The sequence below is a fragment of the Aeromonas sp. QDB17 genome, assembly GCF_027705305.1.
In the GTDB taxonomy this organism is placed as follows: Bacteria; Pseudomonadota; Gammaproteobacteria; order Enterobacterales; family Aeromonadaceae; genus Aeromonas; species Aeromonas caviae.
The window spans coordinates 1-99,248 of the sequence record NZ_JAPDBP010000019.1; the positions used below are offsets into that span (position 1 = coordinate 1).

Sequence of the window (99,248 nt, forward strand, 5' to 3'; positions counted from 1 at the left end):
GTTTTGTTATCCGGTTTGAAGCCGTATGACCACTCCCTTTTGTGGGCAACTGTCAGGTGAATACCATCTCCATACACCTGTTCAAGCAGTTCCGGGAGCTGATACCCGGTGCCGACCCGTTACTGGTCGGTACCGTCACCGCAACGACGGGTACCAGTACCACGCTGGAGACGCCAGGCGGGGGCGTGGTGATCGTGCGAGGGGGAGGGGTGGCCATCGGCCAGAAGGCGTTTTATCAGGGAGGCACCATCATTGGGCCCGCACCTGGTTTACCAACCTATGAAATCGAGGTTTAAACCCCTGTTAAGCGTCTTTCAAACTGGGTGATTCCTGATTCACCGAGTTTGATAAATGCGGCTGAACTCTGTTTGTCGTTTTACCCAGAAGTGTTTTTCATTTTTCGCGGCGGGCTACAACACCACGGCACCGATGCCGTGCTCGGCCAGGAGGGCGGCGAGCCGGCCCACCACGCCAATCTGGCCCAGGATCTTGTCGGTGACGATGAGCGCCTTGCGATAGCCATGTCCCTGGATATCCGCTGCCGCTTCCTGCAGGCAGCCCGCCCCCATCAGGTTGATTGCGGGAATGTAGAACTTGAATGTCGCCATGATGGACTCCGTATGATTAGCCATTAAGTGGTATGCGGGCGCCAACATAACAGCGTCGGAGGGGATGAGAAGGGGTCAATGGTATCTCGTTTGCAACTTTGTGGACTCGATCGCGCTCTTTAAATGGACGGTCGCTCAAGGCTTGACAAGGGATGGGAGTGCAAAAGGAACGTAAAAACGTTTTTCAAGAAATTCATCATCTTAGCAAACGTTTCGCGCCATTTTTGTCAGCTTTGAAGCGCAGAAATGTGAGGCGCATCAAGGAATTGGAAAGCGCTTTCGACCATAGTTGGCGCCTCCCCGGATGAGGGGACACCGGCTTGAAAGTACCGTAAAGAATCACCTTAACTGCACTCGGCTGCCATGCGGCGGGGCGCAACCAGGAGTCCACTATGTCTGATGTATTTCACTTGGGTTTGAAAAAAGCGGATCTGCAAGGCGCCACCCTGGCGATCGTCCCCGGTGACCCCGAGCGCGTGAAGCGCATCGCAGAACTGTTGGACAACCCGGTGCACCTGGCCAGCCATCGTGAATTCACCACCTGGCGCGGCGAGATGGACGGCAAGGCCGTGATCATCTGCTCCACCGGTATCGGTGGCCCGTCCACCTCCATCGCGGTGGAAGAGCTGGCCCAGCTGGGTATCCGTACCTTCCTGCGCATCGGCACCACCGGCGCCATCCAGCCGCACCTGAACGTGGGCGACGTGATCGTCACCACCGGCTCCGTGCGCCTCGACGGTGCCAGCCTGCACTTCGCGCCGATGGAGTTCCCGGCCGTGGCCGACTTCGACTGCACCACCGCCCTGGTGAACACCGCCAAGGAGCTGGGCTCCAAGCTGCATGTGGGCGTCACTGCTTCTTCTGATACCTTCTACCCGGGTCAGGAGCGTTACGACACCGTATCCGGCCGCGTGGTACAACGTTTCCAGGGTTCCATGAAAGAGTGGCAAGCCATGGGCGTGCTGAACTACGAGATGGAGTCCGCCACTCTGCTGACCATGTGTACCAGCCAGGGCCTGCGTGCGGGCATGGTGGCCGGTGTCATCGTGAACCGTACCCAGCAGGAAATCCCGAACGCCGAAACCATGGCGAAAACCGAATCTGATGCCATCAAGATCGTGCTGGGCGCCGCCCGCAAGCTGATCTGATAGCACCACGCCGAGTGGGGGGTGGGGGCCGTTGCGAAAGCGCGGCCCCTATCTTTATCCGCCGTTTGCCCCTTTTACCTTCCTGGCTCTGCTTTCCCCCTTCTTCGTTACCCCTGTTGCCCCGTCATGGCCGCCAGTGCCTGCGCAAAGGGCGCTTCACAGCGGATCTGTACCGCTTCGCCGCTCACCGGGTGCACAAAACCGAGTTCACTGGCGTGCAGCATCAGTCTGGGGGCCCGTTCGCAGCCGGGCGGGAGCAGGCCGCCATAGAGATCGCATCCCAGGATGGGATGGCCCAGCCACTGGCTGTGGATGCGCAACTGGTGGGTGCGCCCGGTTTCCGGTACCAGCCTGACCCGGGTCAATGGCACCGGCTGGCCTGCCCCCTCCAGGGTGAGCCGCTCCATCACCCGATAGCGTGAGCGGGCGGGTTTGCCGCTGGCGGCGCAGATGCTCATCAGCGGGAACAGCGCCGGATCCTTGGCGATGGATGCGTCGATGACGCCCTCATCCGCCGCCAGATGGCCGCAGAGCAGTGCCTCGTAAGCCTTGCTCACGGTGCGCTGGCTGAACTGGTGGCAGAGCAGGGCGTTGATGCTCTTGTTTCTGGCCACCACCATGACGCCCGAGGTGCCAAAGTCGAGGCGGTGCACCAGGGTGCAGCCGGGGTAATCCTGTACCAGCCGGTAATGGACCGAATCGAGGTTCTGCGGGTTCTTGCCCGAGAGGCTCAGCAGGCCGCTCGGCTTGTTGATGAGCAGCAGATGCGCATCCTCAAACAGGATCTCGATGGTGGCGGCGCAGGGCGGGGCAACAAAGGTGTCGATGATGGCGGACATGGGGCAACCGGACGATGAAGGGGGAGGGATCATACCCGAACGATGGCAGCGCGGCGAATCTGGGTGTCCGCTCCCAAGGCATATCGCCAAGTACTTGATCTCGTTGGTTGAGGCGTTTTGTGACTCCCTCCTGAGTTCATCTGGCTATCTCTTGCTAAGGTATGGCTCCCTGTCATGTTGTAAGGAGTCTGTCCATGGCGTTGCCCGTTATTCTCGATTGCGATCCCGGCCACGATGATGCCATCGCCCTCATTCTGGCGCTGGCGAGCCCCGAGCTGAAGGTGCTGGCGGTCACCACCAGCGCGGGCAACCAGACCCCGGACAAGACCCTCAACAATGCCCTGCGCATCCTGACCCTGCTCGGCCGCGACGACATCCCGGTGGCGGCGGGGCTGCCAAGCCCCTGGCCCGTGAGCTCATCATCGCCGACAACGTCCACGGCGAATCGGGGCTGGACGGCCCAGAGCTGCCGGATCCCGCCTTTGCTCCCCGGGCGATGAGCGCCCTTGAACTGATGGCAAGATGTCTGCGCGAGAGCCCGGAGCCGGTCACCCTGGTGCCGACCGGGCCGCTCACCAACATTGCCCTCTTGCTGGCGGCCCACCCCGAGCTCAAGCAGAAGATCGCCCGCATTGTGCTGATGGGGGGCGCCGCCGGTGCGGGCAACTGGACCCCCGCGGCGGAATTCAATATTTATGTGGATCCCGAAGCGGCCGATATGGTCTTCAAGTCGGGGCTGCCCATCACCATGTGCGGGCTGGACGTGACCCACGAGGCCCAGGTGATGGACGAGGATATCGAGCGGGTACGCGCCATTCCCAACCCGATGGCGCAGTGCGTGGCACAGCTGCTCGACTTTCTCATGATCTATCATCGGGATCCCAAGTGGGGATTTGCTGGCGCGCCGCTCCATGACCCCTGTACCATCGCCTGGCTGCTGGCGCCTTCCCTGTTTCACGGGGTGGAGTGCCGGGTCGATATCGAAACCGGCGGGACCCATACCCTGGGCATGACGGTGGTGGATCGCTACGACCTGACCGGCAAACCGGCCAATGCCCTGGTGCTGCTGGGGCTCGACAGGGTCGGTTTCATCGAGTTGCTGGTGCAGCGACTGCGCTCATTTGGTTGACATCCTGGACATCGGATAAGGGGTTGGGTATGTGGAAAGGGACGTTGGCGCTGCTGACATGCATGCAACTGACGGGTTGCTCGACCCCGTTTGAGAAGATGTGGCAGGGGCTGGCGACCTGCGAGCTGGACACCCTTCATCTCGACATCGAGACCGGGCGCCCGGCCAATCCGCAGCTCGCCATGTATACCCCTGACAAGGTGAGCGAGGGCTTTGCCTGGTACAAGGTCCATCAGGAGTTGCACGGCCTGCCCATCGTCGGTTTCCTGGTGCCGGCCTCCACCTTCGAGGTACATGCCCTCTTCGTGGATACCCCCATCGCCAATGCCCGCAGGCTGACCCACAACGCCTATGGCAGTGAATTTTCCGACGAGAGGCTGCATGACGAGGGGATGGCACCCCTGCTGCTGCGCGACCCCAACAATCCCAAGCGCTCCATCATCGACTGTACCCGGGGTGAGTCGGCGGAGCCGCTGCCGGAAGCGTCTTTCGGCGAAGGGGAGTGAGTCCGGGGGAGGGTAACGGGATATCAGGCCAGACAAGAAAGGGGCCAGCCGCAAGGCTGGCCCCTTCTCTATGGGAGGCAGAGCAGGGCCCGGGGTGTCAGGGATACCCCAGGGTCTGCCTGATGACGGGAAGCTGCGCGGCAATCCAGGCCGGATTGATGGGGCCCCAGTCGCTGATGCGGTAGTGCCCCTGCAGATGGCGAGCCCCCTCGGTCTGCTCGAAGGCGCACTGGATGTCGAGCTCCGCCAGGGCGCTGAGGGTGTCCTGGGCGGTGCGGCGCGGCATGCCGGTCGCCTCCATGATGGCGGGCACGGTGTCCGTGCCCTGACTGATGAGGTGAGCCACGTAGAGCCGGCGATAGAAGCTGGTGCGGGTCTTGCTCGGCTCGCTCATATCTCGTCCTCGAGGCGATCGAAGTAGCGCCAGGTGGCGATGGCCGCTTTTCCCATCACCAGGGCCCAGACACCGAACCAGAACCAGCGGAAGAAGCTCCAGGTGGAGGCATCGGGCTCGGTGCTCGCGATCTTGGTGACGTTGGGGAACATGGAGAACATGTTCACGCGCCAGCCGTAGGAGGTAATGATGGCCAGGCGTTTTTCGAACTCCATGGACTTGGCCTTGGCCTGGACGTCGGCGGCGTTGAACTTGAAGTAGAAGGGCCAGCCCCATTCGGTGTCTTCATTGCGAAACACCCGGATCTTCTCGCCGGGGCGCTCGGTGTAGATGTAATAGACGTCGGTGGTGGGGCCGTCAGCCGGGTTCTTCTGGCTGATGGGGCCATCCTTGTCGGTGCGCTTCACCTCCACCCCGGTGATGGTGGCGATGGTGTGTTCCGGCAGATAGAAATCGAGCCAGAGTGCGGAGAGCAGGGCGATGAGGCCGAGCATGATAAAAGCGGGTTTCTTGAACTTCAGGCTCATGATGATCTCTCGATGAGGGGGAGTGACGTGCCTCTACCATACCCACATTTGCGAATGCAGCCCAGCCCCTAATGACACCTTGATGGCAAAAACCCGTTTTAAACAGGAGGCGTGAAGGGGGAGGGGCAAGTGCGGGGCCTGCACCGGGCCCCGCGGTATCGAAGAGACCCTCTCGGGATCAGAGCTGGAACTGGGCGAGCTGCCTGCGCTGCTGCTCGGCGAGCTGTGACAGTTCGTGACTGGCGGCGGCACTCTGGCTGATGCCGGCGGCGTTCTGGTTCACGATCTCGTGGATGTTGGTGAGGTTGCGGCTGATGTCGGCGGTGACGCAGGATTGTTGTTCTGCCGCGGTCGCCACCTGGGCGTTGGCACCGTTGATCTGGTTGACCGCGTCCGTGATGCCCCCCAGCAAGGCCTGTACCTCGGCGGAGAGCTGCTGGTTGTGGCCTAGGATCTCCAGGGTCTGCTGCACGCCGCTGTTGGCGGAGAGGGACTGGCTCTGCAACTGCTCGATGATGGCCTGGATCTCCTTGGTGGAGTCCTGGGTACGGGCAGCCAGCAGGCGCACTTCGTCGGCCACCACCGCAAAGCCGCGGCCGCTTTCACCGGCGCGGGCCGCCTCGATGGCGGCGTTGAGGGCCAGCAGGTTGGTCTGCTCCGAAATGCTCTGAATGACTTCAATCACCTTGCCGATCTGCTCGGACTGGGACTTGAGCCTGGCCACCACAGTCGCGGCGTTCTCCAGACTGCCCGCCATGCGGCCGTTGGCCTCGATGCTTTCGGCAAACAGGGCCAGCCCCTGCTCGACCCGACTGTTGGCATCCCGGGCCAGCTCGTCGGCCAGGGCGGCGTTGTGGTTGACGTTGTCGGCGGTGCTGGCCAGCTCGGTGACGGCGGAGGCCACCTGTTCGGTCTCACCACGCTGCTGCTGGGCGTTGACCTCTGCCTGGGTCATCACAGCGGCAAGCTCGGTGGCGGCGGAGGCCACATTGCCGCTGATGCCGGTCAGAGTCTGGATGGTGTTGGCAAGCTGGCTCAGGGTCCGGTTGATATCCCTGGCGAGCTGGCCCAGCTCGTTGTTGCCTTCGGCATTGGCACGCACGTTGAAGCGGCCGAGGGCGACGGCGTGCATCACCTCCTGCAACTGGCCGATGGGCTGCACGATGCGCCCGGAGATCCACCAGCCACCCAGCAGGGCCGCGATCAGGGTGCCCCCCATCAGCAGCAGGGTGCGCAGCAGGGTCGCGCGGTAGTGGGCCTGCTCCTCGGCAATCTCAGTCTGGGTCAGCTGATTGATGTGGACGGACATGGCATCGATCTGCTTGATGAGCGCCTCCCCCAGATCGCGAAAGTGCAGGCGGGCCTGCTCATAGGCGGCGGGATCGCCACTGCCTTGGTACTTGGCGGTCAGCAGGGGCAGCATGCTGCTGCGGGTATGGCCGAGGTAGGCCTGCAGGGCGGCCGCGACCTGACGGTTGTCCTGCTCGGCACCGGTGACAGCCAGTCTGGTCAGGATGGCGCCAATCTCCAGTTCGGCGGCGGAGAGCTGGGCCGGCAACTGGGCGAAGAGGGCCTCATCGTAGAGGCCGTAGATGGCGTTGGTGCGCAGCCGGTAGGTGGCGTGGATCAGGGCCGCAATGTCGTCCTTGTGGCGGGTGACGCTGGCGGTGGTTTCATTCATGTCCTGAATGGCACCGTCGATTTCCTGTTTGCTGATCACGGCCATCAGCAGCATCAACAGGCTGGCGAGCAGGAGAGGGATAAGCACTTGAAGACGAATGGACAGATTATTCAATGACATGAAAGATCCTAACCCGAAAGAGGAGTGAGGCGGCATCTTACACAGGCGCGACAATCCTTGTCACAGGGTTTTTAATGCTGAATTTTTGCTGAATGAAAAGGTTTTTCTTGTGTTAAAAGAGCGTGATAGGCAAGATCGTCTGCTTGTTACCCTGGAGGTGTAGTGTGTCCGACTGGATTGATCCCGCCATCTTGGCGCTCTTTATTCCCACGTTCTTTTTTGTCTCAGTAACCCCCGGTATGTGCATGACCCTGGCGATGACCCTGGGCATGAGTCTGGGGGTGCGCCGTACCCTGCACATGATGTGGGGGGAGCTTGTCGGCGTCGGCCTGGTCTCCGTGCTGTCGGTGGTCGGGGTGGCAGCAGTCATGCTCAACTACCCGGCCCTGTTCTCCGCATTCAAATATGTAGGTGGCGCCTACCTGGTCTGGCTCGGCATCCAGATGTGGCAGGCCAAGGGCAAGATGGCCATTCCGGCGGATCTCTCGGCGGGTCAGCAGACCAGCCCCATGGGACTGGCCGTGCAGGGTTTCGTGACCGCCATCGCCAACCCCAAGGGGTGGGCCTTCATGGTCTCCCTGCTGCCCCCCTTCATCAATGCGGCCAAGCCGATGGCACCCCAGATAGGGGCCCTGGTCGCGCTCATCCTGGTCATCGAGTTCTCCTGCCTGATGCTCTATGCCAGCGGTGGCCGCACCTTGCGCCATTTCCTCGCCAAGAGCGGGAATGTCACTCTGATGAACCGGATCGCGGGCTCTCTCATGCTGTTTGTCGGGGTCTGGCTGGCCTTCGGCTAAACACCCGCTCCATCTGCCGCCCTATGTGACGCCATGGGGCACCTGAAGAGAGATCATGCAAAAAGGCCACCTCCCTGCCCGGGAGGTGGCCTTTTACATGGACCCGTTTTTCATGGACTCATGGGGTCAGTCGGTCAGGCAGTCCGGATCGAACACGTATTCCCCGGCCAGCCAGCGCAGGATCTCGTTCACGCAGGCCTGATCCTGGAACGGCAGGTAGCGGCTCTTGAGGTGGATGACCTGCTCGGGGGTGAGCTGGGCCAGACCGATGTCCTGGAAGAGCGGCAGGTCGGCCTGGATCATGGCGGAGATCTGCGGCCCGCAGGTGGCGTTGAGGGAGGCGTGCAGCGCCTTGTCAGGATCGTACTGCTTGCCGAGCTTGTAGCTCATGGGCAGGGTGGCGAGCGGCAGGGCCGAGAGGGCCGCCTGCTTCATGGGGTTGACCGCATGGCCGCTCACGAGATCCGCCAGCTCTGCCGGACGGTTTTCGAAGGCGCGCAGGTGCAGGAAGCTGCTCGCCTTGCTGCCGTCATTGACCGGATAGTTGTCCCACAGGAAGGGCTTGCGATGGAGCCAGTCGGCGGCCTGTTTGAGGTGGGCAGCCGGATACTCGGTGGAGCAGACTTTGGGGCCGGTCCAGAAGACATCGATGCGCCTGTCGAGCCCCTGACCCAGATCCTGCAGATAGTGGGGGGGCATGGCACCGAACACCTTCTCCAGCACCGGATCCGTGCTGTAGTAGCTGGGGCAGAACAGCAGGCGGCCTGCGTCGGTGTGGGCCGCGATGTCGTGGGCGATGGTGAGCTGCCAGTGGGCGAGATCCGGGGTGTCCCCCTTCATGTCGTCAAACAGGATCGCCAGGATATCGGGCTTGAGCGCCTCCTCGATGAGCCTCACCTTCTCCAGCAGGGCGGGTCGCTGGCGGGCATAGTCGTGATGGGCCCCCATGGGGCTCAGGCCCACCCCGAAGGCCAGAGCGTTCTCCCGGCACTGGCGGGCGAGCTGGCACAGGGCTTCAAGCTGGTCGGCGGGCCAGGGTGTGGCCCAGTGCTTGCGCAGGTAGCCGTCTTCCTTGGGGGCGTAGAGGTAGAAGCCATAGCCGTGGCGGGGCAGCCACTGGGCGTAGCGGGCACGGGCTTCCCAGCTCCAGCCCTTGCCAAAGAAACCCTCGATGAGGCCCAGCTTGGGCGAGGGAGGATACAGACCGGACAACAGGGTTTGATAAGGCATGGTTCACTCCCTTCTCACACAAATGCGGGCTACGATGGCCGGCGCCTAGACGGGGTCTTCTTCCAGGAAGCGTACCCCTATCTTGCGGGGTTCACCCTCTTCCATTTCCGCCACCGTCCAGAGCAGTCCCTGCCAAGCGACATGGTCACCGACCACCAGATTATCGCCCAACTGATGGGCAATAAAATCGCCGAGGCTCTGATCCGCCACCTCGCTCACATCCAGCCCGTAGAGCGGGGCGAGATCCACCAGCCTGGCGTTGGCCTCCAGCAGGAAGTCACCGAAGAAGCGCGGGCCCAGATCCTGCTCCGGCGCCTGGCTGAAGAGCTGACCGAGGGCGGGCAGGTCGTGCTCGTGGCCGATGACGCAGAGGATGTCATCGGATTGCAGGCAGGTACTGCCTGAGGGGTGGAGCAGCTCCTGGCCGCGGAACAGGGCGCAGATGCGGGTGCCCTGGGGCATGCGCAGCTCTCGCAAGGGGGAGCCGATGCACCACTTCTCGGCGCTCAGGCGATAGACGAAGGTCTCCCACTGGCTGTCGAGATCGATTTCCAGCCCAGAGCGGTTGATGGGAGAGGGCGGTGCGGGCACCTCCACTCGCGCCAGCTTTGATGCCAGCGGCAGCGAGCTGCCCTGCAGGATCAGCGAGACCAGCACCACGAAGAAGGCGACATTGAAGTAGAGCTGGGCATTGGGCAGCCCCGCCATCATGGGGAAGACCGCCAGGATGATGGGCACGGCGCCGCGCAGCCCCACCCAGGAGATGAACCAGCGCTCGCGCGGCGCGAAGTTCTTGAACGGCAGCAGTCCAATCCAGACCGACACCGGACGGGCAAACAGGATCATCCACATGGCCAGGGCCAGCGCCGGCAGGGCGATGGGCAGCAGCTTGTGGGGCGAGGCGAGCAGCCCCAGCACCAGGAACATGCCGATCTGGCTGAGCCAGGTCAGGCCGTCCAGCACGGAGAGGGTGGTGCTGCGGCTGCGCAGGGAGAGGTTGCCAAGCAGCAGGCCGGTGAGGTAGATGGCGAGGATGCCGCTGCCCCCCACCGCCGTGGTGAGGGCGAAGATGAGCAGGCCGCCGCTCACGGTGAGCAGGGGATAGAGACCGGGGGCGAGCTTGGCACTGTTGATGAGTTTCCACAGCAGCCAGCCCCCCGCAAGGCCGATGCCAGCGCCCAGACCAAACTGCTTGACGAGTTGCAGCAGCAGGAAGCCGGCATCCAGCCCCTGCTGGGCGGTGGCCAGCACCTCGATCAGGGTGACGGTGAGAAAGACCGCCATGGGATCGTTGCTGCCCGATTCTATCTCCAGGGTGGCGCTGACCCGCTCGTTGAGGCTGCGCCCGCCGAGCAGGGAGAAGACCGCCGCCGCATCGGTGGAGCCGACGATGGCACCGATGAGCATCCCCTGCATCAGGTTGAGGTCGAACAGCCAGGCGGCGGCGAGGCCCGTGAGGCCGGTGGTGATGGCCACCCCGACCGTGGCCAGCGAGAGCGCGGGCCAGAGCGCGACCCGAAAGGAGGAGACCCGGGTGCGCATGCCGCCGTCCAGCAGAATGATGGCCAGTGCCAGGTTGCCCACCAGGTAGGCGACCGAGTAGTCGGCGAAGTGGATGCCGCCGGGACCATCCTCACCCGCCAGCATGCCGACGGCGAGGAAGATGACCAGAATGGGGATGCCGACTCTGGAGGAGAGTGCGCTCAACAGGACACTGGCGCCCACCAACAGGGCACCGATGAAGAAGAAACTGTTGACGGTGGTGGCATCCAATGGCGAACTCCTTATGGCGGGCTGCAAAACAGGCACATTATATGCAGATTGACCCCCTTTGTGTGGCTTAATTGTGCATTGTTTTGCAGTTTTTTACGTTTGTTGCGCAGTTTTCAAGCAGGGCGAGGGTGGCGTGCCCGCGCGGGAAAGCGTAGGGAAAGGGGGCAATGGATGGGGCTTTCAGTGCAGGCAGAGGGGGGCGGCAGAGGGCGAAAAAATGCCGTGGACGAGAAGGGGGCAGGAGCGCCGACGGGCTCCTGCGAGTAGGTCAGTCGTCCTCGTCGTCCTTGACCTCCCGGATCTTGTCCTTGTACTTGGGCAGCTGTTTCTCGAGCTGCTTCATGTCCTTGATGGCGTTGAGAAACAGGCCGAGCAGAAACAGCAGCGGCAAGCCTATCCATAACCACAAGCTCATCAGAATCTCCTTTCGTGGTGTGCCGGGGTGACATAGCGGGCCAGGATCTCGTCGAGATGGGCCAGGATGCACTCCTTGCCTTCAATATCCGCCCCTTCCAGACAAAGCGCCAGCGCCGCCGGATCCAGGGCCAGCCCGTCGGATTCGGGTGCGAAGCTCAGGTGCCAGGGCTCGTAGGCCACCCCCTGATCCGGTTGCTCCCCTTTTGCATAGGGCAGGAAGAAGCCGAAGTCGTTCATGTGATCGTCCAGCCATTCGCGCAAATCGGCAAACCAGCCGCCCGCCTCGTACTCCCAGGGTTCCAGCGCGAGCCGGGTGCCGGCGGGGAGGCAGTCTGGATCGTAGATGTCGAGATCCGTGCCCCAGTGATGGCGGCTGGTGCCGGGCAGGGCGCTCCAGTGCAGGATGGCGTGCAGTCGCTCGGTCTCGCCCAGTTGCAGGGCATCGAGGGGTTGGTTGTGCGCATCCAGCAGAGGGCGCTCCCCGCGCCATTTGCCGTTCCAGATGGCGAGCTGGCGCTCGAAGCCGCGCCAGCTGGAGGCCGCCTGCAGGTTGAAACCGGCATGGGCGGCAGCCACCTGCATGTCGTTGAAGGCCGCCGCGGTGGCGGCGGTCAGACGATGGGGGCCGCGCCCCACCAGGATGAGGTGGCTCTCATCCAGCCCAAGCAGTTGATCCTGATTCATGGTCTGGTCTCTCTTGTCCGGAGCGCCGCTCATGCCAGCAGTCGTGCCAGCACCCCTTGGTACATGTCCGCCAGCAGGTCCAGGTCGTCCGCCTTCACACACTCGTTCACCTTGTGGATGGTGGCGTTGACCGGGCCGAGCTCGATGACTTCCGCCCCGGTGGGAGCGATGAAACGCCCATCGGACGTGCCCCCCGTGGTGAGCAGGGCCGGCTGCTGGCCGTTCACTGCCGCCACGGCGGCGACGGTGGCTTCCAGCAGGGCGCCGGTGTCCGTCAGGAAGGGCTGGCCGGAGAGGGTCCACTTCAGCTCGAAGTCCAGGCCGTGACGGGTCAGCAGCGCCTCGACCCGCTCGCGGATAGCCGCATCGGTGAGCTCGGTGCTGAAGCGGAAGTTGAACTGGACCTGCAACTCCCCCGGAATGACGTTGGAGGCGCCGGTGCCGCCCTGGATGTTGGCGATCTGGAAGCTGGTGGGGGGGAAGTAGGCGTTGCCCTTGTCCCACTCGATGGCGGCGAGCTCCGCCAGCGCCGGGGCCGCCTTGTGGATGGGGTTGTCCGCCAGATGGGGGTAGGCGACGTGGCCCTGCACCCCGCGCACCAGCAGATCGCCGGTGATGGAGCCGCGACGGCCGTTCTTCACCACGTCCCCGACCTGGGCGGTGGAGGAGGGCTCGCCGACGATGCACCAGCGGATCTTCTCGTTGCGTGCCTCCAGGGTGTCGATGACGCGTACCGTGCCGTTGATGAAGGGCCCCTCTTCATCCGAGGTGATGAGAAACGCGATGGAGCCCTTGTGGTCCGGGTGCTCGGCCACGAAGCGCTCGGTCGCCACCACCATGGCGGCCAGAGACCCCTTCATGTCGGCGGCGCCCCGGCCATGGAGCATGCCGTCCTTGATGGTCGGCTCGAATGGCGGGGTGTCCCACTTCTCCAGGGGGCCGGCGGGCACCACGTCGGTGTGGCCGGCGAAACAGAAGAGGGGGCCCTCGCTGCCACGGCGTGCCCAGAGGTTGGTGGTGTCCTCGAAGATCATGGGTTCGATGACGAACCCCAGGCGCGCGAGGCGCTCCGCCATCAGGGTCTGGCACCCTTCATCCAGGGGGGTCACGGAGGGGCGGCTGATCAGATCCTTGGCCAGTGTGATGACGTCCGACATCGGTGTTCCTTAAACAGAAAAAGTTAACGGGAGAAGAGGGATTGATAGAGGTCTGCCTTGAAGCCCAGGGTCAGGGTGCCGTCCTGGTCCAGCAGCGGGCGCTTGATCATGGCCGGGTGAGCCAGCAGCAGATCACGGGCCTTGGCGGTGTCGAGCCCCTGTTTTTCTGCTTCTGGCAGGGCGCGGAAGGTGGTGCCACGGGTGTTGAGCAGGGCTTCCCAGCCCAGCTTGGCGAGCCAGAGATCGAGCTGCTCCGGGCTCAGACCGTCGGCGCGGTGATCGTGAAAGCGGTAATCGATACCCGCCTCCTCCAGCCACTTGCGGGCCTTCTTGATGGTGTCGCAGTTTTTGGGAGAAATGCCGTAGAGCACGACTTTGCATTCGGTCTTGTTTTCCATGGAGTTCACCGTGTTCAGTTCAATGGGCCATAGCATACAGGCGATCACTATGCAGGGAAATGTGGCTACCTTGGGCTGGTCGTCTGGCGGTGGGCTGGTTCTTCTGAGTTGCGGTTGTTTCGGCAAAAATAACCTTGATCTCATATTGTGTAAAGTGCCGATCCACTGGTAGGCTCATCCCATCCTAATTTTCAGTCGTGCTCACTTGCTTCCGATGTGAGCCAATAGCAAAGGAGCTGCCATGAGTCGCCCCGTGAAAGCCTATTCCTATATTCGATTCAGTACCCCCAAGCAGGCACAAGGGGACAGTTACCGTCGCCAGCTTCAGCAGGCTATGGATTACTGTGCTGAGCACAATCTCCAGCTTGATGACAAGACGATTGATGATTTCGGCACGAGTGCATTTCGTGGTGCCAACATGTCTGAAGGGGCGCTAGGTCGCTTCGTTGATGCTGTGAAGCACGGTGAGATTGAACAGGGGTCTTACCTGCTGGTTGAGTCAGTAGATCGTTTGAGCAGACAGGCAGTAGAAGAGGCCCTTGAACAGTTCCTAGCTATTGTGAGGGCGGGGATTGTTATTGTAACCCTCTCCGATAAGCAGGTCTTTCGTAGAGGTCAGGTGGACTTCACCAAGCTAATAGTCTCAATCGTCTACATGGCCCGTGCTAATGATGAGTCAGAGATGAAAAGCCGTCGGAGCCGTGCAGCATGGTCAAATGGCCGTGAGCAGGCAAGAAAGAACAACAAAGTGATAGCTAACTCCCGCTTACCTTCATGGCTCACTAGGGATGGGGAGCAGATCGCCCCTATCCCCGAACGAGTAGCTATTGTGAACGAGATGTTTGAAATGGCGAAGTCAGGCTGTGGCTATGAGCAGATTGCTAAGGTTTTCCTAGAAAAGGGCTACAAAACATTCGGCAAAGAGGCTGACTGGCGTCCGGCAGGCATTCAAGCGGTCATCAAAAGTCAAGCCGTGATCGGTGTTTTCCAGCCACATGTCATAGAGAATGGCCATCGAGTGCCTGCTGATGAGCCAATCTTGGGGTACTACCCCACGATAGTCTCCCCAGCCCTGTTTGAAGAGGTGCAACACCTTATCAGCAAGAGAAACAAGCATAGTGGTTCCTATCGCAAGGGAACCTTTAACAATCTCTTCAGTGGTGTACTTCGCTGTCAGTGTGGCGAGTCATTACGTTATCAAAACAAAGGGCGAGCAGGGAGCCCAAGAAACTATCTGGTTTGTCCCAAGCAAAACACCGCTGGGTGCAAATTACCGAACATGCTTTACGACAAGGTTGAACCACAACTTTTGCAAGCAGTGTTCTTGCTGAACAAGGTAATGAAACAACGGGTTGAGGGGGAGGATAAAACAATCGCTCTTAGAACCATGCTAGCCGAATTACGAGTTCAGCTAGAGGTTGAGACCCAAAAGAGAAAGAAGGCAGCTCAACTTGTGCTGGATAACGATAATGATGCGGATTATCGAGTCTTGTTCGAGCAGTGCAAGAAGAAGACGCAAGCCTTAGAAGAGCAAATTCAACGAGCTGAAAGTGACCTTATGAGCCGGGAGCTATCAGTGAAAACGCTCAAATACTTCGTAGATCCTGAAGACCTGAGAAGTACGGAGCAACGCCAACGATTCAACGGCCAGCTGAAAACCGCGTTGAAGGAAATTCGATTCCGCTTTGATGGCGGCTATCTGTGGGCTGAGTATATGGATATTGATGGTAGTCGCGTATTGACGCAGACCTTTGAAGACAAGTTGGCGGGGAGTTCGATTTATGACGGGTCTAGCTACCTAGTAAGAAAGACTCAAACTGAAGCTCCTTATGATGTTGACCCTTCAGTTATGCAAAAGGAGATGGACGATTACATTCGAAATCTCCAGAAGAATGATGATGGTACAGATCCAGATTTCGAAGATTTGAGCTCGGAATATTCCAAGTAAAAAGCTGTGATGAGGTGCTATTGAACATGACAGCAATTTTCATTGGCCAACCTGCCCGAGGAATCATCGACCCAGAAGCATTGCTATCTCAGATACCTGGGTTGAGCCAGCGAAGCACTCGGCGATTCAGTCAGTATGTCAGGCAGGCAATAGACAATCTCCGGCAGGTGCAGGGACTCGACCTGCCGGAGGTTCCTGAACCGGATAATGGATTGGGGACGTGGACGCCCTTACAAGCCTTGGCTGTGTTGACCTATGGCCCCAGCTCTCACTTGAACCTGAGGCTAATAGCGGAGATTGAGCAGCTTACCGGGCTGGAGTTACCGCACGATGAAAGGCAAAGCCGCCATGAGGCTGCATTTTACGTGGAGTACTTGACCCCGCTACTTACCTGTTTTGAAGAACAGCAGCCGGGTTTGCGAATCGAAGTGATCCCGCAATTCTCTTGCGGCCCTTACCGAATAGATTTCCGAGTCGATTTGCAGTGGTTCGACCCAGACGGAAAGTATTTTGACAAACCGATCCGGCAGGAGGTGTACTTGCTGGAGTTTGATGAAGCCTATCATCTGGAGCCAGCGAACCGCCAAGCAGACCACCAGCGTGATGCCTACATCGAGCAGCAGACGGGCCTCAGACCGCTCAGGATACGGCACGAGGAACAAGAGCTGTGGGCCACCATCTGTCGTGCTCAGGGACGCATCCTAAGCGTGGAGGAGTACCTGCAAGGGCTGTTGATGGCTATGGCAGAGCCGGGCGATGGCCGACATCTTGATATCACGCGAGATTCTGCCCAGAGTGCTTATACCTGCGATCCAGCCGGGTATCTACGATATCCAGCTCAGCCGGGACGAGACCTTAAAGCGATTGCAGAGCGGCTTGACTGGCGGTTGAGTCAGAGGCATAGCGGTAATCTGGCATATCACCGTCTGACCCCGCCGCGAGTGACTGCCAATCGACACATTTCGGGGTGATGTGTCTGGTCGATTTGAGTCTCATCGACACATCCGACAGCGTGTTCATGGGCTTTTCGGCGGTATGTGTCTGGTGTTCCAGCTGTTCCAGCCCGATATATATACCCGTTTAGTTACTCTGACTCTTATCTATTTACTGCACCGAGGGGGGAGCTTACCAGCCACCCGAAGGAGAGATTCCGAGATGATTGCAACGATCTTGCCCGGTTGATTGCCCGGCAAAAACAATCCCAAACCCCACCAGCACAAGGAAAACGAGCAGGCAACATTCAGACCCCACGCCGGTATAAGCGAGATGGAGATCTACACCATAGGAGAACCCCATGGAATACATCACATCTGGCCCCTTGTCGGGAGCCATCCAGCAAGGAGAAGGCGTATGAATGAGCAGCAAGGAAACCCGTTACTGAAAGCGTTGGAGGCGGCACTGCTAGCAGCCTTGGGCGTCCTCATCAAGGAGGCCGTCAACTCGATGCAGACACCGCCGCCCCCGCCGAAGGAGCCGGACGCTCAATAGACCATGCCCGTGTGACAGACCGGAAGCCCCTCGGCAACCCCTGTCACACGGGTTGGTTTTCGAATTTTGACACGTTTTTCTTGCAGGGTCTTGAGCCTATTGGGAGGCCATCATGGCAATCATCGGGTATGCCCGTGTCTCGACCACGGGGCAATCGCTGGAGCAGCAACTGGCAGCTCTGGCGGGGTGCGAAAAAGTCTTTAACGAGAAGGTCAGCGGTAGCAAGACGGATAGGCCGCAACTACAGGCAATGCTCGAATTCGTCCGCTCTGGAGACGTGCTAAAAGTGACAAAATTGGATCGTCTGGCCCGGAACACCCGGCACTTGCTGGAGATCACAGACCAGCTACACGCCAAAGGGGTAACATTGCAGATCCAGAATCTGGGCATCGACACGGCCACTCCGACAGGCAAGCTGATGCTGACGATGATCGGAGCTATCGCCACGTTCGAGCGGGAAATCATGCTGGAGCGTCAGGCGGAAGGGATCGCCTTGGCAAAGGCCAAAGGGGTCTACAAGGGCCGTAAGCCGACCGCGATGGAGAAGCGAGATGAGGTGCTGCATCTCTTATCGCAGGGCATCGCTAAGGCATCAGTGGCAAAGCGGCTGGGTATCAGTGTGTCGAGTGTCCATAGAATTCAAAACCTGTAAAACATGAAAAAGAATTGTGATGCCTTCAACTAAAAGATGTGCTGTATCTCGAAAAGGGCAAGCTTCTTGCTTGCATAGCCCTTTATGAGTAATGCTAGTATCAACTTGGCCGCATCAACCTAGTGGAGGCATCACGATTTAGAATCGCTATGCCTAGATGATGATAAAACGGTACAAATCTGTCTTGAAATCGAATATTGAGAGGTGCATGTGATAGATGTCTATATATTATTGGTCGTGTTGATTGCAGTAGTGTTTGCTCTTGTATTTTTTGTAAGAAAGTCAAAGGCCAATGAAAGGCTCGTTGCCGACTACAAGGCTCGGTTCTCTGCTGTCTTTAATACAGAAGATGAGTGTAATGCACTCAAGTCATCGCTAGAAAATGAGCTGGCAGCTTTAAAAAACACATCTCAACAAGAACTATCTGCTTTAGATGAGTCTAAACAGCAAATATTAAAGGATAAAGAGCAATTAGCAAAAAAAGCTAGCGAGCTATTGACGGCATATAATTCCACTAAAGTAATGCTCGATTCTTTGAACCGTCAAGTGGCTATTTACAAAGATGATATGGAGCTAATCGAGTTAGGGTTCTATGAGCCAAAGTTCGATTTTGATACATCAGAAGAGTTCAAAGCTTCTATAGCTACCTGTCGTGAAAGACAGAAAGAAATGCTTAGAAATAAAACATCATCTGGTGCTATTTATTGTCCAAAGGAATGGACTGTTGAAGGCTCTAGGGCTGAAGGCCGGAAGATGACGGAAAAAGGGATTCGTCTAACAGCTAGAGCGTTTAACAATGAGTGTGAGGCGGCTATTGCTGGATGCACTTGGAAGAATATAGTGAAAATGCGAGAGCGTATCACAAAGGCGTTTAATGATATTAATAAATTGAACGAGTCGAATCACATATATATAACTGAGCGTTTTTTAAAAGAGAAACTTCTTGAGTTAGAGTTATACTTTGGATTCAATGAGAAAAAGCAACGAGAGAAAGAGGAACAAGCTGAAATTAGAGCTCAGATGCGGGAGGAAGCAAAAGCCGAAGCAGAGATCAAGAAGCTTGAGCAAGAGGCTATCCGTGAAGAGCAACGTTATCAAAAAGCATTAGAAGAAGCCAAAAAGGAATTGGATCATGCTTCTGATGCCATGAAATCCAAGCTGCAAGAAAAGATAGATCAACTCCAGTCTTCACTTGAGGAGGCTGAGAAAAAGCATCAAAGAGCGAAGTCGATGGCTGAACAGACTAAACAAGGTCATGTATATGTCATATCGAATATTGGTTCTTTTGGGGATAACGTCTACAAAATAGGCATGACTCGCCGACTTGAGCCACTTGATCGAGTGACCGAGTTGGGCGATGCATCTGTACCGTTCGGGTTTGACGTACATGCAATGATTCATACAAATGACGCCCCTGCTCTTGAGAAGACATTACATGAAAAGTTTGATTTCAAAAGAATCAATCTTGTAAACAAGCGTAAAGAATTCTTCAGTGTCACATTGGATGAAATAAAAAATGAAGTATCGAGCGTGATTGGAGATGACGTTAAGTTCATAGAGACAGCTGTTGCTCGTGACTATTACGAGTCTAAAGCTATCCGTAGCCAGCATGACCTTGAACGCGGGAAAAATGCTGATCAATCTAGTGCTGAGATCGAGCAGGCCCAAGTGATTTCAAGGCTTGCGGATGCCATATCAGCTTGAAGAGGTTTTTGTGGTTTTTCCAATAAAAACAGCTCGCAGTTCTTGATGCCATAGAGGGTGGTGGCCATGGGGGATCCTTTGTCTGCGGGCCGGCGGCCCTGAAATCGTGCAAGGGCCCGATTCTGGCATTGTGGCCCCCCCATGGCAACGCTCATGGCCGGATGGGCTGGTTTTACCAGTCAGGCCGAATGGAGAAGGGAGGGGGCCGCGCGCCAGCACACGCTGGTCTGGGACGGGATGCGCTGCGGTATCAAAGGGGGAGACCGGGGGCAGGAGGCCCTTATGCTGCACGCCTGGCCGGATAGGACGACAGGGGGCAGGGCGCCTCACAGGGAAGCACACCTGGCCGGATGGGGCCGCTGGGGCCGGGGAAGGGACGGCGGGGGCCAAAAACCAGAACGCGCCTGCTGGTATGGGCGCGTTCCGGATTCAGGGGGCGGCACTCAGTGCAGGGTGGTCCACTCGTGATCGAAGACCCGTGCCCGCTCCCAGGGGGCATCCGGCAGGCTGGAGGAGAGGCCGGCGTATTTGCCCACGTCATCCATCACGATGGCGGAGAGAATGGGCAGGTGATTTTCGGTGCAATACATGCGGATGCGTTGCAGCAGGGTGCGCAGTTCATCCTGGCACTGCTCCAGCCCGGCCTGCCTGGCCAGTTTGGAGTAACGAATGGTGGTGCGTTCCTTTGCAGACTCGACGAGGATGTCCCACAGCTTGCAGTCGCAGGTCGGGGTGCCTGCGGTGGCTTGGTTTGTCATAACTCTCTCCGGTGCGAAATGGTCGCTCTGTGTCGACGGGCATCTTGGCCAGTTCACCCCGGCGGGATGTTGATCCAACGCAAACAAAGTGGCGGTTGTCGGTCAGGGATACCCTGGGGAGCATTCTAGATCCAGTTTCGTGATGTTAAATGTCGTTTTTAGTTTTATTTTTGGAGTAAAAATCTACAACCGTTTGCTTTTTCCATCTTTATTGATGGTGATCAAGAGGAAAGGGGAGATCTCCCACTAGATTGCGCTTCTCGATAATCTTGTCAGGAGTGCACCTTGGAACTCGTCTTCGTCTTGCTCGTGCTGATCGCCGTGGTCTACGGCATCATCAAGGATTACAACCCGCAGGCGGTGCTGGCGCTGGCGGGCATGGCCCTCTTCACCGTCGCCTACTGGCTGGGATTGCACCCCATACTGCCCGCCGACAAGAGCACCGGCTTCGCCCTGTTCGATCTGTTTGAGGTGTTCAAGGGGATCTTCTCCTACCGGGCGGCGGGCCTTGGCCTCACCATCATGGCGGTGGCCGGCTTTGCCACCTACATGTCCCACATCGGCGCCTCCCAGGCCCTGGTGCGGGTGGCGGTCAAGCCGGTGGCGGGCATCCAGTCCAGCTACCTGATGCTGGCCATCTGCTACCTGGTGGCGGTCTTCGTCTCCCTGTTCGTCACCTCTGCCACCGGCCTCGGCCTGCTGTTGATGGTCACCATGTACCCTGTGATGCGCAACCTCGGCATCAGCCCGGCTTCCGCCTGCGGCGTCATCGCCACCTCCCAGGCGTTCGAAATCGGCCCGACCCAGACCAACGCCATCTTCTCCGCCGGCCAGTCCGGCATGGATCCGACCAGTTATTTCGTCGACTACCAGATCTGGCTGGTGGCTCCCATGCTGCTGGTGACCATGGTGCTGCACTTCTTCTGGCAGCGGCACTGTGACCGCCAGGAGGGCTGGGATCCGGCCCTGCATCGCGGCGAACACGCCGAGCTTGACGAAAAAGGGGCGGACGAGGTGGCCGCGCCGACCTGGTACGGCCTGCTGCCCATCATCCCCTTCGTGCTGATGATGACCTTCTCCAAGCTGCTGGTGACCACCATCAGCGTCAGTGTGGAGGTGGCCATGCTGCTGTCGGTCTTTATCGGCATGCTGTGCGAGCTGCTGCGCACCCGCTCGGTGCGCACCGCCTTCGCGGGGCTGTCGAGCTTCCTCGACGGCATGGGCAAGGTGTTCGGCCCCGTGGTGGCGCTGATCGTCTGTGCCGAGCTCTTCGCCGAATCCCTCAAGGCCATCGGCGCCATCGACACCCTGCTGCACGCTGCCAGCAATGCCGGCATCGGCAGCGGCCTGATGACCCTGGTGATGGTGGGGCTCATCATGGTGGCGGCGGTCATCATGGGCTCGGGCAACGCGGCCTTCCTCAGTTTCTCCTCCCTGGCCCCCGCGGTGGCGGCCAAGTTTGGCGTGCCGGCGGTGACCATGCTGCTGCCGATGCAGCTCGCCTCCAGTATCGGTCGCACCGTCTCCCCCATCGCGGCGGTGCTCATCGCCTGTGCGGGCATCGCCAAGGTCTCTCCCTTCGTGGTGGTCAAGCGCACCAGCGTGCCCATGGCGGGGGCCCTGGTGACGGCGCTGCTCCTCAACTATCTGCTGTTCATGTAAAGGCTCTGGTGTAGTAGAGGCGGCGGCCAGTTGATCCACGCTGGCCGACCGCCGTTGACGAGACGGCGTCGAGTGCCCGCCCACTCTTATCGTTGCAAAAACAGTCTGTGTTTTACGCAGATTGTTCCATGGAGAAGACAATGAACGACCTCACGCGCCCGTTTTCCCTCGATACCTATCTGGCGGATCTCGCCCCGCTCATCAACCTCGACTGCGGCACCCGCACCCCGGCCGGGGTGGCCCGGGTCGCCGACATCATGACCGAGAAATATGAGGCCATCGGCTGGCAGGTGACCCGCCACCAGTTCGCCGCCGAGTGCGGCCCCTGCCTCGAGGCAACCAATGCCCCGGGGGCGGATCACTACGACGTCATGCTGGTGGGCCACATGGACACCGTCTTCCCCGAGGGGACGGCGGCCAAGCGACCGCTGAAAATCGAAGGCAATCAGGCCTTTGGCCCCGGCGTCTCGGACATGAAGAGCGGCCTGCTCTCTACCTGGTATGCCTTGAAAGAGCTGGACCCGGCCGTGCTGGCCAGGCTCAAGGTGCTGGTTTGCTGCAACTGCGACGAGGAGATTGGTTCCCCCTGGTCCAAAGAGTGGCTGGTGGAGCGGGCCAGACAGAGCGGCTGCGTGCTGGTGGCCGAGGCGGCCCGCCCGAGCGGGGATCTCATCAGCGCCCGCAAGGGCAATGCCAAGTACCGCATCACCTTCCACGGCAAGGCCTCCCATGCCGGTTCGGCCCTGGCACAAGGGATCTCCGCCATCACGGAGCTGGCCCACTGGGTGCTCGCCATCAACCAGCAGGTCAACATGGAAACCGGTACCACCATGAACGTGGGGGTGGTGCAGGGGGGGGCCGGCGTCAACGTGGTGCCCGACTTTGCCGAGGCGATCGTGGATCTGCGCTTCTGGCGCAACGAAGAGGCGCAGGCGGTGCACGACCGGCTCACCTTCATGGCCAACAACCCCTTCCTCGCCGGTTGCCGGGTCGAGGTGGCGCGCCAGAGCTTCAAGCCCGCGATGCGCCCGAGCGGCGACACCGAGGCCCTGATGGCACTGGTGGAGGCGGCAGGCAGGGAGGAGGGAGTCCCTTTCACCTGGCTGGAGGCCGGTGGCGGCTCCGATGCCAACTTCACCGCGGCGGCCGGGGTGCCGTCCCTCGATGGCTTCGGCCCCATGGGGGGCGGCTTCCACTCGGAGGCGGAATTCCTGCTGCTGGAGAGCATCGAGCCGCGCATCCGCCTGCTTAAGCGGGTGCTGGGCAAGCTGGCCAAATAGGTCAACGTTAAGGACAAGCAAAACGGGAGGCCAGCGCCTCCCGTTTTTTATGTGTCGCCCTCGTGAGAGGTCATTCCTCGTCCTCCAGCAGATAGGCGAGGTGCTCCTGGCGCGCCATCTGCCAGTGGCCGAGCGTCAGCGGCGCCGCAAACCCGGGGCCGTCGGTCACCATGGTGTGGTACTCCCCCTGCTCGCCGCAGGCATCGAAGCCATCCCGATCCGCCAGTCGCTGCAGATCGCTGAGGGTGCCAGCATCGAGCCTGCGCCCCACCCACTCGGGGGCCAGTACCCGGGTATCGACGCAGGAGAGGTGGGCGACGATGCCGCGGGCCTGCATGTCCGCCAGCAATGCCTCGCGGGGTTGTTGCCAGAGCGGGGTGTGAACGGTGAGCCCCAGGGGGCGACAGCGCTCGCGGATCCAGTTCGGCGCGCCCCCCACGCTGTCGATGTCGCCGGTGACGACCTCATCGAGTTGCCACTCCTCTTTCAATGCCGCCAGGGCCCGCTCATAACCGAGATCGAAGGGCGCTTCGATGGTGACCAGCTGATGGGGCAGTGCGAGGGCCGCCGCCTGACGGCGAACCTGTGACAGGGGATGGGCGAGAAAGCGGGGCGCTGGCGGGGCAAAGGTGATCAGGGCCACCACCTGATGGCCCGCTTCCCGGGCGTGGCAGAGGGCCTGCATGGCATCTTTGCCGCCGCTCCAGAGCAGGATGACGCGAGACATGGGGGATTTCCGCAAAGAAAAGAGGGGTCATGCTACCCAGAGTGGGGGGCGATGGCAAAGCGCGGGTCGGGGATGCGGGGATAAAAAAGCGGCTCCCACGGGGGAGCCGTTCGCACTGGATGCCTGTTACAGCAGGATGCTGGTCAGGATGAAGCCCAGGGTGCAGGAGGTCACCACCCCGATGAGGCCCGGAATGATGAAGCTGTGGTTGATGATGAACTTGCCGATGCGGGTGGTGCCGGAGCGGTCGAAACCGATGCAGGCGAGATCGCTCGGGTAGGTCGGCAGCACGAAGTAGCCGTAGCTCGCCGGCAGGAAGGCGATGAGCAGTTTGGGTTCGACCCCCAGCGCCAGCCCCATGGGGGCGATGGCGGTGAGCGCCGCGGCCTGGCTGTTCACCAGCTTGGAGATGAGGAAGAGCACCAGGGCGTAGGTCCAGGGCTGGGCCTGTACCACGTGGGCCAGGGTCTCCTTGAGCAGCGGCATGTGGGCCTGGAAGAAGGTTTCGCTCATCCAGGCGACCCCGAACACGGAGAAGATGGCGACCATGCCCGCCTTGAAGACGGCGCCGTTGGCGATCTCCCCCGGCTTGACCTTGCAGCGCATCAGGATGATGGCGCCGGCGATCAGCATCATCATCTGGATCACCAGGTTCATGGAGAGGGGGCCCGTCTTCTCCTTGATGGTGAAGACGGGGCGCAGCGCCTCATCGGCCCCCAGCAGCACCACGGCAGCGATGGCGGCGAAGAAGATCCAGGTGGACCAGTAGGCCTCTTTCGGGAACTTGGTGTTGAGCAGGGTTTCACCACCGCCGTAGATGAAGTCCCGCTGGGCAGGGTCCTTGATCTTGGCCTGGAACTCCTCGTCCTTGTCCAGATCCTTGCCGCGGCGCAGGCTCCACAGGGCCGCCATCATGACACCCATGAGAGAGGAGGGGATGGCGACCATCAGGATGTCGAGCAGACCGTAGGCCTGACCCACGCCGTGAGCCGCCGCCAGGATGGAGACCATGGAGACCACGGCCACCGAGACCGGCGAGGCGCAGATGGCCATCTGGGAGGCAACGGACGCCACTGCCATGGGGCGCTCCGGGCGGATGTTCTTCTGCAGCGCGATGTCGGCGATGATGGGGAACATGGTGTAGACCACGTGGCCGGTGCCGCACAGGAAGGTGAGGGTCCAGGTAGTGAGCGGCGCCAGCAGGGTGATGTACTGGGGGTGGCGGCGCAGCAGACGCTCGGCCACCTGCATCATCAGGTTGAGACCGCCGGCGGTCTGCAGGGTGGCGGCGCAGCCAATGACCGCCAGTATGGTCAGCATCACTTGCACCGGCGGCTCGCCCGGCACCAGGCCGAAGACGAAGGTCAGCAGGAACAGACCAATGCCGCTGATAAGACCCAGCCCCATGCCCCCGAAGCGGGTACCCAGCAGCAAGCAGCCGAGTACCACCAAAAATTCCATCAAGATCATTCCATTACCTCGTGTGTTTTATCCATGTCCCCATCGGCCAGCTGCCCGGGATCCGCTGTCATCAATTACCCCTGAAGGGTTAATGGATATTTTGTCACCCCTAAAGGGGTAAAAAATTGCGTTGCTTCAACAACCGGCTTTTTTCCGATTTAAGTGCATAAAAACTACGGTTCAGCCCTTGAACAGGGGGCCGCTTCCTGGCGCACACCAGATAAATGACGGAAAAGGTGGGGGAGCGCACAGGGTTGGGCATGCAAAAGGCGGGAATAACGGGGGCGGGAAGAGCGAGGCGGGCATAAAAAAAGCCGACCCCGGGGGGTCGGCTTTTGCACGGTGCGAGTGGGCGGGTCGCCTTAGAACTCGGCAGTGCGGGGAGTACGGGGGAAGGGGATCACGTCGCGCACGTTGCCCATGCCGGTCACGTAGACCACCAGGCGTTCGAAGCCCAGACCGAAGCCGGAGTGGGGCACGGTGCCGTAGCGACGCAGATCGCGGTACCACCAGTAGTCTTCCTTGTTCAGACCCATCTCGGCCAGACGGGCATCCAGCACCTCGAGACGCTCTTCACGCTGGGAGCCGCCGATGATCTCGCCGATCCCCGGGGCCAGTACGTCCATGGCGGCAACGGTCTTGCCGTCGTCGTTGAGGCGCATGTAGAAGGCCTTGATGTCCTTCGGGTAGTTCTTCACCACCACCGGGGATTTGAAGTGCTCCTCGGCCAGGTAGCGCTCGTGTTCGGAGGAGAGATCGATGCCCCAGGAGACCGGGAACTCGAAGCTCTTGCCGCAGTTTTGCAGCACGTCGATGGCGTCGGTGTAGTCAATCTGGGCGAAGTCGGAGGCGACGAAGCGCTCCAGACGGCCGATGGCGTCCTTGTCCACGTGCTGGGCGAAGAACTCCAGATCGTCGCGGCGCTCGGTCAGCACGGCGTTGAAGACGTACTTCAGCATGGCTTCGGCCAGGGCTGCGTTGTCTTCCAGATCGGCAAAGGCCACTTCCGGCTCCACCATCCAGAACTCGGCCAGGTGGCGGCTGGTGTTGGAGTTTTCGGCGCGGAAGGTCGGGCCGAAGGTGTAGACCTTGGACAGGGCGCAGGCGTAGGTTTCGACGTTCAGCTGGCCGGACACGGTCAGGAAGGTCTCCTTGCCGAAGAAGTCCTTGTCGTAGTCCACCTTGCCTTCGGGGGTGCGCGGCAGGTTTTCCATGTCCAGGGTGGAGACGCGGAACATCTCGCCGGCCCCTTCGGTGTCGGAGGCGGTGATGAGGGGCGCCGCGATCCAGAGGTAGCCCTGTTCGTGGAAGAAGCGGTGAATGGCCTGGGAGAGGCAGTTGCGCACCCGGGTCACGGCACCGACGATGTTGGTGCGGGCACGCAGGTGGCCCTGCTCGCGCAGGTACTCGATGCTGTGGCGCTTGGCAGACATGGGGTAGGTGTCCGGATCTTCGACCCAGCCCACCACCTTGACCTCGGTGGCCTGCAGTTCGAACGCCTGGCCGCTGCCCTGGGACTCGACCACGGTGCCGGTCACTTCGACGGAGCAAGCTGTGGTCAGACGTTGCACTTCATTCTCGTAATTGGCCAGGGTATTGGGGGCGACGGCCTGCACCGGATGGAAGCAGGAGCCATCGGAAACGGCCAAAAATGAGATCCCCGCCTTGGAATCGCGGCGGGTCCGGATCCACCCTTTCACAGTCAGGGTGGTGCCGACCGAATACTTACCGGCCAGCACATCAACTACGGATGCGTGCGTCATCGAAATATTGTCTCCAGCTTGTTCTTGCAGCGCTATTTGCAACACTAGGGGTCTGGCCCGGGCGCAGTTGGCCCACCATGGCAGACTAAGCCGTTCATCTTACCCGCGCAGGTTTGATAAACAAGCAAAAATGTCGGACCCTTGCGGGGATTTCCCCATGCATCGTGCATGGATCATGGCGGCTGGACGGGGGTGAGGGTGAAGGAGCGCAGGCGGGGGCCGGATGGCTGGATACGGGTGTTGCAGGGGCTGGTGATCCTCTGCTGGGGCGGCTTTGTCGCCCTGCTCTCCCTCTATCACTTCGCCCGGCCAGAGGTGGCTTACGGCTTTCTGGTCTATGGGGGCGTCAAGGTGCGCCAGAGCTGGGACCCCCTGCTCACCCCCTGGCTGGAGCGCGGGCTCTGGGGTTGCTGCCTGCTGACCCTGGTGGTGCTGGTGCTGGCCCGTGGCCGCAGCCGTCGGCAGGAAGATGCCCGCCACGTCAATCTCTTCATCCTGCTGCTGATCCTGGTGGCCTGCCTGCTGCTTTACTACCGGGGCTGAGGGCGGTCGCCGTCATCCAGCCCCTGAGAGGCAGGGCGCTTGCCTATCTGGCGCTCCACGCTGTCGAGCATCTGGTTGTAGGCGAGCGCCACCCGGCCAATCTCGTCCCCTTCATCCCCCTCCAGCCTGTGGCCGAAGTCGTTGCGATCGGTGGCCTCCTCCATGGAGCGGGTCAGCTGGTTGAGGGGGCGGACTATCCAGGTGCGGATGACCCAGAGGGTGAGCAGGAGTCCCAGCCCGAAGATGAGGGTGAGACTCAGGGCCGAGGTGAGGATGTTCTGCTCCACCCGGGTAAACAGGGTGTCGAGGGAGTAGTCAAAACGCACCGCTCCCAGCACGGTGTTTTCCGGCACCTGGTGGCAGCTGGTGCAGTCGGTACCGCGAAAATCCTTTCTGGCCAGCAGCGGGCGGGTCACCACCAGCCGGCTGTGCATGCCGTCATGCTCTACCTCCAGGCTCCCCTTGCCCGCCAGCGCCAGGGCATCAAACCTGTCCTTCGGGGCCTCGTCGTCACGGCCCGGCCCGTACTGCTTGTTGACCGCCGCCCCGCGCACGATGCGGGCATCTTCCACGTGGGCGTGATCGAGAAACTTGGCGCGCAGGGTGTCGCGGGCGTCCATCTTGCCGGTCAGCATCAGCATGTTGAGGCCGTCGAAGTAGGCCTCGGTCTGCTCGCGGCTCTGTTCCTTGATGAGGGTCAGGATGAGGTCACGCTCGCGCACCGCCTGATAGGCCGCAGAAAACACCAACACCATGGAGAAGATGAAGAGCAGGAAGAAGTTGATCTTGGCAGCAATGGAGAGGCGCATGGGACTGGTACATCTGTTGGGTAAAACCCGCGCAGTCTACTCTCCTCGCCGGACGGGTTTTGGTGTCTTGCTCACATTCTGATGAAAAAGCGCCAAAAGGCCCTGCGTTCTCATGCAGGGCCCGTTCATCCGGACTCAATATTCGCCGCTGGTGATGGCCTCGTGGATGGCGCCGGTCAATACCCGCAGCTCTTCAGGGGTGATGACGAAGGGGGGCATCAGGTAGATGAGCTTGCCAAAGGGACGGATCCAAGCGCCCAGCTCCACGAACTTGCGCTGGATGCGCGCCACGTCCACCCGCTCCTTCATCTCTACCACTCCGATGGCGCCGAGCACCCGCACATCCGCCACCGCCGGGTGCAGGGTCAGCTCCACCAGTTCGGTTTTGAGTTGGTGTTCGATGGCTTGCACCCGCGCCTGCCAAGGCGAGGCGAGCAGCAACTCGATGGAGGCGTTGGCTACCGCGCAGGCGAGCGGGTTGCCCATGAAGGTAGGGCCGTGCATAAAGACGCCTGCCTTGCCGTCACACACGGTGCGAGCCACATGCTCGGTCGTGAGCGTGGCCGACAGTGTCAGGTAGCCGCCGGTGAGTGCCTTGCCCAGGCACATGATGTCGGGACTGATCCCCGCCCAGTCGCAGGCAAACAGCTGGCCGGTGCGGCCAAAGCCGGTGGCTATCTCGTCGGCAATCAGCAGCAGGCCGAACTCGTCGCACAGGGCGCGCACCCACTGCAGGTAGCGGGGGTGATAGAAGCGCATGCCGCCCGCCCCCTGGACGATGGGTTCGAGCACGATAGCGGCAATTTCCTCGTGATGATCCGCCACCAGGGTGGCCAGCTCCACCACGCTCTGCTCGTCCCACTGGGCGTGGAAGCGGCAGCTTGGCGCTTCGACGAAATGGTGTTCGGGCAGGAAGCCCTGGTAGAGCTCGTGCATGCCGCCATCCGGGTCGCACACGCTCATGGCGCCGAAGGTGTCGCCGTGATAGCCGCCCCGAAGGGCGACAAATTTGGCGCGGGGCGTCCCCTTGGCGTGCCAGTACTGCTGGGCCATCTTGAGGGCTACCTCCACCGCCACCGAGCCGGAATCCGCCAGAAAGACCCGATCCAGCCCCTTCGGGGTGATCTCCACCAGTTTGCGGCAGAGCTCGACTGCCGGGGCATGGGTCAGGCCGCCAAACATCACGTGGGACATCTTGCCGAGCTGGGCGGTGGCGGCCGCGTCCAGTTCCAGCACCTGATAGCCGTGAACGCAGGCCCACCAGGAGCTCATGCCATCCACCAGCTCGCGCCCGTCCGTCAGGGTGAGGGTCACCCCTTTGGCGCTGGCCACTTCATAGCAGGGCAGGGGATGGGTGAGGGAGGTATAGGGGTGCCAGACGTGGTGCAGGTCGAATTCTTGGTTGGTCATTTTGTGTTCTGTTGTCAATTTATTTGATCTGGTCGGTGTTGACAGTCTACGCGTGCTCTCTACACTAGCCAACAATTTCAGCCACTTGGCTTCGCGAACGCCCTGGCATCGCGCTGTCCAGCTGGCGGGTCTTGCGGCGAACGCTCTCTTGAGCGCGGCGCAGGATCCCACCAATAACAACCGGAAGCCATGTATGAATGCTCTCACCGCGGGTGCCCACGCCCTTCGTCACGACTGGACCCTGTCCGAGGTTCAGGATCTCTTTGCCCTGCCATTCAACGATCTGCTGTTCCAGGCCCAGACGGTGCACCGCGCCCATTTCGACCCGAACGAGGTGCAGGTAAGCACCCTGCTCTCCATCAAGACCGGGGCCTGCCCGGAAGATTGCAAATATTGTCCCCAGAGCGCTCGCTACCACACCGGGCTCGAGACCGAGCGGCTGATGGAGGTGGAAAAAGTGCTGGAGCGGGCCCGGGAGGCCAAGGCCAACGGCTCGTCCCGCTTCTGCATGGGGGCGGCCTGGCGCAACCCGAAAGAGAAGGACATGCCCTATATCCTGCGCATGATTGAAGAGGTGCGCGGGCTCGGCATGGAGACCTGCATGACGCTCGGGATGCTGACCGCCGATCAGGCGACGCGGCTCGGGGCTGCTGGGCTGGATTACTACAACCACAACCTCGACACCTCACCGGAGTTCTACGGCGACATCATCACCACCCGCACCTATCAGGACAGGCTCGACACCCTGGAGCATGTGCGCGGCGCCGGCATGAAGGTCTGCTCCGGCGGCATCGTCGGCATGGGTGAGCAGGCAAAAGATCGTGCGGGCCTCTTGATGGCGCTGGCCAACCTGCCGCGCCACCCGGAGAGCGTGCCCATCAACATGCTGGTCAAGGTGAAGGGGACGCCCCTGGAGAACCAGGAGAACCTGGACCCGTTCGAATTTATCCGCACCATCGCCGTGGCGCGCATCATGATGCCGGCCTCCCACGTGCGCCTCTCCGCCGGGCGGGAGAAGATGAACGAGCAGATGCAGGCCATGTGCTTTATGGCCGGGGCCAACTCCATCTTCTACGGCTGCAAGCTGCTGACCACCCCCAATCCGGACGAGAACAGCGACATGCAGCTCTTCAAGCGCCTTGGCATTCGCCCCGCCCAGCGGGCCCAGAAGCCGGATCAGGTTCAAGAGGAGGAGCTGCTGGCCGAGGTGAACCGCCAGAGCGAGCCGAGCGAACTCTTCTACGATGCCACCCGTTCCCGCGCAGATGTCCTCCGTCCATGATGACGCCCGTTGTTACCGGCCCCTTTGCCCTGGGGGAGGCGCTGGCCGAGCGTGAACAGGCCACCCTGCTGCGCCGACGCACCCCGGTGGATGTGGCGAGCGGTGGGCGGATCCGGGTCGGGGGGCGTGATTACCTCAACGTCTCTGGCAACGACTACCTGGGCCTTGCCGGTCACCCCGCCATCAAGGCCGCCTTCACGGCGGGGGTGGCGCAATATGGCGCGGGGGCAGGTGCCTCGCCCCTGGTGACCGGCTACAGCCGCGCTCACCAGGAGCTGGAAGAGACGCTTGCCGACTGGCTCGGCGTGGAGGCGGTGCTGCTGTTCAACTGCGGCTTCTCCGCCAATCAGGCGGTGCTCAAGGCCCTGCTCGGCAAGGATCACCTGCTGTGGCAGGACAGGCTCAACCACGCCTCCCTGCAGGAGATGGGGAGCCAGCTCCCCTGCAAGATGAAGCGCTTTTGCCACAACGACATGGCGGCCCTTGAGCGGCTGCTTGAGCCAAACCGGGGCCTGATGGTCTCGGAAGGGGTCTTTAGCATGGACGGGGATCAGGCCCCCTGGGCTGAGCTGGCCACACTCGCATCCCGAAGCGGCAACTGGCTGATGATTGACGATGCCCACGGCCTCGGCGTGCTGGGTGCCGAGGGGCGCGGCACCCTGGCGGCCCAGGGGGTGAACCCGGCCAGCGTGCACATCCAGATGGGGACCTTCGGCAAGGCGCTCGGGGTGGCCGGCGCCTTTGTGGGGGGCAGTCGCGAGCTGGTGGAGTACCTGGTCAATTTTGCCCGCCACTATGTCTACAGCACCCATATGCCCCCCGCCCAGGCGTGCGCCGTGCGCCAGAGCATCGAGCTGGTACGCGTAGCCGACGAGGCCCGTGCCCACCTGGCTCGCCTTGTCGCCCGGTTCCGGCAGGGGGCGCAGGCGCTCGGCTGGCGGCTTGGGGCAAGCGATACCCCCATCCAGCCGCTGCTGGTGGGGGAGAGCCTCGCTGCCCTGCAACTGGCCGAGCGGCTGCGGGAGTGCGGTGTCTGGGCCGGCGCCATCCGCCCGCCCACGGTGCCGGTCGGCACGGCGCGCCTTCGCATCACCCTGTGCGCCGCCCATGGCGAAGATGACGTGGATCGCCTGCTCGAGGCCCTGGGACCCCGCCCATCCACCGACGAGAGAGGGGGCGCCCATGGTGCATGAGCGTTTCCAGTCGGTGGACAAGGCACAGCTCGCCCGCCGCTTCGGGGCGGCGGCCCGCCACTATGACGCCCACGCCCGCTTCCAGCAGGAGGTGGGGCAGATGCTGCTGGCGCGCATGGACGAGGGGGGCGTGAAAGAGGTGCGCTCAGGGGCCGGGCTGGATCTGGGTTGCGGTACCGGTTTCTTCCTGCCTGCCCTGGCGCCGCGCTGCGAGACGCTGACCGGGCTGGATCTCGCTCCCGGCATGCTGGCCCAGGCGGCCCTTCGCGGCAGCGGAGCCCGCCTGGTGTGCGGCGATGCGGAGGGGCTGCCCTTTGCCGACCAGAGCCTGGACTGGGTTTTCTCCAGCCTGGCCCTGCAGTGGTGCGAGCGGCCGGCCCAGGCCTTTGCCGAGCTCAACCGGGTGCTCAAACCCGGTGGACAGGTCTTCTTCTCGACCCTGCTTTCGGGGTCACTGTGGCAACTGCGGGAGGCCTGGCGGGCCGTGGATGGTCGTGACCATGTCAATCGCTTCCTGACGTTGTCCCAGTTGCAGCAGGCGGCCCGTGACGGGGGCTTCGAGGCCCCGGCACTCTGCCCGCTGACCTGGTCCCTCGCCTACCCGGCGCTCAGCGGACTGCTGCGCGACCTCAAAGGGATAGGTGCGAGCCAGGTCAACGACGAGCGGTCTGCGGGCCTGGGTCATCGCCAGCGCCTGGTGCGACTGGGGGAGGCCTACGAGCGCCACCGTCAACCGGACGGCCTGCTGGCCGCCAGCTACGAGGTCTGCCTCGGGCGCCTGGTGCGACGCTGACACAAAAAGACCCGGTGCACCCACCCCTTCAGCGGCAGGACGCGCGCCTGCCTTTCACCATGGATATCGGGGCGCCTCTACGCCCCTGCACTGCATCGAGGAATCATCATGGGGACATCCTATTTCATCACGGGCACGGACACCGACGTGGGCAAAACCCTGGTGGCCCGCACCCTGTTGCTGGCGCTTGCCGCCAGAGGCATTCGCTGCGCCGGGTACAAACCGGTGTCGGCGGGCTGCACCCGCACCCCGGAGGGGCTTCGCAATCTGGATGCCTTGCTGTTGCAGCAGGCGGCCACGGTTGCGCTGCCCTACGAGCAGGTCAATCCCTATGCCTTCGAGCCGCCCATCGCCCCCCATATCGCCGCCCGTGAGCGGGGGGTGAGCATCCCCTTCGAGGGGCTGTCCGCCGGCTTGCGGGAGATTGAGGGAGCTGGGGCCGATCTCGTCATTGTCGAAGGGGCGGGGGGCTGGTTCCTGCCGCTGGATCATCAGCGTCTGCTCTCGGAGTGGGTCGCCCAGGAGCGGCTGCCGGTGATCCTGGTGGTGGGGGCCAGGCTGGGCTGCCTCAACCATGCCCTGCTCACCGTCAGCGCCATTCGCCAGCAGGGGTTGACCCTGGCGGGCTGGGTCATCAACCGGGTGGATCCGCACATGAGCCGCTACGAGGAGAACCTGGACACCTTGAAAGCCATGTTGCCGGCCCCATTTCTGGGGGAGCTCCCCTTCGTGGACGCGGTGAATGAGGTGGATTTGCACCACTGTCTCGATGTGTCGCCCTTGCTCTGAGGCCAGACATTCAGCAAACATTCATCGAGTCTGTCTATTATCTGGGGCAAGTGTGGCATCGGTCGCCCCTGGGGAGCCCCGAACCATGCATCCATATCTCACAAGGAGTCAATATGAAGCGAATTATGCTATTCCTGGTGACCAACCTGGCCGTCATGCTGGTGCTGGGGGTGGTACTCAATATCCTGTTCTCGGTTCTGGGGATCAACAAGTCCAGCATTTCCGGTCTGTTGGTGTTCTGTGCCGTGTTCGGTTTTGGGGGTTCCTTTATCTCCTTGCTGATGTCCAAGTGGATGGCCAAGCGCAGCTATGGCGTCCAGGTCATCGAGCAGCCCCGCAACGAGACCGAGCACTGGCTGGTGAGCACTGTTGCCCGTCAGGCCCGTGAGGCTGGCATCAAGATGCCGGAAGTGGGGATCTACGACTCCCCCGAGATGAACGCCTTTGCCACCGGCGCCCGCCGTGACGACTCCCTCGTCGCCGTCTCCTCCGGTCTGCTCTACAGCATGAGCCGCGACGAGGCGGAAGCCGTGCTGGCCCACGAGGTGAGCCACGTGGCCAACGGCGACATGGTGACCCTGACCCTGATCCAGGGGGTGGTGAACACCTTCGTGATGTTCTTCGCCCGCATCGTGGCCGGCGTCATCAGCAACTTCTTCAGCTCCAACAACGAGGAAGAGAGCAGCAGCACCGGCGGTTTCGCCTACATGATCACCGTGTTCGTGCTGGAGATGGTGTTCGGCGTGCTCGCCTCCATCATCGTCATGTGGTTCAGCCGTCAGCGCGAGTTCCGTGCCGACGCCGGTGCCGCCAAGCTGGCCGGCCGCGACAAGATGATTGCCGCGCTCCAGCGTCTCGCCCGCGGTGCCGAGCCGCAGATGGAGGGTTCCATGATGGCGTTCGGCATCAACGGCAAGCGCTCCATGAGCGAGCTGTTCATGAGCCACCCGCCCATCGAGCAGCGCATCGCCGCCCTGCGTGGCTGATAGCCAGTCATCTAAAGAAAACGGCTGCCCTCGGGCAGCCGTTTTGCATTCCGGGGACGGGGTTTTGCCCCCCGATCACCCTATTTGATCACCAGATCCGTCAGGGGTACGGCGCAGCAGGTGAGGATCTTGCCCTCGGCCCGCTCGGCGGCGCTGATGGCGGGGGCATCGGGGTGATCCACCTCGCCCGAGACCAGGGTCTGCTTGCAACTGCCGCAGATGCCGGCACGGCAGCTCCAGGGCAGCTCTACCCCCTGCTTGTTGGCCTGATCCAGCACGGTGCCCTGGTTGTTGCCCGCAAACTCCCGCTCACCGATACGCAGTTGCACCGCCTGATGGGGGCGGGCTACCGAGAGCAGTGCCCCGCCAAAGCTCTCCTGGCGGATGCGCCCGGCCGGTACGCCGAGGGCGCTCAACCGGTTGGCTGCATCGGCCATGAAGCCGTGGGGGCCGCAGATGAACACCTCCCGCTCCTGCAAACCCCGGATCCGGCCCAGGTGATCGTCATTCAGACGGCCGCTGAGCCCCTGCCAGTGTTTGTCAGGCTGGCTCAGGATCAGGGTGAGGGTCATTCCCTGCTGCGCCATGGTGTGCAACTCGCTGGCGGCAGGAATGTCTGCCTCGCTGCGACACAGGTGCATGAAGTGGACGTCACCGAGCTCCCCCCGTAGTGCCAGAGTGCGGGCAATGGAGAGCATGGGGGTGACACCGGATCCCGCCGAGAGCAGCAGCAGCCTGCGCTCGGACCCTAAGTGAAACTCGCCGGCCGGGGGGGCGGCCAGCAACCGGTCGCCCACTTTCAGCTCATGGTGCAGCCAGGGGGAGAGGCGGCCATCGGCCAGCTTCTTGACGCTGATGCTGTAACGCTCGGGCCGCTCCGGCGTGGAGCTCAGGGTGTAGCGGCGTTGAACCCGTGTGTTTTTGATATCGAGGCTGATGGGCAGGTGCTGGCCAGGCAGGTAGTCGGGCAGGGGCTCGCCGTCGGCGGCCTCGAACCAGAAGGTTTCCAGATCCCGGGCCAGGGGTTCCCGGGCGACGCACACCAGCTCCCGCTTTTTCGGGGCCGCGTTGGGGTAGACCGGCGCCCGGGCCCGCTCCAGCACCTCGATCTCGCTGCCCGCCTCAATCCACCCCTCGTTCAGGGCCACCAGATTCTGGCCGAAATAGACCTCACCATCTTCGCCACGGCGGTAGCGGGTGAGGGTGGCCAGCGGCTCTTTCAGGGCATTGAAGCGCTCCGTGCCTGCCTCCACCGTGGTCATGATGCAGCGGCTGCACGGCTTGTCCACCCGAAACTCCACCTCACCGATGCGGATCCGCTTCCAGCCATCCTCTTCGAAGGGGCGGGTGCCGCTCGCCACCAGGTTGGTACGAAACTGGCTCATCTGGTGCAAGGCATCGGATCTCAGGTTGAGATCCTCAAGGGAAGCCTGGCTGATGAGCAGCAAGGGGTAGCCGTCCGCAAAGCTCACCCGGGTGCCGGTCTTCTCCCGAAAACGATCGGATGCCTCCCCGAGCCAGAGCAGGCGCACCGGCTCCCTCGCCACCCGGCTCAGCCACTCATCGGCTTCGGGCCCGGTGTGCAGGGCGGTAAAGCGATCCCCCCAGACACCGGTGTGCTGAGGGGCGCGACTGAACGCCGCCTCCATGAGGGCAAGGGGGGGCAGACCCGGATAGCGCAGTTGCAGCCCCCCCTCGACGGGGGTGGCCACCACCTGCTGCAACTGGGGATGGGTGCGGGCGGTGATAAAGGTGCCATCCGGTTTGACCACCATGTAGCGGCGATCCCCGGCAAGTCCCTCCTGGGTCACCCGGGCGCGCTCCAGCGGCATGCCTGCCGTCGATTTGATGGGGTAGAGATGTATGCTGGCGAGGGTCGGCATGTCCTGGTCCTTGTGCTGTGGCGATTCCTGTGAAGAGGGGAAGATAACGATTCCTGTCCCGGGCGGCAATCTTCTCCTGCTGCCCACGTCGAGGACGGCGAGGGGGCTCGGGCGACAGGCCCGAATGGCTGCGGGGTGTGACGGGGATCCGGTTGTGAAGGGGGCGACCCATAAAGCGCAACATTTATTGATCCTGATCCACCATGTCGTACAAAAAACGGCCCATCATCGAGCCAGCTTCCAGTTTCTGACGCTTTCGCTTCTTCCCTCTCCGGCCACCGTCTGCCCAGGCAACACGGTATCAAGCGCATTCGGATGGGGCCTGTCACACAAAAAGAAGAAAGCAATGTATGAGCAAACAACTGGATATGACCCCACAGCCGGATCTCTCCCTGAAAACGGGAACAGGCCCGGTGCGTACCCGGCTACCCGTCTGGCGGCCGGCCCTGCCACCCTGCAATCACGCCTGCCCGGCCGGAGAAAATATCCAGGCCTGGCTCTCTTTGGCGCAGGCCGGTCGATTTGAGGCGGCCTGGCAACGATTGATCGAAGAAAATCCCCTGCCTGCAGTCCACGGGCGGGTCTGCTATCACCCCTGCGAGAGCGCCTGCAACCGTGGTCAGGTGGATGAGTCCGTCTCTATCCATGCCATCGAGCGTTTCCTCGGCGACGAGGCGCTGGCCCGGGGCTGGCAGCCTGCGCCCCCCGCACCCGCCAGCGGCAAGAAGGTGCTGGTGATCGGTGCCGGTCCCTCCGGCCTCGCCTGCGCCTGGCACCTCAATCGGCTCGGCCATCAGGTGGAGATCCGCGAAGCGGGGCCGCTGGCCGGCGGCATGCTGCGCTTCGGCATTCCCGCCTACCGCCTGCCCCGCGACGTGCTGGATCGGGAGGTGGCCCGCATCGTGGCGGCCGGGGTGACCCTGACTCTCAACCACAAGGTGGAGGATGTGCTGTGCGAGCGCGACGAGGGGGGCTTTGACGCCGTCTTCATGGCCATCGGCGCCCATCTGGCCAAGCGGGTCGACATTCCGGCCCGGGAGGCAGGCAAGATCCTCGATGCGGTGAGTTTCCTAGAACAGGCCAGTCTTGCCGAAGAACAGGGGTTGCCGCCCCCCAAACTGGGACGGCGGGTGGCCATCTACGGCGGCGGCAACACTGCCATGGATGCGGCCCGTACCGCTCGTCGCCTCGGGGTCGAGGAGGCGATGATCATCTACCGCCGCGACCGGGACCATATGCCGGCTCACGCCTTTGAAGCCGATGAGGCCGAGGAGGAGGGGATCAAGATCAACTGGCTGCGCACCATCCGCCAGCTCGACAACACCAACATCGAGGTGGAGGTGATGGCGCTGGATGCCGAGGGCAAGCCGGTGCCCACCGGCAAGTTTGAAACCCTCGAAGCGGACTCCCTCATTCTGGCGCTGGGTCAGGAGGTCGACCTCTCTGTGCTGGAGAGCATCCCCGGCGTGCGGGTCAACAAGGAGGGGGTGGTGCAGGTTGGCGAGAACCTGATGACGGATGTGCCGGGCCTCTTTGCCGGCGGTGACATGGTGCCCTCCGAGCGCACCGTCACCATCGCCACTGGCCACGGCAAGAAGGCGGCGCGCCATATGGATGCCTGGCTGCGTGGTCGCCTCTACCACAAGCCGCTCTCCCATTTGCAGGCAGGGAAGCCGCTGGTGGGGCCCGAGCAGTTGCAGCTCTGGTTCCAGACCCACGCCCCGGCCAGCAGTCAGCCGGTCAAACCGCCCTCGGCGCGGGACGACTTTGGCGAGATCATCGGCGGGCTGGATGAGGTGGCCGCCCGCTACGAGGCGGCGCGCTGCTACTCCTGCGGCAACTGCTTCGAGTGTGACGGTTGCTATGGCAGCTGCCCCGAGCAGGCCATCGCCAAGCTGGGGCCGGGTCTGGGGTATCGGGTGGATGCCGAGCGCTGCACCGGTTGCGGTGCCTGCCATGACCAGTGTCCCTGCCACGCCATCGAGTTGCGCCAACCGGAGGAGTCCCAATGAAACATGAATTGATCATGGTCGACGGCAACGAAGCCGCGGCCCGGGTGGCGTATCAGCTGAGCGAAGTGTGTGCCATCTACCCCATCACCCCGAGCTCGACCATGGCCGAACTGGCCGACGCCTGGGCGGCACAGGGGCAGACCAACCTGTGGGGCAACATCCCCACGGTGGTGGAGATGCAGAGCGAAGGGGGAGCGGCCGGCACGGTACACGGCGCCCTGCAGGCAGGGGCGCTGGCCACCACCTTTACCGCCAGTCAGGGGCTGATGCTGATGCTGCCCAACATGTACAAGATCGCCGGGGAATTGACCTCGGCGGTGTTCCATGTGGCGGCCCGATCCTTGGCGGCGCAGGGGCTGTCGATTTTTGGCGACCATCAGGACGTGATGGCGGCGCGCAGCACCGGCTTTGCCATGCTCGCCTCCGGCTCGGTGCAGGAGGCGCAGGACCTGGCCTTGGTTGCCCACAGCGTCACCCTCCAGTGCCGGGTGCCCTTCATCCACTTCTTCGACGGGTTCCGTACCTCCCACGAGGTGAACAAGATCACCGCATTGCATAAAGACGAGATCCGGGCGCTGATCGACAACGACTGGGTGCGCGCCCACCGTGCCCGGGCGCTCAACCCGGATCATCCGGTGATGCGCGGCACCGCCCAGAACCCCGACACCTATTTCCAGTCCCGCGAGAGCGTCAACCCCTTCTACGAGGCGGTGCCGGCGCGGGTGCAGCAGTGCATGGAGAGCCTCGGTGAGCTGACCGGCCGCCACTACCAGCTGGTGGAGTACCACGGCGCGCCCGATGCCACCGACGTCATCGTGCTGATGGGCTCGGGGGCGGCCACCGCCCGCACCACCGTGGATTGGCTCAACCGGCAGGATCGCAAGACCGGGGTGCTGGTCATTCGCCTCTATCGTCCCTTCCCGGTACAGGCGCTGCTCGATGCGCTGCCCGTGAGCGTGCGTCGCATGGCGGTGCTGGATCGCACCAAGGAGCCGGGGGCAGGGGGCGAGCCGCTGCTGCTGGATGTGCAGAGCGCGCTGATCGACGGTTTGCAGCGCGGCCTTATCAAGCGGCTGCCGTGGCTGAGCGGTGGCCGCTATGGCCTCTCTTCCAAGGAGTTCACCCCTGCCATGTGCGCGGCCGTGTTCGAGGAGCTGGCCTCCGATGCGCCGCGTCCGCGCTTTACGGTGGGGATCGTCGATGATGTGTCGGGCCTCAGTCTGGCCTGGCACCCCATCGGCGATCTGGAACCCGCCAGCCGGGTACGGGCGCTCTTCTTCGGCCTTGGTGCCGATGGCACGGTGGGCGCCAACAAGAACAGCATTAAGATCATCGGTGAACTGGAGGGGTTCCACGCTCAGGGCTACTTCGTCTACGACTCCAAGAAGTCGGGTTCGCGTACCGTCTCCCACCTGCGCTTTGGCCCCGAGCCCATCGACGCCCCCTGGCTTATCGAGCAGGCGAGCTTTATCGGTTGCCACCAGTGGGGCTTCGCCCTGTCGGTCGATCTGCTGGAACATGCCGCAGAAGGGGCGACCCTGCTGCTCAATGCTCCCTATGAGCCTGACCGGGTCTGGGCCGAGCTGCCCGAGCGGCTGCGCGCCCGCATCCGCGCCCTCGATATCCAGCTCTATTGCATCGATGGCGATCGGGTGGCCGAGCGCAACGGCATGGGCAATCGTATCAACACCATCATGCAGACCTGTTTCTTCGCGCTGGCTGGCATCTTGCCGCGGGATGAGGCGATTGCGCTGATCAAGGAGAGCATCGAGAAGAGCTATGCCCGCAAGGGGCCCGAGGTGGTCGAGCGCAACTTCGCGGCGGTGGACGACACCCTGGCTCATCTCCATCAGGTGGCCATCCCGGCCGGTGAGGAGCAGATCAGCGACTATCCGCTGCCATTGGCTCCCGGCGGCAGCGAGTTTGTCCAGCGGGTCACTGGCGAGATGCTGGCGGGGCGCGGCGATCGTATCCCTGTCTCCATGCTGCCGGTGGATGGCACTTACCCCACCGCCACCAGCCGCTTCGAGAAGCGGGATATCGCCCGCGAGATCCCGATTTGGCATTCGGACATCTGCATCCAGTGCGGCAACTGCGTCTTTGTCTGCCCCCATGGGGCGCTGCGGGCCAAGTTCTACCATCAGGACTGGCTGGCGACCGCCCCCGAGGCAGCGCAATCGGTGCCCGTTACCGCCAGGGGTTTCCCCGACAGCCGCTACACCTTGCAGCTCTATCCGGAAGATTGCACCGGCTGCGGCCAGTGCGTGCAGGCTTGTCCGGTGCGGGCCGGGGCTGATGAGGAACACGAGGGCGAGCGCGCCATCGCCATGATGGACAAGGCCCCCCATCTGGCTGGTCAGAAACAGGCGCTGCGCTGGTTCGAGAGCCTGCCCTGGCCTGCTCGCGAGCGGGTGGATTTTTCCACCGTGCGCGGTACCCAGTTCCTCGAACCCCTGTTCGAGTTCTCCGGCGCCTGCGCCGGCTGTGGCGAGACCCCCTACCTCAAGCTGCTGACCCAGTTGTTTGGGGATCGCATGCTGGTGGCCAACGCCACCGGCTGCTCCTCCATCTACGGCGGCAACCTGCCGACTACGCCATGGGCCAAGAACGGCGAAGGGAAGGGGCCGGCCTGGTCGAACTCATTGTTCGAGGACAACGCCGAGTTTGGCTTTGGTTTTCGTCTCACTGCCGATCAGCATCACGGTCAGGCGGTGGCGGCCCTCGAAGCGATGAAGGGGGAGCTGGGCCCAGAGCTGGTCGATACCCTGATTAGCGCCCCGCAGCGGCTGGAATCGGAGATCCGCGCCCAGCGTACCCGGGTCGCGCAAGTGCGGGAGCGGCTGGAAGAGGTGAAATCCGGCAAGGCTCGCGAGCTGCTCTCCTTGATTGATCAGCTGGTGCGCCGCTCGGTCTGGATAGTGGGCGGCGATGGCTGGGCCTATGACATCGGCTCGGCGGGGCTCGACCATGTGCTCGCCTCCGGCCGCGACGTGAACGTGCTGGTGATGGATACCGAGGTCTACTCCAACACCGGCGGTCAGATGTCGAAATCGACCCCGCTCGGTGCCGTCGCCAAGTTCGCGGCGGGGGGCAAGGCGCTGGCCAAGAAGGATGTGGCGTTGCAGGCCATCTCCTACGGCAACGTCTATGTTGCCCGCATCGCCTTTGGTGCCAACCCGCAGCAGGCGCTACAGGCCTTGCGGGAAGCGGAAGCCTATCCGGGCCCGTCCCTTATCATCGCCTACAGCCACTGCATCGCCCACGGCATCGACATGGAGCAGGGATTGGCCCAACAGAAGCGTGCGGTCGATTCGGGCCACTGGCCGCTGATGCGCTACAACCCGGTACTGCGCAGCGCCGGGCAGAACCCCTTCAGCCTCGACAGCCTGCGCCCCTCCATCCCCCTTGCCGAATATCGGCAGCAGGAGACCCGTTATCGGGTGCTGGCCCAGAGCCATCCTGAAGAGGCACAGCGGCTGATGCAGGTGGCGCAACAAGTGGCGTGGCAGAAGTGGGCCACCTACGAGGAGATGGCCACCCGCGAAGCCAGCCATTTCCATCCGCCGGTGTGATCATGGGATGAAACAGGTAAGACAAAGCGGGCCATTGGCCCGCTTCGTTTTCCGGTGCCAAGGGAAGTGGCCGTTGCCGCGCCTTGGGGCGGTCAATAAAAAGCCCGGCGTCGGGCCGGGCTGGCAGGATAAGTTGCTTATCCAGGTATTCGTCGAGGCGTCTAGTGTGGATGTTGTTTGAGGATGTCGTATATCTCCTCTTTCAGTTTAAGTTTCTGTTTTTTCAGATCCTTCACCTCGGAGCTGTAGTCGCTGGCGTGGTGTTTCTCCAGCTTTCTGATCTCCGCATCCAGGTCGTTGTGCAAGTCAAACTTCTTCTGGAAATGGACATCACTGCTCTTCAGTTTCGAGATGAGATCTCTGTACTCCGGAAACATGTAATGAAGCCTCCTTGTTGTCGTTTGATTGTGCCTGCAAGACCAAAGTACCCCTTACTGCCGGGGAGAAACGTGATCCCGATCCAATTCGGGGCCACGGATTTGCTGCATGGGAAGGGCGAGTTTTAACTGTTTGAATTACAAGATGATTGCCTGCTGACCCAGGGACCGCAGAGGAAAGAAGCGGGATCCGCTTCACATTCGGGAGGGGGGGGCTGCAACGGGGCGGGCAACAGAAAGGGGCGCGAGGCCCCTGACTGGAAACGGGTGAGCCGTTTACTCTTTTTTCTTTTTCTTCTCGGGCAGGGGCTTGCCGTCTCTGGCAATCACCTTGCCTGCCTCGAAACCGATCTGCGCCGCCAGCTCTTCCAGATCCGGCGCCTTGGCTTCGTTGCCGATGGCGTACTGGTAGTTGGCGATGGAGATCTTCTCCGCCACCGGTGTGCCCGGGACGATGGGTTCGCGCCAGCCCTGACCGATGTGGGCCACCAGGGTGCCGTTCATGATGAGCTCGCCGACGATCTCCTGGGTGGGGATGCCCTTGCCGTAGGTGAGGCCCTGCGGGTGCTTCTTGCCGACCAGGGGCTCTTGGCTTGCGGGCATCAGCTTGGTGCGGATCAGCCACTTGGGCGATTTGGTCTTGCCCACCGCCTTGCCGGTCTGGTACTCGTTGATCTTGATGGTCTTGATCATCTGGGCCGTGAACTCCTTGGTCAGGGCCTTCTGGGCTTCGCTGGTCTCGTCGATGACGATGGGGGCCACATACCAGGTCTGGGGAGCCTGCGCCTTGGGGGTCGCCGGGGCGGTTTGCGCCATGGCGAGCGGGCTGAGCAGGATGGCCGTCAACAAGAGTCCGATTTTCTTCATGGTGATTCCGCTTATGTTTCGACAAGAATTTTGTTTTGCCAGCGACGACTGCGCCAGCGCCAGAACATGGCCAGACCGCGCACCCACTCGTCGCAGGCGAGGGCCAGCCAGATGCCTACCAGGCCATAGCCCTGCATGATACCAAGGAAATAGGCCAGGGGAACGGCAATGCCCCACATGGAGACGAGCGCCATGTAGAGCGGGAAACGGGCATCCCCGGTGGCGCGCAGGGCGTTGATCACCACCAGATTGAAGGTGCGACCGGGTTCGAGGATGAGGCTGATGAGGAAGAGCTGCGCCACCTGGGTGATGATGTCGGCGTCGTCGGTGAACAGGCTGATGATGGCGCGGCCGTTCAGGGCGGCGGCGATGGCGATGGCGGCGGTGACGATGAGGCCGAGTTTCAGGCTCTTCATCAGTTGGCGATAGGCCTGATCGAAGCGTCGGGCCCCCGCCAGGTGGCCGATGATGATCTCGTTGCCAAGGCCGATGGAGAGGCCGAACAACAGGATGAACAGGCAGATCTGGAAGAAGTAGGACTGGGTCGCCAGCGCCTTGTCGCCAAGCAGGCCGACGAAGGCGGTCACCACCATGAACTGCAGCATCCAGGAGAGGTTCTCCCCCGCCGCCGGCAGACCGATGTGCAGCACCTTGTCCAGCATGGCGCGGCTTGGGCGGACGATCTCGGGCAGACGCAGCCGGATGCCGGTCTTGCGCGCCACCAGCCATACCAGCAGCACCACCCCGACGATGCGCCCCGCCACCGTGCTGATGGCGACCCCGGCGACCCCGAGCTGGGGCAGGCCGAACCAGCCATAGAGCAGCAGCAGGTTGCCGACGAAGGTGATGAGGTTGACGATGAGGGTCACGTACATGGCCTGGCGGGTGTGGCCGTGGGCACGCAGGGTGGCGGCCAGGCAGAGGGCCGCCGCCTCCGGCAGCAGGCAAAGCCCGATGATCTGCAGGTAGAGGCTGCCGTCGCTCATCAGGTGGGCAGGCAGGTTCATCAGCGCCAGCATGGTGCCGGCCCCCACCATGACGCCGACCGCGGCCACCAGTCCCACCAGCAGGTTGAAGCCGATGGCGGTGTGGATGACGACGCGGGCTTTTTCCTTGTCTCCCGCCCCCAGATACTGGGTGATCACCACGCTGGTGCCGATGCTGACGAAGCTGAACAGGGTGATGGCGAGATCGAAGACCTGGTTGCCCACCGCGAGGGCCGCCACCCCCTGATAGGAGACGTGGCCCACCATGAAGGTGTTGAGGGCCCCGGTCAGAAAGTGAAGGGCCAGATCGATGAACAGTGGCCAGGTCAGGGCGAAGAGGGAGCCCGGGCCCGCGTGGGATTGAGTCTGCATGGGATATCCAGGTGCTGGCGATGGCCCTCGTCAGGGCCAACTGGAGGGGCATTTAACACCAAGCGGGGGCGGGGTGCAATCCTGGTCGCAGGAGGAGGGGACCTGCGACCAGGGGATGTCTCTCAGACCGGCGTGGCGCCGGCCTCCTGCTCGCTGGGGCGGGTGAGGCGCGCCGAGTCGGGCAGGTCGTCATCGTGCGGCCAGCGGGTGAGCAGGGCATCCGTGGTGCTCTCCACCCCCTCGTCGTCCCGGAACACCGGCTCCCGGTAGCAGCGGGTCATGCGCAGGGCCTGGTACATGTCGGGGCAGAGGATGATGCCATCCTCGCCGACCCGGATCCCCGCCTGTTTGAACCACTGGCTCATCTGGCCGTGTCGACCGGCCATCACCATGTGGATGCCGCGCCGCTTGAGCTCCTTGTGCAGCTCTCCCACCATGCTCATCACGCTGATGTCCTGATGGGTGAAGCAGGCCACCGCATCCACCACCAGGCACCTGGGATTGTGGGGATCCTGCACCAGCAGTGCCAGCACCCGCCGTTTGAAGTAGGGGGCGTTGAAGTAGGTGAGCGGGGAGTTGAAGCGGTAGACCAGGATGCCGGGAATCGCCTTGGCCTGCTCGTTGTCCCCCAGGGTGCGCACCACGCCCTCGTCGTCCATGCCGAGCAGCTGGTCGGTGGGGCGCATCACGTTGCGCAGGAACTGGAACAGCCCCAGCAGGACCGCGAGGGTGATGCCCGGAATGACCCCCATGGTGAGCACGCTGACAAAGGTCACCAGGGCGAGCCAGAAGGCGGCGCGGTCCGAGTCGCGCAGAGCCCAGAGGCCGCGAAAATCCGTCAGCGACAGGGAGGCCATCACCAGCACCACGCCGAGGGCGGCGGTGGGAATGTATTGCAGCGGCGCCGTCAGGTAGAAGGTGACCAGGGCGATGACGGCGGCGGCGATGATGGAGACCAGCTGGCTCTTGCCGCCGTTGGCGTCGTTGACTGCGGTACGCGAATCCGCCCCGCTGATGGCAAACCCCTGGGAGGCGGCGGCGGCCAGGTTCGCCATGCCCAGCGCCCTAAACTCCTTGTCCGCATCAATCTCGTAGCCATTCTTGGCGGCGAAGCTGCGGGCGGTGAGCATCATGGAGACGAAGCTCACCATGGCGAGGTTGAGGGCGGGCAGCACCAGCTCACGGATAAGCCCGGGGGGAAAGTCCGGCATCTGGAAGGCGGGCAGCCCCGAGCCGATGGTCCCCAGGGTGGCGATGTCGACGCGGCCGAGATTGAACAGCCACACCAGGGCCGCCGTCACCACCATGGCCACCATGGAGGAGGGCCAGGCCGGTCTGTAGCGCTTGGCCAGCAGCAGGGTGAGCAGGGCCGTCAGGCTCATGGCCAGGGTGGGCAGATGGGTCTGGGTAATGTAGCTGGTGCCGTTCAGGATCCGCTCTATCAGGTAGCGCTCGCTGAAGGTGAAGCCGAAGATCTTGGAGAGCTGGCCCACCATGATGGTGATGGCCACCCCGTTGAGCAGCCCCATCAGGATGGGGCGGGAGAGAAAGTCTGCCAGCACCCCCAGCTTGAAGCGGCTGGCGATGAGGCACCAGAAGCCGGTCATGGCGGTCATGGTCATCACCAGTTGCCAGTGACGGGTGGGATCCCCGGCGGCGAGCGGCGTTACCACGGCGGCGATCACCGCGCAGGTGGCGGCATCCGGACCGACGATGAGCTGACGGGAGGTGCCAAAGAGGGCATACACCACCATGGGCAGGATGCAGGAGTAGAGGCCGACGATGGCGCCCACCCCGGCGAGCTCCGAATAGGCGATGGCCACGGGCAGGGCCACGGCCGCGACCGAGAGGCCAGCGCGAAGATCCGGCATCAGCCAGGCCCGCTGGTATTGCAGCAAGGCGGCGAGCCCCGGCAGCCAGCGCTCGAGAGAGAAGAAGTCGCGCATTATTTAACCCATTGAGTTACAAACATCTTTTTCTTAGTGTGCCCAAGGTTGTCGACCCTTTGCAATCCGCTCATGGCCAGTTCACCACAAGGTCAGGCCAGATGCGTTGCCACTCCTTGGCCCTGACTCGTTCGCTAAAGATACGGCTCTCCTGGCGACAGCGCGGATTGGGGCTCACCACCAGGGACCAGTTGGGGGCAAAGCCGTAGGGGGCCAGCCACTCGAACGCATCATCTGCCAGCAGGCGGACCCCGATGCAGGTGGGTATCTCCACCCAGTGGCTGAGGGCCGAGAGCGAGCTGGCAAAAGGAGGCACCTGCTGGCGCAGATGCATGCGGGCCTGGTTGCGCACCTCCCACTGCTGGCCCGGCATCCTGGCGGCGAGCCAGGCTTCGTGATCGGCCTCCTTCAATCCAGTCGGATCAGCGCTGTCCAGATAGATAAGATCGATGTCGTTGAGCGGGGTGGGCTCGGCCTTGTGATGGAGGTGATCCCAGATGAGGTTGCGCACAAACCCCGCCCCCAGGGCCCAGTCGGGCAGAGCCAGCTCCCGCGCAGCCCGGAGGCAATCCATGCGCGGGTGATCAGCTCGCAGCAGGGCCTCGGTGCAGGCTCGCAGGTGTGCCTCCTGCAGCGCCGCGGCTTCAACCGGCATTGCGGCGCAACCAGACGTCGATGTAGCTGCAGCTCGGCACTATGGTGAGCCCCTCAGAGAGGGCCCAGTCGTAGAAGCGGCGGGCCAGCCTGTCGGCAATCCCCTGTCCGCGCAGCTCGGGGGGAACCTGGGTGCTGTAGGCGTCCACCGTGGTGGCGTCCAGCCGGCGATAGGCAAGGCGGGAGAGCTTGCCGTCCACGGTGCAGACAAACTGCTGCTGATCGGCCTGGTGAAGGATGTCGCTCATCGGGAGTCCTCTCTGGGTGAATGGGAAGATCAGAACATGGCGGACAGGGTTTGCCAACGCCATTCTTTGCGCCCATGGCGGGCTCGCTTACACTGGCCAGCCTGCGAATGGTCGCAAGGCAAGGTATAGAACATTGAGAGAGGATGGATCCGTCATGGCCTTCGCCACCCTGGACGATCTGATAGGCAACACCCCGCTGCTGGCGCTGCGCCGCATCAATCCGCACCCCGGCGTCACCCTGCTGGCGAAGCTGGAGGGCAACAACCCCGCCGGCTCCGTCAAGGACAGGGCGGCGCTGAACCTCATCAGGCAGGCAGAGGCGAGTGGTCACTTAGCGCCAGGAGCCCGGCTCATCGAGGCCACCTCCGGCAATACCGGCATCGCGCTGGCCATGGTGGCGGCGTCCCGGGGTTACCGGATGCGACTCATCATGCCGAGCAACATGAGCCAGGAGCGGCGCGACGCCATGCAGGCCTACGGCGCCGAGCTGGTGCTGGTGGAAGAGGGCATGGAAGCGGCGCGAGACCTCGCCCTGGCCATGCAGGCGCGGGGGGAGGGGCTGGTGCTCGATCAGTTCAACAACCCCGCCAACCCGGATGCCCACTACCGCTCCACCGGCCCCGAGATCTGGCGCCAGAGCGGCGGGGTGGTCACTCACTTCGTCTCGGCCATGGGCACCACGGGCACCATCATGGGGGTCTCCCGCTACCTCAAGGAGCAGAACCCGGCGGTGGCGGTGATCGGCCTGCAACCGGCCGAGGGGAGCCAGATCCCCGGCATTCGTCGCTGGCCCGAGGCCTACCGGCCCGCCATCTTCGAGCCTGCGCGGGTCGATGGGGTACTGGATGTGACGCTCGACGAGTCCCTCGTCATGATGCGCCGCCTGGCGCGGGAGGAGGGGATCTGCTGCGGCGTCAGCTCGGGTGGCGCCGTGGCCGGGGCCTTGCGGGTGGCGGCAGAGATCGGGCAGGGGGTGGTGGTGGCGATCATCTGCGATCGGGGGGATCGCTATCTCTCCACCGGGGTCTTCACCCCCGATGCCTGACGGGCAAGGGGCCTGCTACTCCCAGGCCCGCTCCAGCAGGGCCAGCAGCTGGTCCCTGTCCGCATCCTTGCGGTTGTAGAGCAGGGCGCCGTCGTTGATGGCGAGATCCCGGATCCCGGGCAGCAGCGTCTTGTCGGTGAGGCCCGCCTCCCGCAGGGTGCGGGGCAGCTTGACCGTCTGCCACAGGGTATCGCGCAGTGCCTGCAACGCCTCGATGGTGGCCTGGGGTCTCCCCTCGGCCGGGGTCGCGGCAAAGCGCTCCGGACCCACCAGGGGCAGCAGCAGGCGGGCGAGCTCGGGGTCGATGCCGGGCCGGTTGTAGTCGAGCACGGTGGGCAGGAAGAGGTTCATACAGAGGCCATGGGGCAGGTGGCAGCGCGCCCCCAGACTGTGGCCAAGAGCGTGCACCAGCCCCACCATGGAGTTGGAAAACACCATGCCCGCCAGGGTGGAGCCCTCCGCCAGTTGCAGCCGCAGACCCTTGTCTGTCGGGTGGGCCAGCACCCTGGGCAGGGCGGTGGCAATCTTCTCCACCGCCATCAGGGCCAGGGCGTCACTGACCGGGTTCTTGCCGTTGCCGATGAAGGCCTCGATGGCGTGGGTCATGGCATCCATGGCGGTGGCGGCGGTGATGGGCAGCGGCAGCCCCAGGGTGAGGCGGGGATCCAGCACCGCCAGCCGGGGCAGCAGGAAGGGGGAGGTGAAGGGCACCTTGCGCCCGCTCCCTTCGTCCTTGATCACCGCCACCAGGGTCACTTCGGAGCCGGTCCCCGCCGTGGTGGGGACCACCGCCAGGGGGTTGAGGGGATGGGTCAGGCAATCCGCTCCGGCATAATCGAGCAGCCGCTCGCCCCCCAGGGTCGCCAGTATGTTCACCGCCTTGGCGGTGTCGATGACGGAGCCGCCGCCAAGGGCGAGCAGGCTGTCACAGCCCAGCTCCCGGTAGTGGCGGGCGATCCGCTCCACCACGGCGGTGGAGGAGTCCGCCGGGATCTCGTCCCAGATGGCGGCGACCGGCAAGGCCCCTTCGGCCATCACATCGGCCAGCAGGGTGGCGAGCCCGCTGCCGCTGACCCCCTTGTCGGTGAGAAGCAAGGGGCGGCCAGCTCCCAATCCCCTCAGGGCATCCGGCAACTGTTCCAGTGCCTGCTCCCCCGCCATCAGCTTGACCGGGCAGAAAAAATCGTAATAACGGCTCATCCCGTTCTCCTCGTGTTCAACCGGTCAGAAGACCCAGATAGATGTGGCAGGCCCGCGCGAGCTTGCGATGCGGGTCCGGGTAGTGGCGAAGCAGGGGCCGCGCGATGAAGGCGGGTAGGATGAGGCTCTGCAACTGCTCAAGCGCTCGCACCAGGTGCATGGCCGCGTCGAGATCCCCCTCCACCAGCAGCCGGTTTTCGCAAAAGGCCTGGTTGATGCCGAGGCGAAAACTGAGGGCGCGAAAGGCGACGGCGGGGTGCTTGAAGCGCACCCGCAGGGGGTGGGGGCCGTCATGGGCACAGGTCGAATGCGCCCTGCCAGCCTCCTCACCGCAGTGCCAGCGCCCCGCGAACTTGTAGAGACTCAGCCCCCGGGTCATGCCGTTTACCTCCAGCCTGATGGTGAGGCCGTCCGGCAGGGGGGCAAGCTCGCGGCGCACCGCCTCGTCGACCCGGGCGGCGCGGCACAGAGTGCGGCCGATGATCCAGAGCAGGCTGCCAATCCAGAGGCGTCTGCCGGTGGCAAGCAGGGCGTCAGGGCGCATGGGAACCTCCGCTGATGGCGGACCAGAAGAGGGTGAAGGCGTTCTCCTGCCAGTGGGGGTCTTCTCCCAGTTCAGGCTGATCGACAAAGAGGGAGGCGCAGGCCAGAAACTGGCCCTGGCACACCTCCAGCATCAAGGCAGGCGGGGCCGACATCAGCTCGCCACTGGCCTGGCCCCGGGCGAGCAGGCTCGGCAGAAAATGCAGGGTCTCAGCCAGGATCTGGCTGCGCAGGGGGCGGGCCAGCAGGGGGGAGTGGAAAAAGCCCAGCACGAACCTGAGCTCACGGGGGTGGGCCTGCATCCAGCCCATGGCCTGGTGCCAGTAGTGGCGGGCCTGCTCCTGGAGCGGCAGGGCGGCATCGGCCTCGGTGATGGCGGCGCCAAGGCGCAGCTTGATGTCCTGGTAGAGGCTCTGGATCAGCACCTCCTTGCTGGGAAAGTGATGAAACAGGGTGCCATTGGCCACCCCGGCCGCCTTGGCGATGCGGGCGGTGGCGGCGCCCTGCAGGCCATCCTCCGCGCACAGGGCCAGGGCGGCATCCAGGATCTGGCGGCGTTTGTCGGTCATGGTTTCTCGCATCTCGCCTCCTAACGCAGGAACAGGGCCATCATCAGCCGCTGGTACCAGCGCCGATAGGGGGGGTGAATGAGGGAACCTGTGCTGAAGCGCCCGCGGCGCAGCACGGTTTTCGCCTTGGAGAAGGTGAGAAACCCCTCGCGGCCGTGATAGTGGCCCATGCCGGAGGGGCCGATGCCGCCGAAGGGGGCATCGTCCGCCGCCACCTGGAACAGACTCTCGTTGATGGCCATGCCCCCGGCGTGGGTCTCCCGGATGAGGCGGCGCTGCAGCGTCTCGTCCAGGCTCATCAGATAGAGCGCCAGGGGGCGGGGCCGGGCCGCCACATAGGCCAGGGCCTCCTCGATGTCGTCATAGGGCACCAGGGGCAGCAGGGGGCCGAAGATCTCCTGCTGCATCACCTGGCAGTGGCCGGGCACCTCGGTCAGCAGGTGGGGCACCAGCTTGCGGGTGGCGTCATCCCGGGCGGGCGTGACGCAGGGGTGGATCTGGGCGCCGGCCTGCCTCGCCTCTTCCAGCCAGGCGGTGAGCCGCTCGTACTGGGGAGCGTTGATGATGGCGCCATAATCCGGGCTCTCGAGCCCCTGAGGGTAGAGGCGGCGAAAATGGGCCTGATAGGCCTCGATGAAGGCCTGCTCCTGCCCCCTCGGCAGCAGCACGTAGTCGGGGGCCACGCAGATCTGGCCGGCGTTGAGGCTCTTGCCGAAGATCATCCGCTCCACCGCCAGGGCCAGGGGCATGTCGGGGGCGATGAGACAGGGGCTCTTGCCGCCGAGCTCCAGGGTGAGGGGGGTGAGCTGGGGGGCGGCCGCGGCCATCACCAGCCGACCCACCGCCGTGGAGCCGGTGAAGATGAGATGGTCGAAGGGGAGGGCGCTGAAGGCGGCCGCGATCTCCGCATCCCCCTCGATGACCACCACCTCGTCACCGCCGAGGGCCTCATCGAGCAGGGAGCGCAGCACGGCGTTGGTGTGAGGGGTGAACTCGGAGAGCTTGATCATGGCGCGGTTGCCGGCGGCGAGGGCGCCGATGAGGGGCCCGAGGCTCAGCATCACCGGGAAATTCCAGGGCACCATGATGCCGACCACGCCGAGGGGCTGATAGTGCACCTCGACACTGGCGGGGGCCAGCAGCAGACCGGGATGACGGCGCTCCGGTTTCATCCACCCCTTGAGCCGTTTCTGGGTGTAGTTGATCTGCATGACGCAGGGGAGCACATCGGCGATCAGGCTGTCGTAGTCGCTGCGCTGGCCGTAGTCCCGGGCCAGGGCCTGACACAGTGCCTGCTTGTGGCGCAGCAGCCCCTGCTTGAGGGCATCAAGTCTGGCGCGGCGGGACGCCAGATCCGGCATGGGGGTGGCCTGGCTGGCCTGCCTGAGCCGATGCAGTTGCTCGGGGAGGGAGAACTTGTCCGGTGAGGCGGGGGTGACGGTGGTGTCCATGGCATGCTCCGCACAAAAAGTGACCGACTGATTAGTCGGTCCAAATCTAGCGATTCGTTGCCGACTTGTAAACCGGGCGAGGGCAGAGGGTGGCTACCAGTGGGCAACGTTGCCCGGAACTGTGTCCGGGCTCCCATTTTTGAGGCATCCGGATTGGTCTTCTATCCAATAAGGGGTAATTGTGAGTCACCAACTCGGAGGGAGAACCGCACATGACCAGGGAATTGCATAGCCTGCTGGCCCGGCTGGATGACGTGATCGCGCGCATGCCGGACAGTTTCAACACCTATGAGTTTGCCCAGAAGCTGGCGCTGCAACATCAGCAGGAGTATTTCGCCGCGGGCCACTCCCTGGCGGGCCAGGAGAAGAACCTGCTGCGCCTGCTCCACGAGAAGATTGCCCTGGCGCTGGCGAGCCATGAGGACGTCATCGAGGGGGCCCTGCTGCCCTGCATGACCCCCTGGGGAGAGCGCGCCACCTCGCCCCGCTGGCACCGCAAGCACTGACCCGGCAACAACATGAAAAGGCCCCGAGGGGCCTTTTCATGTTTGGGGTCGCACCTACTGGACCAGCCTGCGGGCCTGCCAGTAGCGGCTGTTCCAGTAGACGTTGTCGAGGCGCGAGCGGATCACGCCTTTGCTGGTGGAGGCGTGGATGAACTCACCTGCCCCGGTGTAGACCCCGACGTGGTACTGCTGCCAGCCGGTCTTGAAGAAGACCAGGTCCCCGTGCTGGAGACGGTATCTGTCCACCGGGCGGCCGAGGCTCGCCTGGGATTCCGTGGTGCGGGGCAGGGTGAAGCCCAGCACCTGGCTGTAGGCGAGCTGGGTGAAGGCGGAGCAGTCGAGACCGGCGCGGCTGGTACCGCCCATGCGATAGGGCACGCCGCGCCACTGCTGATAGAAGTTGTCGAATGCGCCGCTCTGGCGCACGGGAGGGGGAGGCTCCGGCGAACTGGAGCAGGCGGCGAGAAGCAGGGCCAGCAGGGGCAGCAGCAAGGTGCGAAACATCTCAACTCCTTGATAGGGCACGGGGTTCATCATAGACGATGATCCTGCCTGGAACCTGAATGACAACGGCATTGAGGAGTGGCCGCCTGTGGGGGCAGCCACTGGATCACCCCGCCGGTTTGGGGGTAATGAGCGGCGTCAGCAGCTCGGCAATCTTGTAGAAGGTCTGTACCCGGGTGGTGCTGGGGCGCCACACCAGGCCTATCTCCCGATAGGGTTTCTCCCCGGGCAGGGGAATGGCCACCAGGTCCGTGTTGTCGAGGATGCCCGCATCTATGGCCATCTGGGGCAGGAAGGTGGTGCCAAGACCGGCCCCCACCATCTGCACCAGGGTGTGCAGGCTGGTGGCGGCGAAGGGGTTGATCTTGCTCTTGTCCCGCAGCCGGCAGGCGCTCACCGCGTGCTCCGTCAGGCAGTGCTCCCGCTCCAGCAGGAAGATGCTCTGGTTGGGCAGCTCCTTGTAGTCGAACGGCATGTGCAGGCCCGCCGCCATGTGGGAGGGCATCACCATGTGGAAGGGATCCTGGCCGACGGTCTTGCTGTGGAAGCCGCCGATCTCCACCGGCAGCGCCAGGATCAGCAGATCGAGCTGCCCCTGCTCCAGCTGCTTGAGCAGATTGGTGGTGGTGTCTTCCCGCAGCAGCAGCTCCAGATCCGGATAGGCCTTGCCGCACACCTGCAGCAGCTTGCTCAGCAGGAAGGGGGCGATGGTGGGGATGCAGCCCAGGCGCACCGTGCCGTGCATGACGCCCCCCTGCTGCTGCCCCAGCTCCATCAGATCCCGGGCATCGGAGAGCAGGTTGCGCGCCCGCGCCACGATTTCCATGCCGACCGGCGTCATGATGAAGCTCTTGTGATCCCGCTCCACCAGTTGCAGGTTCATCATGTCCTCCAGGGTCTGGATCCCGGTACTCAGGGTCGACTGGCTGACATGGCAGGCCTTGGCGGCGCGGTTGAAATTCTTGTGCTCGTCCAGAGCGACCAGATACTGGAGCTGCTTCAGGCTGGGCCAACGTTGCATAGGAGAAACCCGATCGATGCTATCTATTTGATTTGATTAATCTACCATCGAGAAGCCCCGTTGTCGCCGACAAATCGGTGCCCCCTGGCAGGCGCACTGCCTCACGCACATGGGGTGGCCTGCTCCGATGGGCTGGCCACCCCTCATTGGTCAGGAGCTTATCCCCTTGTGCCGCGCCATTGAAGGGGCGCCGCCATGGGATGTGACGGGGATCGGCCTTCGGGCGGGGCGCCCTGCGCGCAGGAGCGGCCATAAAAAAACGCGCCGGTGGGCGCGTTTTTGCAGAAGGGGGGCGGACTATTCGTCGAAGATACCGAAGTGATCCTTGGCGAAGTTGACCCGCTGCTCCACGTTCATCTTGACCTGACCCAGCTTCTCGATGGTCTTGAGGTTGGGCACCAGGCCGCGACCGTTTGCGATCTGGATGGCAAGGCCCGGACGGGCGTTGAGCTCCAGCAGCATGGGGCCGCGGAACTTGTCCAGCACCATGTCGGTCCCGATGTAGCCAAGACCGGACATCTCGTAGCAGGAGGCCGCCAGGTTGAGCAGGGTGTCCCAGTGGGGCACCTTCAGATCATAGAGATCCAGGCCGGTGTCCGGGTGGTGGCGCAGCGGGTTGCCAAACTGCACCGCCCGCAGGGCGCGGCCGGTGCGCAGGCACAGGCCCACCCCCACGGCGCCCTGGTGCAGGTTCGCCTTGCCATCGGAAGCCGAGGTCGAGAGGCGCATCATGGCCATCACCGGGAACCCCTTGAAGATGATCACCCGGGCATCGGGGACCCCTTCGAAGGAGTAGCCGTCGAACACGTCGTCGAAGTTGATGAGCCCTTCCACCAGCGCCACGTCGGGCTTGCCGCCGAGGGAATAGAGCCCTGCCAGGATGTTGGAGACATGGCGCTCCAGATCCTGGCCGTTGGCGGCGCTGCCGTTGGGCTTGTAGAAGAGGCCGTCCTCCTGGCGCAGGATCACCAGGATCCCCTTGCCGCCGGAGCCGCGGGCCGGCTTGATGCAGAAGCCCGGCCAGTCCTTCACCAGCTCGGTGATGCGAGTCACGTCGTGCTGCTCGCGGATGGTGCCGATGAGTTCAGGCACCGTCACCCCCGCATCCAGCGCGATGCGCTTGGTCTTGAGCTTGTCATCCACCAGCGGATAGAGGCGGCGCGGGTTGTAGCGGCTGATATAGGAGTGGTTGCGCTTGTTCATGCCGAGGATGCCTGCCTGGGACAGGCTCCACGGACTGGTGTATTTCTGCCAGAACCACATCTGTTACTTGTCCTTACCCGGGGTGGCACCAGACTTCATCTCGTCCACCAGCGGCTTGAAGCGCTTGAGCTCGCTCAGCTTGTAGCCGGTGTAGTTACCCATCAACAGCACGGTCGCCATCAGCACCAGCTGCAGGCCGAGGAAGTTGAAGGTGAGGTGACGAATGAGCTCGTTGTCCATGGCCAGGTAGGCGATGACCGCCACCAGCAGGGAGCCGCCGCCCTGGCGGAACACCTCTTTGGGACCCTCTTCTTCCCACAGGATGGACATGCGTTCGATGGTCCAGGAGAGGATGATCATCGGGAAGAAGGTGATCTTCATGCCGTCGGTCAGCCCCAGCTTGAAGGCGAACGCCGAGAAGATGCCGATCATCGAGATCACCATGATGATGATCGCCGATATTCGGGCGACCAGCAGCAGGTTCAGCCTCGAGAGGTAGGAGCGGATCACCAGGCCGGTGCCGACGATCAGCAGGAAGCCGATGAGGCCGGTGACCAGCGAGGTCTGGATGAAGGCGACCGCGATCAGCACCGGCATGAAGGTGCCGGAGGTCTTGATCCCCACGATGACCCGCAGGAACACCACCATCAGCACGCCGATGGGGATGAGCAGCAGACCCTTGAACAGGGCTTGTTCTTCCAGGGGCAGGCTGTGGATGGAGAAGTTCATCATCTCGGATTTTTCGAACTTCTGGGCCAGGGCCACGTTGACCGGTTGCTCCTGCTCGATCATCGAGAAGGTGACGCGGGAGTTGTGACCGCCGGTGACGTCCAGGAGGGCGCCGGAGTTGTACTCCCACAGCAGCAGGTTGGCCGGTTGACCCTGTTCACCGCTTTGCGGGTTGAACAGCTTGTAGTCGGTCGGGCTGTTGAAGACCTGCAGGTAATCCACCAGCTCCTGACGGCGACGGCCGTCTTCCAGGCTGAGGGCGTGAACCACCCGGGCCGGGACGTCCGCGTTGTTGAGCAGCTCGGCAATCAGATTGGCGCGGCTCTTGTGGGACTTGAGCAGCTCGGCGTTCTGTTCCTGCTTCTCGATCTCCTTGATGATCTCGCGGGTCAGGGTGTAGCCGTCGGCGGAGCGCTCCTGGGCGCGCTCCAGGATCTGCTTCATGGCCGTGGCGTAGGGCTCGCTCTCGATCTGCTTCTCGATGGCGGGCGGCTGCGGGTTGGCGGCGGGCTTGGCATGGGCATCGGCCATCATGTCGACCCGGTAGTAGAGCTCCTGACGGCCGGAGGCGGTGCGGATGGACCACTCGGCGCGGGCATCCCCGTCTTTTTCCACGAACGACAGGCCATAGCCCGGGCTCGCGGCGTTCTCGTTCATCAGGGTGAAGCCGGGCTGGGTGCCCGGAATGGCCAGGGAGGCGATCACCGGCTCGCCGGTGGCCTCGAATTCGAGCTTGGCTTCGATGGACCAGATCTGGCGCTTTTCACCCGGCGTGAGCGGGACGTCCAGCGCAATGTGATGATAGAAGGTCATCCCCAGGCCGACGATGTAGAGCAGGGCGACCAGCAGATAGAACGGCTTACGGGAAACCATGGATTATTTCACATCCTTGAGCTTGGGTTTGGGTTGGATATATTCGCGGGCCACGTCGACCACGGCGATGTCTTTGAGGAATTCACGGCCCAGCAGCACGGGGAAGGTCATGTCGCTGCGGTCCTTCAGGGTAAATTCGGCCTTCTCGGTCATGTCGCCGATGCGCACGGCAAGGCGGACCACGGGGCGACGGTCGAGATCGTCGGCGGAAGCCTGACGGACCCGCACGTGACGCACCAGGGGGGCTTCAATCTGGATCTTGTCGTCCATCTCCTGGTGGCTCAGGAAGAAGCGCACCCAGTTCTTGCCGTTGCGCTCGAAGATGGTGATCTCCTGGGCGCTGATGGAGGAGGTGGTGGCGCCGGTGTCGACCCGGGCCTGGAAGGCGTCGTTGGCGGCGTCAACCCAGATCCACTCCGCTTCACCCACCAGCAGCTTGCCATCGACGGTGTGGCCCTGGCTCGGCGCCGGGCACTTCTCGGTGGGAATGGGCATGGCCTTGGGCGGCTCGGGAGGCAGGGTAGCCAGCTTGCTGTCGACTTTCTTCACGGACTCTTTCATGTTGGTGACATCGGTGTTGAGCTGAACCAGCAGGTGCTGTTGCTGCACATACTGCTTCTGTTGCTGTTCCATGGATGTTTGCAGACGTTGCTCGCTCAACGAGATCTCGTTGCGCAGCTCGGCCAGCGTCAGGGTCGGGGCCGGGGGGGCTTTTTCCATACTGACACACCCGCCGAGACTGAGCAGGGAGAGCAGGGTCATTCCTTTTAATTTGCTTTTCATGTCATTCATTTAACTGTGCTTCCTGGAATTGGGTCAGTGTAACTTCCACAGCCGCCATCGGCTAGTCTTTGGCCTTTCTGGCGATCAGTACGGCACGTTTGGGTGCCGGGTATCCTTCGACCGTGAGTGCAGGATTGTGTGGATCCAGATAGTCACTCAGGGACTCGTTAATCATCCAGTCGGTACGACGCTGTTCGTCGGTGCTGGTCATATTCTCGTCGACGATGCGCACATCGGTGAACCCGCAGCGCTCGACCCAGCGTGTGAGGGCCGCGCTCGAGGGGAGGAACCAGACGTTGCGCATCTTGCCGTAGCGATCGGAGGGCATCAGCACCTGGTTTTCGTCGCCGTCCACCACCAGGGTCTCGAGCACCAGCTCCCCATCGTCTTTGAGCTGGTTGCGCAACTGCTCGATGTGCTCGATGGGGGACTTGCGATGATAGAGCACCCCCATGGAGAAGACGGTGTCAAAGGCCCGCAGATCCGGCAGCTCCTGGATACCGAGGGGCAGCAGGTGGGCGCGCTGGTCGTTGTCCATGAAGTGGCGAATGGCTTCGAACTGGCAGAGGAACAGCGGGCTCGGGTCGATGCCGACCGCCAGTTTCGCCCCTTCCCCCACCATGCGCCAGAGGTGGTAGCCGCTGCCGCAGCCCACGTCCAGCACGTAGCGGCCCTGGAGCGGGCTGATGTGGGGCAGCACCCGATCCCACTTCCAGTCGGAGCGCCACTCGGTGTCGATGTGGATGCCGTGCACATGGAAGGGGCCCTTGCGCCAGGGCATGAGCTGGCGCAGCAGGCTCTCGGTCTTCTTGCGCTCACCCTCTCCCAGGCTATCGGGGCTGCCGATGGCGACCCGCTCTTTGAGCTCGATCCGGCCGGGGGCCACGACGGGCAGCTTGGCGAGGGCGCGGTTCCAGCGCGGCAGATCCCCGTGCAGGTTGTCGTGCTGCCAGGCGTGCAGCTGGGCGGGCAGGGTGTGCAGCCAGTGGCTCAACCGGTTCTTGGCGATCAGTTGATAAAAATGGGCGAAATCGATCATGGCTTAGTTGGTGTCGCTGGCTTTGATGGCAATCATGGAGCCGAAGTTGAAGCACTGGAACCAGAGGTCCAGGTGGGTGAAGCCGGCGTCCCGCAGGCGCGCCTGATGGACCGCCAGGGTGTCGGTGCGCATCACGTTCTCAAGGGCGGTGCGCTTCTGGCTGATTTCCAGCTCGCTGTAGCCGTTGGCCCGCTTGAAGTCGAGGTGCAAGTCGATGAGCAGCTCGTTGACCTGCTCGTCATCGAAGCGGAACTTCTCGCTCAGGATGAGGATGCCGCCGGGGCGCAGGCCGTCAAAGATGCGCGCGATGAGGGCGGCCCGCTTCTCGGGGGCGACGAACTGCAGGGTGAAGTTGAGCACCACCACGGAGGCGTTCTCGATGGGGATGTCGCAGATGTCCGCCTCGATGAGCGCCACCGGTACCTCGGACTTGAAGCCCGAGAGGTGAGCGCGGGCCCGCTCGATCATGGGGTGGGAGAGATCCACCGCCGTGATCTGGCAGCCGGGCTGGGTGACGTGGCGGCGCATGGCCTGGGTCGCGGCGCCGAGGGAGCAGCCGAGATCGTAGAGGCGGCTCTGGGGCTGGGCGTAGCGGGCGGCCATCATGCCGATGGCGGAGATGATGTTGCTGTAACCGGGCACCGAGCGCTGGATCATGTCGGGGAAGACGTCGACGACCTGCTCGTCAAAGCAGAAGTCTCCCAGACGGGCGATGGGGGCGGCAAAAATCTGATCGTGCATGCTGACGCAACCTGACAGCCGGTGTGGTGGGCGGCTGTTTTATTCAATTGAATCTTGGGTGGACGGGCATCGAAATGGCGTCGTCACCGGTTGACGAACGGGGTGGCTTGCTCCGGGATCCTTCGGGCTGCCCCTGTTCGCAACGGGCCATGGTCCGGGCCCTCAGGGTGCCGGGCTGGGGTGGGCAACGCATTGCCATGCACCCAGGCCCGGGACCTTACTTGGGGCGCTAGTGTAGAGGAAAGGCGGGCGTTTGTCTTGACGCCAACCCCGGTGGGACCACAAAAAAAGCGGCTTTTTTTGGGGACGGAGAAGGGGCGGGGAGGGGGCCGCTCAAAAGGGCAGCACCCCCTGGCGGGCGCGATCGTTTTCTCCTGGCCAGGGGGCCATCTCCTGGCCGAGCAGGCGGCTGATCTGCCGTGCGAGTTCGGGGGCCCGGGCATTGTCGGCGGTGTGGACAAAGAGGTAGAGATCCTTGCCCTCCTGGAGCCATTGTTTCCAATGTGGCAACCATGGTGGCAAAAATGGGTGATTGTCCTCGATTTGAGGCAAACCAATCAGGCGCACCACCGGGGCACCCCCCGTGGCCAGCAGATGGACCGGCAACCTGGGTTTCTTGCCCTGGGCATCGATCATGGCGGCCGTGGTGGCGGGCACCGAGAAGAGCGGGCGGCTGTCGAGCATGATGCGATTGATGCCCCGCGCCATCAGCATCCGGTTGAGGGCCCGTTCCGCCTCCCCCTTGGCGAAGAAATCGGGGTGGCGCACCTCGAGGGCATAGGTGAAATCCTGGGGCAGCCGCGCGAAGAAGGCATCCAGACGGGCCAGCCCCTCTGGACCGAAGCGGGCGGGCAGTTGCAGCTTGAGCAGCCCCAGCTTGTCATGCAGGGGGGCCAGCAGGCGGATGAAGGCCGTCACCTGTTTGTCCGCGCTCACCAGATCGCTCTGGTGGCTGATCTCCTTGGGAAACTTGAAGCTGAAGCGAAAGTGGTCGGGGACCGCATCGGCCCAGCGCTGCACCGTCTCCGGGGTCGGCGAGGCGTAGAAGGTGGTGTTGCCCTCCACGGAGTTGAACACCCGGGCATAGTCGGCGAGGTGCTCGGCGGGCCTGGCATTCATCCCCAGCAACTGGCCGGGCCAGGCCGGGTGTGACCACTGGGGCAGGCCCAAATAGAGGCTCATGATGGTTCCTGTCGGCAGGTTGGCGCACTTTTGCCCTCCTTTTTGCGCCAGAACAACAAAAAACAGGGTAAAGGGGGCTGCGGGCCATTTTACCCAAATGGAGGTTTTCCTCTATAATGCCAACCCTTTTGTTTGCCACATTGTCGTAATGCGCGCGACCGAGCCCCCGGGTGACGATGATCGCGGCCCGGCAGTGGCCAGACAACGACGCCAGCCGATACCCCGGCGCCCACTCGTCATCCCGGTCGGGAGCGGGGGCATGCCTGGGACGGCGGCAAGAATCCGGCTCGGGGAGCCGGATGACCCGAGACAGATTTCAAACCGGGCAAGAAGCAGGATCTGGCCAGCTGTGAGACAGACGGTGCTTGCCAGTCGTGCCCGGCGACCCAGGATGAACCGTCTCTCTACCATTTCGAAGGAAGAAGTCCATGCGCTCTATCTATTGCGGACAGGTCAATGAGGCCCATGCCGGGCAGACCATTACATTGTGCGGTTGGGTCCATCGTCGTCGTGATCTCGGCGGCCTCATCTTTATCGACATGCGCGACCGCGAGGGCATCGTGCAGGTGTTCTTCGATCCGGACAAGCCGGACGCCTTTGCCCTGGCCTCCGAGCTGCGCGGCGAGTTCTGCATCCAGGTGACCGGCGTGGTGCGTACCCGCCCCGACTCCCAGCGCAACAGCGACATGGCCACCGGTGCCATCGAGGTGTTCGCCCACGAGCTCACCATCATCAACCGTGCCGAGCCGCTGCCCCTTGACTTCAACCAGGTCAACAGCGAAGAGGTGAGCCTCAAGTACCGCTACCTGGATCTGCGTCGCCCCGAGATGGCCAAGTACCTGAAGACCCGTGCCAAGGCCAGTGCCTTCGTGCGCCGCTTCATGGACGAGCACGGCTTCCTCGACATCGAGACCCCGATGCTGACCAAGGCGACCCCGGAAGGGGCCCGTGACTACCTGGTGCCGAGCCGCGTACACAAGGGCAAGTTCTACGCCCTGCCGCAGTCCCCCCAGCTGTTCAAGCAGTTGCTGATGATGTCCGGCTTCGACCGCTACTACCAGATCGTCAAGTGCTTCCGCGACGAAGACCTGCGTGCCGACCGCCAGCCGGAATTCACCCAGATCGACGTGGAGACCTCCTTCATGACCGCGCCCCAGGTGCGTGAAATCATGGAAGAGATGATCCGCAAGCTCTGGCTGCACATCCTGAACGTGGACCTGGGTGACTTCCCCATCATGACCTTCGACGAGGCCATGCGCCGCTTCGGCTCCGACAAGCCGGACCTGCGTTTGCCCATGGAGCTGGTCGATGTGGCAGATCTCTTGACCGAGGTGGAGTTCGCCGTGTTCGCAGGCCCCGCCAAGGATCCGAAAGGCCGCGTCGCAGCCCTGAAAGTCCAGGGCGGCGCGGAGCTGTCCCGCAAGCAGATCGACGAGTACACCAAGTTCGTCGGCATCTACGGTGCCAAGGGCCTGGCCTGGATGAAGGTCAACGACGCCGGGAGCGGCCTCGAAGGGGTGCAGTCCCCGGTGGCCAAGTTCCTCTCTGACGCCATCGTGCGCGAGATCCTGGCCCGCACCGGCGCGATGGATGGCGACATCATCTTCTTCGGCGCCGATTCCAAGAAGGTGGTGTGCGATGCCATGGGCGCCCTGCGCCTGAAAGTGGGCCGCGATCTGGGCCTGGTGGAGAACGTCTGGAAGCCCCTGTGGGTCATCGACTTCCCCATGTTCGAAGAAGACGGCGAAGGCGGTCTGGCGGCCATGCACCACCCCTTCACCGCGCCGAGCAACCTGGGCCCGAGCGAGCTCAAGGCCAACCCCCTGGGTGCCTACGCGAACGCCTACGACATGGTGATCAACGGCTACGAAGTGGGTGGCGGCTCCGTTCGTATCCACAACAGCGAGATGCAGGCCACCGTGTTCGACATCCTGGGGATCACCCCGGACGAGCAGCGCCTGAAGTTCGGCTTCCTGCTGGATGCCCTGAAATACGGCACCCCGCCCCACGCCGGCCTGGCGTTTGGTCTGGATCGCCTCAGCATGCTGCTGACCGGCACCGACAACATTCGGGATGTCATCGCCTTCCCGAAAACCACGGCGGCCGCCTGTCTGATGACAGACGCCCCGAGCTTTGCCAACCCGGCCCAACTGGGCGAGCTGGCGATTGCGACCACCGTCAAGGGTGACGAATAAGCCGTTATCGGCAACAAAGGCCGCAGCGATGCGGCCTTTCCCGTTTCCCCCTGGGCGCAACCAGTGTTACTGAAATTTCCAACTATAACGGAGAGTCCCTATGGCAGGTCACAGTAAATGGGCCAACATCAAACACCGCAAGGCGGCGCAAGACGCCAAGCGCGGCAAGATCTTCACCAAGCTGATCCGCGAAATCACCACCTCCGCGCGTCTGGGTGATGCCGATCCTGCCAACAACCCCCGCCTGCGTGCGGCGGTGGCGGCAGCCCTGACCAGCAACATGACCCGCGACACCATCAACCGCGCCATCGCCCGTGGGGCCGGCGGCGGTGACGGCGAGCAGCTCGAGACCATCGTGTACGAAGGGTACGGCCCGGCCGGTTCCGCCGTCATGGTGGAGTGCCTGACCGACAACCGCAACCGTACCGTGGCCGAAGTGCGCCACGCCTTCAGCAAGTGCGGCGGCAACCTGGGGACCGACGGCTCCGTGGCCTATCTGTTCACCAAGAAGGGGGTGCTGACCTTCGTGGGCGCCGATGAAGACGCCCTGATGGACGCTGCGCTGGAAGCCGGTGCCGACGACGTGGTGACCGAAGAAGATGGCACCATCGAGGTCTACACCACCCCGAACGACTTCGGCACCGTGCTGGACGGTCTGGAAGCTGCTGGCTTCAAGCCCGAGAGCGCCGAAGTGACCATGATCCCCTCCACCGAGGCGGAACTGGATGCCGAGACCGCGCCCAAGCTGATGCGCCTCATCGACATGCTGGAAGATCTGGACGACGTGCAGGAGGTGTACCACAACGGCTCCATCTCCGACGAGATCGCCGCGACCCTGTAATTGCCTCTCGGGAACGCCGTGAGACCCAGGGCAAGGGGAGGGCGACCACAACGATCCTCTTCCCTAGCTCCGATGAGATTGCCGCGACCCTGTGATCCCTCAGGGCAAAGGGGAGGGCGACCACAACGGTCCTCTTCCCCGGCTCCGACGAGATTGCCGCGACCCTGTAATTGCCTCTCGCGACCCTGTTCAGGTTCGCGAACACACAGGTGCGACACCTTATTCACCTTCGCAAAAACGGCAGCCCGGGCTGCCGTTTTTTTATGTGCCAGACCGCGCACCTCCCCTTGTGGTTCGATTTCCTCTCTTAATGTTCGCTTAAGTTTGCCGTCCTAGGATGACCCCGTATCTGGACCTCCCTGGCTCTTGTCCTGTTTTTCAGGGCCGAGTGTCGGGAGGGTCACCACGAAGCCTGCTGGCAGGTTGTTAGTTCCACTGGTTTGTCGGAGTCTCTCTATGCGTCTCACTCTGGGAGTGATGAAGGTCAATCTGTTGCTGGTGCTGCTGTTTGCACTGGTCTTCAACTGGCCCATTTTCCTGCACTTTTATCGCATCCTCACCGCCCTTGAACACGTCAAGGCGGGGTTTGTCCTCTCCATACCCCTGGTGCTGGTGGCGGCCCTCAACGCGGTGTTCCTGCCCTTTACCTTCCGTTATCTGCTCAAGCCCTTCTTCGCCTTGCTCATCATGACCGGCTCCCTCGTCAGCTACGCCATGCTCAAGTACGGGGTGATCTTCGACATGGGCATGATGCAGAACATCATCGAGACCAACAGCGGGGAGGCGGGCTCCTACCTCAACGGTTCCGTGGTGCTCTGGTTCCTGCTGACCGGCCTGCTGCCGGTGCTGGTGCTGCTGTGGGTGAAGATTGAGTATCCCCGTCCCTGGTACAAGGGACTGGGTCTGCGCCTCGGCTCCATCGCCCTCTCCTTGCTGTTTCTGGTGGGGGCTGCCGCCCTCTATTACCAGGATTACGCCTCGGTCGGGCGCAACAACAAGTCCCTCGGCAAGGAGATAGTGCCCGCCAACTATGTGCACGGGCTCTACAAGTACGCCCGGGATGTGGTCTTCGCCACTCCCATTCCCTACCAGCAGATCGGCACCGATGCCAGGGTGATCGGCCAGCATGAGAAGCCGACCCTGATGTTCCTGGTGGTGGGGGAGACGGCTCGCAGCCAGAACTACTCCCTCAACGGCTACAAGAAGGAGACCAACGGCTTCACCGAGAAGGAGGCCAATGTCGTCTCGTTCAGGAACGTGCGCTCCTGCGGCACCGCCACGGCGCTCTCCGTGCCCTGCATGTTCTCGAACATGACCCGGCGCGGCTATGACGAGGCCAGGGCCCAGTCCCAGGACGGCTTGCTGGACGTGCTGCAACATGCCGGGATCTCGGTGCTCTGGAAGGAGAACGACGGCGGCTGCAAGGGGGTGTGCAAAAACGTCCCCACCATCGAGATTGAGCCCAAGGCATTCCCCGCATACTGCTCCGGCAATGCCTGTCATGACGAGGTGCTGTTGCAGGGGCTGGATCAGCAGATCGCCGACATGCAGGGCAAGCAGGGCAGCAAGCTGGTGGCCTTCCACCTGATGGGCAGCCACGGCCCGACCTACTATCGCCGCTACCCGGCCGCCGATCGCGTCTTCCTGCCGGACTGCCCGCGCAGCGACATCGAGAACTGCAGCAACGAAGAGCTGGTGAACACCTATGACAACACCATCCGCTACACCGACAAGGTGCTGGCCCAGCTCATCGACAAGCTCAAGAGCCTGGAGAGCCAGTACAACGTGGGGCTGGTCTATCTGTCGGATCACGGCGAATCCCTCGGTGCCATGGGGCTCTATCTGCACGGTACCCCCTACAAGTTCGCACCGGACGATCAGACCCGGGTGCCGCTCCTGACCTGGTTCTCTCCCCAGTTGCAGGCGGACCGTCAGCTCAATCTGGATTGCCTGCAACAGGAGGCAGCCAGCAAGCGCTTCTCCCACGACAACCTGTTCCACTCCATGCTCGGCATCATGGACGTGCAGACCCAGGTCTATGACGGCAAGCTGGATCTGTTCAAGCCGTGCCGGGCGGGGTGAACTACGGCGTCCGATTACGCCGCTACGGGGCTAATCGAACCTACGCTCTGTTCAAACCTTGTAGAGCGAGGTAAACCTGCGAAAACAGACCATAAAAAAACGGCAGCCACTGGCTGCCGTTTTAGTGTCCGAAGGGGTAGGCCTTACTTCTGCTCCATGATGATCTGCAGCAGATCCCCTTCCAGCAGGGAGCGCTTGACCAGGGCGAAGCCGCCGATGGTGGGCTGGTTCTGGAAGCGCGCCTTCACGATGGGCAGGCCGCGATGGAAACTTGGCAGAGACTGGTGCTCGACACAGCGGCGGATGGCCGGGATCAGGATCTCTTCGGCGGCGGTGATTTCACCGGCGATGAGCACCTTCTGGGGGTTGAACAGGTTGACCGTGATGGCGATGGCGCGCCCCAGGTGCTCCCCCACGTTCTCGATCACGCTGCGGGCCAGCTCGTCACCGGCCACCGCCGCCTTGCACACCTCCTGGATGGTGATGTGCTTCTCTTGCAGCGAACTCAGGTGACCGCGGCTGATGAGCTCCTTCACCTTGTCGACGATGGCCTCGTTGGAGGCGATGGTCTCGAGGCAGCCGAAGTTGCCGCAGTGGCAGCGCTTGCCAAGGGGTTCGACCTGGATGTGGCCTATTTCACCGACGTTGCGGTTCTGGCCGAGAAACACCTTTCCCTTGGTGATGATGCCCGAGCCCGTCCCCTGGTGGACACTCACCAGGATGGAGTCCATGCAGTCGCGGGACTCGCCGAAGAAGTGTTCGGCCAGCGCCAGCGAACGGGTATCGTTGCCCACGTAGCAGGGGAGGTTGAAGTGGTGCTCCAGGAGCTTGGCGAGCCCCAGGTTGCGGATCTGGTAGGTGGGGGTGTAGATGACCATGCCGGATTCCGGGTTGACCAGACCCGGCATGGTCAGCGCGATGCTGATGAGGTTGCGGCTGCGATCCTGATTGGCGTCGATGAAGGCGCCAATCTCCCGCAGCAGCATGTCCACCACGGGTTGCTGCTCGATCTCGGTCACCTGGGTGATGTGCTGATCGAGCTCCTTGCCGTCGAGGTCATACAGGGAGAGCTGCAGGTAGCCGCGACCCAGCTTGGCGGACACAAACTGGAAGCGATGCTTGATGGTGGTCAGGGAGATGGCGCGGCGCCCGCCAGTGGAGGCTTGCGGCGAGGTTTCCCTGATGAGGCCGTGCTCGATCAGTTGCCGGGTTATCTTGGTCACGCTGGCCGGGGCCAGCTGACTCAACTCGGCAATTTTGACCCGCGAGATGGGCCCCTGCAGGTCAATGAGGCGATAGACGACTGCACTGTTTACCTGCTTGATAAGATCTACGTTTGCTATTTGTCCGCCAGTCATAGTGTCACTGTGTTGTGTAGTGTCCGTTAACCACGGTCCCGCAGACCGCGAAGGCCTGATCAAAGACGGTGAGGTTGGCAATTTTTCCGACCTGGATACTACCGAGACGCGAGTCCCATCCAATGGCGCGAGCGGGGTAAAGGGTGGCCATTCTCAGTGCTTCGTCGAGCGGCAATCCGACCTGTTTGACCAGATTTTCCACCCCTTCGATCATGGTGAGGGCGGAGCCGCCGAGTGTACCATTCTCATCGACGCACTGACCATCGCGGAAATAGACGGTTGCGCCGCAAAAATCAAATTTCTCAAAGCCTTCCGGTGCACCTGCCGCCGCGGTTGCATCGGTGACCAGCACCAGCCGCTCCCCCAGCATCCTGTGCGCCAGGCGCACGTTGGCCCAGTGTACGTGGTGGCCGTCGACGATGATGCCCGCATAGACATCCTTGCGATCGTAGATGGCGCCGACCACGCCGGGCTCGCGACCATTCAGGGTCGGAGTCATGGCGTTGTAGAGGTGGGTGGCAAAGCGCATGCCGTTGTCAAAGCCCGCCATGGCCTGGTCGTAGTTGGCGGCGGTGTGGCCGGCGGAGACCAGGATGCCGGCCTCCACCAGACGGCGGATGTGCTCGGGCTTGTTGCGCTCCGGCGCCAGGGTGATCTTGGCGATGGCGTCTGCGTTGTTGCAGAAGAAGTCGATCATCTCGTCGGCGGGTTGACGGATCTGTTCGGCCGGGTGGATCCCCTTGCGCTTGAGGTTGGTATAGGGCCCTTCCAGATGGACGCCAAGCACCTCGTTGGGGTGGGCGGCCATGTAGTCGCGGGTGACGGCGACGGCCTGCTTCATGTCCGCATCCGGGCTGGTGATCAGGGTCGGCAGGAAGCTGGTGGTCCCGGATTTCAGGTTGGCCACCTGCATGGTGGCCAGGGTGTCCGTGGTGATGTGACCGTTGAACATGACGCCACCGCAGCCGTTGAGCTGGACGTCGATGAAGCCGGCGCTGAGGTTGGCGCCCTGGAGGTCAATCTGCTCGATGCCGGCGGGCAGTTCTGCCTGGCGGGAGATGGCGACAATCTTGTCGCCATCGATGACCACGCCATAACCGGTCAGCACGCAGCTGCCGGTGTAGAGAGTGCAATTAGTCAGAGCGTACATGGGAGCTCCTCAGAGGTGCTTGATATTGTCGGCTTCCAGTTGCTGGAAGTAGCGCACCGTCTTGACCTTCAACTCCATGGTGGAAGGTTCGTCGCACACCACAATCCCTTTCGGATGCAGTTGCAGGGTGGAGATGGTCCACATGTGGTTGACGCTGCCCTCCACGGTGGCCTGCAGGGCCTGGGCCTTGGCGTGACCGACCACCAGGATCAGGATCTCTTCGGCGTCCATCAGGGTGCCGACACCCACGGTCAGGGCCAGCTTGGGCACCTGCTCCATGTCGCCGCCAAAGAAGCGGGAGTTGGCGATGCGGGTGTCTTCGGTCAGGGTCTTGACCCGGGTACGGGAAGCCAGGGAAGAGGCCGGTTCGTTGAAGGCGATGTGGCCGTCATTGCCGACGCCGCCCATGAACAGGTGGATCTTGCCGTAGGACTTGATCTTGTCTTCGTAACGCTGGCACTCGGCCACCAGATCCTCGGCGTTGCCATTGAGGATGTTGATGTTTTCCGGGCGAATGTCCACGTGATTGAAGAAGTTGTTGTGCATGAAGCTGTGGTAGCTCTCCGGGTGTTCCTTGGGCAGCCCCACGTACTCGTCCATGTTGAAGGTGACCACGTTCTGGAAGCTCACCTCGCCGGCTTTATGCAGCTCAATCAGGCGCTTGTAGGTGTTGAGCGGGGTGCCGCCAGTGGGCAGACCCAGCACGAAGGGGCGCTCGGCAGTGGGTTTGAACGCATTGATGCGGTCAACGATGTAACGGGCAGACCAGAGACCCACCTGGCTGGCAGACTTCAACGGGATCAGGCGCATTCTATATACCTCAGTACGGTTGCCGCACAGGGAGTGACGGCAAGGGACCAGACACGGATTCAAGTTGTTTTATAGCGTAAATAAAGATTGCGAACTAAGCCACATCTATCGGCTACCTTTATCTCTGTTGAGTGATAATGATCACGAAAGCTGGTTTATTAATTTGCGCAGCGAAATAAAACACATAGACTGCCAATCAAGCCTTGATGGCTTATGCGTCGAACGTGATAAGCACTTAATTTCTAGAAAAACACCAACTAAGGAGAGGAACCGTGAACATTCTCGGTTATTTGCAAAAGATCGGCCGTGCCCTGATGGTGCCGGTAGCGGTATTGCCTGCCGCCGCGATCCTGATGGGGATTGGCTACTGGATTGACCCGAACGGTTGGGGTGGCGGAAGCCCTCTGGCTGCGTTTCTGATCAAGGCGGGCGCCGCCATCATCGACAGTATGCCCATTCTGTTCGCCGTCGGCGTCGCTTACGGCATGTCCAAGGATAAAGACGGTTCCGCCGCGCTGGCCGGTCTGGTCGGCTTCCTGGTGGTCACCACCCTGCTGAGCCCGGGCGCCGTGGCCCAGATCAAGGGTATCCCGGCCGACCAGGTGCCGGCAGCCTTTGCCAAGATCAGCAACCAGTTCGTCGGCATCCTGTGTGGTGTCATCGCCGCCGAGCTCTACAACCGCTTCAGCAGCGTGGAGCTGCACAAGGCGCTGGCTTTCTTCTCCGGTCGTCGTCTGGTGCCGATCGTGACCTCCGTGGTGATGATCGTCGTCTCCTTCATCCTGATGGCCGTCTGGCCGGTCATCTACGGTGGCCTGGTGAGCTTCGGTGAATCCATCGTCAGCATGGGCTCCACCGGTGCCGGCATCTACGCCTTCTTCAACCGTCTGCTGATCCCGGTCGGTCTGCACCACGCCCTGAACTCCGTGTTCTGGTTCGACGTGGCCGGCATCAACGACATCCCGAACTTCCTGGGTGGCCAGTCCTCCATCGACGCCGGCAAGGCTGTCGTGGGCGTGACCGGCATGTACCAGGCCGGCTTCTTCCCCATCATGATGTTCGGTCTGCCGGGTGCCGCACTGGCCATCTACCACAGCGCGAAGAAAGAGAACAAAGAGAAGGTTGCGTCCATCATGATCGCTGCCGCCTTTGCCGCCTTCTTCACCGGGGTGACCGAGCCGCTCGAGTTCTCCTTCATGTTCGTGGCGCCGGTACTGTACGTCATCCACGCCCTGCTGACCGGTATCTCCGTGTTCATCGCAGCCTCCATGCACTGGATCGCCGGTTTCGGCTTCAGCGCCGGTCTGGTGGATATGGTGCTCTCCAGCCGCAACCCGCTGGCGACCCAGTGGTACATGCTGCTGGTACAGGGTCTGGTCTTCTTCGGCCTCTACTACGTGGTCTTCCGCGCAGTGATCGCCAAGTTCAACCTGAAAACCCCGGGTCGTGAAGATGACGAAGCCGTGCCGGTACAGGCTCAAACCACCGACCGCACCGAGCTGGCCAAGCAGTATCTGGAAGTGCTGGGTGGTCAGGAGAACCTGGTGACCATCGACGCCTGCATCACCCGTCTGCGTCTGACCCTGAAAGACCGCAGCATCGTTGACGAGCGCAAGCTCAAAGCCCTGGGCGCGGCCGGTGTGGTCAAGCTCGGTGAGCAGAACCTGCAGGTGATTCTGGGCCCATTGGCCGAGATCATCGCCGGTGAGATGAAAGCCCTGCGTTAATCGAGCGACTCGCTCACCTCAAGTCTAAGTCCATTGTTGACATAACTAAGGGCCCCGCCTCGGGGCCCCATATAAAAAAAGCCAAGAAAATCCAACCTTTACTTCAAATGAGAGCAGCAGTTATGAACTTGAAACATTCTCTGTTAGCCATTGCCATGTCTACCGTTTTCGCCGGTCCCGCACTTGCAGCCGATGCTGCCAGGCAAGCGGTGGTCGACGCCCTCGCCAGCAACCTCGTCGTCAAGTACGAAGTCGTCACCAATGACGGTGCCGGCGCCGGTCTTGACTGCCAGGCCCTGGGCTCCGAGTGGGCGAGCTGCGGCGTTGCCAAGCTGCACCTGACCAATACCGGTGCCGACGTCACCTCCAAGGACTGGAGCATCTATGTCTCCTCCATCCGCCGCATCCAGCGGGTGGACAACGACCAGTTCACCATCACCCACCTGACCGGCGACCTCTATCGTTTGACGCCGACCGAGAAGTTCCAGGGCTTTGCCAAGGACGCCACGGTCGAGGTGCCCCTGGTGGTGGAATACTGGGTATTGTTCGAATCTGACATCATGCCGAACTGGTATGTCGCCAGTGAAGGGGCCGAGCCGAAAGTGCTGGCCAGCATGAGCAACATCGACGATGCCAGCACCTACGAGAAGCCGATGCCTGCCGATGGCTGGAAGCGCACCAAGGATGACAACAACACCCTGATGAACAGCGAGACCCGTTTCGCCGCCAACCAGACCAGTACCCTGCTGCCTGCCGGCAAGATTGACGACCGCATCCTGCCAAGCCCGATGAAGCAGGTGGTCAAGGCCGGCCCGCAAGTCGACTTCTCCACCATCAAGCTCAATGCCCTTGACCTGCCGAGCGATCGCGCCGAGGCCCTGAAGGCGCAACTGACCAAGCTGGGTGTTACCCTCTCCGACACCGGCTACCCGGTCACCATCAAGCTCGGCAGCAAGCTCAAGCAGGCCGAAGGCTACGACATGACCATCGGCAAGAAGGGCACCGTCATTCAGGGGCACGACGTTGACGGCGCCTTCTGGGGCGCCCAGTCTCTGATCTCCCTGCTGGGGGTTGACGACAAGCTGGTGAGCCAGATGAGCGTCGAGGATGCGCCGCGCTTTGAATACCGCGGCATGCAGACCGACGTGGCCCGTCACTTCAGAAGCCCGGAGACCATGAAGAAGCTGGTGGATCAAATGTCCGCCATGAAGCTCAACGTGCTGCACCTGGGGCTGACCAACGATGAAGGCTGGCGTCTGGAGATCCCGGGCCTGCCGGAGCTGACCGACGTCGGCAGCCAGCGTTGCCACGACGAGTCCGAAACCAAGTGCCTGATGCCGCAGCTCGGCTCCGGCCCCACCAGCGACAACCAGGGCTCCGGTTTCTACAGCAAGGCGGACTACATCGACCTGGTACGCTATGCCAAGGCCCGCGGTGTGACCGTGATCCCCGAGATCAACATGCCGGCCCACGCCCGTGCCGCCGTGGTCTCCATGGAGGCGCGCTACAAGCGTCTGATGAGCGAGGGCAAAGAAACCGAAGCCAACCAGTTCCGTCTGACTGACCCGGCCGATACCTCCAACGTCACCTCGGTGCAGTTCTACGACAAGATGTCCTTCATCAACCCCTGCCAGCCGGGTGCCGCCACCTTCGTTGCCAAGGTGATGGACGAAGTGGCCCAGATGCACCAGGCCGCCGGCCAGCCGCTGACCGCCTGGCACTACGGTGGTGACGAGGCGAAGAACATCATGCAGGGCGGTGGTTACCAGGATCCGGCCGTCACCAAGAAAGAAGATCTGGTGGCCTGGAAGGGCAATGTCGACTCCAGCAAGCAGGACAAGCCGTTCGGCAAGTCCCCCATGTGCCAGAAGATGATCGACGATGGCAAGATCAAGGACGTGGCCGAGCTGCCGGTCTACTTTGCCAAGGAAGTGAGCGAGATGGTCAAGGGCCACGGCTTCTCCACCCTGCAGGCGTGGGAAGATGGCCTGAAGTACGCCACGGATGCCAGCGTATTCGCCACCGACAAGACTCGGGTCAACTTCTGGGAAACCCTCTACTGGGGTGGTTTCAACGAGGCGATGAAGTGGGCGCACAAGGGCTATGACGTGGTGCTCTCCAACCCGGATTACCTCTACTTCGACTTCCCGAACGAGGTACACCCTGCCGAGCGCGGCTACTACTGGGCAACCCGCTTCAACGACACCCGCAAGGTGTTCGCCTTCGCCCCGGAAAACCTGCCGCAGAACGCCGAGACCTCGGTTGACCGCGACGGCAACGCCTTCGTGGCCAAGGGTGACCAGGATCCGGTCAAGTTCAAGGGGATCTCCGGTCAGCAATGGAGTGAAACCGTGCGCACCGATGCCCAGTACGAATACATGGTCTATCCGCGCATCTTCTCCGTGGCCGAGCGCGCCTGGCACAAGGGCGGCTTCGAGCTCGATTACGTGAAGGGTCGCGAGTTCTCCGGCACCACCAAGCATGTCAACAAGGCCACCCTGAACAAGGAGTGGAACCAGTTTGCCAACGTGTTGGGTCAGCGCGTACTGCCGAAACTGGACCAGGCCGGGGTGGAATACCGCCTCTCCGTACCGGGCGCCAAGGTAGTGAACGGCGTGCTGGAAGCGAACGTGGATCTGCCGGGTCTGCCCATCCAGTACAGCCTGGATGGCAAGAGCTGGAGCGCCTACGACGCTGCCGCCAAGCCGACCGTGGATGGCAAGGTCTACCTGCGTACCACCAGCTTCGATGGCAAGCGTACCAGCCGCGTCACCGAGCTGAACTGATAGCTCTCAATCCATAACGCAAGGTGGGTCGCAAGACCCGCCTTTCCCAAGGTCGATGGCCATCGGGTTTGGGAAAGGTTGACTCTGCGTGTGAACCTTTGTTGTGTGTGTTTTGTCTGTTTTTCATCACTTGAGACCCCGCCCCGTGCGGGGCTTTTTTTAACCAGGATCTCTGCAATTTCTCCCGTTTCGCCGTTTTTGGTGCGCCAATGACCCGAATTGGCCAAATTCAGGTTGAGGCAGGGCGCGTAATGAGGGATCATACCCGGCTTGACGGCGGGGGTATGAGGGTGCCAGCCGGCACAACGTCCGCCAGTGACGCATTTTTGAGGTGAGCCATGAGTCAGGCGAACAGCCCAACTAACTTTATTCGTCAGATCATTGATGAAGATCTGGCCAGCGGTAAGCACAGCAGCGTGCATACCCGTTTCCCGCCGGAGCCGAACGGTTATCTCCATATCGGCCACGCCAAATCCATCTGCCTGAACTTCGGCATCGCCCGCGACTATCAGGGTCAGTGCAACCTGCGTTTCGATGACACCAACCCGGCGAAGGAAGACATCGAGTTCGTGGAGTCCATCAAGCAGGACGTCCAGTGGCTGGGCTTCCAGTGGAGCGGCGAGATCTGCTACTCCTCCGACTATTTCCACAAGCTGCACGGCTACGCCATCGAGCTTATCGAGAAGGGACTGGCCTATGTGGACGAGCTCTCCCCGGAGCAGATGCGCGAATACCGCGGCACCCTGACCGCCCCTGGCAAGAACAGCCCGTTCCGCGATCGCAGCGTGGAAGAGAACCTTGCCCTGTTCGCCAAGATGAAAAACGGTGAGATGGCCGAAGGGAGCGCCTGCCTGCGCGCCAAGATCGACATGGCATCCCCCTTCATGGTGATGCGCGATCCCGTCATCTATCGCATCAAGTTTGCCCACCACCACCAGACCGGTGACGAGTGGTGCATCTACCCGATGTATGACTTCACCCACTGCATCTCGGATGCCCTGGAGGGGATCACCCACTCCCTGTGTACCCTGGAGTTCCAGGACAACCGTCGCCTGTATGACTGGGTGCTGGACAACATCAGCATCGACTGTCACCCCCGTCAGTACGAGTTCTCCCGTCTGAACCTCGAATACACCGTCATGTCCAAGCGCAAGCTGAACCTGCTGGTGACCGAGGGGCACGTGAACGGCTGGGACGATCCGCGCATGCTGACCGTCTCCGGTCTGCGCCGCCGTGGTTACACCCCGGCCTCCATCCGCGAGTTCTGCAAGCGCATCGGTGTGACCAAGCAGGACAACATCGTCGAGATGAGCATGCTGGAAGCCTGCATCCGCGACGATCTCAACGAGAACGCCCCGCGCGCCATGGCCGTGCTGCACCCGGTGAAGGTGGTGATCGAGAACCTGGCGGCGGACGAGGTGCTGACAGCCCCTGCGCACCCGAACAAGCCGGAGATGGGGACCCGTGAGCTGCATTTCTCCCGCGAAATCTTCATCGACGAGGCGGACTTCAAAGAGGAAGCCAACAAGCAGTTCAAGCGTCTGGTGCTGGGCAAGGAAGTGCGCCTGCGCAACGCCTACGTCATCAAGGCCGAACGGGTCGAGAAGGATGCGGACGGCAAGGTCACCTGCATCTACTGCTCTTACGACCCCGAGACCCTGGGCAAGGATCCGGCGGACGGCCGCAAGGTGAAAGGGGTGATCCATTGGGTCAGCGCCACTCACTCCCTGCCGGCCGAAGTGCGTCTCTACGACCGTCTGTTCAAGGTGCCGAACCCGGGCGCCGAGGATGACTTCGAAGCGGCTCTGAATCCGGAATCCCTGGTGATCATCGAAGGGGCCCGGGTGGAAGCTTCCCTGAAGGATGCCAAGCCGGAGTTTGCCTACCAGTTCGAGCGTGAAGGTTACTTCTGCGCCGACAACAAGCTCTCCAGCGCCGAGCGCCTGGTGTTCAACCGCACCGTGGCCCTGCGTGACGTCTGGGGCAAGGCCGAGGTCTGATAGAAGAGGGCAGGGGAAACCCTGCCGCTTCTGGTCCGGATTGCGGACACAAAAAAGCCAGCATCATGCTGGCTTTTTTATTGCGCCGACCCGGCCGAATCAATCGTCGTGCTTGCAGTCACCGTTGGCGCAGTGGCCATACAGGTAAAGGCTGTGGTTGGTCAGGCGGATGTTGTGCGCCTTGGCGATGTCGCGCTGGCGCTGTTCGATCACCTCGTCGGAGAACTCGATCACCTTGCCGCAGTCGAGGCAAACCAGGTGGTCGTGGTGCTCCTGGGTGGCGAGCTCGAACACCGACTTGCCCCCTTCGAAATGGTGACGGGTGACGATACCGGCATCATCAAACTGGTTGAGAACGCGATAAACGGTAGCGAGACCAATCTCCTCGCCCTGATCGATCAGCCGTTTGTACAGATCTTCCGCACTGGTGTGCTGGCAGTCCGGCTGTTGCAGGATTTCCAGGATCTTGACACGGGGCAAGGTGATCTTGAGCCCGGCCTTTTTTAACGCTTGGTTGTTGTCTGCCATTTCTATTTATTCGCATTCTCGAAGGTGTGGTTATTCTGATTGACTGCCGCTGTAATGGCAACCACGAACTCGCTTGGCCTGTCATTATAGGTCGTAGCCAAGTTAAAAATAAACCCAGCAATTCAAGGGCTTTAGCTCATCAAGCCCATCATGGGAATATTCAGGTCCGCTTGCTCGACCAGAGAATGTTGATACTATGTGACTTCTTTATAGTCTGGTCGGATGAGATCCATGGATTGGCTTTTCGGCAATGCCGCCTGGGTGCGCTGCGCCCTCAACGCCTGGCCCCCCTTCTGGGGCGCAGGCATCAAGATAGAAACCCTGAGCCCCGATTTCCGCTTCTGCCGGGTCACTCTCAAGTCCCGCTGGTGGAACAAGAATGCCAACCGGACCCAGTTCGGTGGCAGCATGTTCGCCATGACGGATCCCATCTACCCGTTGATGCTGATGGGCTATTTCAAGAACCGCTACTACGTGTGGGACAAGGCGGGCAGCATCAATTTCATCAAGCCGGGCAAGGGCAAACTGGTGGCGGAGTTCACCCTGAGCGACGCCAAGCTGGCATCGATCGTGGCGGCGACCGAGGGGGGAGAGAAGCACTTTCCCGAGTTCGAGGTGCAGGTGCAGGATGGTCAGGGCGAGCTGGTGGCCCAGGTGAAGCGCACCCTCTATGTCAGATCCAAGCCCCAGCACAGGGGTGGCTGAATGCCTGCTGCAGATGCAACAAGGGCCCCGTCGGGGCCCTTGTTGCATGAAGAGGGAGGGAGATCAGATCACTCCAGCTCGCCCAGGCACATCTCTTCGTGCAGCTGTTTGCACCAGCCCTTGACACGCTCGGCTGTCAGTTCGGGTTGGCGATCTTCGTCGATGCCCAGGCCCACGAAGTGTTTGTCATCCACGAGCGCCTTGGAGGCTTCGAACTCGTAGCTGGCGGTCGGCCAGTGGCCGATGATGATGGCGCCCTTGGCTTCGACGATGTCACGCAGGGTGCCCATGGCGTCGAGGAAGTACTCGGCATAGTCTTCCTGATCGCCGCATCCGAAGATGGCCACCAGCTTGTTGTTGAAGTCGATCTCTTCGAGTTCGGGGAAGAAGTCGTCCCAATCGGCCTGGGCTTCGCCGTAGTACCAAGTCGGGATGCCGAACATCAGCAGATCGAAGCTGTCGATATCGGCCTTGCTGCTCTTGGCAATGTCACGGACTTCAATCAGTTGTTTGCCCAGTTCTTTCTGGATCATCTTGGCGACAGCTTCGGTATTACCGGTATCGCTGCCGAAAAACAGACCTACACTAGCCATAGTGTTTCGTTACCCGTATCTGGTGTTGATGCTTGACGGTTCAGATTGCGATGCCTGCTGCATGAGCAGACTCGATCTGTTGCTTCAGGATAGATTGGATCAGCTCGGCTCGGCTGACGTTCTGTTGCAGCGCAAGTTGGTTCAGGCGCTCCAGCAACTCGGCTTCCACCTTTAACTCGACCCGTTTCAGCCCGTTCTCACGATCGCGCTTGAGCTGGTTGCGCTTGTTGATCTTGAGCTGGGTCTCGCGGGGGAGTGGATTGGTCTTTGGCCTGCCGGGGCGCTTCTCAGTTGCGAACAGATCCAGTGTTGTTCGATCAGTTTGCTGTTTGGCCATACATCACAGATGAAAAGTAGTTAGCCGATCCCTGAGCCTTCCCAGCCCATTTCGATCAGCCCCTTGGCGACAAAACCCGCGCAACCCAGAAACAGCACCAGCCAGACGATGAAGCGGCCGAAGCGGGGCACATTGCCCCGTTTGAGCACGTCCTGAATGGCCAGACCAATCAGCAGGAAGATGGCCACGAAGAACAGTTTCAGGCCCAGACTCTCGATGAGATCGATGTGTTCACTCAGCATGGATTGCGCGCACTCCTTAAGACGGGCGCACTATATCACAAAGGATTTGAAACTGTTAACCGCCTGTCGACAGGAAATCCACAACCAGTTTGTTGAACAAAACCGGCTTTTCCGCGTGCAACCAGTGGCCGGTGCCGGCGATGACGCGGGCCCTGGCGGCCGGGAACTGGGCCATCGCGGCCCTGGTGTATTCGGGCAGCATATAGTCGGAGTCGCCCCCCTTGATGAAGAGTGTCGCGCCTTCGAAGCGGCGTTCATCGTCGGGCCAGCCCATGATGTTGGCGTAGTTGCGCTCAAGGGCCGGCACGTTGAAACGCCACCCCCATCCAGACTCCCCTTTGGCGAAGGATTTGAGCAGGAACTGGCGCACCCCGGCGATCTCGATGTGCTCGGCCAGCATGGCTTCCGCCTCGCTGCGGCTCTGGGGGGGCGTGGCCAGCGTGGCATTGAGCCCGGCAAACACGTTCTTGTGGCGGGCGTGGGGATAGGCCACCGGGGCGATGTCCGCCACCACCAGCTTGCTGACCCTGTGTGGGGCCTGCTTGGCGACCTGCATGGCGACCTTGCCCCCCATGGAGTGGCCCACCAGGGCCACCTGTTCAAGTCCAAGATGGTCCAGCAGGGTCAGGATGTCCGCCGCCTGAGCCGGGTAGCTCATCTCGTCCGAGTGAAAGGAGGCACCGTGATTGCGCAGATCGACGCTGATGACCCGGTATTGTTCGCTGAGGGGGCGCGCCAGCAGGCCGAGGTTGTCCAGGCTGCCAAAGAGGCCATGGATCAGCACGACAGTCGGGCCTTCGCCCTGTTCCTTGAAGTTCAATCGTGGGTATTGTTGCAAAATGACACCTTATCGGTCGTGGGCTCTATCGCCATACTTTTTAACACACTGAAAGAAAAGGATTTCATTCCTGGTGGGGGATTTTTTTGTGGTTTTTTTTCAAAAATATCGCCCCGGGATCGGCTATCAGTGCGGGGGATCACACACTTGGCCCGTCATTATGCCGTATTCTCAAGGAGATTCATGCACATCTGTCCGCCCCTTGCTTGGGCTGCCGGGTCTGCCTATGTATAATCGCCGCATCCGAATTTCGACGAGTCCAGCGCATCCCTATGAAAACCATCGAGCTTGATGACGATCTCTACTTCTTTATCGCGAGCCAGACCCGGCACATCGGCGAGAGTGCGTCCGATATCCTGCGTCGCCTGCTGGAGCAACCCGCCCAGGCCGGCACGGCAACCGTGGCGGCCGCGCCTGCGATGCAACCGCAACCCGTGGCCGATGCCATGGGGCTGGAGGCACTGCTGGATTCCGGCGAGCTGCAGAAAGAAGAGAAGTCCATCAACCGCTTCATGCTGGTATTGAGCACCCTCTATCGGGACAACCCGGAAGGCTTCACCCAGGCGACCGAGATAAAAGGGCGCAAGCGCGTCTATTTCTCCCGTGACCCGGAAGCGCTGCGTGCCAGTGGCAGCACCACCAAGCCCAAGCCGGTACCGGAGACCCCGTTCTGGGTGATCACCAATACCAATACCAGCCGCAAGCAGAACATGGTGGCCCAGCTCATGAACAGCATGGGTTATGACGAGGATCTGACGGCTCGGGTGTGCGGCGCCGTTTAACCCATCAATGACTTCAGGCCTTGCCGGGCAAGGCTCAGCTCAAGGAAAACGCCATGGCACAGCATTCCCACGCCGGTCAGCCGGCTCGTCTTTGCGATCTGACCAACATTCCCCGTCTGGTCAGCGCCTACTACCTCAACAAGCCGGACATGAGCCGCCCTGAGCAGCGGGTCGCCTTCGGCACCTCCGGTCACCGCGGCAGCGCCCTGCACAGCGCCTTCACCGAATCCCACATTCTGGCGGTGACCCAGGCGCTGGTGGAGTACCGCCAGCAGGCCGGTATCACGGGGCCGCTGTTCGTCGGCATGGATACCCATGCCCTGTCCGAATCCGCCTTTGCCAGCGCGGTGGAAGTGCTGGCGGCCAACGGTGTCGAGACCCGCATTCAGGCCGGCCTCGGCTTCACGCCGACCCCGGTCATCTCCCATGCCATCCTGCGCCACAACGCAGGCAAACCCGTGGCGCAGGCGGACGGCGTGGTGATCACCCCGTCCCACAACCCGCCGGAAGACGGTGGCTTCAAATACAACCCGCCCCACGGCGGTCCTGCCGAGGGCGAGATCACCAAGTGGGTGGAAGACCGCGCCAACGCGATCCTGGAGGCGGGCCTGACCGGCGTGAAGCGGATGCCGTTTGCCGAGGCCCTCAAGAGCCCGTTCGTGGTGGAACACGACTATGTCACCCCTTATGTGGATGATCTCGAAAATGTGCTGGATCTGGCCGCCATCAAGCAGGCTGGCATCAAGATCGGCGTGGATCCGCTGGGTGGCTCCGGCGTCGCCTACTGGGACGTCATCGCCAGGCGCTACGGTCTGGACATCGAGGTGGTGAACTACAAGGTCGACCCGACCTTCTCCTTCATGACCCTGGACAAAGACGGCAAGATCCGGATGGACTGTTCCAGCCCGTTCGCGATGGCGAGCCTGATTGCCCTGAAAGACAAGTTCGACATCGCCCTTGGCAATGACCCTGACTACGACCGTCACGGCATCGTCACCAAGGCGGGCCTGATGAATCCGAACCACTATCTGGCGGTGGCCATCCAGTATCTGTTCACCCACAGAACCGGCTGGCCCAAGGGGGCGGCCGTCGGCAAGACGCTGGTCTCCTCTTCCATGATCGACCGGGTGGCCGGCGAGATCGGTCGCACCCTCAAAGAGGTGCCGGTCGGCTTCAAGTGGTTCGTGGACGGTCTCTACAGCGGCGAGTTCGGCTTTGGCGGCGAGGAGAGTGCGGGTGCCTCCTTCCTGCGCAAGGACGGTACCGTCTGGACCACCGACAAGGATGGCTTCATCCTGGCGCTGCTGGCGGCCGAGATCCTGGCGGTGACCGGCAAGGATCCCCAGGCCCACTACGATGCGCTCGAAGCCAGATTCGGCCGCTCCAGCTACCGCCGCATCGATGCTCCGGCCAACAGCGCCCAGAAGGCGGTGCTCTCCAAGCTGGATCCGGCCCTGGTGGAAGCCTCCACCCTGGCTGGTGAGCCCATCCTCGCCAAGCTGACCAAGGCGCCCGGCAACGATGCCGCCATCGGCGGCCTGAAAGTGGTGACCGAGAATGGCTGGTTCGCGGCACGCCCCTCCGGTACCGAGTCCATCTACAAGATCTACATGGAGAGCTTCAAGGGGGAGGCGCACCTGGACCTCATCCAGCAGGAAGCCCAGCAGATCGTCTCCGCCGCCCTGGCCAAGGCCGGCGTCTGACCCTTACGGCAACAACCCATGTGAAAGAGGAGCCCTGGTGGCTCCTCTTCTTTTTGTGTCGGGTTGACTGCGGATCAGCCGTTGTCGACGCTGCCGGTGGCGGCCTTGCGGTTCTGTCTGCGCTTGAGGAATGAGCGGGCCGGCAGCTTCATCAGGAAGAGAGAGAGCAGGATGGTGCCGATGCCGAGCCACTGACGGCCATCCAGGGTTTCTCCCACCATCAGCACACCGCAGGAGACCGCCACCATGGGGTTGGTGAGGGCCAGCATCCCCATCACCTCCGGGCCATGGCGTTTGAGTCCCCAGAGCCAGGCCCAGTAGGCCAGAGCCGTATTGAGGATCACCAGCCAGATAAGCCCGGGAGTGGCGTCAGCCCGGGGCAGGGGCATGGGGCCGGCCAGCCACCAGGCCAGCGGGATCAGCATCAGGCCGCCCAGCAGCAACTGCCAGGCGGTCAGGGCCAGCAGATCATCCACCGGCCAGCGTTGCATCCAGCGGCTCGACTGGCCGATGAGCAGGGTGGCGAGCAGGGCGCACGCCACGCCGACGGGATCCAGATTGGCAGAGGGATTGAGCAGCAAGAGCACCCCGACGAGCCCCATCACCCCCAGCAACAGCCACTTGAGCGTCGGCCTGACACCGTCTTGCAGCCAGGCCAGCCCCATCAGGATGAGGGGCAGCGTCGCTCCCAACGTACCCGCCACGGCGCCGGGCAGGCGAAACGCCGCCACGAACAGCAGGGCGAAGAAGGCGGTGATGTTGCAAAACGCCAGCAGGAACTGCCTGCTCCAGACGAGAGGCGGTCTGCGGGGATGGAGCAACAGCAGCAGCACCCCGGCGGGGAGGGCGCGCCACACGGCCACCCAGTAGGGGGAGTAGTCGGTCAGGTAGAGACTGACGACGGCATAGGTGCTGCCCCAGAGCAGGGGGGCGAGCAGGGCGATCAGCAGCGGCATGGTTATCTCGTAACAAAGTATCTTTAAGTAAAGATACATTAGTCGCGAGTTGGTTTATTATCAAGTATCTTCATGTGAAGATAATGGAGCCCCAATGGAGAGTGATCATGTAGATCAGCTGCTGGCCCAGTGGGCCCGGCAGCGCCCGGACCTCGACTGCTCCCCCATGGGGGTGCTGGGGAGGGTGGCGCGCATGGCGGCGATCGCCGGGCGCGAAGTGAGCGAGACCCTCAAGGAGTGCGGTCTGCTGGGGTCTGATTTCGATATCCTGGCGACCCTGCGTCGGGCCGGCGAGCCGCTGACCCCGACCGCGCTCTACCAGTCCGCCATGCTGAGTTCAGGGGCCATGACGGCCCGGCTCGACAAGCTGGAGCAGCGTGGCCTGATAAGACGTGAAGCCTCCCCCGATGACAGGCGCAGCCTGCTGGTCTGCCTGACGGAGCCGGGGCGGGAGCTGGTTGACCATGCGGTGGAACAGCACGTGGCGAACGAGCGCCGCCTGCTGGCCCCATTGAGCCTGGTTGAACAGGAGCAGCTGGCCGCCCTGCTCAAACGCTGGCTGCTGGAAAACGAATAAAAAAACGGGCCCATCGGGCCCGTTTTCGTTGGCATTGAGACTGACTCAGTAGCCGCCTCTGGCATCCCTGACTGCAAGGCCAAGCTGCCATACCGCCATGGCGTAGTGGGTGCTGTGGTTGTAGCGGGTGATGGCGTAGAAGTTCGGCAAGCCGTACCAGTACTGGTAACCGGTGCCGACATCCAGACGCAGCAGGCTCGCCTCCTTGTGATTGCCAAGGGAGCCGGCGGGAGCCAGCCCGGCACCGCGCAGGGTGGCTACCGGGTAGCGGGTCTGGAAGCCGTGCTCATAGCCCGGCAGCTGTCCCTGGCCGCGTACTGCCACCGGCTGCCCTTTCTCCCAGCCGTGGGCCTTGAAGTAGTTGGCCACGCTGCCGATGGCATCCACCGGATCCCACAGGTTGGTGTGGCCGTTGCCGTTGAAGTCCACCGCGTAGTTGCGAAAACTCGACGGCATGAACTGGCCGTAGCCCATGGCCCCGGCATAGGAGCCCTTGGGTTCGGTGGGATCCATCCCCTCATCCCGGGTCATCACCAGGAAGGCTTCCAGCTCGCCGGTGAAGAAGTCGGCGCGGCGCGGGTAGTCAAATGCCAGGGTCGCCAGGGCGTCGAGAATGCGGGTCTTGCCCATCACCCGACCCCAGCGGGTCTCCACCCCGATGATGCCGACGATGATCTCGGGTGGCACCCCGTAGATCTGCTGCGCCCGGTTGAGTTCACTCTCGTATTCACGCCAGAAGTTGACGCCGTTCTGCACGTTGTCCGGGGTGATGAACTTGGCGCGGTAGCGGTTCCAGGCGCCGGTCGGACCGGTGGGCGGTCTGGTGGTGGGGGCCTGGGCGTCCATCAGCTTGATGATCCAGTCATAACGCTCGGCCTGGGCCAGTACCCGGTGCAGCTCGGCGCTGTCGAAGCCGTGCTTTTGCACCATCCGCTGCACGAAGTTGTCCACGTTGGAACGATTGGCGAAGTCCCCCTTGCTGACCCCGGGCTGGCTCACCTGCCCGTAGAAGGGTTTGCTCGGCGGCGTCTGGTTGATGAAGGCGCTGTTGGGTTGGGGTTTGACCACGGGCTTGGGCGCCGGCGTGCTGCTGCAGCCGTAGATCAGGGGAAACAGGGAGAGGACACAGACAAGGCGACGCATAGGGTTCTCGTGAGCCTGAAAAAGAGTGCCGTCATGGTAAAACATTGGCGTGCAGGCGCAAGTGCTCCGTGCCGGCGCGCCCCCGGGATCCCGTCAGCGCAGGGTGTGGTAGCCGCTCCAGATCCGGGTCAGGGTCGTGATGGCACAGAGCAGGGCGAAACCGTAGGCCAGTGGCACGAAGGCGGCGGGCCAGAGGCACATGAGCACGAAGAGGGCGATGGTTTCGCTCCCCTCGGTGAGCCCGCCCAGATAGTAGAGGGATTTGTGGTGGTAGACGGGGCTCTCGATGCCCCGTTTGCCCGCCATGATGGCAAAGGCCAGAAAGCTCGATCCCGTGCCCATGAAGGCGAACAGCAGGGTGGCGGCGGCCAGGGCGTTGGCCGGGTCGGCGAGGGCAAAGCCCAGCACCACGGCGGCGTAGAAGATGAAATCCAGCGTGATGTCGAGAAACCCGCCGCAGTCGGTGATGCCCGTTTCCCGCGCCACGGCGCCATCCAGCCCGTCCAGCAGCCGGTTGAGCAGAATCGCCGCCAACGCCCACTGATAGCAGCCAAAGGCCAGCAGCGGCAGCGCCAGCATGCCGATGAGAAAGCCGGCGAGGCTCACCTGGTTGGCGCTCACCCCGGCCCGGCACAGGGGGCGGGCGAGTGCGGCGAGGGGGCGGCGGATAACCGGGATCAGGTGGCGATCAAACAAGGTGGTGCTCCTCTTCGGGGATGGCTGGGGGGATCAGCTGCAAGATGGTACCCGGCGCATCCTCTTCGTCGTGGGTCACCAGCAGCGCGGGGATGGCCTGCGTGCGCAGGCGCTCGAACACCAGGGTTCTGAATGCCGCCCGCAGCGGCTTGTCGAGGCGGGAGAAGGGCTCGTCCAGCAGCAATGCCCTGGGCTCGGCCAGCAGGGCACGCAGCAGGCTGACGCGGGCTTTCTGGCCGCCGGAGAGCGCCCCGGGCAGCTTGTCCGCCTGAGCCTCCAGCCCGACCTCGGCCAGCGCCTCGCGGGCCCGGGTCTGCCTTGCCGCCATCCCCTTGAGATGCGCCGGCATGCCGAACATCAGATTTTCGGCCACCGTCAGGTGGGCAAACAGCAGGTCATCCTGAAACAGGATGCCGACGCCCCTCTCCCGGGGGGGCAGCGGGGTGAGGCGATGTGCGCCGAGCAGGATGTCCCCGGTCAGCCGGATGGGCCCCCCGAGTGGCAGCACTCCCGCCAGGGCCGCCAGCAGGGAGCTCTTGCCACAGCCGCTCGGTCCCATCAGGGTGAGCACCTCGCCCGGGGCCACCCTGAGGGGAGGGAGCGTCAGCAGGGGGGCGCCGTCGAGGAAGAGGGTGAGTGCGGAGGTATGCAGCATCGGGTCAGGGCCTCAGGGCGGGGTTGATGCGCCGCGGCAGCCAGAGCGCCAGGGCATAGATGAAAAGGGGCAGCAGCAGTTGCAGCAGGCCGTAGAGCCCCGCCAGCCGCCGGTTGAGGCCGCTGCCGATGGCCACCGCCTCCGTGGTGATGGTGATGACCCGCCCGCCCCCGAACAGCAGGGTCGGCAGGTATTGGGCCAGGCTCACTGCCGACCCGACACCGAAGGCGAACAACAGGGGACGGGCGAGCAGGGGGCCCTTGACTCGCCACCAGGCCCCCCAGGGGCTGGCCCCGAGCGTGAGGGCCACCCGGGTGAGGCGCTCGTCGAACTGGCGATAGGGGCCGTGCAGGCAGAGATAGACGTATGGAAAGACGAAGATCAACTGGCTCCAGAGTACCCAGCCAGGGCCTATGCCAGTGAAGCCCAGCCCGTCGGTCTGAAGGCGCAATCCAAACAGCAGGCTGGCCTGGGGCAGCAGCAGAGGCAGGCAGACAAGCCAGAGGGTGCGTGTGGCGCGGCGCGCAGGCAACGCCTCGAGGCAGAGCACCGCCAGCAGCAGGGAGAGCGCGGCGCAGAGCAGGGCCAGCCACAGACTCTGCCACAGCAGCGGGCCCAGGCTCGGCAGCAGAGCCAGCCAGTGGTGGCTGCTCCATTCGCTCGGCCAGAGGGCGGGAAAGGACCAGCGCCGGGTCAGGGACCAGAGCAGCAGGGCGGCGAGCACCAGCAGATTGGTCAGGAGCAGCCCCCACACGCCGATGCGGGCAATGAGTGCGGGCCAGGGCGAGGCGGGGGCGCGTCGCCCATCCAGCCAGCGTGCCTTGCCGAGGGTGAGGTGGGCCCGCTCCAGCAGCCTGAGGGCGCCAAGCAGCAGCAAGTTGAGGGTGAGCAGTAAGAGGGCGCCGCTGGCACTGGCGCCGCGCCAGGCGGGGTCGGCATCCTGATACCAGAGCCAGAGTCGCACCGCCAGGGGCGGCGGGGCATCCGGCCCCAGCAGCAGGGCGAGATCCACCACCGCCAGACCATAGGCGGCCACCGCGTAGAGGGGCAGTCGCAGGGCGGGCCAGAGGGCGGGCAGCAGCAGGCGCCACCAGATCCGGGGGGCACTGAAGCCGAGGCTGGCCCCCAGCCACTGCTGGCGCGCCACCTTGGCGGGATCCAGTGCCGCCAGCGCCATCAGCAGCAGGAAGGGGGTCTCCTTGAGGATGAGCACCACGATGAGGCCAAGGCCCCAGGGATCCTTGAGGGTTTGCCAGTCCGGGGGCAGATGGGTGAGGTCAAGCAGGGGGGCGACGAGGCGCAGCAGCCAGCCGGAGGGAGCGATCAGAAAGGCGATGCCGATGGCAAAGGCGACGTGGGGAAGCGCCAGCAGGGGGGAGAGCAGGCGGCGCAGCCAGCGCATCCAGGGACGCCCGTCCCCCTGGGCGAGCAGCAGGGCGGTGGCGCCGAGGGCCCCCAGGGTGGAGGCCCCCGCCACCCAGAGGCTCAACCCTGCGGAGTGCCAGAGTCCGGGCTGGGGGAGCAAGAGGGCGAGGTTGGCGGGGGAGAGCCCCTCGATGACCAGCAACAGCAGGCCCCTGGCGAGCGGGATCCCCAGCAGCAAGGCTCCCAGCATCAAAAAGGGCAGCAGGAGGAGAAGAGGGGCGCGCGCCTGCATGATGGATCAGTGGCCGTAGCGCTCGGCCCAGGCCGCTTCCAGCCGCGTCTGCCAGCTGGGGTGGGGCTCTGCCACTCCCTTGAAGCGCAATGCCGGACGGGTCTGGCCTGGCAGCGCCTCCTGGCGCAGCACGCTGGGATCCCCCCAGAAGGCGGGGTCGCTCTTGCGCGCCTGGGCGGCGGGGCTCAGCAGGAAGTTGACCACCACCTTGGCCCCGGCCCGGGCGTTAGCGTTGAAGGGGATGGCGAGGAAATGGCTGTTGGTGAGCGCCCCTTTCTCCATGGTGATGGCCTTGACGGTGGGGGGCAGGGTGCCGTTTTGCACCGAACTCTGGGCTTCCCCCGGGTTGAAGCTGATGGCCATGGCCAGCTCGCCGTCATCGAGCAACTGCCTGGTCTCGGCGGCGCCGGTGGGGAAGAGCCTGCCCTTTCGCCAGAGCGCGGGGTGAAGCTGGTCGAGCCAGGCCCAGAGAGGGGCGGTGACGCGAAGGAAGTCGGCATCGGTCGCCTCCCGGTAGAGGGGCGCCGGATCCGGTGTCAGCTCCAGCAGGATCTGCTTGAGAAAGCTCGAGCCGTGAAACTGGGGAGGCTTGGGGTAGGTGAAGCGGCCGGGGTGAGCCTTGGCCCAGGCCAGCAGGGCGGCCGCCGAGGTGGGAGGAACGTCTACCTGGTCGCCATCCACCATCAGATTGAGCTGGCCTATGCCCCAGGGGGCCTCGAGCCCCTCGACCGGCACGGTGAAGTCTTCACTTACCGGCAGGGCGGTGTCCACCAGGGCCATGTTGGGCAGCTCGTCGGTAAAGGGGGCCCCCAGCAGCCCCTGCTCCTTGAGCGCCTTGAAGTTCTCGCCGTTGACCCAGAGCAGGTCGATGGGGCCGTTCGACGTCTTGCCAGCCTGCTTGCCGGCCAGCAACTGGCTCACGCTCTGGGCGATGTCATCCACCTTCACCTGCACCAGCTCGACCTGGTACTGGCGAGCGATCTCCTGCCTGGCCCACACCAGGTAGGCGTTGATCTCGGGGCTGCCCCCCCAGGCGTTGAAGTAGACGGTCTGTCCCCTGGCGGCCAGCAGGGTCTGCTGCCACGATGCGTCATTTGCGTGGAGCGGGGAGGCCAGCAGCAGGGGGACGGCGGCCATCAGGGGACGGAGCAGGGCGCGAAGTCGGGTCTTGAACATGATGGTTGCCTCGTCAGAGTCAGGCGCCGCGGCGCCAGCGGTGATAACGGGCCAGCAGCGCCAGCAGGCGCCCGGGCTGGCGGGCACGGCGCCAGGCGCCAGCCACGTACTTGTTTCCCTCCATCAGGGTGGGGTAGGGGTGAACGGTGGCGAGGATCTTGCCAAGTCCCAGGCGGTGGCGCATGGCGAGGGCAAACTCGGCGATCCGCTCGCCGGCGTGAGCACCCACTATGGTGGCCCCGAGTATCCTGTCACGGCCCGGCACCGTCAGCACCTCGACAAAGCCCCCTGACTCGCCGTCGGCGATGGCTCTGTCCAGCTCGGCCATCTCGAAGCGGGTCGACTCGAAGGGGATGCCTCGTGCCCGAGCCTCTTTCTGGTTGAGGCCGACCCGGGCTATCTCCGGACTGGTATAGGTGGCCGCCGGCATGACCCTGTAGTCTGCCCGAAAGCGCCTGAACTGGCCAAAGAGGGCGTTGATGGCGGCATACCAGGCCTGATGGGCGGCAAAATGGGTGAACTGGTAGGGGCCGGCAACGTCCCCCACCGCCAGGATGCTGGGGTAGTTGGTGGCGAGGAAGCCGTCGATGGCCAGGGTGCCGCCGGGGGCCAGTTCAACCCCCAGCGCCTCCAGCCCGAAACCGCTCACGTTGGCCTCCCGGCCAAGGGCCAGCAGCAGCTGGTCCCCCTCAACCACCAGCGTCTCGTCCCCCCGGCGCAGGTGCAGCCGGATGGGCAGGTTGGCACCTTTACCGTCCATATACCCGGCCGAGGTAGCCTGCCAGCCGAGGTGCAGGGTGACGCCGTCGTGCTCCAGCTGCGCGGCCAGGGCCCCGGCGACGTCCCTATCTTCCCGGGGCAGCAGCTGAGGGCCTTGCTCCACCAGGGTGACGGGAATACCGAGCAGGGCCAGGCTCTGGGCCAGCTCGCAGCCGATGGGGCCCCCTCCCAGCACCAGCAGATGGCGGGGGGGCTCGCGCAGTCGCTGCCAGAGGGTGTCGGAGGTGAGGTAGGGAACCCTGTCCAGCCCCGGCAGTGCGGGCACCCGGGGGCGGGCGCCGGTGGCGATCACAATATGACGGCTGGTCAGGCGCTTGCCGTTGACCTCCACCTCCCAGGGGGAGGTGACTCGCGCCCGCCCCTGGATGCACTCCACCCCAAGTCCTTCATAGCGCGCCACCGAGTCGTGGGGTTCGACCTCCTCGATGACCCGGGCGACCCGCGCCATCACGGCGGCAAAGTCGGCGCGGCTCTGGCTCGGGGTAAAACCAAGCTCCCCGGCCTTGCGCTGTTCAAAGGCGAAGCGGGCGCTTCGGATCAGCGCCTTGGAGGGGACGCAGCCGGTATGGAGGCAATCCCCCCCCATCCTGTGCTGCTCGATGAGGGCCACTCTGGCTTTCACCGCGGCGGCGATGTAGCTGGTGACCAGACCTCCGGCGCCGGCACCTATCACCAGCAGGTTGTAGTCAAAGTGCGCCGGCTTGCGGTAGGGGGCGTGCAACCGGTAGAGGGCGAGACGGCGCTGCAAGGCACGCATCAGCCAGGGCATCAGGCCGAGCAGGGTCAGGGCGGCCAGCAGGCCGGGGGAGAAGAGGTTGCCTGTGCTGGTGAGGGTCGCCAGCTCGCTCCCCGCCAGCACGTAGACGAGGGTGCCCGGCAGCATGCCGAGCTGGCTGACCCAGTAGTAGGTGCTGACTCTGATGGGGGTGAGCCCCATCACCAGGTTGACCAGAAAGAAGGGGAAGAGGGGGATGAGGCGCAGGCTCAGCAGATAGGAGGCCCCCTCCTTTTGCATGCCGGCCTGAACGCTCGCCAGCTTGTCGCCAAAGCGCGTCTCGACCCAGTCCCGCAGCAGGAAGCGGGCGCTGAGAAAGGCCAGGGTGGCGCCGAGGGAGCTGGCAAAGGAGACCAGCAAGAGCCCCCACAGGATGCCGAAGACGGCGCTGCCCGCCAGGGTGAGCAGGGCCGCCCCCGGCAGGGAGAGGGCGGTGGTGAGCACATAGATCACCAGAAACAGCAGGCTGGCTGCGACAACATGGCGGTCGACCCAAAGGGCCAGGCGCGCCTGGTGGGCCTGCAACTGGGTGAGGCTCAGATAGTGGTCAAGGTCGATGGCAAAGAAGGTGCCGACCAGGGCCCCCATCGCCAGCAACAGCAGCAGGCGTGCCCGGTTCATCCCTGCCCCTTGTCGAGGGGGCGCTCGGGTTGCACCGGCAACTGGCAGAACCCCTGGGGAGCGATGTCGAGAGCGGCATTGAACTTGGCGGACATGTTCTGGAAGGCGATGAGGCCGGTGAGCTCCACCAGGGCGTCGTCATCGAACCAGGGCTTGAGGCGGGCGGCCTGCTCGTCGCTCACGCCATCCAGCCCGGTCATGGCCTCGGCATAGTCCAGCACGGCCCGTTCCCGCTCGTCGAACAAGGGGCTGTCGCGCCACCGGGCCAGCGCCTCCACCTTGTCGCTGGAGCCTGCCCGCTTGACGAGGGTCATGGCGTTGATGTCGACACAGAAACGACACCAGTTGAGTTGGGAGACCCGCACCGTCACCAGGGAGCGCAGCACGGGGTCGATGGGGGAGCGCTTGCGGTTGATGACGCCGTAGAGGGTGGCGACCGCGGCGAACAGCCTGGGGGAGCGCCCCCAGCACTTGCCCGGGATCAGCACCTGACCGTAGTTGCGTTTCTGCAGCCAGAAGAAGGGGCGGATGAACCAGGCGTAGGCCCGGTCCGGTTTGACCTCAATGCGCATCTTGTTCCTCTTTGAGCTTCTCCATCTTGGGCTTGTAGGCCCCGCCCAGGCGCTCGTTCAACCGATTCAGGAAATCGATGATCCGTGCCCGGTTGACCCCCAGATCGCTGCGCCCCTGGCGCGAGGCGGAGCGCATGTCGATACGGGTCTCTTTGGGCCCGGCAAAGACCCGCAGGGCCACGTCATCCTGAAACCCGAACCAGCCGGTGGTGACGACGGCATCGATACCCTCGCTGCCCGGGCGAACCTGCCAGCCCAGCTCCGTCATCAGTTCCTCGGCTTCCGCGAGCACTTCGACCGGGGATGCCCGGGTATAGAGAGGACCGGGGTTGCCTGGAAATAGTTGCAGGGGCGGGGGGGAGACCGGGAGATCCTCCGGGCTTCTGAGCTGCTCGGCCCACTGGAGCCGTGGCGGATGGTAGGGATCCGTGCTGACGTCGTTGGTGAGGGGGGAGCGCAGCGCCTGGACGAGAAACAGCAGGGGCAACAGCAGGGGAGCAATGCCCCAGATATCCGGCCAGAGGTTGGTGGTGCGGCGATAACGCCAGGGCAGGCGCAGCAGCAGCACGAGGCTGAGGAGGGCGCTGGCGAGACAGAGGATGAAGCCGAGCCACCAGGGCCAGAGATGGGCGCGGCTGCCAAGGGCCCCGCAAAGGGGCAATAGCCAGGTCAGCAGCGGCCACCACAAAGAGCTGTGCATATGAGGGATCCACGGGACAGGATGGAACTATGCCCAGAAGGATAAACTTAATTGCCTGATAACGTTAGTAAATGATCATCAATCCCAGGCGTGCGGCTCAGAGAGCCGATGGCCTCGTCGCCCTGGATCAGTTGCGATAGAGCACCTTGATGAGGTGGAAGCCGAACTTGGTGCGCACCGGCCCCAGCACGGTCAGCAGCTCCCCCTTGAACACGGCATCGTCGAAGGACTTGACCATGTCCCCCTTGGAGAACTCTCCCAGATCGCCGCCACGCTTGCCGGAAGGGCAGGTGGAGAAACGCTTGGCCATCTGGCTGAAATCGGCGCCCTTGGCGAGCTTCTCCTTGATCTCCAGACACTGTTTCTCGGTCTTGACCAGGATGTGCTGGGCACAGGCTTTTTTCATCGGAATGCTCCTCGGCGAGGGGAAAGGGGGCGCAAGATTACTGCAATTGCGCCTCCACGTCAGCCCCTCGGGCGCGAGACCCGGCTCCGGGGGCCGGTGGCCAGGGGGACCCTGGCCCGGGATTGCCAGAGGATCTCCAGCCCCAGCAGGGCATAGAGGCTCCAGATGGCCAGGGGGTTGAGCCAGTTGCCCCCCATCTGCAGGGTGGCCAGGGCTGCGCTCACCAGCAGCAGAACTATGCCGGGCAGGCGCCAGTGGGCAGGCAGGGGGGCGAGCAGGGCCATGCCCAGCAGCAGGGCCAGGCCAAAGGGCAGATTGAGCGCGGTGAAGGCGAGGGCCTGCTGGCCGTTCATGCCGGTCAGCAGGGCCAGCAGGGCGCTGCAGCAGGCCAGGAAGGTGATGAACTCGAGTCGGTCGGCAATGTAGTCAGCCAGTTGTTCGCTACGTAGGTGCATGGGGTCTCTCCTGCGATGATTGGGATCAGTGTGGGACAGGCCGGAGCGCAGGGGCAGCGGGATAAATCGATTGAATTGAACGAAGCTTTAGTGCCATCTATTCAAGTGATTGATTTAAACTTATTTTCCTGTTCAATAGCAGGCAGGATGGGGAAGAGGGCATTGAGCAAGTCGAGGGGGACGGGTTGACGAAACCCGCCGGATGCGGGGTGTCCGACAAGGGTTGTCGCGACGAGCCGGACCCTGCTGCCAGCCCAAGGGCGCCAGGGGAGATCCGGCGTGGCGGGGTCGGTGGTGGCGTTTTGTTCGCCCCTTGCCCGGATTGTGCGCAGTTTGGCTCCTCACACCCGGCTGGCTCCTTGCTGGGCCGAAGCGATCCCCGCACCGGGGGCGGCAGAGCGGCACGCAAAGGGGCCCCGAGCGTGGGATTTCGCCGTCGCGATTATGCTAGGATGATCGGCACTCGCCCGGGATGAGTCTCGGTATCGTACTAAATAACACAATCTTTAAATCATGTTATTCGGGGAAAATGACGTTTGACAGGATGCTATCCTACTTTTCTCACCGGGAGCACTTCATCCGGGCGATCCCGTCGCCCCGGGCCCGGTCTCTTGCTGCTCGCCCTCGCTCTCTGGCTGATGGCGATGCCCGCCATGGCGGCCAAGTTGACCTACCAGATCAAGGGGATCAGGGGAGAGCAGAAAGACAACGTCGAGGCCTACCTCAACGCCCTGCCCGTCTACCAGGAACGCCAGTACCGCCCCGCCCGCGCCAAGATCACCGAGAGCGTACAGAAGGCGCTGCAGGTCTATGGCTACTACCAGCCCAAGATCACCCTGAACCGCGACAAGAAGGCGCCCGCCAAGGTGGTGATCGAGATTGAGCGGGGGGAACCCGTGATCATCTCGCGCCTCGACATCCTGCTGGAAGGGGATGCGGGGAGCGACGAGGTGTACAGCGAGCTGCTGGACAAGCTGCCCCTGAAGGAGGGAGATCCCCTCAACCACGGCAAATATGAATCCATCAAGGCGGATCTCGGCAGTCTGGGGCTGGCCCGCGGCTATTTTGACGCCAAGATCAGCAAGAGCCAGGTCAAGGTTTTCCCGGAACAGGGCAAGGCGGAGATCTACATCCTGTTTCGCTCTGGCCCGCGCTACCATTTCGGTGAGATCCGCTATGACGCGACGCCGGAGGCACTGCACCTTATTCGCCCGCTCATCAACATCAAGAGCGGCGACCCCTATCTGGCGATCCGTCTGGCGGAGATGTCCCAGGATGTCTCCTCCACCAAGCTGTTCAAGCAGGTGGACATCAAACCCCTGATCAGCCAGGCCGAGGGCAACCGGGTGCCGGTGCAGGTGACCCTCTCCAACCGGGTCGATCACGAGATTGAGACCGGTATCGGTTATGCCACGGACGTGGGGCCGCGCCTGAGTGCCACCTGGGAAAAACCCTGGGTGAACCGCTATGGTCACCGCCTCTCCAGCACCGCCAAGATCTCGGCGCCGGAAGCGGAGCTCAGCTTCGACTACCAGATCCCGGTGGGCAACCCGCTGCGGGATTACTACTCCCTGCAGGCGGGCTATCAATACACCGACAACAACGACACCCGCTCCGATCTGGCCACCTTCGGGGTGCACCGTTGGACACGCCGACCGGAGAGCTGGGACAGAGACGTCTTTGTGCGCCTGGAGAACGAGCGCTACGTCCAGGGTCAGGACGAGGGGAACAGCCTGCTGCTGATCCCCGGCGTCTCCTGGTCACGGCTGCGGGTGCGCGGCGGTCTGGTGCCGGATTGGGGGGATCGCCAGCAACTGACGATGGAGTTCTCGAGCCCCTACTGGGGGTCCGACATCAGCTTCATGCGGGTGTGGGGGCGCAGCAAGTGGCTGCGCACCCTGGGCGAAGATCACCGTTTCCTGATGCGGGCCGAACAGGGGGCCATCGTCGGGGATGATTTCTCCCTGGTCCCCCCCTCCCTGCGCTTCTTCACCGGCGGCGATCAGACGGTCCGGGGTTACGGTTACGAGACCATTTCGCCACGGGGGGACGATGGCAAGCTGACCGGCGGGCGCTACGCCAGCGTCGGCAGCCTGGAGTACAACTACCGCTTCAGCGAGAAGTGGCTCGGCGCCCTGTTCGTGGACGCCGGGACCGCCACTGTCGACTACAGCGAGGCCTGGAAGATAGGCACCGGGGTCGGGGTGCGCTGGGTCACCCCCATCGGTCAGGTCAGGCTCGATCTGGCGGTGGGCATATCCGAGGAGGAGAAGCCGCTGCGGCTGCACTTCGCACTGGGGCCGGAACTATGACCCGGCAACCAGGCGCATATCTTCTTCTTTCTCTTTTCTGGCCGCTGCGGCTGCTTTCCTTGCAGGGGTCTGCATCGTGATCTGGGTAAAACGCATTTTCTTGTGGCTCATGGGCCTCTTCTTCCTGCTGCTCATCGGCGTCAGCCTGCTGGGCTTCACCCATCAGGGCAACAAGTGGCTGTGGCAACAGGCCAGAGCCGCGCTGCCCTCCCTCAAGGGGGAGCTGGTGGCGGGGCAACTCGGGTATGGCTGGACCTTCGAAGGGGTTGGCTGGCAGGACGAGCTGGTGGATGTTACCGTGGAGCGGGCCGTGCTGGACTGGGATCTGGGCAAGCTCCTGCAGGGCAAGCTCTGGATCAAGTCTCTGGCGGTGACTCGCCCCGTGGTCCGGGTGGCGGAGTCCGAGCCGGTGCCGGAAGAGCCGTCGGAGCCCTTCGTCTGGCATCCGTTGCCGCTCAAAATCCAGGTCGACAGCCTCAAGGTTGCCGATCTCGATGTGGCGGTGCCCGGCGTGACGATCACCCTCAAGGATCTGGACATTGGCGCCGCCCTGGATCGCGCCGGGCTCATCGTGCGCGGCCCCGTGCTCGATGGCCTGAACGTGGTGCTGGCACCGTCCCCGGTGGAGGCGGCCAGTGACAAGGGCGCCAAACCGGCGGATGAGAAAAGCGCCACCCTGGCGGTCGGCGAGGGCAAGGCTGCCCCCGGTGACAAGACGCAGGCCGCAAGCAAGCCCGAGCCCATGGTGCTGCCGGCGGTGCGACTGCCTTTCCCCATCCAGCTGGAGGGGCTGAAAGCCACGGCGTTCCGTTATCAGCAAGGTGAGCTGGTGGAGGGGCTAGACAACCTGTTGCTGTCGGCCACCGCCGAGGAGGAGCGCATCGACATCCGGGAGCTCTCCTTGCGCCATGCCATGGCGGATCTGGCCTTGAGTGGTCAGGTGCGCCTGCACGAGGATTACCCCCTCGCCCTGACCCTGGATGCCAAGGCGCGTCAAGGGCTGCTGGACGGGGAGCTCAAGGGGGAGCAGGTCAATCTCGTCCTGGACGGTTCTGTGGGCAAGCTTGGGCTGGCACTCAAGGCCAAGGGGCCGGTGGGCGCCAATCTCAAAGGATCCCTTGCGGCCCTCGACCCGGATCTGCCCTTCGATCTGGCGCTGGACTGGAAGAGCCTCTCCTGGCCCCTGCACAAGCCTGCCAAGGATGAGCCTAGCTATCGGCTGGACAAGGGGACCCTGAGCGCCAAGGGCAAGCTCTCCGGTTACCAGTTTGCGCTCAACACCGCCGGCAAGGGGACCGATGTGCCCCCCTTCAAGGTGGCCCTCTCGGGCAAGGGGGATCTCAACGAGCTGAGCCGTATCGAGCTGCTGCTGGGGGCCCTCAAGGGGGAGCTCAAGCTCGACGGCAAGCTGGCCTGGAGCAAGGGGGTCCAGTGGCAGGGGACGACCGAATTCAAGGGGATCAACCCGGCGGAGCTGGTGCCCGAGATCAAGGGGGCACTGGCGGGCAAGATCACCAGCCGTTTCGATCTGGATGAGGCGGGCCACTGGCAGCTGGCCCTGCCCGAGCTCAAGGTGGATGGCAAGCTCAACCAGTATCCTCTGGCCTTGCAGGGCAGGCTCAGTGGCAACGACAAGATGGAGTGGACCATCCCGGCCCTGGCGCTGCAAAGCGGCCCCAACCGGCTGCAGGCCGAAGGCTCGCTCACGACCCAGGCCTGGAAGCTGGATGCGGATCTGGATGCGCCCAAGCTTGGGGGTATCTACCCGGGTCTGGGAGGGGACATCAAGGGCCAGGTGCGCGTCACCGGCAACCAGCAGGCGCCGCGCGTGAATGCCGATCTGGTGTCGGGCCGACTCGCCTACGCGGGCACCGTCCTCAAGGAGACCGTCATCAAGGCCAACGCCCTGGTCGGTGAGAAGCCCGCCGGTGAGGTGGGGGTGACGGTGGCGAGCCTGGCACAGGGGGAGACCAAGCTCTCGCAAATCGCCCTGAACCTGAGCGGCGATCTCGAGCGCCACGGGCTCACCTTGACCATGAAGGGGGATCCCCTGGCGGCAGACCTCAGCCTGAATGGCAGCCTGCGCGGTGACCACTGGCGTGGCGCCCTTGCCGAGCTGAAGCTCAAGACCCCCCTCAAGCGCTGGGCGCTGGCCGCCCCCTGGTCTCTGGACCTGGATCTGCCGAAACAGCAGTTGACCATGGGGGATCTCTGCCTCGCGTCCCAGAAGGCCAGTCTCTGCGTCAAGGGGAGCCGGATAGCCCAGTCCCAGGGCAATCTGGAATTTGCCCTGAACGAATTTGATCTCAAGCGGCTGCGCCCCTGGTTGCCGGACAATTTCCGCTGGCAGGCGGTGCTGTCGGCCGACGGGCGCGCCAGCTGGCGCGGCAACCAGCCGACCCTGCACGCCACCGTGCGTACCACGCTTGGGACCTTCGTCGCCGACGAACTCAAGACCGACTACCAGCGCCTCGAGCTCGGGATCGATTTCGAGCGCCAGCAGGCCGCCATCCGGGTCGATTTCGCTTCCGAGCAGATCGGCAACATCGACACCGATCTACTGATCCGGGATCCCGCTGGCCGCGGCAACCTCGGCGGTCAACTCAGGTTTGACGATCTGAAGCTGGCGACCTTTGCGCCCCTCATTCCCGAAGTGCGCTCCCTGCAAGGGGTCATCTCGGCGGATGCCCGCTTCGACGGTACCCTGGCTGCCCCCCTGCTGTATGGCGAGCTGAACCTGAAGGAGGGGGAGGTTCAGACCCACTCCGACATGGTGACCCTCTCCAAGCTGGTGACCCGCCTCAAGATAGAAGGCAACCGGGCCGAACTCGACGGCTCCATGATGGTGGGCAAGGGCCCCCTGGTGCTGGGGGGCTGGCTGAGCTGGGCCCAGCAGCCGGTGACTGGCAGCCTCACTATTCAGGGCAAGGAGTTGGAAGCCCAGTACCCGGGCATGGGCCGGGTCAGGGTGACACCTGACATCGCCATCTCTCTCGGGGAGGAGACCAGGGTGACCGGGCAGGTGGACATCCCCTGGTCGCGCATCCTGGTCAAGAGCCTGCCAGACAGCGCGGTAGCGGTCTCCGATGACGTCACCGTCATCTACGACGATCTGCCGCCGGTCCCCAAGGCGGCACCGCTGCCCATGGAGATCAGGCTCGCCATCCGGCTCGGGGACGACGTCCGCCTCGAAGCCATGGGACTCAAGACCAAGGTGGGAGGGGCCCTCAACATTCGCCAGGATCCCTCCAAGCCGCTCTCGGGCAACGGGCAACTGGAGCTCAGGGACGGGCGCTTCAAGGCCTATGGCCAGAACCTCATCATCAAGGAGGGGCGGATCCTCTTCTCCGGCCCCATCGATCAGCCCTATCTCAACATCGAGACCTATCGGGATCCGGATACCATCGAGGACAACGTGACCGTCGGGGTGCGGGTGACGGGGCCGGCTACCAAGCCGAAGATCACCGTCTATTCCGAGCCGCAGATGGCGCAGTCCGAACAGCTCTCCTATCTGTTGCGGGGCAAGGGATTGCAGACCAGCGGCGAGGATGGCGGCTTCAACGGCCTGCTGGTGGCGGGGGCCGTGAGCCAGGCGAGCGGCGTGGTCTCCAGCATCGGGGAGTCCCTCGGCATGAGCGACGTGGCCCTCGATACTGCAGGCAGTGGCGATGACACCCAGGTGACCCTGTCGGCCTACCTGCTGCCCGGCTTGCAGTTCCAGTACGGGGTCGGGGTGTTCAGCCCCATCGCCGAATTCAAGCTGCGCTACGAGCTGATGCCAAGGCTCTATCTGCAGGCCATGAGCGGGGTGGCCCAGGCGGTGGATATCTTCTATCGCTTCACCCTGTAAGGGGGGCGGATGACAAGACAGATGTCTGGGGAGACGTTTATCCCCCTCTGCCCGACCTGCTGATGACAGCTGTCGCCAGCAGGTTCGGGGTGAGAGCGTGCAATATTGACGGGAGGCCTGGCCTCCCGTTTTTTTGTAGAGAAGAAGGGGATTTGTGGAAGGCAGAAAAGCGAAAACCCGGCACAAGGCCGGGTTCTCTGAAAGATGGTGGAGGGAGAAGGATTCGAACCTTCGAAGGCAGAGCCGTCAGATTTACAGTCTGATCCCTTTGGCCGCTC

At 62.9% G+C, this 99,248-nt stretch carries 87 protein-coding genes and 2 pseudogenes; 34 read left to right on the forward strand and 55 right to left on the reverse strand.

From position 1 onward, the window contains the following. The first annotated feature begins 71 nt into the window (after positions 1-71). Positions 72-296: a hypothetical protein gene (locus OKC41_RS15670; RefSeq protein ID WP_201894927.1), complete on the forward strand. Its 225-nt coding sequence runs from the start codon at positions 72-74 to the stop codon at positions 294-296. Between the two features lie 132 nt (positions 297-428). On the opposite strand, the pseudogene OKC41_RS15675 reads toward OKC41_RS15670, so the two are convergent. Then, positions 429-608: pseudogene (locus tag OKC41_RS15675) on the reverse strand (L-threonine dehydrogenase); the annotation flags it as partial. A 392-nt stretch (positions 609-1,000) separates the two neighbouring features. On the opposite strand from OKC41_RS15675, the gene udp reads away from it, so the two are divergent. Continuing rightward, positions 1,001-1,756, forward strand: coding sequence for a uridine phosphorylase (gene udp / locus OKC41_RS15680; protein WP_010674037.1), 756 nt, complete (start codon positions 1,001-1,003; stop codon positions 1,754-1,756). Between the two features lie 107 nt (positions 1,757-1,863). On the opposite strand, the gene OKC41_RS15685 is transcribed toward udp, so the two are convergent. Beyond that, a complete protein-coding gene (locus OKC41_RS15685; RefSeq protein WP_039039883.1) occupies positions 1,864-2,628 on the reverse strand; it encodes an RluA family pseudouridine synthase in 765 nt (254 codons plus the stop codon). A gap of 161 nt (positions 2,629-2,789) precedes the next feature. Here OKC41_RS15685 and rihA point away from each other — a divergent pair. Next, positions 2,790-3,724 (forward strand): annotated as a pseudogene (gene rihA / locus OKC41_RS15690) (pyrimidine-specific ribonucleoside hydrolase RihA). Positions 3,725-3,753: 29 nt separating this feature from the next. Continuing rightward, entirely contained in the window at positions 3,754-4,230 is a 477-nt protein-coding gene (locus OKC41_RS15695) for a hypothetical protein (RefSeq protein WP_201894915.1), read from the forward strand. Between the two features lie 97 nt (positions 4,231-4,327). On the opposite strand, the gene OKC41_RS15700 is transcribed toward OKC41_RS15695, so the two are convergent. From OKC41_RS15700 to OKC41_RS15710, 3 genes are all read right to left on the reverse strand, one after another. Further along, the gene (locus OKC41_RS15700; RefSeq protein ID WP_039039881.1) at positions 4,328-4,624 is read right to left on the reverse strand and encodes a helix-turn-helix domain-containing protein; all 297 of its coding nucleotides are present in this window, start codon (positions 4,622-4,624) and stop codon (positions 4,328-4,330) included. Beyond that, positions 4,621-5,151 carry a DUF1523 family protein gene (locus OKC41_RS15705; RefSeq protein WP_010674042.1) on the reverse strand — a complete coding sequence of 177 codons (531 nt, stop codon included), beginning with the start codon at positions 5,149-5,151 and terminating at the stop codon, positions 4,621-4,623. The genes OKC41_RS15700 and OKC41_RS15705 overlap by 4 nt, the downstream gene beginning before the upstream one ends. A gap of 178 nt (positions 5,152-5,329) precedes the next feature. Next, a complete protein-coding gene (locus OKC41_RS15710; protein WP_270672145.1) occupies positions 5,330-6,952 on the reverse strand; it encodes a methyl-accepting chemotaxis protein in 1,623 nt (540 codons plus the stop codon). A 164-nt stretch (positions 6,953-7,116) separates the two neighbouring features. Here OKC41_RS15710 and OKC41_RS15715 point away from each other — a divergent pair, with 164 nt between their 5' ends. After that, positions 7,117-7,749: a LysE family translocator gene (locus OKC41_RS15715; protein WP_039039878.1), complete on the forward strand. Its 633-nt coding sequence runs from the start codon at positions 7,117-7,119 to the stop codon at positions 7,747-7,749. Between the two features lie 126 nt (positions 7,750-7,875). Here the strand turns inward: OKC41_RS15715 and OKC41_RS15720 are convergent, their stop codons facing one another. From OKC41_RS15720 to OKC41_RS15745, 6 genes are all read right to left on the reverse strand, one after another. Next, positions 7,876-8,979, reverse strand: coding sequence for a beta-N-acetylglucosaminidase domain-containing protein (locus OKC41_RS15720; protein ID WP_103243463.1), 1,104 nt, complete (start codon positions 8,977-8,979; stop codon positions 7,876-7,878). Between the two features lie 45 nt (positions 8,980-9,024). Then, positions 9,025-10,752 (reverse strand): potassium/proton antiporter, encoded by a 1,728-nt coding sequence (locus OKC41_RS15725; protein ID WP_010674047.1) that lies wholly within the window; start codon positions 10,750-10,752, stop codon positions 9,025-9,027. A gap of 268 nt (positions 10,753-11,020) precedes the next feature. Further along, a complete protein-coding gene (locus OKC41_RS15730) occupies positions 11,021-11,167 on the reverse strand; it encodes a hypothetical protein (protein ID WP_010674048.1) in 147 nt (48 codons plus the stop codon). Beyond that, positions 11,167-11,853, reverse strand: coding sequence for a M15 family metallopeptidase (locus OKC41_RS15735; RefSeq protein ID WP_103244661.1), 687 nt, complete (start codon positions 11,851-11,853; stop codon positions 11,167-11,169). The genes OKC41_RS15730 and OKC41_RS15735 overlap by 1 nt, the downstream gene beginning before the upstream one ends. Before the next feature lie 29 nt (positions 11,854-11,882). Next, positions 11,883-13,010 carry a succinyl-diaminopimelate desuccinylase gene (gene dapE, locus OKC41_RS15740; RefSeq protein WP_048207273.1) on the reverse strand — a complete coding sequence of 376 codons (1,128 nt, stop codon included), beginning with the start codon at positions 13,008-13,010 and terminating at the stop codon, positions 11,883-11,885. Positions 13,011-13,033: 23 nt separating this feature from the next. Further along, on the reverse strand, positions 13,034-13,408 hold the full coding sequence (locus OKC41_RS15745) for an ArsC family reductase (protein WP_053288949.1): 375 nt from the start codon (positions 13,406-13,408) through the stop codon (positions 13,034-13,036). Between the two features lie 241 nt (positions 13,409-13,649). Here OKC41_RS15745 and OKC41_RS15750 point away from each other — a divergent pair, with 241 nt between their 5' ends. The 5 genes from OKC41_RS15750 (at position 13,650) to OKC41_RS15770 (ending at position 19,200) form a co-directional block, all read left to right on the forward strand. After that, a complete protein-coding gene (locus OKC41_RS15750; protein ID WP_270672146.1) occupies positions 13,650-15,356 on the forward strand; it encodes a recombinase family protein in 1,707 nt (568 codons plus the stop codon). A 26-nt stretch (positions 15,357-15,382) separates the two neighbouring features. Further along, complete coding sequence (locus OKC41_RS15755) at positions 15,383-16,327, forward strand: hypothetical protein (protein ID WP_270672147.1); 945 nt, start codon at positions 15,383-15,385, stop codon at positions 16,325-16,327. 379 nt (positions 16,328-16,706) lie between these two features. After that, positions 16,707-16,844, forward strand: coding sequence for a hypothetical protein (locus OKC41_RS15760; RefSeq protein ID WP_010674054.1), 138 nt, complete (start codon positions 16,707-16,709; stop codon positions 16,842-16,844). A 112-nt stretch (positions 16,845-16,956) separates the two neighbouring features. Next, on the forward strand, positions 16,957-17,496 hold the full coding sequence (locus OKC41_RS15765) for a recombinase family protein (RefSeq protein ID WP_270672148.1): 540 nt from the start codon (positions 16,957-16,959) through the stop codon (positions 17,494-17,496). A gap of 210 nt (positions 17,497-17,706) precedes the next feature. Continuing rightward, complete coding sequence (locus OKC41_RS15770) at positions 17,707-19,200, forward strand: DUF4041 domain-containing protein (RefSeq protein WP_270672149.1); 1,494 nt, start codon at positions 17,707-17,709, stop codon at positions 19,198-19,200. Positions 19,201-19,643: 443 nt separating this feature from the next. Here the strand turns inward: OKC41_RS15770 and OKC41_RS15775 are convergent, their stop codons facing one another. After that, positions 19,644-19,958, reverse strand: a complete 315-nt coding sequence (locus OKC41_RS15775) for a hypothetical protein (protein ID WP_010674057.1) — start codon at positions 19,956-19,958, stop codon at positions 19,644-19,646. Between the two features lie 285 nt (positions 19,959-20,243). On the opposite strand from OKC41_RS15775, the gene dcuC reads away from it, so the two are divergent. Then, positions 20,244-21,620, forward strand: coding sequence for a C4-dicarboxylate transporter DcuC (dcuC, locus tag OKC41_RS15780; protein WP_270672150.1), 1,377 nt, complete (start codon positions 20,244-20,246; stop codon positions 21,618-21,620). A gap of 140 nt (positions 21,621-21,760) precedes the next feature. Then, the gene (locus OKC41_RS15785; protein WP_270672151.1) at positions 21,761-22,900 is read left to right on the forward strand and encodes a M20 family metallopeptidase; all 1,140 of its coding nucleotides are present in this window, start codon (positions 21,761-21,763) and stop codon (positions 22,898-22,900) included. Positions 22,901-22,970: 70 nt separating this feature from the next. Here OKC41_RS15785 and OKC41_RS15790 read toward each other — a convergent pair whose 3' ends face one another. The 3 genes from OKC41_RS15790 to asnS form a co-directional block, all read right to left on the reverse strand. After that, on the reverse strand, positions 22,971-23,627 hold the full coding sequence (locus OKC41_RS15790) for an adenine nucleotide alpha hydrolase (protein ID WP_270672152.1): 657 nt from the start codon (positions 23,625-23,627) through the stop codon (positions 22,971-22,973). A gap of 126 nt (positions 23,628-23,753) precedes the next feature. Further along, positions 23,754-25,097: an anaerobic C4-dicarboxylate transporter gene (locus tag OKC41_RS15795; RefSeq protein WP_041215561.1), complete on the reverse strand. Its 1,344-nt coding sequence runs from the start codon at positions 25,095-25,097 to the stop codon at positions 23,754-23,756. Between the two features lie 353 nt (positions 25,098-25,450). Next, positions 25,451-26,851: an asparagine--tRNA ligase gene (asnS, locus tag OKC41_RS15800; RefSeq protein WP_039039869.1), complete on the reverse strand. Its 1,401-nt coding sequence runs from the start codon at positions 26,849-26,851 to the stop codon at positions 25,451-25,453. 168 nt (positions 26,852-27,019) lie between these two features. On the opposite strand from asnS, the gene OKC41_RS15805 reads away from it, so the two are divergent. Further along, a complete protein-coding gene (locus OKC41_RS15805) occupies positions 27,020-27,394 on the forward strand; it encodes a hypothetical protein (RefSeq protein WP_223302528.1) in 375 nt (124 codons plus the stop codon). On the opposite strand, the gene OKC41_RS15810 is transcribed toward OKC41_RS15805, so the two are convergent. Together OKC41_RS15810 and bioA are read right to left on the reverse strand one after the other, a co-directional pair. Then, on the reverse strand, positions 27,382-28,203 hold the full coding sequence (locus tag OKC41_RS15810; RefSeq protein WP_042865183.1) for a HAMP domain-containing protein: 822 nt from the start codon (positions 28,201-28,203) through the stop codon (positions 27,382-27,384). The two genes, OKC41_RS15805 and OKC41_RS15810, sit on opposite strands and share 13 nt — an antisense overlap. A 135-nt stretch (positions 28,204-28,338) precedes the next feature. After that, on the reverse strand, positions 28,339-29,613 hold the full coding sequence (bioA, locus tag OKC41_RS15815; protein WP_201894908.1) for an adenosylmethionine--8-amino-7-oxononanoate transaminase: 1,275 nt from the start codon (positions 29,611-29,613) through the stop codon (positions 28,339-28,341). A gap of 193 nt (positions 29,614-29,806) precedes the next feature. Here bioA and bioB point away from each other — a divergent pair, with 193 nt between their 5' ends. The 5 genes from bioB (at position 29,807) to htpX (ending at position 34,656) form a co-directional block, all read left to right on the forward strand. After that, positions 29,807-30,895: a biotin synthase BioB gene (gene bioB, locus OKC41_RS15820; protein WP_201894907.1), complete on the forward strand. Its 1,089-nt coding sequence runs from the start codon at positions 29,807-29,809 to the stop codon at positions 30,893-30,895. Further along, positions 30,892-32,088 (forward strand): 8-amino-7-oxononanoate synthase, encoded by a 1,197-nt coding sequence (gene bioF / locus OKC41_RS15825; protein WP_201894906.1) that lies wholly within the window; start codon positions 30,892-30,894, stop codon positions 32,086-32,088. Before bioB ends, bioF begins: the two co-directional genes overlap by 4 nt. Beyond that, the gene (bioC, locus tag OKC41_RS15830; protein ID WP_201894905.1) at positions 32,078-32,881 is read left to right on the forward strand and encodes a malonyl-ACP O-methyltransferase BioC; all 804 of its coding nucleotides are present in this window, start codon (positions 32,078-32,080) and stop codon (positions 32,879-32,881) included. The genes bioF and bioC overlap by 11 nt, the downstream gene beginning before the upstream one ends. Before the next feature lie 108 nt (positions 32,882-32,989). Then, entirely contained in the window at positions 32,990-33,670 is a 681-nt protein-coding gene (gene bioD, locus OKC41_RS15835; protein WP_041212695.1) for a dethiobiotin synthase, read from the forward strand. Between the two features lie 113 nt (positions 33,671-33,783). Next, positions 33,784-34,656, forward strand: coding sequence for a protease HtpX (htpX, locus tag OKC41_RS15840; protein WP_010674070.1), 873 nt, complete (start codon positions 33,784-33,786; stop codon positions 34,654-34,656). A gap of 80 nt (positions 34,657-34,736) precedes the next feature. On the opposite strand, the gene OKC41_RS15845 is transcribed toward htpX, so the two are convergent. After that, positions 34,737-36,539 carry an MOSC N-terminal beta barrel domain-containing protein gene (locus tag OKC41_RS15845; RefSeq protein WP_201894904.1) on the reverse strand — a complete coding sequence of 601 codons (1,803 nt, stop codon included), beginning with the start codon at positions 36,537-36,539 and terminating at the stop codon, positions 34,737-34,739. Between the two features lie 350 nt (positions 36,540-36,889). Here OKC41_RS15845 and OKC41_RS15850 point away from each other — a divergent pair, with 350 nt between their 5' ends. After that, positions 36,890-38,551 (forward strand): NAD(P)-binding protein, encoded by a 1,662-nt coding sequence (locus OKC41_RS15850; RefSeq protein WP_201894903.1) that lies wholly within the window; start codon positions 36,890-36,892, stop codon positions 38,549-38,551. Then, on the forward strand, positions 38,548-42,123 hold the full coding sequence (nifJ, locus tag OKC41_RS15855; RefSeq protein ID WP_201894902.1) for a pyruvate:ferredoxin (flavodoxin) oxidoreductase: 3,576 nt from the start codon (positions 38,548-38,550) through the stop codon (positions 42,121-42,123). Before OKC41_RS15850 ends, nifJ begins: the two co-directional genes overlap by 4 nt. Before the next feature lie 161 nt (positions 42,124-42,284). Here the strand turns inward: nifJ and OKC41_RS15860 are convergent, their stop codons facing one another. From OKC41_RS15860 to OKC41_RS15885, 6 genes are all read right to left on the reverse strand, one after another. Continuing rightward, positions 42,285-42,500, reverse strand: coding sequence for a YdcH family protein (locus tag OKC41_RS15860; protein WP_005313020.1), 216 nt, complete (start codon positions 42,498-42,500; stop codon positions 42,285-42,287). A 276-nt stretch (positions 42,501-42,776) separates the two neighbouring features. Then, positions 42,777-43,367 (reverse strand): hypothetical protein, encoded by a 591-nt coding sequence (locus tag OKC41_RS15865; RefSeq protein WP_039039859.1) that lies wholly within the window; start codon positions 43,365-43,367, stop codon positions 42,777-42,779. Positions 43,368-43,378: 11 nt separating this feature from the next. Further along, complete coding sequence (locus OKC41_RS15870; protein ID WP_201894901.1) at positions 43,379-44,725, reverse strand: MATE family efflux transporter; 1,347 nt, start codon at positions 44,723-44,725, stop codon at positions 43,379-43,381. A gap of 122 nt (positions 44,726-44,847) precedes the next feature. Continuing rightward, a complete protein-coding gene (locus OKC41_RS15875) occupies positions 44,848-46,671 on the reverse strand; it encodes a SulP family inorganic anion transporter (protein WP_039039857.1) in 1,824 nt (607 codons plus the stop codon). A gap of 70 nt (positions 46,672-46,741) precedes the next feature. Then, entirely contained in the window at positions 46,742-47,326 is a 585-nt protein-coding gene (locus tag OKC41_RS15880) for a nucleotidyltransferase family protein (protein WP_039039856.1), read from the reverse strand. Then, on the reverse strand, positions 47,316-47,573 hold the full coding sequence (locus tag OKC41_RS15885) for a GNAT family N-acetyltransferase (RefSeq protein WP_039039855.1): 258 nt from the start codon (positions 47,571-47,573) through the stop codon (positions 47,316-47,318). The genes OKC41_RS15880 and OKC41_RS15885 overlap by 11 nt, the downstream gene beginning before the upstream one ends. A gap of 154 nt (positions 47,574-47,727) precedes the next feature. Between OKC41_RS15885 and cysM the strand changes: the two genes are divergently transcribed. Next, the gene (cysM, locus tag OKC41_RS15890) at positions 47,728-48,618 is read left to right on the forward strand and encodes a cysteine synthase CysM (RefSeq protein WP_270672153.1); all 891 of its coding nucleotides are present in this window, start codon (positions 47,728-47,730) and stop codon (positions 48,616-48,618) included. Positions 48,619-48,633: 15 nt separating this feature from the next. Here the strand turns inward: cysM and OKC41_RS15895 are convergent, their stop codons facing one another. Genes OKC41_RS15895 through OKC41_RS15910 form a run of 4 tightly spaced genes read right to left on the reverse strand, consistent with a single transcriptional unit; the run spans position 48,634 to position 52,381 of the window. Then, positions 48,634-49,818 (reverse strand): iron-containing alcohol dehydrogenase, encoded by a 1,185-nt coding sequence (locus OKC41_RS15895; RefSeq protein ID WP_201894899.1) that lies wholly within the window; start codon positions 49,816-49,818, stop codon positions 48,634-48,636. A gap of 16 nt (positions 49,819-49,834) precedes the next feature. Next, positions 49,835-50,362, reverse strand: coding sequence for a hypothetical protein (locus tag OKC41_RS15900; RefSeq protein WP_041212703.1), 528 nt, complete (start codon positions 50,360-50,362; stop codon positions 49,835-49,837). Beyond that, on the reverse strand, positions 50,352-50,942 hold the full coding sequence (locus OKC41_RS15905; RefSeq protein WP_109112487.1) for a TetR/AcrR family transcriptional regulator: 591 nt from the start codon (positions 50,940-50,942) through the stop codon (positions 50,352-50,354). Before OKC41_RS15905 ends, OKC41_RS15900 begins: the two co-directional genes overlap by 11 nt. Before the next feature lie 8 nt (positions 50,943-50,950). Continuing rightward, a complete protein-coding gene (locus OKC41_RS15910) occupies positions 50,951-52,381 on the reverse strand; it encodes a coniferyl aldehyde dehydrogenase (RefSeq protein ID WP_201894898.1) in 1,431 nt (476 codons plus the stop codon). A 212-nt stretch (positions 52,382-52,593) separates the two neighbouring features. On the opposite strand from OKC41_RS15910, the gene OKC41_RS15915 reads away from it, so the two are divergent. Continuing rightward, positions 52,594-52,887, forward strand: a complete 294-nt coding sequence (locus OKC41_RS15915) for a hypothetical protein (RefSeq protein WP_041212706.1) — start codon at positions 52,594-52,596, stop codon at positions 52,885-52,887. 54 nt (positions 52,888-52,941) lie between these two features. Here OKC41_RS15915 and OKC41_RS15920 read toward each other — a convergent pair whose 3' ends face one another. From OKC41_RS15920 to OKC41_RS15955, 8 genes are all read right to left on the reverse strand, one after another. Further along, complete coding sequence (locus OKC41_RS15920; protein ID WP_201894897.1) at positions 52,942-53,391, reverse strand: C40 family peptidase; 450 nt, start codon at positions 53,389-53,391, stop codon at positions 52,942-52,944. 106 nt (positions 53,392-53,497) lie between these two features. Beyond that, entirely contained in the window at positions 53,498-54,412 is a 915-nt protein-coding gene (locus tag OKC41_RS15925) for a hydrogen peroxide-inducible genes activator (protein WP_010674086.1), read from the reverse strand. A gap of 297 nt (positions 54,413-54,709) precedes the next feature. Next, positions 54,710-55,675: an alpha-L-glutamate ligase-like protein gene (locus OKC41_RS15930; RefSeq protein ID WP_039039849.1), complete on the reverse strand. Its 966-nt coding sequence runs from the start codon at positions 55,673-55,675 to the stop codon at positions 54,710-54,712. Between the two features lie 3 nt (positions 55,676-55,678). Continuing rightward, the gene (locus tag OKC41_RS15935) at positions 55,679-57,217 is read right to left on the reverse strand and encodes an inactive transglutaminase family protein (RefSeq protein ID WP_010674088.1); all 1,539 of its coding nucleotides are present in this window, start codon (positions 57,215-57,217) and stop codon (positions 55,679-55,681) included. Between the two features lie 3 nt (positions 57,218-57,220). Then, positions 57,221-57,979, reverse strand: coding sequence for an ATP-dependent zinc protease (locus tag OKC41_RS15940; RefSeq protein WP_010674089.1), 759 nt, complete (start codon positions 57,977-57,979; stop codon positions 57,221-57,223). Positions 57,980-58,061: 82 nt separating this feature from the next. Further along, positions 58,062-59,039, reverse strand: coding sequence for a tRNA 5-methoxyuridine(34)/uridine 5-oxyacetic acid(34) synthase CmoB (gene cmoB, locus OKC41_RS15945; RefSeq protein WP_201894896.1), 978 nt, complete (start codon positions 59,037-59,039; stop codon positions 58,062-58,064). Positions 59,040-59,042: 3 nt separating this feature from the next. After that, on the reverse strand, positions 59,043-59,780 hold the full coding sequence (gene cmoA / locus OKC41_RS15950; RefSeq protein ID WP_128345594.1) for a carboxy-S-adenosyl-L-methionine synthase CmoA: 738 nt from the start codon (positions 59,778-59,780) through the stop codon (positions 59,043-59,045). A gap of 333 nt (positions 59,781-60,113) precedes the next feature. Next, positions 60,114-60,962, reverse strand: coding sequence for a DUF72 domain-containing protein (locus OKC41_RS15955; RefSeq protein WP_010674092.1), 849 nt, complete (start codon positions 60,960-60,962; stop codon positions 60,114-60,116). Positions 60,963-61,390: 428 nt separating this feature from the next. On the opposite strand from OKC41_RS15955, the gene aspS reads away from it, so the two are divergent. The 3 genes from aspS to OKC41_RS15970 all read left to right on the forward strand — a co-directional run bounded on the left by aspS (position 61,391) and on the right by OKC41_RS15970 (position 66,080). Next, positions 61,391-63,157, forward strand: a complete 1,767-nt coding sequence (aspS, locus tag OKC41_RS15960) for an aspartate--tRNA ligase (protein ID WP_201894895.1) — start codon at positions 61,391-61,393, stop codon at positions 63,155-63,157. A 100-nt stretch (positions 63,158-63,257) separates the two neighbouring features. Next, positions 63,258-63,998, forward strand: coding sequence for a YebC/PmpR family DNA-binding transcriptional regulator (locus OKC41_RS15965; protein ID WP_010674094.1), 741 nt, complete (start codon positions 63,258-63,260; stop codon positions 63,996-63,998). 456 nt (positions 63,999-64,454) lie between these two features. Continuing rightward, the gene (locus OKC41_RS15970; RefSeq protein ID WP_201894894.1) at positions 64,455-66,080 is read left to right on the forward strand and encodes a phosphoethanolamine transferase; all 1,626 of its coding nucleotides are present in this window, start codon (positions 64,455-64,457) and stop codon (positions 66,078-66,080) included. Positions 66,081-66,223: 143 nt separating this feature from the next. On the opposite strand, the gene OKC41_RS15975 is transcribed toward OKC41_RS15970, so the two are convergent. Genes OKC41_RS15975 through nagB form a run of 3 tightly spaced genes read right to left on the reverse strand, consistent with a single transcriptional unit; the run spans position 66,224 to position 69,398 of the window. After that, entirely contained in the window at positions 66,224-67,438 is a 1,215-nt protein-coding gene (locus OKC41_RS15975) for an ROK family protein (RefSeq protein ID WP_010674096.1), read from the reverse strand. Positions 67,439-67,442: 4 nt separating this feature from the next. Further along, positions 67,443-68,588, reverse strand: coding sequence for an N-acetylglucosamine-6-phosphate deacetylase (nagA, locus tag OKC41_RS15980; RefSeq protein ID WP_201894893.1), 1,146 nt, complete (start codon positions 68,586-68,588; stop codon positions 67,443-67,445). A gap of 9 nt (positions 68,589-68,597) precedes the next feature. Then, positions 68,598-69,398: a glucosamine-6-phosphate deaminase gene (nagB, locus tag OKC41_RS15985; RefSeq protein WP_010674098.1), complete on the reverse strand. Its 801-nt coding sequence runs from the start codon at positions 69,396-69,398 to the stop codon at positions 68,598-68,600. Between the two features lie 272 nt (positions 69,399-69,670). Between nagB and nagE the strand changes: the two genes are divergently transcribed. From nagE to glnS, 3 genes are all read left to right on the forward strand, one after another. Then, the gene (nagE, locus tag OKC41_RS15990; protein ID WP_039039841.1) at positions 69,671-71,125 is read left to right on the forward strand and encodes an N-acetylglucosamine-specific PTS transporter subunit IIBC; all 1,455 of its coding nucleotides are present in this window, start codon (positions 69,671-69,673) and stop codon (positions 71,123-71,125) included. 122 nt (positions 71,126-71,247) lie between these two features. Beyond that, the gene (locus OKC41_RS15995; protein ID WP_201894892.1) at positions 71,248-73,911 is read left to right on the forward strand and encodes a beta-N-acetylhexosaminidase; all 2,664 of its coding nucleotides are present in this window, start codon (positions 71,248-71,250) and stop codon (positions 73,909-73,911) included. A 338-nt stretch (positions 73,912-74,249) separates the two neighbouring features. After that, positions 74,250-75,911 (forward strand): glutamine--tRNA ligase, encoded by a 1,662-nt coding sequence (gene glnS / locus OKC41_RS16000; RefSeq protein WP_042878130.1) that lies wholly within the window; start codon positions 74,250-74,252, stop codon positions 75,909-75,911. A gap of 99 nt (positions 75,912-76,010) precedes the next feature. On the opposite strand, the gene fur is transcribed toward glnS, so the two are convergent. Further along, positions 76,011-76,439 carry a ferric iron uptake transcriptional regulator gene (fur, locus tag OKC41_RS16005; RefSeq protein ID WP_010674102.1) on the reverse strand — a complete coding sequence of 143 codons (429 nt, stop codon included), beginning with the start codon at positions 76,437-76,439 and terminating at the stop codon, positions 76,011-76,013. A 231-nt stretch (positions 76,440-76,670) separates the two neighbouring features. Between fur and OKC41_RS16010 the strand changes: the two genes are divergently transcribed. Further along, entirely contained in the window at positions 76,671-77,144 is a 474-nt protein-coding gene (locus tag OKC41_RS16010; RefSeq protein ID WP_010674103.1) for a DUF4442 domain-containing protein, read from the forward strand. A gap of 68 nt (positions 77,145-77,212) precedes the next feature. On the opposite strand, the gene fldA is transcribed toward OKC41_RS16010, so the two are convergent. The 4 genes from fldA to OKC41_RS16030 are packed head-to-tail and all read right to left on the reverse strand — an operon-like array spanning position 77,213 to position 79,136. Then, positions 77,213-77,737, reverse strand: coding sequence for a flavodoxin FldA (gene fldA, locus OKC41_RS16015; protein ID WP_010674104.1), 525 nt, complete (start codon positions 77,735-77,737; stop codon positions 77,213-77,215). Positions 77,738-77,777: 40 nt separating this feature from the next. Continuing rightward, positions 77,778-78,074 (reverse strand): LexA regulated protein, encoded by a 297-nt coding sequence (gene ybfE, locus OKC41_RS16020; RefSeq protein WP_005325670.1) that lies wholly within the window; start codon positions 78,072-78,074, stop codon positions 77,778-77,780. A 20-nt stretch (positions 78,075-78,094) separates the two neighbouring features. Then, a complete protein-coding gene (locus OKC41_RS16025) occupies positions 78,095-78,316 on the reverse strand; it encodes a DUF2788 domain-containing protein (RefSeq protein ID WP_010674106.1) in 222 nt (73 codons plus the stop codon). A 55-nt stretch (positions 78,317-78,371) separates the two neighbouring features. Further along, positions 78,372-79,136 (reverse strand): alpha/beta fold hydrolase, encoded by a 765-nt coding sequence (locus OKC41_RS16030; RefSeq protein WP_201894926.1) that lies wholly within the window; start codon positions 79,134-79,136, stop codon positions 78,372-78,374. 290 nt (positions 79,137-79,426) lie between these two features. Here OKC41_RS16030 and seqA point away from each other — a divergent pair, with 290 nt between their 5' ends. Together seqA and pgm are read left to right on the forward strand one after the other, a co-directional pair. Further along, positions 79,427-79,936, forward strand: a complete 510-nt coding sequence (gene seqA / locus OKC41_RS16035) for a replication initiation negative regulator SeqA (RefSeq protein WP_010674108.1) — start codon at positions 79,427-79,429, stop codon at positions 79,934-79,936. A gap of 53 nt (positions 79,937-79,989) precedes the next feature. Further along, positions 79,990-81,639: a phosphoglucomutase (alpha-D-glucose-1,6-bisphosphate-dependent) gene (pgm, locus tag OKC41_RS16040; protein WP_103255346.1), complete on the forward strand. Its 1,650-nt coding sequence runs from the start codon at positions 79,990-79,992 to the stop codon at positions 81,637-81,639. Positions 81,640-81,713: 74 nt separating this feature from the next. On the opposite strand, the gene OKC41_RS16045 is transcribed toward pgm, so the two are convergent. Next, the gene (locus OKC41_RS16045) at positions 81,714-82,595 is read right to left on the reverse strand and encodes a DMT family transporter (protein WP_201894891.1); all 882 of its coding nucleotides are present in this window, start codon (positions 82,593-82,595) and stop codon (positions 81,714-81,716) included. Positions 82,596-82,689: 94 nt separating this feature from the next. Between OKC41_RS16045 and OKC41_RS16050 the strand changes: the two genes are divergently transcribed. Further along, complete coding sequence (locus OKC41_RS16050; RefSeq protein WP_010674111.1) at positions 82,690-83,172, forward strand: MarR family winged helix-turn-helix transcriptional regulator; 483 nt, start codon at positions 82,690-82,692, stop codon at positions 83,170-83,172. Between the two features lie 45 nt (positions 83,173-83,217). On the opposite strand, the gene mltB is transcribed toward OKC41_RS16050, so the two are convergent. The 10 genes from mltB to OKC41_RS16100 form a co-directional block, all read right to left on the reverse strand. Further along, complete coding sequence (gene mltB / locus OKC41_RS16055) at positions 83,218-84,315, reverse strand: lytic murein transglycosylase B (protein WP_167824888.1); 1,098 nt, start codon at positions 84,313-84,315, stop codon at positions 83,218-83,220. A gap of 93 nt (positions 84,316-84,408) precedes the next feature. Then, positions 84,409-85,011, reverse strand: coding sequence for a CDP-alcohol phosphatidyltransferase family protein (locus tag OKC41_RS16060; protein ID WP_043154183.1), 603 nt, complete (start codon positions 85,009-85,011; stop codon positions 84,409-84,411). After that, positions 85,004-85,666 carry an ATP-binding cassette domain-containing protein gene (locus OKC41_RS16065; RefSeq protein ID WP_201894890.1) on the reverse strand — a complete coding sequence of 221 codons (663 nt, stop codon included), beginning with the start codon at positions 85,664-85,666 and terminating at the stop codon, positions 85,004-85,006. Before OKC41_RS16065 ends, OKC41_RS16060 begins: the two co-directional genes overlap by 8 nt. 4 nt (positions 85,667-85,670) lie before the next feature. Continuing rightward, on the reverse strand, positions 85,671-87,281 hold the full coding sequence (locus OKC41_RS16070) for an ABC transporter permease (RefSeq protein WP_201894925.1): 1,611 nt from the start codon (positions 87,279-87,281) through the stop codon (positions 85,671-85,673). Between the two features lie 48 nt (positions 87,282-87,329). Continuing rightward, positions 87,330-88,499, reverse strand: a complete 1,170-nt coding sequence (locus OKC41_RS16075) for an ABC transporter substrate-binding protein (protein ID WP_201894889.1) — start codon at positions 88,497-88,499, stop codon at positions 87,330-87,332. Positions 88,500-88,518: 19 nt separating this feature from the next. Further along, positions 88,519-90,675 carry an FAD-dependent oxidoreductase gene (locus OKC41_RS16080; RefSeq protein ID WP_270672154.1) on the reverse strand — a complete coding sequence of 719 codons (2,157 nt, stop codon included), beginning with the start codon at positions 90,673-90,675 and terminating at the stop codon, positions 88,519-88,521. After that, positions 90,672-91,247, reverse strand: a complete 576-nt coding sequence (locus OKC41_RS16085) for a carboxymuconolactone decarboxylase family protein (protein ID WP_039039829.1) — start codon at positions 91,245-91,247, stop codon at positions 90,672-90,674. Before OKC41_RS16085 ends, OKC41_RS16080 begins: the two co-directional genes overlap by 4 nt. Further along, on the reverse strand, positions 91,237-91,947 hold the full coding sequence (locus OKC41_RS16090) for a DUF1499 domain-containing protein (RefSeq protein WP_069652781.1): 711 nt from the start codon (positions 91,945-91,947) through the stop codon (positions 91,237-91,239). Before OKC41_RS16090 ends, OKC41_RS16085 begins: the two co-directional genes overlap by 11 nt. Positions 91,948-92,074: 127 nt before the next feature. Then, entirely contained in the window at positions 92,075-92,353 is a 279-nt protein-coding gene (locus OKC41_RS16095) for a peptidylprolyl isomerase (RefSeq protein ID WP_039039827.1), read from the reverse strand. A 59-nt stretch (positions 92,354-92,412) separates the two neighbouring features. Continuing rightward, a complete protein-coding gene (locus tag OKC41_RS16100) occupies positions 92,413-92,808 on the reverse strand; it encodes a hypothetical protein (protein WP_102948201.1) in 396 nt (131 codons plus the stop codon). A gap of 536 nt (positions 92,809-93,344) precedes the next feature. Between OKC41_RS16100 and OKC41_RS16105 the strand changes: the two genes are divergently transcribed. Together OKC41_RS16105 and OKC41_RS16110 are read left to right on the forward strand one after the other, a co-directional pair. After that, positions 93,345-95,120: an autotransporter assembly complex family protein gene (locus OKC41_RS16105; protein WP_201894886.1), complete on the forward strand. Its 1,776-nt coding sequence runs from the start codon at positions 93,345-93,347 to the stop codon at positions 95,118-95,120. 76 nt (positions 95,121-95,196) lie between these two features. Beyond that, positions 95,197-98,970: a translocation/assembly module TamB domain-containing protein gene (locus OKC41_RS16110; protein ID WP_201894885.1), complete on the forward strand. Its 3,774-nt coding sequence runs from the start codon at positions 95,197-95,199 to the stop codon at positions 98,968-98,970. Positions 98,971-99,248 lie beyond the last annotated feature (278 nt).

Bases quoted from the DNA above. Each gene is read 5' to 3' on its own strand.
- OKC41_RS15775 (WP_010674057.1), bottom strand. From the start codon at position 19,958: ATGACAAACCAAGCCACCGCAGGCACCCCGACCTGCGACTGCAAGCTG.
- OKC41_RS15925 (WP_010674086.1), bottom strand. From the start codon at position 54,412: ATGCAACGTTGGCCCAGCCTGAAGCAGCTCCAGTATCTGGTCGCTCTG.
- OKC41_RS15885 (WP_039039855.1), bottom strand. From the start codon at position 47,573: ATGAGCGACATCCTTCACCAGGCCGATCAGCAGCAGTTTGTCTGCACC.
- bioA (WP_201894908.1), bottom strand. From the start codon at position 29,613: ATGACCAACCAAGAATTCGACCTGCACCACGTCTGGCACCCCTATACC.
- OKC41_RS15920 (WP_201894897.1), bottom strand. From the start codon at position 53,391: ATGTTTCGCACCTTGCTGCTGCCCCTGCTGGCCCTGCTTCTCGCCGCC.
- OKC41_RS15735 (WP_103244661.1), bottom strand. From the start codon at position 11,853: ATGAATCAGGATCAACTGCTTGGGCTGGATGAGAGCCACCTCATCCTG.
- OKC41_RS15760 (WP_010674054.1), top strand. From the start codon at position 16,707: ATGAATGAGCAGCAAGGAAACCCGTTACTGAAAGCGTTGGAGGCGGCA.
- OKC41_RS15685 (WP_039039883.1), bottom strand. From the start codon at position 2,628: ATGATCCCTCCCCCTTCATCGTCCGGTTGCCCCATGTCCGCCATCATC.
- OKC41_RS15705 (WP_010674042.1), bottom strand. From the start codon at position 5,151: ATGAGCCTGAAGTTCAAGAAACCCGCTTTTATCATGCTCGGCCTCATC.
- OKC41_RS15870 (WP_201894901.1), bottom strand. From the start codon at position 44,725: ATGCAGACTCAATCCCACGCGGGCCCGGGCTCCCTCTTCGCCCTGACC.
- bioC (WP_201894905.1), top strand. From the start codon at position 32,078: ATGGTGCATGAGCGTTTCCAGTCGGTGGACAAGGCACAGCTCGCCCGC.
- OKC41_RS15910 (WP_201894898.1), bottom strand. From the start codon at position 52,381: ATGGACACCACCGTCACCCCCGCCTCACCGGACAAGTTCTCCCTCCCC.
- OKC41_RS15880 (WP_039039856.1), bottom strand. From the start codon at position 47,326: ATGCCGGTTGAAGCCGCGGCGCTGCAGGAGGCACACCTGCGAGCCTGC.
- OKC41_RS15970 (WP_201894894.1), top strand. From the start codon at position 64,455: ATGCGTCTCACTCTGGGAGTGATGAAGGTCAATCTGTTGCTGGTGCTG.
- OKC41_RS16100 (WP_102948201.1), bottom strand. From the start codon at position 92,808: ATGCACCTACGTAGCGAACAACTGGCTGACTACATTGCCGACCGACTC.
- OKC41_RS16045 (WP_201894891.1), bottom strand. From the start codon at position 82,595: ATGCCGCTGCTGATCGCCCTGCTCGCCCCCCTGCTCTGGGGCAGCACC.
- OKC41_RS16070 (WP_201894925.1), bottom strand. From the start codon at position 87,281: ATGCTGGGAGCCTTGCTGCTGGGGATCCCGCTCGCCAGGGGCCTGCTG.
- nifJ (WP_201894902.1), top strand. From the start codon at position 38,548: ATGAAACATGAATTGATCATGGTCGACGGCAACGAAGCCGCGGCCCGG.
- mltB (WP_167824888.1), bottom strand. From the start codon at position 84,315: ATGCGTCGCCTTGTCTGTGTCCTCTCCCTGTTTCCCCTGATCTACGGC.
- OKC41_RS15930 (WP_039039849.1), bottom strand. From the start codon at position 55,675: ATGTGGTTCTGGCAGAAATACACCAGTCCGTGGAGCCTGTCCCAGGCA.
- OKC41_RS16025 (WP_010674106.1), bottom strand. From the start codon at position 78,316: ATGCTGAGTGAACACATCGATCTCATCGAGAGTCTGGGCCTGAAACTG.
- OKC41_RS15895 (WP_201894899.1), bottom strand. From the start codon at position 49,818: ATGAGCCGTTATTACGATTTTTTCTGCCCGGTCAAGCTGATGGCGGGG.
- OKC41_RS15710 (WP_270672145.1), bottom strand. From the start codon at position 6,952: ATGTCATTGAATAATCTGTCCATTCGTCTTCAAGTGCTTATCCCTCTC.
- OKC41_RS16010 (WP_010674103.1), top strand. From the start codon at position 76,671: ATGGATTGGCTTTTCGGCAATGCCGCCTGGGTGCGCTGCGCCCTCAAC.
- cysM (WP_270672153.1), top strand. From the start codon at position 47,728: ATGGCCTTCGCCACCCTGGACGATCTGATAGGCAACACCCCGCTGCTG.
- OKC41_RS15875 (WP_039039857.1), bottom strand. From the start codon at position 46,671: ATGCGCGACTTCTTCTCTCTCGAGCGCTGGCTGCCGGGGCTCGCCGCC.
- aspS (WP_201894895.1), top strand. From the start codon at position 61,391: ATGCGCTCTATCTATTGCGGACAGGTCAATGAGGCCCATGCCGGGCAG.
- OKC41_RS15720 (WP_103243463.1), bottom strand. From the start codon at position 8,979: ATGCCTTATCAAACCCTGTTGTCCGGTCTGTATCCTCCCTCGCCCAAG.
- ybfE (WP_005325670.1), bottom strand. From the start codon at position 78,074: ATGGCCAAACAGCAAACTGATCGAACAACACTGGATCTGTTCGCAACT.
- pgm (WP_103255346.1), top strand. From the start codon at position 79,990: ATGGCACAGCATTCCCACGCCGGTCAGCCGGCTCGTCTTTGCGATCTG.
- OKC41_RS16080 (WP_270672154.1), bottom strand. From the start codon at position 90,675: ATGAACCGGGCACGCCTGCTGCTGTTGCTGGCGATGGGGGCCCTGGTC.
- OKC41_RS15695 (WP_201894915.1), top strand. From the start codon at position 3,754: ATGTGGAAAGGGACGTTGGCGCTGCTGACATGCATGCAACTGACGGGT.
- OKC41_RS15745 (WP_053288949.1), bottom strand. From the start codon at position 13,408: ATGGAAAACAAGACCGAATGCAAAGTCGTGCTCTACGGCATTTCTCCC.
- OKC41_RS15810 (WP_042865183.1), bottom strand. From the start codon at position 28,203: ATGCGCCTCTCCATTGCTGCCAAGATCAACTTCTTCCTGCTCTTCATC.
- OKC41_RS15785 (WP_270672151.1), top strand. From the start codon at position 21,761: ATGAACGACCTCACGCGCCCGTTTTCCCTCGATACCTATCTGGCGGAT.
- OKC41_RS16095 (WP_039039827.1), bottom strand. From the start codon at position 92,353: ATGAAAAAAGCCTGTGCCCAGCACATCCTGGTCAAGACCGAGAAACAG.
- bioD (WP_041212695.1), top strand. From the start codon at position 32,990: ATGGGGACATCCTATTTCATCACGGGCACGGACACCGACGTGGGCAAA.
- OKC41_RS15995 (WP_201894892.1), top strand. From the start codon at position 71,248: ATGAACTTGAAACATTCTCTGTTAGCCATTGCCATGTCTACCGTTTTC.
- OKC41_RS16090 (WP_069652781.1), bottom strand. From the start codon at position 91,947: ATGCACAGCTCTTTGTGGTGGCCGCTGCTGACCTGGCTATTGCCCCTT.
- OKC41_RS15845 (WP_201894904.1), bottom strand. From the start codon at position 36,539: ATGCCGACCCTCGCCAGCATACATCTCTACCCCATCAAATCGACGGCA.
- OKC41_RS16085 (WP_039039829.1), bottom strand. From the start codon at position 91,247: ATGCGCATTGAGGTCAAACCGGACCGGGCCTACGCCTGGTTCATCCGC.
- OKC41_RS15915 (WP_041212706.1), top strand. From the start codon at position 52,594: ATGACCAGGGAATTGCATAGCCTGCTGGCCCGGCTGGATGACGTGATC.
- OKC41_RS15790 (WP_270672152.1), bottom strand. From the start codon at position 23,627: ATGTCTCGCGTCATCCTGCTCTGGAGCGGCGGCAAAGATGCCATGCAG.
- OKC41_RS15900 (WP_041212703.1), bottom strand. From the start codon at position 50,362: ATGCGCCCTGACGCCCTGCTTGCCACCGGCAGACGCCTCTGGATTGGC.
- OKC41_RS15755 (WP_270672147.1), top strand. From the start codon at position 15,383: ATGACAGCAATTTTCATTGGCCAACCTGCCCGAGGAATCATCGACCCA.
- bioF (WP_201894906.1), top strand. From the start codon at position 30,892: ATGATGACGCCCGTTGTTACCGGCCCCTTTGCCCTGGGGGAGGCGCTG.
- udp (WP_010674037.1), top strand. From the start codon at position 1,001: ATGTCTGATGTATTTCACTTGGGTTTGAAAAAAGCGGATCTGCAAGGC.
- OKC41_RS15905 (WP_109112487.1), bottom strand. From the start codon at position 50,942: ATGCGAGAAACCATGACCGACAAACGCCGCCAGATCCTGGATGCCGCC.
- fur (WP_010674102.1), bottom strand. From the start codon at position 76,439: ATGGCAGACAACAACCAAGCGTTAAAAAAGGCCGGGCTCAAGATCACC.
- cmoA (WP_128345594.1), bottom strand. From the start codon at position 59,780: ATGCACGATCAGATTTTTGCCGCCCCCATCGCCCGTCTGGGAGACTTC.
- OKC41_RS15700 (WP_039039881.1), bottom strand. From the start codon at position 4,624: ATGAGCGAGCCGAGCAAGACCCGCACCAGCTTCTATCGCCGGCTCTAC.
- cmoB (WP_201894896.1), bottom strand. From the start codon at position 59,039: ATGATCGATTTCGCCCATTTTTATCAACTGATCGCCAAGAACCGGTTG.
- dapE (WP_048207273.1), bottom strand. From the start codon at position 13,010: ATGTCGGACGTCATCACACTGGCCAAGGATCTGATCAGCCGCCCCTCC.
- htpX (WP_010674070.1), top strand. From the start codon at position 33,784: ATGAAGCGAATTATGCTATTCCTGGTGACCAACCTGGCCGTCATGCTG.
- OKC41_RS15935 (WP_010674088.1), bottom strand. From the start codon at position 57,217: ATGGTTTCCCGTAAGCCGTTCTATCTGCTGGTCGCCCTGCTCTACATC.
- OKC41_RS15765 (WP_270672148.1), top strand. From the start codon at position 16,957: ATGGCAATCATCGGGTATGCCCGTGTCTCGACCACGGGGCAATCGCTG.
- nagB (WP_010674098.1), bottom strand. From the start codon at position 69,398: ATGCGCCTGATCCCGTTGAAGTCTGCCAGCCAGGTGGGTCTCTGGTCT.
- OKC41_RS15965 (WP_010674094.1), top strand. From the start codon at position 63,258: ATGGCAGGTCACAGTAAATGGGCCAACATCAAACACCGCAAGGCGGCG.
- glnS (WP_042878130.1), top strand. From the start codon at position 74,250: ATGAGTCAGGCGAACAGCCCAACTAACTTTATTCGTCAGATCATTGAT.
- asnS (WP_039039869.1), bottom strand. From the start codon at position 26,851: ATGACGCACGCATCCGTAGTTGATGTGCTGGCCGGTAAGTATTCGGTC.
- OKC41_RS15805 (WP_223302528.1), top strand. From the start codon at position 27,020: ATGGATCATGGCGGCTGGACGGGGGTGAGGGTGAAGGAGCGCAGGCGG.
- OKC41_RS15795 (WP_041215561.1), bottom strand. From the start codon at position 25,097: ATGATCTTGATGGAATTTTTGGTGGTACTCGGCTGCTTGCTGCTGGGT.
- OKC41_RS16075 (WP_201894889.1), bottom strand. From the start codon at position 88,499: ATGTTCAAGACCCGACTTCGCGCCCTGCTCCGTCCCCTGATGGCCGCC.
- fldA (WP_010674104.1), bottom strand. From the start codon at position 77,737: ATGGCTAGTGTAGGTCTGTTTTTCGGCAGCGATACCGGTAATACCGAA.
- OKC41_RS15955 (WP_010674092.1), bottom strand. From the start codon at position 60,962: ATGAGCCTCTATTTGGGCCTGCCCCAGTGGTCACACCCGGCCTGGCCC.
- OKC41_RS15750 (WP_270672146.1), top strand. From the start codon at position 13,650: ATGAGTCGCCCCGTGAAAGCCTATTCCTATATTCGATTCAGTACCCCC.
- seqA (WP_010674108.1), top strand. From the start codon at position 79,427: ATGAAAACCATCGAGCTTGATGACGATCTCTACTTCTTTATCGCGAGC.
- nagA (WP_201894893.1), bottom strand. From the start codon at position 68,588: ATGTACGCTCTGACTAATTGCACTCTCTACACCGGCAGCTGCGTGCTG.
- OKC41_RS15865 (WP_039039859.1), bottom strand. From the start codon at position 43,367: ATGAAGAAAATCGGACTCTTGTTGACGGCCATCCTGCTCAGCCCGCTC.
- OKC41_RS15940 (WP_010674089.1), bottom strand. From the start codon at position 57,979: ATGACCCTGCTCTCCCTGCTCAGTCTCGGCGGGTGTGTCAGTATGGAA.
- OKC41_RS15730 (WP_010674048.1), bottom strand. From the start codon at position 11,167: ATGAGCTTGTGGTTATGGATAGGCTTGCCGCTGCTGTTTCTGCTCGGC.
- OKC41_RS15860 (WP_005313020.1), bottom strand. From the start codon at position 42,500: ATGTTTCCGGAGTACAGAGATCTCATCTCGAAACTGAAGAGCAGTGAT.
- OKC41_RS15975 (WP_010674096.1), bottom strand. From the start codon at position 67,438: ATGACTGGCGGACAAATAGCAAACGTAGATCTTATCAAGCAGGTAAAC.
- OKC41_RS16065 (WP_201894890.1), bottom strand. From the start codon at position 85,666: ATGCTGCATACCTCCGCACTCACCCTCTTCCTCGACGGCGCCCCCCTG.
- OKC41_RS16050 (WP_010674111.1), top strand. From the start codon at position 82,690: ATGGAGAGTGATCATGTAGATCAGCTGCTGGCCCAGTGGGCCCGGCAG.
- bioB (WP_201894907.1), top strand. From the start codon at position 29,807: ATGAATGCTCTCACCGCGGGTGCCCACGCCCTTCGTCACGACTGGACC.
- OKC41_RS15850 (WP_201894903.1), top strand. From the start codon at position 36,890: ATGAGCAAACAACTGGATATGACCCCACAGCCGGATCTCTCCCTGAAA.